Below are 115,343 nucleotides of genomic sequence, written 5' to 3' on the forward strand. Positions count from 1 at the left end.
GCTGTCGCGTAGTTACCTGCGGGCATGGCTGAATCGCTAACCCGACCAATTCGCTCAAATCCTTTCCCTCCTGTCGAGGTTCCGGCAGCAATCCGGCCTGCCATATCCAGTGCCACGACGCCAATTGTGCCGCGTCCAGCCGATTCCGACAGAGCCATATCCGGTTCTGCAACGACGCCAGCCATCTCATGCTTAAAGCCCTGCTGTCGTTCTTGCATCCATTCCTGGAGTCGCAAATCGGTGATCGGATCGTGCACCGGGAAATTTAGCTCTCGCAGTAGCTCTGCCGCACCGTAATCCGACAGAATGCGATCGTCGCAGTCCTGCAGAAAGAGCGCTAGATCAACCGGATTTTTGACCCGCGAGACGTTAATTACGCCGCTGAACCGCTGCTGATTACCATTCATCAAAGACGCGCTCATCCGCACTTGCCCATCGGATTGCAGCACGGAGCCAGTTCCGGCATTAAATCGAGGATTATCTTCCAGTAACCGACAGCCTTGAACAACGGCATCCATCGCAGAAGCCCCGTTTTGCAGCTCTCGGTAAATTAACTGCACAATAGCGTGCAAATCTTTTCGAACCGATTCTACGCCGCCTTTGCTATGCAATGAACTGCCTGCTCCACCGTGAATGATTAACTTTGGCTGTTTCGCTTCTGCCATAACCCCCGATTGCCTCTCAAAATGCTTCTGTTGTGCAGCCTCCTATTTTATCGGAGTTGGCGTGATTCATCGGTTTGGATGTCTACAGGGATATGGCTGTTACATGGTCGGCGCAAAGCAGGTGCGATCGCACCTCAGAACCCTAAAACCAAATTATTTTCGATTTATTTGAAAATAAGGTTGCCACTTTCGCAGATTTATTGTTATCTTATTAAAGCCGACGCGGGGTAGAGCAGTCTGGTAGCTCGTCGGGCTCATAACCCGAAGGTCCGTGGTTCAAATCCGCGCCCCGCCACTTAACTCTAGAGAGGGCATCGCAAACAGTCTTTGCGATGCCCTCTCTTTTTGGCGTTGTTTAATCTGGCTATGAATTGTGATGTGGGGGCACTGCCCTCACATCACAATTCATATTTAAAATCAGCAATCGCATCTTTTTGAGCGCTTGCAGAATGGGAAGCTCGAAGTGATACGTTTTATGAGAGCTAACGTTTAAGTGGCAGTCGATTAGGATATCGTTCAGGCAAAACCGATAGAATATGGTTATAGCTAAGCCATATCAATAGGTTTGAGGCATTACTTTGAGCTAGAAGCCGTTAATCTATTGATGGCAGTGCATTGGCGATAGATGGCGATTCACAGGCGATTGAAATAGGGATTAAGGGGAATGAAGCTAGAGCGACCGATTTTAGTTGGCGGCCTTGGCCTGTCCTTTGGGCTGTTAGCGCTGAACGGCTTACAGCACTCACTCGGCGAGATTGATGGCAGTTTGGTTCTAGGTGCGATCGCAGTTGGCTCTGGGGTTTGGTGGCTGCGTAAATTGCGTCCCCAGTCGTCTGTTGAGTTAAAGATTCCTACTCGTCCGGTGACGCCCGAAGATCTCCAGCAGGCGTTTCAGCAGGCCGAAAGTCGGATTGCTGCGCTTCAGGCTGAACTGGCTGGAACTGTGAAGCTAGCGGAAGATACGGCAGAATCCCATACTGAATCCGAGCCATCACCGCAGCCGGATTTTCCGCAGGTACAGGCTCTGCGGCAGCAGTTAGAAGCTTTGAAAGAAAGTTGCGATCGCACGTCCCTCCAGATCACAGTCGCTGGTAACACGCTCACAGGCAAAACCAGTCTGATTCAGCACTGCACGGATCTATTTAATTCATCGGATTCAGCTGCCTCAGGGACTTGGCTGGAACTAGATAGTGGCGTTTACACCAATTTGGCAGACCTCCAGCAGCTTGCGACTGAGCCGCTACTGCAAGCGAGCGACTTAACGGTCGTCGTGGTCGATAGCGATCTAACGGATTCCGACTTCCAGCGCATCCGCCAGTTGCTGTCTCTGCGCCATCGCGTCGTACTAGCGTTCAATAAGCAAGATCAGTACACGCCGAGCGATCGCACCCGCGTCCTCCAACAAATTCAAGCCCGTCTGCAAGACTTGATTGCCCACAGCGACATCATTGGTATTGCCGCCGATCCGCGCCCGATTAAGGTGAAGCGTCATCAGGACGATGGCCAGATCGAGGAATCGCTAGAGCAGCCAGAACCCGTCATGCAGTCACTGATTGCGCAACTTCAGCAGATTGTGAAGCAGGATCAGCAGTCCCTCGTCTACGGCACAGTTTGGCGGCAAGCCCAGGCACTACAGCGCGTCGCGCAGCAGCAGATCAATGCGCTCCGCCGCGATCGCGCCATGCCGATTTTGGAACAGTATCAGTGGGTGTCTGCTGGCGCTGCCTTTGCGAATCCCTTACCCAGCTTGGATTTGCTCGCGACTGCCGCTGTTAGTACGCAGATGATCGTGGAAGTGGGCCAGATTTACGGCCAGCGCTTCTCCCTCGCTCAGGCAAAAGCGATCGCAACTACGCTAGCGACTCAAACCGTCAAGCTGGGCTTAGTAGAACTCTCTACCAACATGCTGATGGGCCTAGTACTCAAAGGTCACGCCCTCACCTATGTGGCTGGCGGCATGATTCAGGGCTTGAGTGCCGCTTATTTGACTCGGTTGGCTGGACTGAGTCTAATTGAGTTCTTTGAAGAGCAGAGTCTGAATGCAGCGGCTCAATCTGAAGCCTCGATCCCGTCGGTTGAGCAAATTACGCAGAAACTTCAGGCTACATTCCAGCAGATGCAGCAGGGTGCTTGGGTACAAGCCCTTGTCCAGAAAGGTATTCAGCGCCTCACGGCAGCCGATGCCGCCAGTGAAGACCCGTCTAATCTATCGACCGCTAATCTTGCATCCTAATGCCCAAGGATAGCCAGCCTCTACAATCGATGAATTCGCTCAAGCGCCCGCTGCAAGAAGCCCATTTGCAGCGGGCGCAGGCGAGTATTCGGCAAGCTGTTGCTCGCAATGCTGCAATTTTGCAAGAAATTGAGCGACAAACGTTCGACAGCCGCAATCTGGCGGCAATCAAAGCCGATCTGGATCAGCTTTCAGGGCTGTCGAGCAAGCTCAATCAAACTCTGCTGCGGATTGCGGTGTTTGGCTTGGTCAGTCGCGGCAAATCGGCAGTGCTAAATGCGCTGATGGGCCAGGACGTGTTCCAAACGGGGCCAACCCACGGTATTACGCAATGGCCTCGCTCGGTCTACTGGTCACCGGATGCGGGACAGCCCAACGCAGCGTTTCAAGTGGAACTGATTGACACCCCTGGCTTAGACGAAATCGAAGGCGAAGAGCGGGGGCAGATGGCCGAGTCGATTGCGCGACAATCGGATCTGATTCTATTTGTAGTCGCTGGCGACATTACCCGCACGGAATATCGAGCGCTACAGCAGCTGTGGCGAGAGCACAAGCCGATCTTGCTAGTGTTCAATAAAACCGATCTGTACCCCGATCAGGATCGACAAACGATTTTCCAAAAGCTGAAAACGTTAGGTCAACAGCTTCTGGAAGAAGAAAATTCCGCCCCCATTTCCACCCCAGACGATATTGTCATGGTCGCCGCCGATCCGGTGGGCATGGAAGTCCGAGTGGAGTGGCCCGATGGCCGAGTTACGCAGGAGTGGGAAACGCCACCGCCGCAAATTGATGAGCTGCGGCAGAAGCTCACCCAAATTATTCAAACAGAAGGCCGATCGCTACTGGCCTTGAATGCACTGCGACAGTCCAGCCTGCTGGAAGTTCGGATTGCTCAGCGCATCACCGACCTGCGGCAAACCGAAGCGGAAGCCCTAATCTGGAAATACGCCAGGTACAAAGCGATTGCGATCGCAGTGAATCCCATCGCATTATTTGACCTCGCTGGAGGTGCGATCGCAGATTTGTTGCTGATTCGGGCGCTGTCTCGGCTTTATGGTTTGCCGATGACGGGTTACGAAGCGGGTAAGCTGTGGCGGACTATCTTGAAAAGCTCTGGCGGTCAGCTCGCGAGTGAAGTAGGCAGTGGCATTTTAATGGGCGCGTCGAAAACGGCGTCGATCTTTAGTGCGTTTGAAAATCCGGCCAGCTTATTTACGGTAGCGGGCACGATGGCGCTGCAGGCTGGAGCATCCGGCTATGGAACGTATGCGGTGGGGCGCGCGGCTCAAGCCTATCTGGAGCAAGGCTGTACCTGGGGGCCACAAGGCGCGAATACGGTGATTCAAGACATTCTGCGGCAGGTTGATGCTGATTCGATTCTGGAGCGTCTACGTCAAGAACTGGGTCAATCGATGAGCGGTAATCACGCTGAAGACAACGCTACTAGCAATTTCGACGGCGATTTTGATGAGTTGAGAGATGGTCCTGCGAGGAATCCTACAGCATCAATTCGCGATTCAATCTATTAATTGGGTTAACTGAGTGTTGAGCGTTTGAACAGTAGTCCCAAAAAGCTCCGTTGCTCTCCTGCTCCCTTGTCCCTGTTTGCCCCCTTGCATTTGTATCGGTAGCGATATTAATGGGCAACGGTATTTTGCTCTCAGCTTGGTTCTGTTGACGTTTAGCAGTACTGCGTAATATCCTCGCCACACTCATCGGCCAGATAGCAGAGGGCCCGAAAGCGCAGACCAACCACTTCTTCATACAGTGGATTGAGCTTGCAGAGGGGAGGAATATGCGCAAGCTGGCGTCCAAATAGAACGATATCTCGCTCAAACGGACATTGAGCCGGGACAAGCTGACAAATTCGATGAGCAAGCTGAGGATTTTTGACTTGCACCTGATCAAGCCAGCGGCGGATAGGAGACAGTAAATCAGTTTGATGCATTCTTTGATTAACCTGATGACCAGTTTCAGGATTTGCACGGTGATTACCAGAGCGTATCCAGACCCAGCTTGAAAGGGCGAGATTTTGCACCATGCTATTGGATTCGTTCATTTTGCTAGTCCTAGTTATGGGTGAGATAGATTGATAGCTCTAGCAAGCAGGCCGAAATCTTTTGTACCAGGAACAGGTTATCCAAGAAATTCCAGATCCTATCTAAGTGCTAACCGCTATATTTCGATCTACAGACTTGAGGAAAGCCATATCCGACACCTTAGCCATTGCAGTTTGAAATTAGGAGAAAAATGACCCGCGTTAGGTAAAGACTGCATGAGTTTTAGGCTTGAGCGGTATTAGGCTAGGTTTAAGATGGCAATTTCATGACATTTGCAATAGAAAACCAGTCAACTGGTTACACCCAGTCCGACAAACTGAATTTTGGCTGAACCACAATTTGTTAAGCCTTGTAACACTAGACCTAAGATGCCCAACCAAAAGGGGAGTGAAACACAGTTCACTCCCCTTCACGGATGTTTTACAAATTTCACTCAATTGCAGATTCTGCTTAATCTACTGATGTCCGATGTAGGTATAAAAATGATTTATCTTCTGCAAAAGCTTGGCCTGGCCAAGCTTTTGCAGAAGATAAATCATCGGGTTTTTAACCTGACTTTGTATCAATAGGTTTTGGAAGAAAATTCGTCTTTAGGATGTGCGAGAAAGTCCGGCAGGCGGGACTCTCTCACACGTACTTCTTCTATGAGGCAACGGCTGCTGAGCGGCGACGTGTCCGCTTTTGCACTTCCGGCTCTGCTGTAGAGGGTGCTGCTGGAGACGGTGCTGAAGCTCGAGGGGTTGACTTTTTCCGAGTAGAAGCCGTGGATGATTTGGCCTTGCCATTTGTTTCAGCCGCTTCAGTCGCTTCAGCTGCTTCTACTGTCTGCATCAGTAAAACAACAGATGGACGGCTACGCAGTTCTCGCTTGATAAAGCGATAAAGCTCCGTTTCGATCTGGTTACGTAAACCTTCCCAGTTGATTTCTAGCCCTTCGCCATCGTTAAAGTCTTGAGCAAAATCTGACCAGCGGTTAGACAAAGCAGACCCAACTAACTCAGTTAAATCCTGCTCAAACTGCGATCGCTCCATTGTTAGCGCCACCCCGTGTACATGGATCGAGGGGTTGGCGGCTAGCTTGCCACTGGCATTGACGGTTGCTGCGACGGTTACAATACCATCTTCGGCAATCCGCTGCCGCTGCCGCAGAACGTCATCGGCCACCATGCCCGTGCGTGAGGAATCGACGAGTTCAATACCGGATGGAACCTGTCCACCAATGCGAATCGTTTCTTCGGTGATTTCAACCACATCGCCATTGTTTACAATCACCATGTTTTCGGCTGGAACCCCCATGCTTTGAGCCGTCTGTGCATGTTTAACCAGCATACGATGTTCACCGTGTACAGGTAAAAACAGCTTTGGACGAGTCAGTGCCAGCATTAGCTTTTGGTCTTCTTGGGCACCATGACCAGAAACGTGAATCCCCAAATTCTTGCCATAGACAACATTGGCACCCTTCATCATCAGCTTGTCAATCGTGTTGACGACGGCGATGGTGTTGCCTGGAATAGGATTGGCCGAAAAGACAACTGTGTCGCCCTGTTTGATCTGGATCTGACGATGGGAACCGTTGGCGATACGGGTTAATGCTGCCAATGGTTCGCCCTGTGAGCCTGTAGTCAAAATCAGCGCTTTCTCGTCAGGGCACTGACGCAGGGAATTGAGGGGCTGGAATAGCTCATCGCTGCATTTGATGTAGCCTAGCTTTCGCGCATGATCGATTACGTTCAGCATTGAGCGTCCCAGGACAAAGACCGAACGGCCTTGCTTTTCGGCAATATCCAGGATCATATTGACTCGGTGAACCGAGGAAGCAAAGGTCGTGACGAGCAGCCGTCCCTTTGCCTGACTAAAGATGCGCTCTAAGTTGGGATATACCGAACGCTCTGAAGGGGTAGATCCCGGTACTTCTGCATTTGTTGAATCGCTGATTAGGCATAGAACGCCTTTTTCGCCATATTCGGCCAGCCTCTGAAAGTCGAAAAACTCGCCATCTACGGGAGTGTGGTCAATCTTAAAGTCGCCCGTATGAATCACAATCCCGACCGGGGTATGAATCGCGACGGAAAAACTGTCGGCAATTGAGTGGGTGTTGCGGACAAATTCAACGAAGAATGAATTACCGATCCGCACCATGTCGCGGGGCATGACCGTCCGCAACTCGGTCAAATTTGCAACGCCCGCTTCTTCTAACTTACCCTCTAGAAGCGCCATCGCTAGTCGAGGGCCGTAAATAACGGGAATGTCAAACTGCTTCAAATGAAAAGCAATACCGCCAATGTGATCTTCGTGTCCGTGGGTCACAATCATGCCTTTGATCTTGTGGCGGTTTTCGCGCAGATAGGTCGTATCTGGCAGAACAATGTTGACCCCATGCATATCCTCTGTTGGGAAGGCAAGACCTGCATCGAGCAGCATGATCTCGTCGTTGATTTCGAACACGCAGGTATTTTTACCAATTTCGTGTAGTCCACCGAGAGGGATTACTTTGAGGGCATTCAGGTCTTGAGTTTGACTCATATATACTCCAACACGTCAAATTTGAACAAAAAGAAAAGTCGTAAAGCTTATGAATTGAAGGATTCAGCGACCAAAGGATTTGTAAGCCTAAATTGAAGCCGATTGAGATTTATTAGCCAATCTGTTCTGTTATCTACGGCTCCGTATGGGCTAAACAGCAAACTTCAGAATTTGATGTTGGTTTTGGCTATCAATATCTGCGATCGCACAACGGTTCTTGTGTAAGTTTCATGCGAAAACAAATCAAAGTACTGATAGTTCAGTCATCTATAACCATCTATCTGTGCTGTCACCGTTTTGGTCATGGGGCTGAATAGGAAATATCCTTTATCCGCTTAGTATTCAGTTGTGAAAGGAAGCCTGTAATGTGCGTCGTCATCCTCTACTGCTGTTTTTAGGGTGCTGTTTTGAGGAATCAAGACGCGATTGCAAAGTTAAATTTGCACTTATTTCTATCGTTGTCTTTTACTTTCGTCTTTGTACTGTTTGTCTTTTACTAATAAAAGTCTTCTGTCACTCAAACTGTCTTCGATGATTTCGATGGTTGCCTCTTATGTTTTACAACATATTCAAGGGTTTTATAAGTTCAAAAGTTCTATGAGACAACTATTTCAGATTGGGCTGCTCGAGAGTGGAATAGGCCCAGCTCATCCATCACCTGACGTAACGTTTGGATAGTCTCGTCAGACGCTGCGTTCAAAGGCAACCGCGGTGAACCAACTGACCATCCCTGAAGTTGAAGCATTGCCTTAACTGGAATTGGATTGGTTGTCACGAAAAGCGCTTTGAATAGCGGCATGAGCTTTAAGTGAATATCTCTTGCTGTCTCAGTATTCCCAGCTTCAAAGGCTTGTACCATTTGTTGCAGCTCGTCTCCAACCAGATGGCTAGCAACGCTGACAACACCCTTACCACCAACCGCAAGCAGCGGCAGCGTTAGCGAGTCATCCCCAGAATAGAGGGAGAAGCTGGGCGGAGTCACGCGCCGAATTTGACTGGCCTGCTCCAGGTTACCACTTGCTTCCTTGATCGCCACAATGTTTGGCAGTTCAGCAAGCTGGGCAACCGTTTCGGGCAGAATGTTCTGACTGGTACGACCCGGCACGTTATACAACATGATAGCGATATCCGGGTTTGCCTGTGCGATCGCACTAAAATGCGCATACAAACCAGACTGGGGTGGCTTATTGTAGTACGGAACAACCTGTAATGAACCTTCTAAACCGAGTTTAGCGGCTTTTTGAGTGGCTGAAATCGCCTCTCGGGTAGAGTTTGATCCGGTTCCGGCCATCACCTTACCTCGACCTGCGATCGCACCCTGCACAACCTGAAACAGTTCGTACTCCTCTTCCCAAGTCAGAGTTGGCGATTCTCCTGTCGTACCACAGACAACTAGCGTATCTGTACCATGCTGGACGAGATGATCTGCCAATTCTTCTGCCACAGCATAATCAACCTCTCCATCTTGATTGAAAGGGGTAATCATCGCCGTTAGCACACGACCAAAATCAGTCACACTCTCTTCACTCCTCTCCCGCTAATGTCGAACTAATAACATCGGACTAATCAATCCTGACTCTACAAAGCTTTTCTGTTGCTAATGACGGAACTATGATCCTGAGAGTGCAGGTTGATTAACTTTTAGCCAGCTTTTAGCAACTAATAATTCAGCAATTTGAACTGCATTTAAGGCTGCGCCTTTGCGGATTTGATCCCCACAAAGCCAGAGTTCGATTGCATTTGGATTAGATAAATCCTGACGGATGCGCCCAACCAAAACATCGTCTTGGCCGCTGGCTTCCATAGGCATAGGGAAGTAATTGGCTTGCCAGTCTTCCACCACTTTGACGCCGGGAGCTTCACTTAAAGCCGCTTTTGCGGCTTGCACATCAAAGGGTGATCCAAACTCTATATTAATTGCTTCTGAATGAGCCCGTAGGACGGGAACCCGTACGCAGGTAGCGGTAACACGCAGATCAGAAACACCGAAAATCTTGCGCGTCTCGTTCACCATTTTCATCTCTTCTTGACAATAACCCTGCTCATTCAGCGGCGAATTGTGTGGGAACAGATTGAACGCCAATGGATAGGGAAAGGCCTTCGTTTGAGGCGTTTCACCATTCAGAATCTGCTGGGCTTGCTGCTTGACCTCTTCCATCGCTAGCGCCCCAGCCCCGCTTGCCGATTGGTAGGTCGATGCCACGATCCGCTGGATTGGCTGAATCTGGTGCAGTGGCCAGAGCGCTACCGTCATTAAAATCGTTGTGCAGTTGGGATTGGCGATAATTCCCTGATGCTGGGCAGCGGCTTGAGGATTGACTTCCGGCACAACTAGCGGAGTTGACTCATCCATGCGAAAGGCGCTGGAATTATCGATCGCAACCGCTCCGGCAGCGACCGCTTTAGGCAACCATTCTTTCGAAATAGATCCGCCTGCTGAGGCCAAGACAATGTCCACATCATCAAAGGCACGATTGTTTAGCGCTTCTACGACAATGGTCTCACCGCGAAACGTTAAAGGGCGACCCGCAGACCGCTCAGACGCTAAAAGCTTGAGATTAGCGAGTGGAAAATGTCGTTGATCTAGTAAATTCAGCAACTCTGTGCCAACTGCACCTGTGGCACCCAAAATAGCGACTCGATATTGAGGCAAGTTTGTTCCTCCCAAACACAATGCAATAGATCTTTGAATCTCTGAAACTAAATAGTGGTGTAGACCAAAATTGATTTTTAGATTTTAGATGTAGTCAGTTTTTCATAGAATTCGAATTTTAAGTACTGAGTTTAAATCATCCACATCAAGGCATCTATGTGATTCATTTGATCTTTGATTAACGTGATCTGTCTTGATTTGCCCTGTACTTGTTGGTGTGGCCACTGTAGTTAAAGGCAACTACAACAGGTAATTATAAAAAATAAAAATGTATAGCTGAACTATAAAAGTCACTTATCAGTTTGATCGATGTGGTGTAGTGGTTTGTGGGAATACGGAAAGATTTTTCTTTAGAGACGATTTCTGGAGCCCCATTGATAAATTTTATAATGATGGATGATTTTAGCTGCGAAACCACTCATTATCCAGTAGCCAAGCTTCAGTGCTGAGGGTTTCTTGGGCTTACTGCGATCGCACTACACAGCAGAAACCGCAGCAACCGATATGGACGTTTCTTTCGCTATTCTCAAGAATACTGCTTTATTGGCCTAGTATACTCAACCTTCTGCCCAACGAATGAAACAGATTGGGTAAATGATTCAGATCAGTGGCCCCAATTCTTAAAACCAGGTTGAGCAATTACACGACAAGGATGAATTTCAGTTATCATAGTCAACTGCGGTTTATCAAAAGTGGCTCGGCTTCAGGCTCTGCTGCGATCGCATAATTACCGCATCATCGCTGATCAGACACACTGTTTACAAGGAACCATATGAAAGTCACCCAGGAGAGATTGCCCGAAAGCCGAGTTGGCTTGGAGATCGAAATCCCTTCAGAAATGTCTCAGAAAACCTACGACAAGGTTTTGGGGCAATTAATGCGATCGGCCAATATTCCTGGGTTCCGTCGTGGAAAGGTCCCTCGGCATATTTTAATCCAGCGTTTTGGCTCCACTCGCATCAGTGCATCAGTAATCGAAGAGCTGATCCAAAACGGTATTGAACAGGCGATCAAACAAGAAGACGTAGATGCGATTGGGAATTATCAACTGCGCTCCTCATTTGAAGAGTTGATGGAGCAGTTCAAACCCGGTCAGCCGCTCACTTTTTCAGCCTCTGTTGATGTACCGCCTGAGGTTACACTCAAGGACTACGAGGGGTTGTCAGTACAGGCTGAGGAAGTGCAGTATGATGCTTCCCGCGTGGACGAAGTATTAAGCGAGTACCAAAACCGTTTTGCCACTCTCGTTCCCGTTGAAGATCGGGCAGCCCAGAAAGGCGATTCAGCCGTCGTTGATTTTGTCGGCAAGATTGTTCCTGAAGATGCTGACGCTGAACCCGAGGAATTTCCTGGCGGTAGTGCAGAAGATTTTCAGCTTGAACTCGAAGAAGGTCGCTTCATCGAAGGTTTCATCGACGGCATCATCGGCATGAAGCCGGGCGAGACAAAGGATGTGAATGTCACATTCCCTGAGCAGTACGCTCAAGAAGACCTGGCGGGTAAGCCAGTTGTCTTCACAATTATGCTCAAGGAACTCAAAGAGAAGGAACTGCCGGAACTTGACGATGATTTTGCTCAGGAAGTGAGCGAGTTCGAGACTATGCAAGAGCTGAGAGAGTCTCTGGAGAAACAGTACAAAGAAGAGGCTGAGAGCAAAACCGCCAGCAATAAGGAAAAGGCGGTTCTCGATGAACTCGTCAAGCACATCGAAGTTGACCTGCCCAAAACGCTAATTGATCGGGAAGTCAACTACATGCTGTCTCAAACAGCCGTGCGGTTGAGCCAGCAAGGCATTGATGTTAAACAACTGTTTAATGATGAAATGCTGCCTCGTTTGAGAGAGCAGTCCCGTCCGGAAGCCATCAATCGTTTGCAGCGCACACTAGCCTTAGGTGAAGTCGCCAAACAGCAAGACATCAAAGTTGAGGAAGACGAAATTAAGACCAAGGCCGAGGAAATGCTCCAAGAAGTTCCAGCTGGCCAGCGGAAGGACATTGATCTGGATCGCTTAAATGAAGTGGTTCAAGAAGATTTGCTCAAAGAGAAGATCCTGGCCTGGTTAGAAGAAAGCTGGACGGTTGAGCTCGTACCAGAGGGTACTCTCAGTGCTGAAGAAGAAACCGATGAAGCCGAGAGCGCAGACGCATCAAACGAAGTAGTAGAAGCAGAAGCCGAAGTGGTTGCGGAGGAAGAATAAATAAGGCCGCAAGACCATTTCGTAGAGCGGCTCAAGTTGTAAATACACTCAGTAGGGGCGGGTTCTGATTACCAAATTGATTTAATTCAGGTTAATTCAGGGATTTGGTATCTTACCCGCCCTTTTTACAAAATGTACTCGTACCTGTTGGCTGGTTATCTCTACTGGTTTACGGCTGAATCGGTCGCCGATAGGCATCACTGAAGTAAATATTGCCATAGTTCATTGAGAGCCAGATAGTTCATTGAGAGCCAGGATGAGTCAAACCTTCACCAAAGGTTACAGAGATGCCAAATATCCAGCGAGTTTAAATGACTTGAGGCATAATGGCGAGTAAGGTTCCTCCAAAATCGAGGTTAATACTGTTAAGTTTTTTTACCTATGTTGACCTAGATGAGGAGGAAGGTTATTTGTAAAGCTGCATCAACTGTGTAGGTTCTGAAATTTGGCATTTTCGAAGTTTATGCTTTCATCTCAATCGTCTGAGCCTATCCTCACCAGTACAGCGGCGCTTCACGCCTCATCCATTGCTCCTCAAGGGGTGGTGCCAATGGTTGTGGAGCAGTCGGGTCGAGGAGAGCGTGCATTTGACATTTACTCTCGGCTGCTGAGAGAGCGGATTATCTTCTTGGGAACGCCCGTTGATGATGCGGTGGCTGATTCCATCGTGGCTCAACTACTATTTTTAGATGCAGAAGATCCGGAAAAAGACGTTCAGCTTTATATCAACTCACCGGGCGGATCAGTGACGGCTGGATTTGCAATCTATGACACGATGCAGCAAATCCGACCGGATGTGGTTACGATTTGCTTCGGACTTGCGGCCAGCATGGGCGCATTTTTGTTGGCAGGTGGAGCCGCCGGAAAGCGTCTGTCATTGCCCAGCTCTCGAATTATGATTCACCAGCCGCTAGGTGGAGCACAAGGGCAGGCGATTGATATCGAAATTCAAGCTCGCGAAATTTTGTATTTGAAGCGACGACTCAATGAGCTATTGGCTCACCATACTGGGCAAGCGCTTGAGAGAATTGAAACAGATACAGAGCGCGACTTTTTTATGTCTGCTGAAGAGGCCAAGAATTACGGTTTAATTGACCAGGTGATTACTCGGCAAGATATGCCGAATGGACAGGCCATCACTGCGTTGAAGTAGAAGGGGAAATCATGTCTAAGTACGACTCCCATCTTAAATGTTCATTTTGCGGCAAGTCACAGGAGCAAGTTCGAAAACTCATTGCAGGGCCGGGAGTCTACATTTGCGATGAATGCGTTGATCTGTGCAACGAGATTCTAGACGAGGAACTGTTTGATTCCAGTGCGTCGGTTGCTCAACCGACGCCTCGTCGAGAAGGTCAGACGGAAAAGCGCCGGGTTCCGACTGCTCAGCTTTCCTTGAATCAAATTCCTAAGCCAAGAGAAATCAAACAGCACCTTGATCAACATGTCATTGGCCAAGATGAAGCCAAGAAAATCTTGTCAGTGGCAGTTTACAACCACTATAAGCGTCTTAGCTTTAAGCAAGCTGGTGAATCTGAGCTGGGAGATGAAGATGCGATTGAGCTGCAAAAGTCCAATATTTTACTAATTGGACCCACGGGATGCGGTAAGACGCTTTTGGCTCAAACCCTGGCCAAGATGTTGGATGTGCCGTTTGCCGTTGCCGATGCGACAACTCTGACTGAGGCAGGCTATGTGGGTGAGGATGTGGAAAATATCCTCTTGCGACTGCTGCAAGTAGCTGATTTGGACGTTGAAGAGGCTCAGCGCGGCATTATCTACATTGATGAAATTGACAAAATTGCTCGCAAGAGCGAGAACCCGTCGATTACACGGGATGTGTCTGGGGAAGGCGTTCAGCAGGCGCTGCTGAAAATGCTAGAAGGTACGATCGCGAATGTGCCGCCTCAAGGGGGACGTAAGCATCCCTATCAAGATTGCATTCAAATTGATACCAGCAACATCCTGTTCATCTGTGGTGGCGCTTTTGTTGGTTTAGAGAAAGTTGTAGAAGAGCGAATTGGTAAAAAGTCGATTGGCTTTATCCAGCCTGGTGAAAATCAGCCTCGCGAAAAGCGAGCGGCTGACATTCTGCAATGTCTAGAACCGAGCGACCTGGTTAAGTTCGGCATGATTCCTGAGTTCATTGGTCGAATTCCAGCAGCAGCGGTAATCGAACCACTGGATGAGGATACGCTAGCGGCGATCTTAACTAAGCCGAGGAATGCGCTAGTCAAGCAGTATCAAAAGCTGCTACATATGGATAACGTTCAGTTGGAATTTGAGAAAGATGCGGTACGTGCGATCGCAAAAGAAGCCTATCGTCGTAAGACTGGAGCGCGGGCATTGCGGGGTATTGTCGAAGAACTGATGCTGGAAGTGATGTATGAACTGCCCTCTCGCAAAGATGTCACCCGCTGTGTGATCACACGCGAGATGGTCGAGAAGCGCTCAACGGCAGAACTGCTGGTTCATCCGTCTTCGCTACCTAAACCGGAATCAGCTTAGTATTCTCGGTCATTTAGACTAATTTCATTGGCTAGAGTTAATTATGCCCTATGCGTTGGTGAATGGCGTTAGCCATTACTACGAATGGATCTTGGCAGATGAATCGGCAAAAAAGCCCGTCATGGTTTTTATGCATGGCTGGGCAGGTTCTGCTCGCTACTGGGAAGAAGTTGCTAAAGCGCAGGCTGATCAGTTTGATTGCTTACTGTATGACCTGCGGGGGTTTGGTCGCACATCTCTGCCGAAGGAAGAGGAGCAAATTTCTAACCTGAATTGGGAGTTAGAAAGCTATGCCCACGATCTAGCCGTGTTGCTCGATACGCTGGAGATTGAACAGCCCATTTTTCTCAATGCTCACTCAACTGGAGCCTCAATCGCCGTTTATTTCTTGAATCGCTATTCAGAGCGGGTTCGACGAGCGATTTTGACCTGCAACGGCATTTTTGAGTACGACAAACAATCTTTTGAGGCTTTCCATCGGCTCAGCGGCTACATTGTGCGATTTCGGCCCAATTGGTTGGCCAAAATCCCGTTTATGCCTCGCATTTTTATGGCTCGCTTTTTGAAGCAATCAATTCCAGGTGCGATGCAGCGGGCCTTTATGGAAGATTATCTGATGGCTGACTATAAAGCGGCTATGGGAACGATCTACACCGCTGTCAGCGAAAATGCGGCGTTGGTCATGCCGAAAGAGTTTCGCCGCCTAGCTGTACCGACGCTGCTCGTATCAGGTCAGTATGACCAAATTATTCCGGCTGAGATGGGACGGAATGCAGCCGAGCTAAGTGATCAGGTGACGCAAGTTGTGATTCCCAATACGTCTCATTTTCCGATGCTGGAAGATCGCGATCGCTATTTGCAGGTTGTACAAGAGTTTTTATCCCCTGCACTGGTGTCGTAGTTATTTGCTGAGACCGTTTCATATTGCGTGAAATGGGAGGGGTACGCAGTGTGCACCCCTCCCATTTCGTACTAAATAAAAAGCCTGACCCACGAGGTTTGCGGATAAGAGCCTCGTGGGTGTGAAGTAAACTGCAGTTTGTGTGGACTGAAAGAATCCTTTCGTATATCTATAGTGTGCCCGATGTAACATGTGGTGCCCTCAGCAAATCGACGGAAATTAAATATCAAGAAATATCTGTGCCGCGTTATTCACTGAGGCATATGGGTAATCTACGTTTAATGCTCAAGTTTGATGAAATCCATGATCAATTCTCTGGAAAGAATACACTACAAACTTTTCAGAGAAAAACTGGAGACTTATTGGAACCGATTGACGGAATAGCTCATGAACTTCTGGATTCGACGCTTACCGAGTGTTTTGGGACAACTGCGATCGCGCTTTTGGCTATGGTGTATCACAGGGTTTAGTTTAACCCTCCTCTGGTCGTGTGGTGGTAATGTTGCCAACGTAGACTCGCCTGAAAGTGCGGCTCAGGCCCTACAGGAAAGCCTGCTGCCCAAGATTGCGATTGAAGAGGCTTATATCCCTGATGGGGTGGCTGCCCGATACGCTACCGACGGCATCGTTGAGCCTTTACCCAATATCGAAGAGTTTCCAATCTATGGGGCGCAGCCGACTAATGATCCAGACACGGTTTACATCGAAATTTACAGCTCATCTGAAAAAGCAAACGTTGATAAGCAGAATGAGCGCTGGCTGGTTGAAGTGGCTCAGGCATTCAACGACCAAAACGCCACGACTGCTTCCGGCAAACGCATCCAAGTTGGCGTCCGTCAGGTTGCCTCTGGGGTTGCGGCGCGGTTGCTGACCGAAGGAAACGTCCAGCCAGAAGGCTATTCACCCTCCAATGATTTATGGATTTCTGCGGTTCAAAATGGCGGGATTGAAACTCAAACCGTTGCAGCGCGACTGGTGCCGAACGTAGCGGGCTGGGTGGTTGCGGATGCCGCCTATCAAGAGCTGGCCGCCGCTGGAAATGTAGATTTTGAAGCCATTCTGACCCAGATTCTTTCGGGCGATTTAAGTATCGGCTATCCCAATCCCTACTCCAGTTCAACCGCGCTTAATCTGCTGTATACGCTATTTTGGCGGGCCGCAGGCCATAACGAAGATGGGCAAGCGCTGACAGTTGCTGACCTAGAATCGCCCCAGGTTAATTCTGTCTTTTCGGCCTTTCAGGATCAGGTGGTTCTAACTGCTCTTACGACCCTAGATTTGCAGGAAATTTTCATTCGCGATCAGCAAGTTCTAGAAGCGTTTCCGCTGGAGTATCAAAACTTCCAGTTCCTCACGCAACTGCCTGGGTTTGAGTCGGTTCACTTTGTACCGTTTGGCATTCCGCACAACAATCCGCTGGTTGGCTTTAGCTGGAATACACCAGAAGAACAAGAGGCGATGCAACAGTTTGGCGATTTTGCGACCTCGTCAGAAATGCAGCAGTTGGCTCAGCAGCAGGGTTTTGAGGCCACCGATTATTTACAAGCGACAAATCTACCACCTACACCTAATGGCGAAGTCCTACAGGCGGCCCAGTCCTACTGGAAACTGCGTAAGGATGGCGGACGCACGGTTTATATGATGCTGGTCGTGGATACCAGTGGTTCGATGGTGGGTGAGCCGATTGCTGCGGTAAAAGACGGCCTACAAATTGCCAGCAGCTACATCAATCCGGGCAATTACGTTGGCATGGTGACATTTGGCGATCGCACATTTCGGAAGCTGCCGCTTGCCCCATTTGATGACGATCAGCATCGCCGTTTCTTGGCTGCGATCGATAGCTTGACGCCCGATGGCCGCACGGCGATGTACGACGCGACGATGGTAGCAATGTCTGATCTGCTAGAAGCTCAAGCAACCGATCCTAATGGTCGCTTTTATCTGCTGCTGTTGACTGATGGCGAGGCAAATGAGGGCTTCAACTTCAACGACGTGCAAAGTATCATCACCCATGCCGGGGTGCGTGTTTATCCGATTGCCTATGGCGATGTGAATCAGCAAGAACTTCAGGAAATTGCCAGTTTACGAGAATCAACCGTGCAGCAGGGATCACCTGAAAACGTACAGGATTTGCTGAAGGGCATCTTCCAAACCAGCCTGTAATCCCAATCTGAAGATCAGTTTGGGCAGAATTTACGTCTCGCGTAAATTCTGCCCAAACCCATTAGAACACAGACGTTTTTGTAGCGGCAGCGGAGCCGCTGCTACAAAAATGTCCTAGATATGACTATCGCTATATTTGATTTGAATTCACCGCAATAATGGACGCTATACAATAAGGGCGCATCATATTGGCTATAAACATCGGCTTAAAAGCCAGCCTATGGGATTTGCGATCGCACTGGTATTAGCGCTTATGTGTGTGACATTGGGGATAGTGACTCGTCCCAAAGTCATGAGTATTGAGCTGCTGAAAAACGATGCTCGCTCAGTGACGAAGCCGTTATTGTTTGAAACCCGCATGGCTGAGCGTGATGTCCTGAAGCGTATTGTGCAGTTCGCTCAGGCATCCAATTATGATATCGAAGACTTCAATGCCAAAGAGCAGTACGTCATTTTGAGTCAACCCGTCAGTTGGTACGGCTTACGGCTCTACTATCCTATTTTCTTTAGCAAAGGTGCAGATAACTTCAACATGACAATTGAAGTCTGTTGCCTGCACAATCTACCCATCGCAGCCGCTCGCGTTGCCCAACAGTATCACGAAGATCATCGGCGGTGCTTTAACGGGATTCGGGCGGCGCTGTTGGTCGGGTGATAGGAGCGAAGGGGTAAGGGGGCGAGGGAGCATTTTAGGAGCTGAATTTAGTTCCAGCGGCCTAAAAATTTTACGTGGGGTTCAAATGCGGGAATTAAATCAGCGCGGGCTGTTACTAGGGTTGGATAGGGGCGTTTGCCGTAGCTCTCACCTATCCGCAGCGGAAAGATTGGTTGCGATTCCAGAGGTATCCAGACACCGCCCGCTGCCTGCACGATCACCCAGATGGCTGCAATATCCCAGATTTTTGGAGTTGCCTCTATGCCGCCTAGGGCAATACCTGCGGCCACTGTGAGCAGGTTATACGTTGCGACACCCAGCATCCGAATTTTGCAGGGAAAATCTGGTTCGCGCATAACCAACGTGCTGCGGGCACAGAGGCTAAAGAAATGATTGCTAGACGGTTCATCGGTGCTAGTGCGAATTGGCTGACCGTTGAGATAAGCGCCGGATGGCCCTTCTAAACCTGAACCTGTGAGCCAGTAGCCGTGAAACGCCTGTCGAATCGGCGGCAGAGACACATAGCCAAATACGGGTGTTCCGCGATAGAGCAGTCCTAACGAAATGCCCCAGAGCGGTACACCGCGAGTGAAGTTGGTTGTGCCGTCAATTGGATCAATAACCCAGCACCAGTCCTGATCGGGGAAAACGTGCGTGCCTTCTTCGCTGAGAATGCCGTGATCGGGAAATGTGGTTGCGATCGCATCTCGGATTGTCGCATCGGCCCATTGGTCAGAACGGGTGACAAGGCTGCCATCGGCTTTCTCTTCGGCGCTGGCGTGACTAAAGTCTTGCAGTAACTGTTGGCCTACGGTTTCAGTGGTCGATTGGGCAAAATTGAGTACGGCTGTCCAAAAATCGGTCATTACAAAGGATTCTGTGTGGGCTGTTCACCTTATTACATCATCATTTGGGGGGGAGTGGGTCTGGTTTAGGGGGGATTTGGGTGGATGGGTGGATGGGAGCGTGATTGGGTAGATGAGTGGATGGGTGGATGATGGTTAATGGGGAAGGAGTTGATAGTTGATGGTTGATAGGGATAGATGGGGGTTGGGGGAGTAAGACCGTTTATTTGCACTGTAGCTATAAACCGATTCTCAGCATGTCAGAAGTGAGGCGTGAGGCGTGAGGAGTAAGGCGTATTCCGGTCACTCAGCACTCAGTCCCCAGCATTGACCTCATCTGTAGCGCTTGTTGATAGAACTGGTATAAACTACGAGCTACATTTAAACGATATGTCAAGGGGAGAGTAACCCTGCGTAGGAAGCTGGGCACTCTGGAGACAATATCGAGTCCTGAATGTGAGTCCTGAAAATCGTCATGCCGAAGAGCTTATTGCTTGGAGCGATTGCTTCTAGCTTGCTGATGGGTGCAGCAACGCTACCAGTTTATGCTCAAGATGCTGTACAAGGGATGGAACCTTCTGATTGCCTGATTATGCCTGCCACTGAGGAAACTCTGCGCCAGCTTTTGCAAGAGCGCGTCCTGCAACCTGAACGGGCGGCAGAGATTGATGCCCAAATCCGCACGCTGTTCAACCAAACGCTGGCGGTGATGGTGGTTGATATGGCTGGATTTTCTAGTCAAACGCAGAATGAAGGGATTATTGCTGCGCTGGCTCAAATTGAGCAAATGCGATCGCGCACCCGACCGATTATTGAAGAGCACCAGGGCATTTTAGTGAAAGCCGATGCTGACAACCTTTATATGGTGTTTGCAACGCCCGATCACGCTCTCGCTGCTGCGACACACTTACGGAATTATCTCCAGACCCAAGCCATCAGCGTCAGCATTGGCATTGATTACGGCGATGTTTTGCTGATCGAACGGCGAGAACTATACGGCAACACGGTCAATCGAGCGTCCAAGCTGGGGGAGGATCTGGCGGAGCATAATGAAATTTTGATGACGGATGCGGCGATTCAGCATTTGATGAACCCAGCGCAGACAATGACGATTTCGGACGTGCAGATATCCGGGCTGACTCTCCGAGTTCACCATATGCAGTAGCGCCAGGTTTTCCTCTCCGCAAAATACGCTATATCTAGCAAATGCGCGGTAGCTGTTCGCCACTGAGCATATCGAGGATGCGTTCGGTGCCGATGCGATGTTTGAGTGTGACTAGGGGACTGGTGGCTGTTGTCACTTGACCGATAACGCAGGCGTTGGGTGGTTCGCCTTTGGCTTGCTGGTCGGCGTTGAGAATTGCGATCGCACGTTCCGCATCTGATTCTGGAACAAAGGTGAGAAAGCGGCCTTCGTTGGCAATATAGAGCGGATCGAGTCCCAAAATTTCGCAGGCTCCCTGCACGTCGTCTTGAACAGGAATGGCGGATTCATCCAGCGTAATGGCAACGTTAGCCGCCGCCGCAATCTCGTTCAGCGTGCTGGCCAGCCCGCCACGGGTGGCATCGCGCAGGCAGTGGATATCAATTCCGGCATCCAGCATCTGACCGACCGCTTGCGCCACTGGAGCGGTATCGCTGGTAATTGTAGACTCAAAGGCCAAGCCTTCCCGCAGCGCCATAATTGCAATGCCGTGGCGACCGATATCGCCATTCAGCAGCACCACATCTCCCGGCTGCACGGCAGTAGGAGCAATAGTGACCGGATGCTCCAGTACGCCAACGCCAGCGGTATTAATAAAAATGCCGTCCCCTTTACCCCGATCGACGACCTTGGTGTCGCCCGTGACGACGCGGACATTGGCCTGCTCGGCGGCGCGGTGAATCGACTGCACTACCTGCCAGAGGGTTTCCATCGGCAAGCCTTCTTCTAAAATCATGCCGAGGCTGAGATAGAGTGGCTTGGCTCCGGCCATTGCCAGGTCATTGACCGTGCCGTTGACTGCCAGAGTGCCAATATCGCCGCCGGGAAAGATCAGGGGACTGACGACATAGGAATCGGTCGTGAAAGCAATGCGATCGCAACTCATGCTCAGCACAGCGGCATCATGTTGACCGGATTCGGGCTGACCAAAAACTGACAGAAACATCTGGTCAATTAGCTGATGCATCAGGCGACCGCCGCCGCCGTGGGCGAGAAGAATGGTGGGGTATTGCTGGATGGGGATGGGGCAGGATAGGGACACGGTTTGATTTTAGATTTTGGATTTGCGATTTTGGATTGGGTGTTGTCCAATTTATAGGGACATTGTAAGGGCGGGTTTTGCTGTTAATGGGCTGGCGAGAACAGCAACGTGATCGGCTAAACCCGCCCTTACGGGATGTTTGGGGGATGACTACTAACGTCCGAGTTTGTTGGGGATGTCGCCGCAGCCGCCGGGGATGGTACTGCGGGTTTTGCTGCCGCCCCAGCAGCAGCAGTAGTAGCGCTGGTCTTCGGTCATGCGGTGTACGTTGGTGAAATCGGCACCTTCGACGACTGCGCCTGTGTTTTCACCCGTTTGGTAGTTAGGTGGGTCGATTCGCGATCGCGGACTTGCGCTTTCTACATCGCCGTAAAAGAGTTGCGCCCCCATTAAATCAGCTTGAATGAGCTTGGCTTCGTAGAGGATAGCGCGAGCAAAATTGATCCGTACCAAATCGCAGTTGCTCAAATTAGACCGTACGAGATTGACATCGCTCAAATCCGTCCAGCGGAGGTCTGTGCCGGACAGGTCAGAGTTGGCCAGCATCACGCCCAAATCAATCACCCGCACGCCATGCACCCGGTCTTCTGCATAACCGCCTGTGCCATCCAGAATGGGGCGTCCCAAATGGCGATCGCGTTGGAGCGGCGTGAGAAGGCGCGACTGGGAGAGAAAGCGAATCACTTTGGCTTTGCCCTCGGCATTGATGCTACTGAGGATGGCGGCGGTGCGTCCTTCTGCGATCGCACGTTCCTGCGGCCAGTCTTCCAGTAGCCCCTCATCGTCTAACACCAGATCAGAAACGCCTTGAAAGTAGGAGTCAATCGTCTGCTGTTGCGTAATCAAGTTTTGCTGCGTGGTCAGGTCACGCTCAATGATGTACTGTCGCCACGCTACGTAAACCGCTAGAACCGCAATCAGAATTTGACCAAATGCGCCAAAGAAATCACCCAGTGCGCCGATCACATCCCAGCGCAGTTGATCCCCAACCTGGAACATCCAGCGGATGATACCCAGAGCCTGCATCAGCCCGATAAGTGCGATCGCAAGTCCAGGCAAACCTACAATCAAAGCTTTTTGCTGTGAAGATAAATCCTTCGTTAGTGCTTGAATATTGGGCCAGATCAGCCGTAGCGATAGTCCAAAGGTGATCAGCGCCCCCAGCAGCGTAACCGCGTTTAAATTGAGCGACCAGCCCAACAGCATGAACAGCGTCGTAAACAGGATGAGAACACTGGGAAACCGCTTGATGACTAACCGAGTGACTTCTAACGCATCCATGGGCACAGTTCCATTTGCTTGCAGCGCTGCTAGTCGCTGCCGTTCGGCAAGGGCTTCAGGGTTGAGATCCTCATCATCGACATGGGTATGAGTCTGATCGGTCGGCAGGGGGAGGACTCGACGATAGCGGTGTGACGCCATTGGGCCAGCGGCTATCTTCCGACCAGCGAAAGTCGTCGGCATCGGCAGTTTCAGGATTGAGCGAATCGGGCGGTGGATTTTGCGAGTTGGGATCGTGCATGGACGAGGAAAGGGAGGGTGGAAGAAGGCTGTATATGTTCTGAAATCAGGCGCTATACAATAACGAAGACTACAGGCTATATGCGACTACTTTCACAAAAATAACCTGGATCGGATGGGATGAAGAAACTATTGGTGACAGGGGCGAGCGGATTTTTGGGTGGGCATTTATGCGCGATCTCACCTGAGCGGGGTTGGCAGGTGGTCGGTACGTATCATCATCAGCCGGTTCGCTGGCCGCAGGTGGAGATGGTGCAGCTCAATTTGTGCGATCGCAATATGGTGCAACAAACACTGGCTCGCATTGGCCCGGACGCCGTGATTCATGCTGCCGCTTGGTCGAAGGTGAACCAGTGCCAGCAACATCCAGAAGCGGCCTATGCGGTCAACGTAACCGCGACGCTGATCCTGACGGAATGGTGTACCCAAGCGCAGATTCCGTTGCTGTTTACCTCGACCGATTTGGTGTTTGATGGCAATCACGCGCCCTATCGAGAAACCGATCCGCCTAGTCCGATCAGTGTTTATGGTCAGCAAAAAGCGGAGGCCGAGCGGAAGATTCTAGAACGCTATCCGGGGGCTACCATCTGCCGCCTGCCGCTCCTGTTTGGAGCCGCAACGCCTACCGCCGACTGCTTTCTACAGTCCTTTGTGCAAACGCTGCGCGAGGGCCGACCGTTGAATTTATTTACTGATGAGTTCCGCTCTCCCGTTAGTGCGACGGTGACGGCAGAGGGCTTACTGATGGTGCTGAATCGAGCCGTGACCGGAATTTTACACCTGGGCAGCCGAGAACGGCTTTCGCGCTATGAAATGGGGCTGCAAATGGTGCAGGCGCTGGATTTGCCGGACGCGACGCTGCACCCCTGCACCCACGCTGATGTCAATTTATCGGCTCCCCGCCCCAACGACGCGACGATGGATAGCCGCAAAGCCTTGGCGCTGGGATTCGATCCGCCGCTGTTTTATGATGCGCTGCTGGAACTGAAGGGTAAGGTGTAGCGATTTGGAAATTAGATCAGAAAAAGCGATCAGAAAGGGTAAATAAGAACGTTAGTAAGAAAGGGTAATAAGAAAGAGCGATCGCAACTTGCGATCGCTCATACACCAAATCAATTGTTTAGCTCACTATCAGTTCACTACCCACTGAGCATTATTGTTTGACTATTATTCGCTATCGACTTGATCTCGAATCACTTCCCAAATGGACAGCACACCGTCAATCCAGCCTTGACTGAAGAGAATGCGGCTTTCGGGGCTAACTTCGAGCAGGTGAGCAAAATCGGGATCATGAATGCGAGCTTCCTCTGGATATCCGCGTGTGTCGAGATACGTCCAGAGATAGTCCAGCACGTCTTCATCTAAGGACGCCGCGAGTGGACGAACGCGGACAAAATGCTGAAAGTCTTTGTAGGACAGCTTGGATGCGGAGCGAATTCCAAGCTCATACCCTTCTTGCTGCACCTTCTTCAGCAAAACCTGTTTTTCGGTGCGTAGACGTTCAACTAAGCATTCATCGGCTGCGAATTGCTGCTTGATTTCTTCATAAGTAACGGCCATATCAATTGCCTCCTGGCAAATTGCAGAAATGTTGAGTTGAGTTTTAATCGGTTGGAGTCGTTCGAAGAGTGACTCTGGAACAGCGATTGTAATTCTCTTGCTCAAGGTTTTCCTCGAACTTTTTTGTGTACTCTTATACAATAATCGATTAAATTGCATAACTGATTACTTTTAACCAAACTGTTACATAACTAGCAGAATTTATCTTGATTGTTATGTAACGCAGCCCAAGATTCGTGTCGAATACAGAATGGAAGACTCACGCGTATGCAGTTCTACATGGTTCTGTGTCTGAGACTGGATTTTTGTAAGACAAAAGGGTGGAGTGTTGTAGGCAATTCCATTGCCTCGGAATCAGCCTATACTGCCAGTAAGGTCTTTCAGATTTGTAACGATTATGTTTCTGCCACCAAAACTGAAACAGTTACCAATGAGTCTGCCGATTGAGGGCGCTGTGCGAATTGAACTAGAAGAGGGCATTCCTGTCTTTCGAGCATCCAGCACCGTGCAGAATACCGTCGAAGCACTACTGGCTAAGCAACAGATGGCATCTTTAAGTGCAGAAGAAGAAGAAGAACTTGATTGCTACGAAGAAATGGATGACTATCTAAGTTTTGTGAATCGTACTCTACGTAATTTATTTCTCAGCCAGTCTCAGCAGCTCTAGTTGTGTCTTCTCGCAAACGAATTTCTGAATCAATCCAGATACAGGTGCGTCAGCGTGCTGGTTACCTTTGCGAGTATTGCCACGCGTCAGAAAAATGGCAATATGTGCGATTTACGGTTGATCATGTTGTGCCGTTGTCACTTGGAGGCACAGATGAGTTTGAAAATTTGGCCTTAGCATGCTTTCACTGCAATCGTAGAAAGACCAATCGGCTCACAGCAATCGATCCACAATCGAACCAGGAAACAGAACTCTTTAATCCTAGGCAACAGGCTTGGTCAGAGCATTTTATTTGGTCTGCTGATGGCAGCTTAGTTTTGGGGCTAACTGCAATTGGGCGGACAACGGTTATAGCGTTGGCACTAAACCGCGATCGCATATTAGATATCCGAGCGGCAGATCGAGAGATTGGGCGACATCCACCATCAGGTGATCCGGTGATGGTATCTACGACGGGTGAACAGCTATAGCTGCCGTTCTACGGCGAGCATTCGGCGATAGGAGAGCCAGCCGAGGATTGTAACTGCGATCGCAAATGCGGCCAAAAAGCCGACATGTTCACCGACGACATCTAGACCATCACCAGCGGCAGAAACGCCGAGTAACGCTTCATTCATGTGATAGATCGGGTTCCAGCGGGCAATTCGCAGCAGCGATTCTGGAAACAGGCTAGCTGGCAGAAACGCGCCGCCGAGAATCAGCAGCGGTACACCAAAGGCGGCAACCAGGGCATTAACATCTTCGGTGCGGCGAGCCAGTTGCGTACCGAGGATAAACCCAGAGCCGACATAGGCCACGATACTCAAAAGAATAATGACTGCGCCCAACAGGACTGAGCCATTGAAGTTTGCGCCGAGGCTAAGTGAGATCGCATAGACCAGCAGGGTTTGACCCAACCCAATCACACTATGGGCGATAAAAATGCCCAGAAAATAGGATAGGCCGCTAAGGGGAGAGAGAAAGAGGCGTTTGAGAGTTTGCTGCTCTCGCTCTGAGACAACCGTAGCCACGCTGCCGCCCAAGCAGCTAAAAAAGAAGGCTGCACCGACCAGTGATGAGGGAGCCGCAAGTTCAAATGCGGCAGCTCGGGTCAGTTGCGATCGCTCTTCGATAATCAGGCCATTTAGGATCAGAACGATGACCGGGAAAATGATCCAAAACAGTAGGCTCCGTCGCCGTCGCAGGAGTTCGAGTAAAATGCGATGGGCGATTGCCCAAGTTTCGCGCCAGTATTTCATAAACTTGAAATAAAGTTGATGCTTAATTGATCCGCAGTGTCAAATTGCAACCACAACTTTCCGGTCAGGCGCTCAGCGAGTCAGTAGAAGTGACAGGGCAAGCGCTTGAGATAAAAGCCAATTAACTCCGGTTTGCCGATTATGGGTGAATTTATGCTCAAAGATCGCTTCTGTCTCTTTTATCTATTGCCTGTCCATTAAATAATCGTGATATACCAGTTGCAGTAAGCACATACGCAGTAACGCGCACATATTAGTACACATATTTAGTAAATCTATCTAAGAACACTATGGCGGCTCCAACCTCATTTGCAACCCTGGCTCAAAAAGAGATCAAATTCGGTACAGATGGTTGGCGGGGCGTAATTGCGGCGGACTTTACGTTTGCGCGTGTCGCCCACGTTGCTCCGATCGCAGCAGAAGTGCTGGCCCAGGTTTATGGTGAAATGACGGGTAGCCGCACGATTGTCGTCGGTTATGACCGTCGCTTTCTCTCACCTGAGTTTGCTCAGACGGCAGCAGAAGCGATTCAAGCGGCTGGTTTCGATGTAATGCTGGCCGATCAGTTTGCGCCAACGCCAGCTTTTAGCTGGGCCGCTAAGGATCTGGGAGCCTTGGGTGCAGTCGTGATTACGGCCAGTCATAATCCTGCCGCCTATTCTGGCTTTAAGGTAAAAAGCGCCTTGGGTGGATCGGTGCCGCCGGAAGTGACGCAAAAAATTGAAGAGCGGCTGGACGTACCCGTAGAACCGACAACGCCCGGTTCTCTCCAGACGTTTGACCCTTGGCCGAGCTACTGCAATGCGCTGCGCTCCAGGGTTGATATTGCAGGAATTCAAGCTGCAATATCATCGCAAAAGCTCACGGTCTTTGCCGATGTCATGCACGGGGCAGCCGCAGGTGGACTGGCTAAGCTGCTAGATACGACCGTCCATGAGCTACATGGAGATTCAGATCCACTGTTTGAAGGAGGCGCACCGGAACCCTTGCCCAAATATCTGGGCAAATTTCTGGAAACGATTCGTACCTATGAAAAAGCAGATAATGAGCTAGTCGTGGGACTCGTTTTTGATGGTGATAGCGATCGCATTGCTGCGGTCGATGGCAACGGCACGTTTCTCAGCTCGCAGATCTTAATTCCGGTACTGATTGAGCATTTGTCTACGCGACGGGACTATCACGGTGAAGTGGTCAAAACGATCAGCGGGTCTGATCTGATTCCCCAGATTGCGAAACACTACGGGTTAGACCTACACCAAACGCCAATTGGCTACAAGTACATTGCTGACCGGATGACGGAGGCCCATGTGCTAATCGGTGGCGAAGAATCCGGTGGAGTCGGCTACGGGCATCACATTCCAGAACGGGATGCCTTATTGTCGGCGCTGTACGTGTTAGAAGCGGTGCTGAAATCGGGTGAAGATCTCAGCGATATCTACAAACGTTTACAAGATCAGGTAGGCTTTCATTCGGAATATGACCGGATTGATTTACCCCTGGCCAGCATGGATGTGCGCGCCAAACTGATTGAATCGCTGGAGACGGAACCGCTGAAGGTGATATCCGGCAAAGCGGTCACGGACTGTTTAACGATTGACGGGTATAAGTTTCGCTTGGCAGATGACAGTTGGCTGCTGATCCGCTTTAGCGGCACGGAACCCGTCTTGCGGCTCTACTGTGAAGCTAAAGATATGAAAACTGTCCATCAAACGCTGAAATGGGCAGAGCAGTGGGCGAAATCGATTGCTTAGTCAATAGGTGGATTTAGAAGGGGAGTGAAGGCAACGATGCCGTCAATTGTGGTTGCAACTGGAAATCCAGGCAAACTGGGTGAAATGCAGGCTTATCTGGGAGAACTGGGCTGGAACTTGGTGCTGAAACCAGACGAAATCGATGTGGAAGAAACGGGCAGCACGTTTATTGAAAACGCTCGACTCAAAGCGTCCCAAGTCGCTCGGGCCACTCAGCAATGGGCGATCGCAGATGATTCTGGCCTCGCTGTGGATGCTCTAGGTGGCGCACCTGGCCTCTACTCGGCTCGTTATGGTAAGTCTGATACCGATCGGATTCAGCGATTACTGACTGAACTGGGCGATACCGAGCAGCGGTCTGCTCAGTTTATTTGCGCGATCGCACTGGCCCGTCCCGACGGCACCATCCTGCTGGAAACTAACGGCATCTGCTACGGTGAGATCCTTCGTCGGCCTAGTGGTCAGGGCGGATTTGGTTACGATCCGATTTTCTATATGCCCACACAAGGCTGTACCTTTGCTGAAATGACGCCCGAACAGAAGCACGTTCACAGTCATCGCGGCGTCGCCTTCCGCCAGCTCATGCCCCAACTGCGATCGCTCTCTAGCGCCATGCGGTAAGATCAAAACCCACAAAAGAAGCCGAGAGCGTCAGCTAAGCTGACGCTCTCGGCTTCTTTTGTGGGTTTTCGGGACAAGGTATAACTACGAACCAGACACCTTAACATTCTTAGCCATTGACATAAAGGAACCCATGTTGGCACCCGGACGGCGACGGCGGGTTTGGTTCTTGGCTGGATTCAGATACTCTGGAGCGAAGGTCGTATCAGACTTTGATGCGGTTGCTGCCGCTACTGGCATGGGCTGAGGAGTTGCACCATTTTGAGTCAGTACAGCGATCGGCTCATTTTGGTCAGCCGTTGCCTGGGCGTTTGCCTGCGCAGCTGGCTGAGGGCTTGGCTGACTGCCGTTTGGAGACTCAGTTGCGGTTGCGATCGCAGCCGATGCGGGTTGGCTAGCCACTTCTTCTGTGTTGGCAGACTGAGCCTGGTTTTCCGCAGGCTGAGCCTGATTGGAAGACCGATTCGCCTGCGACTCGTCAATTTCCAAGAAATACTCAGACTTCTTACCGACTCCGACTACCTTCAACAAGGAAGAGATTAGTCCGAAAATAGCGCCAAATATCTTTTTAATAAAACCCATTAGCCCAGTGACTCCCAAGTCTATGTTTCGCTGAAATGAACAAATCTAGTGACAACCCTACATGAATAGCGGCATCTCTCGCTATCGACTTAACTCGTGCATTACGACTACTGTCACATCCCGGCCTGATACGTTTCATCCTCATCAGGCATAGTAAGCGTAAGCAAAGTAGACTCAGCTTAATGTACATTGCTCGATGCAACGTAACAGCCGCGATATGGCCCTATCCATCTAGAGCGCTATAGAAAAATCTAAAACGATTATGAATTTCTCATGTGGACGGAAGCAACACTTCTACACATTTATTGACAATGCGTTACTCAAAACCACATCTTGCCCAGCCTACTGAAAGGCTATCACAAGAGCGCTGATGGGTACCCATCCCTAGCCCTACATCGTGACTTCAGTTAACAGTGGCTCATCCGTCTAGAAGATCCAGTGAACAGTTAGCAAAGTGACCTGCATGACAGCCCAAATCACATTGACGCGCTGCATCATGAAGGAATCTTGCAGAAATGAGAAAATTGATACTACTCTATGCCATCCGCTGCCATGAGCAATCAGTCAACCGTAAACCGTTCCGCAGCACCTAATCCAGTTGTGCTAGTGCCTGGTATTGATGATACAGCTACCGTACTTGAGCCGCTGATGCAGATGCTGCGGCAGCAGGGCCGCCACGTCCACGGGCTGAGTTTATGGCCTAGCAACGGAGATTTGGGGCTTGATGAATTAGCGGCTCAGGTTGATCGCTATGTCAATCAGACCTTTGCACCTCATCAACCCATTGACCTGATTGGCTTCAGTATGGGGGGAATTGTGAGTCGCTACTATGTCCAGCAGATTGATCACTGCGATCGCGTTCAGCGATTAATCACGATCTCGTCGCCGCATCAAGGATCGCTGGTTGCCTATGGTCGCTGGAATCTTGGCTGCTATCAAATGCGTCCCGGCAGTCCTTTTCTGCAAGCCCTGAATCAGGATTTAAGTCGGCTACATCGGCTCAACTTCACGTCCCTGTGGACGCCGTTTGACCTGATGATTGTGCCGGCCCATAGTTCGCAACTGCCGGTGGGACAAGAACTGACCTTTCCCGTGCTGCTGCATTCCTGGATGATTCGCGATCCCCGCTGCTTGGATGCGATCGCAACTTTACTCGACGAACCATTGCGCTACGTATCACCGACCTGCGCATAGGCCACTTCACCAAAGATAGCGCTGGCGTGACGGTAGAACTTGAACTCCAGCAGGTTATGAAAAGGGTCAACTAGGAAAAACGTGCGGTGCTCCAGCGGTAAGCCGGGAAACCGCAGTTTTGGCTGCTGATAAAACGTGAGTTCATGCTTCTGAGCCCGTTCGAGCAGCGCTTCCCAATCCGCTTCTTCAGGAAAGACGAGGCCAAAATGCCGGGGATAAATGCCTCTCTGCGGCTCTAGCGGTTCATGGGCCACGTGAGCGACAAGCTGGTGGCCTTGCAGATTAAGGATGAGTGAACCTGGCCCTTCGCGCCCAGGTTCACAGCCGAGGCCGTCTATATAGAATTTGCGGGTGTCGTCTAAGTTGGTGACGGGGAAGGCGAGGTGGAAGATGGGGTGGGACATGGGTTTGGGGGTGGATGGGAGTTTGGGGTAGATGGGTGGATGGGTAGGGGGTAGGAAGGTAAGGCGGTAAAGCTGTAAAGGGAGTCAAGGGAGTCAGTAGGGTGTGTATAACCCTTCGGGTATGGCTACGCTAAAGCGAAGCGTAATGCACCGAATTGGGGAGTCGAGGGCTTGGGCAAAAAGGGGGCAGGGGGAGTAATCGTAACGCGCTAGGTTGAGGAGTCGATACCTGGTGTAGAAAGCTGTGGCTTCTATCTATTATCCTGGCTAATTTCGGTGTCGTTTTGCTGTTGCAGCAGCCACAATCCGGTGTAGGTCATGCCGGAGTCGTCGGGTTGGATGAGTAAGAAGTGGAGTCCTTGAGCGGCTGGCTGGCGTTGGGCAAAGGTGCGAGCGGCGGCTTTGACATCGGCATCGTCAAAAGTGGCTAAAATCCAGCGTTCGACGAGACCCGCTTCCAGAATCAAGCCATCCGGTTCGCCAGGAATATAGTGCAGTTCCACAGGCTTGGCTCGCTGGAGCCATTCAGCCAAGCGCCAGGATTGCCGACCGCCGTAGACGATGATGCCCGGAATTAGGCTGGTGCTGGGCAGTCCCAGTTGGATGGGTTTAATCTCTGCTGGCAAGTGCAGAAACGGGATTGGCTCATGAGCAAACGACTGCTCTAAATCTTGAGCCGCAATCGCAGCAAAGCGCCACTGGTCACCCCAGAGATTTTCCGGCAGGGGAGTCGGTGGGGGACGGTCGAGCGCGAGGGGCAGATAGACGTAGCCGTTGGTTTTTGTTTGGGGCTGATAGTCAGCGGCCTGTTGGACAAGCAAGCGTTTAAGGGCGGGAGTGCGGCGGGTGGCATCTACTTCAATACCCAAGGGCGCACAGGCGGTTTTTAGCAGCGATACGCTTTGAGGCCGAAAAACTTGGATGCCGTCCGGTGCAGCGTGAGTTGCGATCGCAGTTTTAATCTCGCCCTCCAACCAGGCACCACTGGCCTGCGACTGGGGACATTGCGCTTGGTGAATAATATGTCCTGCCGCATCACAGATGAACAACTCCCAGAGGGGCTGATTGTCTGCTGTCTGTAATGGACGACGATAGAAGTCAGCTTGCCAAGTGACCATATTCTGGTTTGCCTGCGATTCGCTTCAGACTGCTATTTTATGGCACTACGCCTATCGGTTAGAACCAATATTTTGTGAAAGCTGTGCTCAGCGCGGCTTTCACAAAATATATTGATTTTACTTCAGCGCGTAGCGCTGGACTTTGTCTATCAGGACTAGAAAACGAAAGAAAAACCCCGATTCCAAAGGAAACCGGGGAAACGCATCGGGTTTCAGGAGTAGTGATTACGACGTCTCATCACCTCCTCAAAGTGTCATAAACCACAAATAATTTGTGATCTCCAACACCTTGACACTGTTAATCATTGCAGGTGTGCCAGTTTTTTACATGGCCACCTGAGGGTGATATTTGGGTGATTTACGCTAGCTAAAATCGTGAGCCGTCATTTATCGCGCCTTACACAACTGGACTTCACAGGCAGCTACTTATAACTGACCAAACCCTTTCTTTTTCTTGCCCTTCTTTTTCTTTTTGGACTGACCGCCACCACCGTAATCCCGCCAGCCGGGTTGGGGGCCACCCCCGCCCATACCGGGCATGCCCATACCAGGCATTCCGCCGCCACCCATGCCGGGAAAACCACCCATGCCAGGGAAGCCCATGCGCCCTTGGCCCATTTGCTGCATCAGCGATCGCATTCTTTGAAAATCACTGACCAGCTTGCCGACATCGTTATCTTTAAAGCCTGCACCTTTGGCAATCCGACGTCGGCGACTGGGAGAGTTGGACAGCAAATCGGGATTGCGCCGCTCTTCCATCGTCATAGAGTTGATCATCGCTTCCGCCCGCTTGAGCTGCGATTCGCCCTGCTCTAGCTGATCGCTAGAAATCTTGTTCATACCGGGAATCATCTTCATGATGCCTCCCAGAGAACCCATATTTTTCAGCAGGCGCATCTGCTTCAGGAAGTCCGTGAAGTCAAACTGAGCCGACAGGATTTTTTCCTGCATCTGTTCGGCATCAGCCAGATCAACTTCTTCCTGTGCCTTTTCCACCAGGGTGAGAACGTCACCCATCCCCAAGATGCGGGAGGCCATCCGGTCGGGATAGAACGGCTGGAGCGCTTCCACCTTTTCGCCCATACCGACAAACTTGATCGGCTGTCCCGAAATTCGCCGTACCGATAACGCCGCACCACCGCGCGAGTCACCGTCTAACTTAGTTAGGATGGCACCCGTAATGCCAATTTCGTCATGGAACGTGCGGGTGAGGTTGGCTGCTTCCTGACCCGTCATCGCGTCTACCACTAGCAGCACTTCATCCGGCTGCACCGCTTTTTTAACTTCGGCCAGTTCGGCCATCATGTCCTGGTCAATTTGCAGACGACCAGCGGTATCAATGATGACGGTGTCAATTCCCTGCTCTTTGGCGTAGGCGACACCCTGCTTGGCAATCTCAACCGGGTTGGCGTCTGAACCTAGTTCAAATACAGGCGTATCGATTTGCTTACCGAGGGTGATCAGCTGATCGATCGCAGCGGGTCGATAAACGTCTGTTGCCACCAGCAGCGCATTGCGGTCTTGCTTGCGCAGGTGCAGGGCCAGCTTTGCGGAAGCGGTCGTTTTACCCGTACCTTGCAGACCCGCCATCAGCACAATCGTGGGCGCTGTATCGGCATGGGCCAGGGGAACGTTGGTTTCCCCCATCACCTCAACCAGTTCTTCATGAACAATCTTGATGAACTGTTGGTCAGGCCGCACGCCCGAAATGACTTCTGCGCCTTTGGCCTTCTCCTGAACTTCTGCAACAAATTCTTTGACAACCTGGAAGTTGGCATCCGCTTCTAGCAGTGCTCGCCGCACTTCCCTCAGTGCTTCTTGAATATTCGACTCCGAGATCTTGTCTTGACCTCGTAACTTTTTCCAGGCGTCTTCTAACCGATCAGCAAGCGCATCAAACATGGATATAGGCCAAACGCGTTAACTCTAAGACAACAAAACCTGCCGCTAACTGCCCTGTAATTTGCTCCGTAGCTCACGCGGAGAAATTGTCACGTCTGGATAAGTGACGTGGTTGCAGATCCGTGTGCGATCGCATTTGCATACGCATCTGCATGAAGAACAAAGATTTCAGTCAGCGCAGGTATTCCACAATGAAAGCTTAATATCAGCGAGCTTGGATTGGCTTGATATCAACGGCATCCATTGTCAAGGAATTTATATGACTTCTTCATTTATTCTAAAGGGTTTGGTTAAGCTATACAAAATACCGTTTCTTCGTTCCCTACAGCCCTCTAGGGTACAGACTAGCTTAGGAGTTCCATGCCAACCTGCGTTTCAAGGGGGTCAACCCATGTCCACGTCATCATTTGTGCCATCGCATCGATCGTCACAGGTTGTTCCGGTTCACAATCTCAATGGGTACGATCAGGATGCTGCCTATGATATTGCCGTTGACGCGATCTTGGAACGCCTGCGGGATAAACTTGCTCATCAAGGAGCGCTAGACGAACAAACGACGGCTGACTTGGCGGCACTGAAAGAGCATTATCAGGATTTAGGCTGGCTGTCTCATTTTAACGATCATAGCCATTTGCTGATGGCTGTGATTGATCTGAAAACCTTTCAAGTTCGCTCCGTTAATAATCATCTTCAGCAAATCATTGCGCCGTTACTGGCTAAGCAAGCTGATCCAGATTCGACTGTGGATTCGACGACTTCGGCCTGGAACTTGCTGGAACTGCTCTCAACCGCTGAACGGGAAGCCTTCCAGCAACTGTATCGTCGCCATGTTCTCTATGCTGTTCTACAGCAGTACTATCATATTCAATCACCCGAATTTGAGCGTTTGTTGAATGACACGCTGCTGGTTAATCTGTCCCCCACCAAAGAGCAGACGGTGCAGTTAGAGCTGCGTCTACGCAGCGATCGCATGCGGGTGAAGCTGTCTGATCCACTCTCGGACGAGTTTAATGACTTAGGCGTTACGGCACAGTCCAGCCGCTCAGAGCTGATTGGCCAACTGCTGGCCCCGGAACAGGTTCAAGCTCTGGTAGATCGGCTTGATCTAGAGCGCTACCAGGTGGAGGGCGTGCTGCTGCTGGAAGGAGTGGAAGTCACCGAGCGGCAAACGATCCATAGCCTGATTCAGCTTTTGATTGATCGAGAATCGGTGCTGCAACCGCGCAAGATGCATCGGGTTAACAAGTTTGTACGCACCCTTTTCCGGGCCGATAACAGCTTCATCCTCAGTGCCGAAAATGATCAGGCCCGTCTGATCATTGGGCTAGAAAATCTCCAAGACGATGCCACCGCATTTCCAATGGCGGAACTGCAAGGATCTCACTTCTTCACGGCGGCAGAAGCGGCGCAGGTGCTGAATATTCCCAATTTGCAGGCGGACTGTCCCACGAAATGCGAGCAGTTTATTCAGGATAAGGGAGTGCGATCGCTGTTGATCATTCCCTTAGTGGTTCAATCCATGCTCGAAACATCAGCAGCACAGAGTAAGCTGATCGGCGTTGTGGGCTTGACCAGTCAGCAGGCGTACCATTTTGACAGCGTGGACTGCCGCAATGCGGCGACGCTCATTCCGGCACTGACAGCAGCTCTGCGTCACGCTATCCAGCGGCGGTTTACCAAAATTCACCCCGCTGTCGAGTGGCGGTTTGTCCAAGAAGCGGAACGCCGCAGTTGGGGACTGCCGCCGGAAACAATAGTGTTCAATGATGTCTACCCTCTCTACGGCATTTCGGATATTCGGGGATCGTCTAATGAGCGCAATCGAGCGATTCAAACCGACTTGCTGCACCAGTTTCAGCTGGGCATTGACATCATCAATGCGGTTTGTGACAGTACGGAAACTGCTTTAGGACAGCAGCTCAAGCAGGATTTAGACGAGCATATCGCGCAGCTACACGAGGGGGTCACCGTTGATGCTGAGGTGACGCTGACTCGCTATCTAGAGCAACATTTAGAAAAGCATTTTGCCTACTTCCGGCAGTGTAGCCCCCAGGCATTGGCGGCAGTGGAAGCCTACGAAGCGGCTTGTGACAATGACCACGGCTGCGTCTACCAGGCTCGTCAAGCCTACGACCAAATCATCCAGCAAATCAACGGCCTGCTGCGCGATACCTGGATGGCTTGGCAGGAGAAAATGCAGCGGGTGGTCAAGCACTACTGTGATATTGAGACGACCGACGGTATTGACCACATGATTTATGTCGGGGAATCGATTGATCCGACCTTCAAGCCCTTCCATTTACGCAGCTTGCGCTATGAGCAGTTGCGGGCCGTCTGTGACTGCGCGCGGGTGTCGTTTACGTTGAAGCAGCGGTTTCAAACCCAGCTTGAAATTACTCATTTGGTGCTGGTGCAGGTGAGTACGGTCGATATTATTCATGACGAAACGACTGAGCGGCTGTTCGACGTGCGCGGCACGCGCGATACGCGTTATGAAATCGTCAAGAAGCGCATCGATAAAGCGGTGGATGCCGAAACCCGCACTCGCATTACCCAACCCGGCATGTTGACCATCGTTTACTCTACGCCGGAAGAGTGGGAAGAGTACCGTCAATACGTGCGCTATCTGCAGCGGGAAGGCTGGGTGGGCGAGAAGATCACCCAAGGTGCTGTTGAGCCATTGCAAGGAGTAACTGGCCTGAAATTTGCCCGCGTGGCGGTGTGCCTTGAGGAACCAGAGACTGAAATTTGATGAAATGCTTGCTCAGCGAGCGTCTCAATCAATATCAGCTTTATCTAGCGAACCATAGGCGGTCGGTAGCTGAACGGTAAATATGGAACCGTCATTCAGTTTAGAGACAACTTCAAGTTCTCCCTTGAGCAAAACCACAATCTTGGCCGTGATTGCCAGTCCTAAACCCGTGCCTTTCCAGAGCAAATTCTTCTGTGCGTCTGGCGACTGGGCGCGGAAAAACGGCTCAAAGATTTTTTTCTGCGTTTCAGTATCCATGCCGATTCCCGTATCCGCGATCGCAAGTTGCCACTGCTGATCCGCAACGGCGACTGCCGTCAGCTGCACATGGCCCTTTTCGGTATAGCGAATGGCGTTGCTGCCGAGATTGATCAGCACCTGCTCTAGCTTCAGCGAGTCGGTCTCCACCGTTTCGGGAGCGCGATCGCAGTCTATGATAATGTCCAGTCCTTTCTTGCTGGCCAGTGGTTCTAACGTCTCAACCACCGTTTGCAGCAGCTGGCGCGGCTGAACCAACTGAATGTCTAACTGAACCGATTGGTTTTCGTAGTAGGAAAACTCTAAAACCTGATTCACCAGCTTCAGTAACCGCTGCCCATTCCGCAGTACCCGCTCCAAACTATCAAGGTTATCCAGCGCAACGGATTGGCTCAGTGCCCCCTGCTGCTGACGCAGTAACAGCTCAGAGTAGCCGATGATCGAGTTCAGCGGAGTCTTGAGTTCATGCGCCAGGAACGCAACCTGTTCTTGGCTGGTGTGAACCAGCTGCGAGAGTTCCCCAGTCGTCAGTTTGACCTGCTCCTTAAGCTGCTCTAGCTCTTGGAGACGCGATTCAACATAGCTCTCAAAGCATTTCGTTAACGCTAAATCAACGACTTCATTGACCACGTTCATGCCCGAAAAAATCTGGGACGGCGTTAAGCTCTCCAAATACGGCTCTAGGTTTCGAATCACGGCTTGGCGCAGCAGCCGATATTCCTGTACAACCTCCGTGGGATCAAATCCCTGTTTGGCTCTTAAAACGCCATGACTTAGGCTGGCACTGGCTACAGCTTCAACCACATTACTGTAGTCATACTGCTTGAGGCAATCTGCGATCGCGCTTAAAACGGACGGCACATGATCCCGAATTGCCATTGGTGGCAACTCATCAGCGGCTTCAATGTCTCGATGCTGCTGAACGGATTCTGTCCATTGTTCAACAATTTTTGCTTGGCATTGCTCGACCAGTTCACCTAAATGCAGGATTTCCTTCGACATCTGACCTGACGGGCCTCTATCTACTGGGATTATCTACTAGGATCAATCAAATATGCCCTTCGTTAGCGCCGAATAGCGCTGCGCCGGATGAAGGGTCGAACCCGTTTTCCCTGTCATCACCCACATCAGTGCTCGTGCCCCGTCCCGCGCAGCCACATCCAAGCTCTCAGATGGTTCACCCGTCGGTATGGGAACAGGCTCAAACTGAATCCCTCGGCTGCCAAATACAATTTGACCGATAATCCGAGCACGACGCATATGGTAGTCCGATGTTACCAAGTAAACCTGCTGGATGTCTTGTGCTTCAAACGTATCCACCAGCGTTGTAAAATTTGTGACCGTATCAACGGCTCTGTAATCAAGATGAACGCGCTCTGGGTCAACCTGGGCTTCACTAAAAACCCATTCGGCATATTCTGGATTACTGCCAGATGAAACCCAAACGTCCAGCTCAGGATACTGCTGAGCTAGCTGTGCGGCAAAGTTTTCTCGTTCGGGGGCTCCTCCCAGGACAAAAATGGCCTGCGGCGACTGCATATTGAAACCGGATGCTTGTCTAATCCCAAAACCTAACAGTGCGATCGCAACTCCGATGAACAAGTACGACAGCCACAATCGTCGCCGCGATCGCACCTGCTTTCGACCGGCATCTCGGCTTAACCGTCGTTGGCTAGAACGCAATTTCGAACCCATCACCCGCAAACAACTGCCTCACATTTCACATTTCTGAGAACTCAATTAGGGTAGCTCACTCACCCTAAATTGGGTAGATATTGACGCTGCTTTTTAACAAGTCGCTATCCCTGCTACTCCGGGACTTTGCAGCCAAATTCGCTGCAAACCCCGTTGCATCTGTCCAATTGGGGATGAGTGTCTGCTTTAGATCTGTTTTGAGTCTGTTTTAGAGACGACTAACTCGGCTCCAAGTTTCGTTCAAACAAGACACCTTGACCGTCACACAGCTCAAATACCGGATGTTCTGGATGAGTCGCTAAGGCGTCATCAACATCAACCTTGGGCGTCGTCAGGGCCACTTGCCAATCGCTCAGATCAAGCTGGAGCCAATCCGCCAGGGCAACGGGAGTTGGATCGCCGCCCATATGTGCAACAAACACCACCTGCTTCTGTGGTTGTTCATCATGGCTGTGATGGGGAGCGGTGCGCATACCGTAGAAGATTGTACGCTGATCGTCACTAATTCGATTAAACCGATCCAGGCCCGTAAGATTATCTCCTAGCCACGGATTTGCTTGGCGGTAGCGGCGCAGGCTCAGTGCATATTCACTGTGCTGAGGGTTTACGTCGTGACGATAATGAGACACCTTACAGAGTTCATGCCCATCTTCCATAAAGGCCATGGCAAACTCCTTAAGCTGATGCACATCCAGATTTCTCAAAAACTCAGGCCGATCTGGATCATCACCCAGTTCTTCCAGTGATGGCATCTCACAGCTACTGGGATCATCGCCAATGCAGTGTTGGCACATTTCAGCGACGGCTTCCAAATCATAATCCGTTTCAATCATGGCAATGCGCAGTGCTTTGGCAAACTGCTTCAGCTCATCCAGCTTGTTGAATCCAAGCTGTTTAATTCGGGAAAAGGTTTCGGGGCGCTGATAGACCTCCGGTTCAACCTGCCAGTCTAAGAAGCCGACTTCTTCAGAAACGACCTTGACCCCGTAGCGATCGTCGGTGTTACGGAAGAATCCCCAGGGAGCACGAAAGCTGGCGTTGAGAAAATCCATCGGCAAACCGGGACTGAATCCATAGATCCACAGCAAGGTTGCCGGATTTTGATAGGCATTGCGCAAAACATCCGGCAAGGTGCAGCCTAAATTCCAGTTGACTGGACTGTCCGTGTCAACTTGGTTGCCGCGTCGAACCGTGTCGTGGTTGGCGCAGCCAGTGATCCAGCGATCGCCTTGGTACATCACTTCACAAACGCGTCGCCACTTGCGATCCCAAAATCCTCTGAGTGTGGGCGTATTGTGGGCAAAAATTAATGGGCCCCATTGATAGGACTCTGGTCTAAGTTCAATCAGCTCGCGATAGGTAGATTTTTCTTCCCAGCCTTCTTCTGGCCAAGGCCGGCCATCTTCAAAAATGGTAAAGAGCAGTCGCTGATAGCCGTTGATGTCCTGCACGACATCGCTCATGGCCAGCAGGTAGGCATCATCCTGCTCGACTCGGCCCGACATCGGATTAAAGTAGCGAAAATCTTGCCCGCCATCGACGCGAATACCATCGGCCCCGGTGTTGATTTTACGCCGCTGCATTTCCAGCAAAATGGCTCGCACACCCGGCAGCTGGTGGTTGAGATCCTGCCCATACATATTGGGGCCTTTGAGATATTGGCGACCCAGCAGTTCCAGACATTGATTGTCCGCGTGTCCATAGACAAGGTCGTAAATGACCTGAATTGGGCCTTGGGAAAAATTGTGCAGCGTCGCCGTTAAATCAATTAGCTCATCCGGACGCAAGCTGCCCATAATGGCAGGATTAGTAGCCGATGAAGCCAAAATGGGCACATCATAGCCCCAGTTCTGCGTCTTGGACTTCCGCAGCGTAACATCCATAACCTCTGATTCTTCGGCCATCCCCGCTTGAACATGCCCATCGGGATCATCGATGGCAAAGAACTCGTGAGCAATGTTGCTCACGTCCTCTAAGCGATATTCAATCGTTGGTTCCAGCGGCAAAAACTGCACTGCATCATAGCCGACGTAGTGAATCTCATCAGCCGTCAATTCTTTGCCTGCCGCGAGTTTGTCCGAGATTTCTTGATAAATGGCGGTCAAACCTTCTAACGTGCCAGCTTCAGAGGCAGTATTGACGTGAATTTGCAGGATGTTAGTCGGAGACGGAATCCGAGGCAGCTGCTGAATCTCCTCCTCGGTCATGACCGATTCTAGATGATCCACAACGGCTGCACCATTGCCAGTGGCGGTGTCGGCAGCGCTGCCAGCAATGGCTTTTTCAACAGCGTCTTCTACCATCGTTGACAGCCCGGTTTGGCGGAAGTAATCCAAATCTGGGCGTTCCTGCTGTAGGCGATCCATATCGTAGAGTTCAGCGGGGCCAAACACACCGTAGGGCACCGAATAAGCTAGGGGATCGCGGATAGTATGCATGCGGTTCTCAATATCCACAAACCGCAGCCAATAGAACGAACCGGCTTGATCGCGTCGTCCAGGTTTCATTCCTTCGACAACGCCCCAGATAAATTCCCCCTGGAGCGGTAGCCGAATGCAGTCGCGCTGGAACTTAAGCGTTTGTTCTTTCTGGCGGAAATCAATTGGATTGAGCGGGGTAAGCACCTCCAAATAAATTTGCCGATCAGACTGGATAACCTCCCCGGCTAACTCTGGTGTCCAAAACCCAATTTCGGTCAGTCCGGTCTCTTCTTGCCAATGAGCGCCCAATCGGCGGGCTAAAATCTGCGATCGCTGTAGATATGTGAGTTCTGATGCATCTGTAATGCGAGCTGCCCAATCAAGGAGTTGTTGAGTTTCTTTTTCAACAAGAGCGACGGAGAGAGAAGTAGTCTGAGTCACAGCAAACGCCAAAAAATTTTTGAATGCTACACAAAATTCTGCTGCCAGCTTAGGACAACGCTCAGTCAGCCTAACGCTTGGCATCCAAGGTCAGTTCAAAGACCCGAACCCCTATTCTGTCTCAGATGCGTACAGAAAAGCCAGTTTTTTGGGTGATTTAATTTGTAAAAATGAGTACCGATCAGCAGTAAACCTACCCTTTGGCCTATCAAGCATCAACCGCATGAATGATTTTTGATTTGGCAGTTTGCGCTAATATTTTATTGGCGCGTTTTAGCATTTTTTTATATTGGCTGTGGTTAATACTGCTCTTCTGCTAAGTTGATTGCACAGCATGGATGCGAATTTGAGATCGCAATCTGGTTGGGTATCGATTGGCTGGGGAGTTGACCAGGAAAGCCTTTGGAGGTCTTTGAAATCACATGTTGATAATACTGATGTCGAAGCTCGGCATGTCCCAGGTTGAGGACTGATCGTTGTAAAAGAAAATTGTAAGTAAAGCGAAAAACGATTCAGAATTTCTCGAAAAGTGTCTTGTCGTACCAACCTTGATCTGGGTCTGAGCAAAATAAATCTAGCTTGCAACCAAACGCTTCATCATCTCCATAAAATGGATCCGTTGATTGAGCAAGGTTAAGATTGGGTGTGAAAGACAGTCGAGTTTTATCCTGGTTTTAGCCGTTAAATTCGCCAAAATTAAATTCGCCAAACGAAGACAGTCATTGGTTTGATGCCAGATGAGTTTCCCGCTCAGCGCCATGCTCAATCGCTCGCAATATTTGCTTCAGGCTGACTTTTACGGTTAGCGTCTGAGCCGAATGCATTATTCCGTTCCGAGCGCTTAGGCATGTTTCGGCATTCATCCAATGCAATCTAGAACCCCGGTTTAAACCGATTTACGGTTGTTTACTAGCAGTGCATAGGAGCAAATTGCATGAAATCATCACTTGTCATCCTCTACCATCGAGAACCCTATGATGAGGTTAAGATCGATGGCAAAGTTCGCTACGTTGATAAAAAAAGCCCGAATGGAATTGTCCCAACACTCAAAAGCTTTTTCTTAAACTCCGACCAAGGCACCTGGGTCGCCTGGAAACAGGTCAACGCCAAACAGCAGACGAACTTTCAAGAGCGCGTACAGGTTGAAGGTGGTAACGATGGCTGCATTGTGCGCCGCATTCCGCTGAGTGCTGACCAGGTCAAAAACTTCTACCACATCACTTCAAAAGAAGCATTCTGGCCGATTCTGCACTCCTTCCCCTGGCAGTTCACCTACGATTCGTCTGACTGGGAAAACTTCAAGCACATCAACGAAATGTTTGCCGAAGCAGCTTGCGAAGATGCGGCAGATGATGCGCTGATATGGGTGCATGACTACAACCTATGGCTAGCGCCTTACTTCATCCGGCAGCGGATGCCGAATGTGAAGATTGCCTTTTTCCATCACACGCCGTTCCCCTCGTCAGATATTTTCAACATCCTGCCGTGGCGTGAGGCGATTGTGGACAGTCTGTTGTGCTGTGATCTAGTTGGATTCCATATTCCGCGCTACGTGCAGAACTTTGTTGATGTGGCTCGCAGTCTTCGAGGAACCAAAACGATCACCCAAAAGCCTGTAGACAAAGCATTTACGCCATTTGGAACCGCACTGGCTGAGCCTGAATTGACGACTCAGATTGAACATAACGGTCGGATCGTCAATCTAGATGCGTTTCCTGTAGGTACCAATCCGGAGCTGATTCGCTCCATTGTTGAGCGACCTGAAGTGCAAAAGCGGGTGACAGAGATTCGGGAAGAGCTGAACGGCAACAAGCTGATCATTTCCGCTGGCCGGGTTGACTATGTGAAGGGAACCCGTGAAATGCTGCTGTGCTACGAGCGGTTGCTGGAGCGCAGACCAGAGGTGCAGGGTAAGATCAACCTGCTGGTTACAGCAGCCAAGCCCGCAGAAGGAATGCGCGTCTATCGCAATGCCCAAGCTCAAATTGAGCAGCTAGTTGGTAAGATCAACGGTCGCTTTGCCAAGCTGAACTGGACGCCGATTCTGCTATTTACTAAGCCACTGCCGTTTGATGAACTGATGGCCTGCTATGCGGCGGCGGATATCGCCTGGATTACACCGCTGCGGGATGGCTTAAACCTGGTTGCCAAAGAATACGTTGTCGCGCACAAGGGCAAGGACGGCGTTTTGATTCTGTCCGAATTCACTGGAGCTGCGGTTGAACTACCGGATGCCGTTTTGACGAATCCGTATTCTTCCACGCGGATGGATGAGTCAATTGATCAGGCGCTCGACATGTCTAGTGAAGAGCAGCAGGAGCGGAATGGCAAGCTACTGCACGCAATTCAGCGCTATGACGTGCAGCAGTGGGCTAACCACTTATTCCGGGAAGCTCAGGCTGCATCAGACCGAGCGCAACAAAGTGAGCCTGTACTGGTCTAGCGTTCCATAGAACAGAAAAGGGCGATCGCACATCGCCCTTTTTCACCAGTCGGCTGTAGGGGCAGGTCTAGTCAACGAATTTTGCCGTTGAACCGAGGCTGAGCAGTAAACCTGCCCCATCACTAGAGTTCATTTCGATTAGAATTGCCAGAATTGAATCCAAAATCTTTCTAAGATTGGATTTTTTGTGAAACGAAATCGGCTGCAATAGAGTTAACGGCCTGCTTGTTAAATTCAACAACAGTTAACATGCGAGATTTTCAAACCATTTCGGATAGTCGGTACGACGTATTGATTATCGGTGGGGGAATTAATGGAGCGGCAACAGCGCGAGATGCCGCTCTGCGGGGTCTGAAGCCCATTTTGCTAGAAAAAAATGACTTCGCCAGCGGCACGAGTAGCTGGTCAACACGCCTGATTCACGGCGGGCTGCGATATCTAGAATATTTTGAATTTAGGTTAGTTCGAGAATCTCTCCGCGAGCGAGAATTACTGCTCGAACATGCGCCGCATCTGGTGCATCCCGTACAGCTAACGATTCCGATTTATCGGCGGGGGGCACGCAGCTACTGGGAAATTCAGGCTGGGATGCTGCTCTATGATGTGCTGAGCTATGACAAGACGGTTCCAGCTCATCGAATGTTGACTGCGAAGAAGTTTCAGCAGCTTTTCCGCGCCGTTGACGATGAGGGATTAAAAGGAGCCGCGCAGTACTATGACGGACAGGCGGAATATGCCGAGCGGCTGTGTTTAGAGAATATCTTGGGGGCACAAACGGCGGGTGCGACCGTGCTCAACTACGTGACGGTGACAGCGCTGCACCGCGATCGCAACCGGATTACTCACTTAACCTGTGTGGATGAGCTAACGGGTAAGGAATTCACGGTGCGAGGGACAAATAACGCTGTTGTCATCAACACCGCTGGTCCTTGGGTCGATCAGGTTTGTCAACGGGGACAAGAGGATCACACGCCAATCTCTCTAGAAGCCAAGCGGCTGATGGGCGGCACCAAAGGCAGTCACATTGTTGTTAGTCCGTTCCCTGGCGCACCGGATACGGCATTTTACGTGGAAGCAAAGTCCGATAATCGTCCGTTCTTTATCGTGCCGTGGTTGGGCATGTATCTGATCGGCACGACAGATATCCGCTTTGAGGGTGATTTGGAGCGTATTAAGGCAAACAACGACGAAATCGACTATTTGCTGTACGAAACCAACCGGATTTTCCCCGTCGCGCAGCTTACCCGCAGCGATGTCCGGTTTACATACTCGGGTGTGCGCCCCTTGCCCTATACCGAAGGGCAGGATACGGGTAGCATTACCCGCAAGCACATTCTGCATGATCATGAGCAGGCCGGGGTAGCTAACCTGATTTCCCTAATTGGCGGCAAGCTGACCACTTTCCGACAGGTGGGCGAAGAGCTGGTTGACGCAGTGTATCGCAAGCAGGGCCGCACCCCGCTGCCCTGTCCGACCCGCAAATGCTCCTTCCCCGGCGCAATCTGGCCGGACGATCCGCAAATTGAGCAGGTGACTCAGCAGTATGAAGATCGTCTGTCGGTCACTACCGTGGCCCATCTGTTTAAGCTGTATGGCTCCAATGCTCCCTCTGTCTTGGCGCTGACCGATCAGCATCCTGACTTACTCCAGCCGATCGCTGAGGGTTTCCCTGACATTCGCGCCCAGATTGTGTACGCAGTGCAGGCCGAGTTGGCCCATACCTACGTCGATATTTTGCGGCGACGCACGACGCTGGCTATGCAGGCCAACTATGGTTTAGACCTGCTGCCCGTTCTTGAAGAAACCCTGAAGCAGCACTGTGGTTGGAGTCAGACCGATTGCGATCGCAACATTGAGCAGTACTGGATCTATATCCGCGACAACTGCCTGCCCGATTACCTACTGCAGTCCGACATGGCGCAGCGCGAACTCCAGATTTTGCCTTAGCCAATCTGAACTCATTACCCTGAACATGCGCGTAAGGGCGGGTTTTGCTGACTAGTTTGGGTCAGAGCCGATCGATTTATGACTAAACCCGCCCCTACACCATCCCGATTCATCCCGATTTGTTTTTTTAATACATCACCTTCACAATAGAAAAATAGACATATGGTTAGCCAAGTTAAACAAAGCTCTATGACTGATGCTTCTCTTGCCGCAGAGGCTCAAGCCGCAATCCAGCAAATTACCCAAGTCGATACCGCGATCATCACCGTCTTGGGTGCTGGAGCCTGGGGTTCAGCGCTGGCTAAAATTGCCGAGTACAACGGCCATCAGGTCAAGCTCTGGTCGCGTCGCGGGGATTTGTCGCTAGAAGACGCCCTTGAAGGTAGTCACTTGGTGCTATCGGCGATTTCGATGAAAGGGGTCAACGAAATGGTCAAACAGCTAGAGGCTGCTCCCCTGCATGGCGATACGATTTTTGCTACGGCAACCAAGGGGCTTGACCCAGAAACGACGCGCACTCCGTCTCAAATTTGGCAGGCGGCTTTTCCGAATCATCCCGTCGTCGTACTGTCTGGCCCTAACTTATCCAAGGAAATTGAGCAGGGTTTGCCTGCCGCTACCGTCGTTGCCAGTGAACATGAACCTGCTGCCGAAGCCGTTCAGCAGGTATTTTCCTCCGATTGCTTCCGGGTCTATACCAATACCGACCCCATCGGCACCGAGCTGGGCGGCACCTTGAAGAACGTAATTGCGATCGCAGTTGGTGTTTGTGATGGTCTGAACCTGGGCACCAACGCAAAATCAGCCCTGATTACGCGGGCGCTGACGGAAGTGATTCGAATTGGCACCCATTTAGGCGGACAGGCCGAAACCTTCTTTGGTTTGTCTGGATTGGGCGATATGCTCGCCACCTGTAGCAGTCCGCTCAGCCGGAACTATCGCGTTGGCTATGGTCTCGCTCAGGGCAAGACTCTTGATCAGATTTTAGAAGAGCTGCAAAGTACGGCTGAAGGCGTGAATACAACCAACGTGCTGATCCAAATCGCCAATCGAGAAACCATTCCCGTGCCCATCTCGCGGCAGGTCTATCGCTTACTCAACGGCAAGATCACTCCAGAGGAAGCCGTTCTGGCTCTCATGGAGCGAGATCTAAAACCGGAAGCTTGCATCCTCTAGCTACAGTCTCCGTAGGGTGGGTACTGCCCACTTTAGGTTTCCAACATCACGCTTCCAAACATCCAACGCCGCTTCGGTGAGCGATAGTCGCCCCTAGGCTTAATGATGTTTCAGTATTTCATCAGCATCTCAAAGGAGAAGATACGGTAACGCAGCATCGCATAACGACTTCATGGAAAAAGAACGCCTAAATTTTTGGCAACTGTGGAATATGAGCTTTGGCCTGTTTGGCATCCAGTTTGGCTGGGCCTTACAGATGGCAAACACCAGCGCGATTTTTGAACATTTGGGTGCCCATGCCCATCAGATTCCGATTCTCTGGCTGGCCGCTCCCCTGACTGGGTTAATCATTCAGCCGATCATTGGCAACATGAGCGACAACACCTGGGGACGACTGGGCCGACGGCGTCCCTACTTCTTAGTGGGAGCCATTTTCAGCTCTATTGCGCTGGTGCTGATGCCCAATTCGTCAAATCTTTGGGTTGCCGCTGGACTGCTCTGGATTTTGGATACCTCTGCCAATGTCAGCATGGAACCCTTTCGGGCCTTTGTTGGCGATATCCTGCCTGCCAGTCAGCGCACCCGTGGTTATGCCATGCAAAGCTTCTTCATCGGCATTGGTGCGGTAATTGCCTCAGCTCTGCCGTGGATTTTATCTCATATCTTTCATATCACAGCCGGAGCCGGACAGCCGAACACGATTCCGCAGGCGGTTAAGTGGTCGTTCTATGTAGGTGCGATCGCATTTATCGGCACCGTTGCCTGGACGGTTTTTACCACTGATGAATATCCGCCCAAGGATATGGCAGCCTTTGAGCAGCAGAAGGAAGAACGGGGCGGCATCGTTGGCACTGTCCGTGAAACCTTCGTAGCACTGCGAGACATGCCACTGACCATGCGCCAGCTCGCCTGGGCACAATGCTTTAGCTGGCTCGGCATGTACTGTGTCTTTCTCTATTTCCCGCCCGCCGTGGCCCGCAATATTGTCGGCGCAATTGATGAACGCACAGCCCTCTATACCGACGGTATTGAATGGGCTGGGCTGTGCATCGCCATGTATAACGCTGTCTGCTTCTTGTTCTCGTTCGTTCTGCCCAAACTAGCCAGAGCCACCAGTCGCAAGATTGCCCATACGCTGTGCCTCATCTGCGGCGGCATTGGCCTAATTTCGCTACAGTTCATCCATAACCAGTACCTTGTTCTCTTGCCGATGGTGGGACTAGGCATTGCCTGGGCTAGCTTGCTGTCGATGCCCTACGCCATTCTGGTCGGTTCGCTGCCCCCCAAGAAAAGCGGCATCTACATGGGCATTTTCAACTTCTTCATTGTCCTGCCAGAGGTGCTGGCTTCGCTGGGCCTGGGCTGGTTCATGGAGAATGTACTTAGTAACAACCGATTAACGGCTGTTGTTCTGGGGGGCGGTTTCATGCTGATTGCCGCAGTGCTGACGCAGCGAGTTGAAGATGTCGCTGCCCAAGCTGCTCAAAACAACACTAAATCTTTAGCTTCAGACACTTCTAAAGCGACAGCAAATTCAAACACAGCAGATAGTACGGATAAAACCCTGACTGATGACAGCAACAGCACAACGACAAATGCCAACTCTGCTAACGAAGCAAATCGCTCAGAAGCAACGGTTAGATGAATGGCACTGACATAAGAGAGCAAAAAAGGCTTCAAGCAGCGCCTGATTTGTCAAAATCAAAGTGTCGAAGCGGCACTGGTCGTCTAGAGGGTGATTGCTAAAATGGATGTGATGCATTGGTTTTAGGCAATGAGATGTCCGCACTGCCAGAGTGAACAAACCGTAAAGAATGGCACAGCCACCCTCAAGGATGGGAGTCGTCAACAACGATATCTATGCCGGCAGTGCCGAAAACGATTCAACGAACGCACCCATACGCCGATGGCTCGCTTAAGAACGGCCCCAGCCATTGTAGCCGCTGCCATCAACGTACGGGGTGAAGGACTCGGAGTGAGAGCCACCGGGCGCTCATTCGCGAAGTCTCATTCGACCATCATCAATTGGGAGCGGCGGTTGGCAGGTCATATCGACCACTGGTCGCCCCCTGCACCAGCGGAGTTGGATGTGACGCTCGAAGGCGATGAAGTCTATACCCGTGTAGGGCAGAACCTTCCCCCCGGTGAGAGCGAAGGCTGGACAATTCATTTCATCGAACGAGACAGCCGCTACTGGGTTGAAGCTCGAGCGGGTCGCAAGGATAAGGAGTTGTTTGAAACCGGGACGGCAGCAGCGTGGGGTTGGGCGAAGTCAGCCCGGTTCATTCGCTGGTTCACCGATGGGGAGCGGCGCTATGGGTTGGCCTTATGGAAACTTGCCAGCGTTTGGCTCAAGCGTACAGAGACCCCTGCGAGTTACCCGCACCGCAAGGTTTGGAGATTTGGCTTAGAAGTGGCGATGAAAGTGAAGGGGTCTCAAGGCAGGCGGCGGGTTGTATGGGTGAAGTCGGAGCATCCCTATATAGCACTGAGTCCTGTCAATGACGTGCATGCGAACCACAACGAGGCACACAATGCAGCCATCCGACGACGAGCCAGTGCCTACCGACGGCGGCAGAATCTCTATGCCAAGACGGTGGACGCACTGCAACGGGTGTTGGACGTGCAGCGCTTGCTGCATAACTGGGTTCGGCCTCATTGGAGCCTCGGCGGCAATACCACACCCGCGATGGCGATGGGCTATTGTAATCGCCCCATCTCAACCCACGAACTCCTGACCACGCAAGGTCTACACTCTATCACCTTTTAGCCGACCAGTGCCAAAATTCTGTCTGCTCGGAAAATAGAAAATTTATTCCAGCATATTTATGAATGGTTTGATTTAGTTATATTTGATACTCCTCCCCTCCTAGGCTTTGCCGATTCCTATATGATTACGGCAAAAACTCAAGGGATGTTATTAGCATTCAAGCTAGGACAAGTAAAGTTTTCGCAAATTGAGTCTGCTTTAGATGAGTTGAGAATAGCAAATGTTCCTCTTATAGGAATGGTGGCGAATGGAGCCAAGCAAGATAAAATTCATTCTTATGGTTATTATCAGTATTATCAACAATCTATTGAAGATATTTATTCACCTTTAGAGGATGAATATCATAAACTAAAAATAGATGAAAAACGCGATTTGAAAAGCTCAACATTAAATCCGTTAACTAAAAAAATAAGTAGATTTACAAAGTATTTTAATAAGAAAAGTTAAAGATTGATGAATTTTGAAAGTGTTTACCGCGCTGAATGAAAGCGGCTTTTATTATTTTTAATAATTTACTTCATTTCAGCACTTTTTGTCTTAATAATACCTTTGTTAAGAAGACGACAGAATGCAATGCCCTTTTTGTGAATCCCGATCAATTGTTCGGCAAAGCTCTTGCACGAAATCTCCTAAGAGTTTTGTATGTTTATCCTGTCACCGAAGTTTCAATAATTCACGACAAAAGCATTTTAGCCGGCTAACTATCAGGTTAATCACTCTAGGAGTAATAGCAATGCTGTCTCCACTGCTCCTAGATTTATCTATGCAGTGGCTTTTAAGTAGTTTTCTTCTAAAAGACAACGATAATAAAGCCACGCAATCAATTATTGTGTTAGGAAGAGGACCTAGTAGCCAAGCAGAAAGAGCTCTTGTTGCATCGCAGCTATGGAAAGAAAATCAAGCAGCTATAGTTTTTGTCAGCGGTATGACCGATGCGCCTCCTATTATAGAAACTCTCAAAGAAATGGGAGTTCCTGAAGAAAAGATTGAAGGAGAACGGTGCTCTCAATCAACATGGGAAAACGGCTTGTTCTCTGAGATTTTGCTGAATTCACAATCACATAAACATGTTCTATTAGTAACTGATAGCCCGCATATGATAAGGGCGCTTCTTGTCTTTCAAAATTTTGGTTTTGATGCTACACCTCATGCTATTCAGATAGAACCAGAAAAGCTTTTATCTATTAGACGTTCTAAATTAACGCGATGTGCAACTAAAACTAGGCTGACACAAGCTGCTCAAACTGCAAAGGATTAGCACTGAGACGATTGAGCCAACGACAAACGGTGTGAGCTAACAGCTTACGATTGATGCGACTGGTCAAGTGCCACAGGTCTCGTGCGCGGACTTTTTCAATCGAAAAGCGTTCAACTAATTGCCCAATGACCGTTTCAATGAGCCGCCGCACTCGCTTGAGTAAGGCGACCCAAGCGGGGTCACGCGAGTCGTGCATATTGGAGCGCAAAGCGGTTTCCAGTGCAATGCCAACTTGGCGGAGTTCCTGTTGGAGTGGGGCAGACAGGTAGCCCTTATCACCAATCAGTAGCCCGTGGATGGACGATACCATGTCCCAGAGGGCTTCGCGCTCACTGCCATTGGCGGGAGTCAAACTAAAGCCTGTAATCACACCGGTAGCACTGATGAGCAAATGCCCATGAAAGCCATAGTAGGTCTGCTTCTTCGCCGCACAGTAGCCATAAGCGGCAACCCCTCTGAAACTGCGGCAACGGGGAGCACGACTGAAGCCACATAACGGGATAGGAATGCCATCGACCAGCTGCACGGGGTCACTAAAGGCTCCTAACTCGGCGGCTAAATGGTGCTGAAGCAAGGCTTTGTACTGCCACAGATTGGCGGCTTGCCGCACAAAGGTGCAACGGCTCCCTAATCCTGGAAACCAAGCCAACCAGTGACGGCGAAAATACTGCCAAATCGCTTGGTCTGCGTCTATCCCTTGATATTCGCCCACAATCTCCATTGTCAGTACCTCACTGTCGCTCAACCCAGGTGCAAATCCTTTGGCTCGAATCGGTTGTCCTTGGGTGACTTCAGCTAAAGCCTCATCCACACAGCAGAAGACCGCGATGATAAACTCGTCGATAGAAAACATTGGTCTCACCTGAACTAGATAGCTTGTACTTCTAGCTTCATAGGGTGAGACTTTTTTTGCAAAACCTTAGTTGCACATCGCGTAAATTAGTTTTAAGAGAATACACCGCTCTTGTGGCGTATAGCATCAGCGGAAAATTAAGAGACGGATCTGAAGCTGAGCAGGAAAACAATAGAGCTGAAGCAATTTATAAAGTGAAGGATTGGGGATGTCAACTTTAAAAATGCATCTTGTAAGGTTTAGAGGTTTAGATACAAGTAAAAGTCGATTTAAGGCTTCTGATGTCGCGATCGCACATTATTTCACTATTTGAGGTGGAACCTGAACTTTTCTGTTCCCCTCTTATCTGACAAGTCAGGTTTCCCTTGCATGAGCAAAAAGGAGTTCGGCTAGTCTCTGTAACCTTGGCGAACACCCAAAATAAGCAGGCCACAAGGCGAGGCAGGGAGTGCTTCACCTTGTGGCCTGTTTACTAATAATCGCAACTAAATTATTGTCTAGGCTTCGACTCGCAAGCGATCGCACAAAATGGTGTCGGCTAGGATCGCTTGAGATGCTTGTCCAGTATGCACTTCTAACCGTGCATCTAAGGGAGCTTCAAACATTAGCCGCTGTCCAGGAAACACTACGCGCTCAAAGTACCACTGTGGGACGTTTGCGATCCGAGCGACCTGAATTTGGCTCGTGGCATTGACGTAACAGCATAGATACATCGTCGTTGAATGAGCTATATCGGCGGGTGATTCCGCGACTGAGTCGTTTTGCTGCTTAAAATTGTCGATGGTAATTGACATGATTGTTATGGCTATGAGCGGCTACGTTTATATGAAAAACTTAACGAAACTTGATTTTTAAGGTTGCGATCCAGCCCTATTCTAATCTCTTAGCTGTCCCTAGACAGGGCGTAGATTCCCTCCTCTTGTCCAGCAATTCATATAAATGAATACGCTGCAACGTATCATAACGGAATCTTAACGTCTCGCAACCGCCCCGGTATCTACTAATGTACTGATTTTGTAATGTTTTAAGGATCTTTAGGCTGGACGCATCATCAGCTCAATCGTTAGGAGTTCGCTCATGCAGGTATCAGCATGGGTGGCTACTCTGTGCTTGACTCGATCTTGCACTGTTCGCAGTTTTTGGCCTGACAACAATCTACACATCTCGTCGCCTTCGGGTGTTGCTGGTGGGGCATAAGCCGGTTTTACGTTCATTTTTCAGTTCGTTCAGTATTTAGCGGACTGCTGTAACCTTCTACAGTGTCGCGTGATACGGCGTCGCGTGACGTGACAGAAGGCAGGTAGCCAACGTGATATTGCTGAAGCTGAAACGTGATAAAACGGGCGGCATCAGTTGATCTACGGAGGAAATTGGCGTGATGCGATCGCATTGCTAGCCGTAACGCAGATCACGAACTAAGCATCCGGTTGCCCCATCAGATTCATGCGATCGGTGAGCTGGCGTAACGTCATCGCCAGTTCCGAATCGGTATCTTTCAACTGCATGATTTTGTCGCAACTATACATCACCGTTGTATGGTCTTTGCCACCGAATTCTTCACCAATCTTGGGCAAACTTAAATCCGTGTGTTGCCGCATTAGGTACATGCCGACTTGGCGAGCCAAGCTGATTTCACGACGGCGTGAATTTCCTTTTAGGTCTTCGATCGGTATGTTGAAGGTTTCCGATACAGCCCGTAGCACGGAAGTTGGTGAAACTTCCGCCTTTTCAGTGGAAGGATTGAGGACGGGGGCAATATTATCCACTGACATCGGCAGCCCTGAGATCGAAATATAGGCAACAGCTCGAATCAGCGCTCCCTCTAGTTCTCGAATGTTAGACGTATACGTAGAGGCAATATACTCAATCACCTCACGTGGTAGACGCATGTTTTCGTACTCTGCTTTCTTCTGCAAAATCGCCATGCGGGTTTCCAGATCCGGTGGCTGAATATCAGCAATCAGCCCCATCGAGAAGCGAGAGCAGAGCCGTTCCTGTAGCCGAGGAATCTGGGTGGGGGGACGATCAGAGGCTAACACCACCTGCTTGCCCGCTTCATGCAGCGTATTAAAGGTATGGAAAAACTCTTCCTGAGTGTATTCTTTTCCTTCAATAAACTGAATATCGTCCACCAGCAGCACATCTACCATCCGGTAGTGCTCCCGAAATTTTTGCATGCTGTCTTTACGGATTGCAGCAATCAGGTCGTTCGTAAACTGCTCGGTTGATACGTAAAAAATACGCGCATTGGGATCAATTTCTAGCCGATAGTGCCCAATAGCCTGCATTAGGTGGGTTTTACCCAATCCAACGCCGCCACACAGGAATAGGGGATTAAACTCGCGTCCCGGCGACTCCGCCACTGCCAGAGAAGCTGCGTGAGCCATGCGGTTGTTGGCCCCGACGACAAAGCGCGAGAACACATATTTCGGATTTAGATCGCTATGGCGGGTTTGAGAATTTTGAGATGAATCGGCTGCTGTCGGTGGTGGTGGTGCAATGGGCACTGGCCAGGACAAATCAGACTCCCCTAGATTGGTTGGGGTTTCTCCGTCTTGAGCTACGGTGATTTGAATATCAACTGGATGTCCCAAGATGTCCTGGACGGTATCGGCAATGGTTTTGATGTAGTACTTCTGTAGCCAATTGCGGGCAAAGGGATTGGGCGTACAAATCATCAGACAGCCATCTTCTAACTGCTGAGCATTAGCAGTCTTGATCCAAGTCTCAAACGTCGGACGGCTCAACTGTAGCTGAAGCCGATCGAGGACTTGATTCCATAGATCTGCTAAGACGATTTCCACAATTGACCTCTCTTGCCTGAATTGATGCGTGCGTAACCTTTTGCCAGAAACCTCGAAGTAACGTGCAGCACTTCGGGTCGCGTCGATGCCATTGAACAGGGGAACGTTAGGGGGATTTGAGGGAATTTTGATGTTGATTGGAATAGACCGAAACCGATATTAAGCGAAATCAAGCATTAAGTCGAATAAATAGTTCGGATAAGTAGCAGACACTCATAAACTCTGAGTTTGAGTGATAAAAAAGCTCCGCAATACTGCGGTTGCCGACCCACCCGGAGATCTGCGGTGACCCAGGATGAGACAGGTGACTCGCTCATGCTGCTTAGCTGCCATCCGCTCACCTGGAACTGGCTGGACAGCTCCAGCCCAACTGCGATCGCAGTTAGGATAGCTATCTTACCCCTTAACCTGGATTTAAAGAGGATCCAGGGCTGTTGCCGATTAGATTAACGCAACTTTCTAAGAAGGGAGCGGTCAAGTCGAGTAAGGTCATGAACTTAGTTGTAATCAGCTAATTTCAGCAGAAAACCAAAGCTAATCTACATCAGGCTCAAAATCCCTGAGTTTCTCAGCTGGTAATTGCATTTTGATAAAGAATTTGATTGCTATTTGGAAGCAAAAGTTTAAATTTGGATAGCCAAGTTTAGAGTGTAGTGGATTTAAAGTACACCAACTATAGTGCCTTTGTCGAAATCGCTGCAGGCTGCCCGTGATGAGTATTGCTGTAGCCAAGCAAAAAGGACGGGAAAGCCCGTCCTCTGGCGATTCTGATTACCTGTTGGATAACATGCGGGAAACCCTAATCGTCGAAATGCTTGATGATCGCGTCTGCAAACTCGGAGCATTTCAGCGGTGGCTCGACGGGTGGTGTCATCATCCGAGCTAGGTCGTAGGTGACTTCCTGATTTGCGATCGCACCACCAATACCCTTGCGAATGAGATCTGCTACTTCCTGCCAGCCCATATATTCAAACATCATGGCTCCTGACAGGATGACTGAACCGGGGTTAATTCGGTCGAGTCCGGCGTGCTTGGGTGCCGTACCGTGTGTGGCTTCAAAGATGGCGCAGGTGTCGCCGATGTTCGCCCCTGGCCCCATGCCCAGGCCGCCGACAATTGCCGCTGCGGCATCGGAAAGGTAGTCTCCATTTAGGTTCATCGTGGCCAGGATGGAATACTCATCCGGACGAGTTTGAATCTGCTGGAAAATGCTGTCGGCAATCCGGTCATTGACCATAACTTTGTCTTTCCACTGGCCGTTGCCATGGCTATCCCAAATTGCGTCAAGCGTAGCCTTGACCTCGGTACAGATTTCCTCTCGCTTACCGGGCGTCAGGGAATCATAGCCTGGCTCAACCTTGCGGGCGTTGTCCTCAATGGAAATGTCGGGATTGGCTTCCTTATTGCTGAGAATCCAGGATTCCCGCTCTGTCACGCACTCGTCGCGAAACTCGGTCTGTGCCAGTTCATAGCCCCAGTCCCGAAATGCGCCTTCGGTATATTTCATGATGTTGCCCTTGTGCACCAGCGTCACCTGCTGCTTCGCTTTAGGCAGTCGTAGGGCATGCTTAATAGCCCGCCGCACTAGTCGCTGCGATCCGGTTTTGCTAATTGGCTTGATGCCAATGCCAGAATCCAGCGGGATCTGCTTTTTACCATGTTCAGGCGTGCTGGGAATATAGTCTGTATTAAGGGCTTTGATGATGCGATCGCAAATTTCAGTTCCTTGCTTCCACTCAATCCCTAGATAAATATCTTCGGTATTTTCTCGGTAAACAATGACATCTAGCTTGTCTGGACTCTTATGAGGAGATGGTGTACCGGGATAATAGCGACAGGGACGAACACAGGCATAGAGGTCGTTGATTTGTCGCAGCGCTACATTGAGCGATCGGATACCGCCGCCAACCGGAGTCGTCAGTGGCCCTTTAATCGCAACGCCATATTCCTGAATCGCCTTCAGCGTATCTTCGGGTAAATACTGAAACGTCCCGTACACATCACAGGCTTCGTCGCCGGCATAGACCTTAAACCAAACGACTTCTCGCTGACCACCATAGGCTTTTTTGACGGCTGCATCAAAGACTTTTTGAGATGCAGGCCAAATATCAACGCCTGTCCCATCACCCCGAATAAAGGGAATAATCGGATTGTCGGGCACAACGGGTTCACCGTTTTTAAAGGTGATTTTTTCTCCAGTAGTTGGAGGAGTGATTTTTTCGTACATACTCAACTTTGCAATCTTGACGCAAGCCTCATCTTACTCATTTCTTGATCCGAAATAAGTAACTCTCACGCCAAATTGTGATTTTTGCTTTGCAAGACTTATTGCACAAATGGCTCCAATGATTCTAGCGAGGATTTTGAGGCAGGAGTTGCCCCCAAGTAAGCCAGATTGCGAGTGTTCACATGGGCCTGTAAACGGCGATTTTGCTGAATCGCCAGTTGGAGCGGTACGCTATTTAGCCCTGGAGATAAATCAAACTGATCAATTTGAGATGGGGCTAGGCGTTCTGGCTCTACTTCGTAATCCATTGTCACCAAGTTGATGCGGACGCCGCTCATCCGCAACGCGTGCTGCGTGACGAAGAATCCGCCCGCGAATGTTGCGACGGATAAACCAACTGCAATTGTAATGGCGCGACGAAGACGCACAGACAAGCTTTCCCCCTTGACTTTTGGATTTCTGGATTTTAAATCTGCCGTATTTCGGCCATGTCAAACACATCACACTCTTATTTTTTGGGAAAAGACGTGTCTGCCAAATCATCCTTGCTGTACGTTGCGTGGCTGATTTGGGTCTATCATCAGCCAGATCTTCTGGTGAACCCCAAAATGATCTAAAAATCGGTCTTCAATCAGTGATCTGGCCTAGATGACGGAATCAGCCGATTTACGCCGCTTATTGTCTAATTTTAGTGAGATCAACTCCAATCCTGCCACTCGGATATCGCCCAAATCGGTTGAACTGTTCGCGCTTGTTTGGCTCGCTCCCGTTTCTACGGTCTGCACTTGTTTCTAGCCGATGGCAGGCGTAACCACAGCGGAGAAACTTGCGGTAAAATTCACTCACATGGGGAATTAGCTCAGCTGGTAGAGCGCTGCGATCGCACCGCAGAGGTCAGGGGTTCGAATCCCCTATTCTCCATTTCCGATTACCCATTTAAATAGACGTTATTGGAAATAAAGTTTTGGGGGTTGGAAATTGTTTTGCAGCGCGGTGGAGCCGCGCTGCAAAACAATTTCCGATAAAGTCTAATGTTTACGGTAGTCACCATCAACCCAGCACAGAGGCAGTGATTCTCCGGAAGGAAAAACGAGATGGGACTTGGTAAATAATTCTGGGTCTTGCAATTCTTCTCCAGCGTGGAACCGACCCGTCACCCGTTTAGATATAGGATTCCAAAGGTCTTGGAGTTCTAAAACTTCAACTAAGCTGTTGGAGGGTTGATGCAGTAAGAACATAAGGCTCACCTTCTGTCTGAATATGCGAACGTTTGTTCAAAAGACTCACATCTTGCTCACACGAGGTTTTGTTCAAGCCGACTCGTAGAACCAGAAAATTAGCACTAGAAGTTAGCACTAAAAAAGCTCGATATGGGGCTAAAGCCGCGCCAGTTGCTGAAAAGCCTCCATTGGTGGCAGCCAAATATCTCTAATTTCATGATCGCACTGTCAACTGAATTCAGTTGATCTACGCATACAAAGTTAACGATTCCTGATATTAAATCAGTCAAAGTGACAACGTAAAGAAATGGGAGAATAGGCCGAGATAGATATCGTTAACAGTTGCAATGACGGTTGAAGAAGCCCTTGCCATTATTGATGCAGCACTAAAGCCAGATTGCTTGAGCGACCTGCAAGAAGAGGTTTTTCGTCAGGCTTGGCAGAGCAAAACCTATCAGGATATGGCGCTGCAAATTGGCTATGACAATGACTATATTCGCGTCGTAGGTTTTCAGCTTTGGCAGTTGTTGAGTGCAGCGTTTGGGATCAAAGTCACCAAAAGTAATTTTCGTTCTGTGCTGCGGCAGCAGGCTGCTGAGATAGATGAGCGAACGATCGCTGATTCCGCAGTGGCTGAAGCGACTCGTCATACAGTGCGATCGCACCTCCTTAATCCCCAGTCCGCCGTGCCGCTTGAATTCCCTCAAGGCCCGGTGCCGCTCAACTCACCGTTTTATGTTGAGCGACCGCCGATTGAGGCAACCTGCTATCAAGCGATTGAACAACCTGGAGCACTCATCTGTTTGCGAGCACCGAGCCGCATGGGCAAAACGTCGCTCAAAAATCGGGTCTTAGCCTATTGCCAGCAGAAAGGATTGCAGACCGTCAGGCTCAACTTTGAGCAAGCCGATGCGCTATGTCTCGGCCACCCCAAGCAGCTCATGCGCTGGTGCTGTGCCAATATTGCCCAGCAGTTAGGATTACCCCATCGCCTAGAGGACTATTGGGACGACATGCTCGGCGGCAGCATCAGCAGCACCATTTATATGCAGGGCTATGTGCTGGCACAAACGGACGCGCCAATTGTCCTAGCGCTAGATGAAGTCAATCGGCTGCTTGAATATCCAGAAAGCGCCAAAAGCTTTTTGCCGCTGCTGCGCTCTTGGTATGAAGAAGCGAGAAACCTGGAAATTTGGCAGAAACTGCGTATGTTTGTGGTTTACTCCACTGAAATCTATGTGCCGTTGGATATTCATCAATCGCCATTTAATGTGGGCTTGTCGGTGCGGCTTCCGGAATTTACGCCCGAGCAAGTGGATCACTTGGCACAGCAACATGGATTAAGCGAGTGGCATCCTGGGCTGACTCAATCGCTGATGGCGATGATAGGCGGACATCCGTATTTGGTGCGGCTAGCGCTCTATCACCTTAGCCAATCACAGCCCAGCCCAGCCGCTGGCCTTGATCCGAGTTCAGATGCTGGTTCCCATCCGAATACTGGTTCAAGCAATGGATTAGCTCCATCCGGATTAGCTCTATCCGATTTGGCTCAACGCTTAGATGAGCTGTTGCAAGCGGCTCCCACACCGCAAGGCATCTACTACCATCACTTGCGACAGCATTGGTTAACATTGCAGCACCATCCAGACCTGATGCAAGCGGTTAAACAACTGGTGAAAACCTGCGATCGCAGCGGAATTGATCCCATTGCAATTTACAAGCTAGAGAGTATGGGATTGATTAAATTGGACTTAGAAGGGGTGCAAGCAAGTTGCACATTGTATCGCTTATATTTTTATGCTCAACTCAGTAGCGGCATGTAAATGAATTGGATCTCAAAACCGGGGGAGTGTTCTCCGGGGCACTCCCCCGGTTTTGAGGTTTTAGTTTGTGCCTGCCAACATGCCGATGGTGATTCAAAATAATTTGTAAAAAGAATTGTGATCTAAAGACTGATCCTCACCGTACTTCTTACAACTCTTTTAGAATTGCCATAGCAGAATAAACACACCCTACACCGTCGAGCAGCATGGATAGCCAACCTGCGATCGCGACCAACGGAATGAATCAACCCCGTTATGCTTATCAAGTGGGGGGTAGCCTCAGCTGCGACGATCCATGCTATGTGGTGCGCCGCGCCGACACAGAGCTGTATCATGCACTCCGTCAGGGCCAGTTTTGCTATGTATTTAACTCGCGCCAGATGGGCAAATCTTCGCTGCGTGTACGAGTGCGCCATCGGCTTCAGCAGTCTGGCTACTGCTGTGCCGCGATTGATTTGACCCAGTTGGGTAGCCAAAACCTGACGCCTGAACAGTGGTACCGAGGGCTAATTTCGGAGCTGTGGCGGACACTGGGCCTAATGGGACGGGTGAATCTGCGGGCATGGCTGCGGGAACAAGCTGATCTGTCAGCGGTGCAGCAGCTAAGCCATTTTATTGAGACGGTGATTTTGGCTTATATTCCGGCCAATTTAGTCATTTTTATCGATGAAATTGATAGCGTACTGGGATTAGATTTCTCGGTTGATGATTTCTTCGCCTGGATTCGCTACTGCTACAACCAGCGAGCCGAGCAGCCAGACTATCGTCGATTGACCTTTGCCCTCTTTGGCGTGACCACGCCGTCCGATTTGATTCAAGACCACAGCCGCACTCCGTTCAACATTGGACGTGCGATCGCACTGACTGGGTTTCAGCCGGATGAGGTAAAACCTTTAACCTATGGGCTGGCAGGAATTGTGCCTACCCCCCATCTGGCCCTGAAAGAAATTCTCAAATGGACTGGAGGACAGCCCTTTCTCACTCAAAAGCTATGCCAGTGCATGGTCGAACAGCATCAAGCCCAGGTGCGATCGCTGCCAATTTCTCGCCACCCTGCAACAGCCAGCAAATCACAACCTCCTAACCCGTTTTTGGATCAGCTGGTGCAAGAAGCACTGGCTCACCACAGCGATATTGCCGTGCAGGTTGATACGGTGGTGCAGTCCCGCATTGTTGCCAATTGGGAAATGCAGGATAACCCTGAACATTTACGCACGATTCGCAATCGGCTGCTGCACAGGTCGCCGCATACCCAGCTTTTGCTGGATCTGTATGAGCAAATTTGGCTCCAGGGTGATGTTTCCACCGATCAGTATCCGATTCAGATCGAGCTTCAGCTAGAACTGATGCTGACTGGGCTAGTTGAAAAACACGATAGTCGCTTACGCTTGCGCAATCAGATTTATCGAGCGGTGTTCGATCAGGCTTGGATTGAGCAGGAGCGAAACAAGTTACCGGCTCTGACGACATCCGAGAGTCAAGCTGGAGGCAAATCTGCGATCGCACCGATCGCACCGCTGCAAACGCTTCACTCCAGTCCTCCTCCGCCCTCATCGCCACACTCGTTGTCACAGTCGCAACATCTTCAACTTGTCCCTGAGCCAAACCAAGCTGAGCCGCTTTGTCCCAATGACAGTAACAGTATTAGCCAAGCCGTCATTCAACAGATCAATGCATTAGATATAGACGCTGTGGAAGCAATTGCCCGATCCATCGCCCAGCACTCACCTCAAAAAGCCCAGGCTTTGCTACGAGGTCTGACTACCGACAACCATCAAAACCCACCCAAACAACGTTGACAAACCACTAGACTATGGCTGCAAAATATTCAGTACTTCGTACTCAGCCCTCAGCACCCAGCCCTCAGAATTGACCTTCATCATGTAGCGCTAATTCATAAACCTGGGATCAGGCTCGATGTGTCAGGATGAAAGAGATGAGATTTAATCGGTTTGACCTTGTCTGATTCTTTTGCTGCTGAACGATTGCTGTTTACGCCTGCCACGCCGCATGATGGGGCAGTGCCGCTGATTTTTGCCTTTCCCAATGACTACACCATTGGCATTACCAGTTTGGGCTATCAGGTCGTGTGGGCAACCCTGGCGCAGCGGGCCGATTTACAGGTTAGCCGTCTGTTTACTGATATTCAGGAGCCGCTGCCGACTAAGCCAGAACTGCTGGGGTTTTCTGTCTCCTGGGAACTGGACTACGTCAATATTTTGAACCAGCTTGAAGCGCTCCAAATTCCCATTCGTGCCTGCGATCGCACTGCCGATCATCCCCTTGTCTTTGGCGGTGGCCCAGTCCTCACCGCTAATCCGGAACCCTTTGCTGATTTCTTTGATTTAATTCTGCTGGGTGATGGTGAAAATCTGCTGGATCAGTTTATTGATGCCTATCAACAGGTCAGAGGTCAGAGCCGCGCTGCCCAGCTCCGTCACCTGGCTCAAGTTCCCGGCATCTATGTGCCCAGTTTGTATCAGGTGGACTATCATGCCCCCGATGGCGCAATCCGGCACATTCAGCCGATTGATGCTGATATTCCCGCCATTGTTGAAAAGCAAACCTATCGCGGCAATGTTCTCTCCGCCTCTACTGTCGTTACGGAACAGGCGGCCTGGGAGAATATCTACATGGTAGAAGTGGTGCGGAGCTGTCCCGAAATGTGCCGCTTTTGCCTCGCTAGTTACCTAACCCTGCCGTTTCGTACCGCTAGCGTTGAAGGGTCACTCATTCCAGCCATTGAACGCGGATTAGCGGTCACCAATCGGTTGGGACTGCTGGGCGCATCGGTTACCCAGCATCCTGAATTTGACGCACTGCTGGACTACCTAAACCAGCCGCAATACGACGATGTGCGATTGAGTATTGCCTCTGTTCGTACCAATACTGTCACCGAGAAGCTGACCCGGACGTTGGTCAATCACCACACCAAGTCCATCACGATTGCCATCGAAAGCGGTTCGGAACGAGTGCGCCAAATCGTCAACAAAAAGCTGGCAACTGACGACATCGTGCAGGCTGCGATCAATGCCAAAGCGGGTGGCCTCAGCGCCATGAAGCTCTACGGCATAGTCGGCATCCCAGGTGAAGAAGCTGACGATCTGAACGATACCGTTAACCTAATGCTGTCCTTAAAGAAAGCGGCTCCTGGTCTACGTTTAACCCTGGGGTGCAGCACCTTCGTGCCCAAAGCTCACACTCCTTTCCAGTGGTTTGGCGTCAATCCCGATGCTCAGAAGCGGTTGAAAGTATTACAGAAACAGTTGCGATCTCAAGGTATCGACTTTCGCCCCGAAAGCTACAACTGGTCAATTATCCAAGCCCTGATTTCCCGAGGCGATCGTCGCTTGTCCAAACTGCTGGAACTAGCCCGCCACTACGGCGATTCCGTCGGCAGCTACAAACGCGCCTTCAAACAGCTACGCGGCAGCATTCCCCCACTAGAGTTTTATGTGCATGAACAGTGGTCAACCGCTCAAGTCCTGCCCTGGAGCCACCTGCAAGGCCCGTTACCAGATGCAACCTTACAAAAACACCTCAACGAAGCCCTTACCCATTTCCCACAGACTCTGGCAAAGGTGTGAGGGCTGAGTTTTCCAGTGCTGAGTGCTATAGCCTCTAATCCCTTTACATCCCTCCACCCTCCTTCACAAAACTTAACCCCTTTCTCCGTATAACTAACCCCTCTGAGTCATTTTCTACGTGATCCCCATTAAAAGTTAGAAAAGATTCCGTGTCTCCCTGGATTAACCAATAAGCGGGTATTCGATTCAATGGTTGTAACGTTTGATGTAACGACTTGACAGCCCGTTGATCAATCGTCCTCCGCCCCATTGCTTAATCTGAGGATTGCCCCATGATGAAACGCCCCTGGAAAGCTCTGCTCATTCGCACAACAGTCTGGCTAGCTGCTGAAGTCATGTTGAGCATAATTGGTTTAGATGATTTAGCCGATTACAGCGAATACCTATTCGAAGGTCGTCACACCAACGTCGCTGAGTGGGCCGTTTCTTTTCACACTCCAATCGCTTAATCTTTAACCCGACATCGTGCTAAATTGACCACTGTATTCCAACTGTCTGATTTCTCTCTACAACTTTTATAGCTTTGATAGCCGTTGCCATTTGAATTGAAATACTGGCAAAATCTAACGTCGAAACGTTTGAACGTTTTGGGGGTTACCCAAGTCCTAACTGATGCGGCTACCGCTTTTACAACCTCTACAGCCTCAAGACCTTTACAGCCTTACTTCCCATGCCTCAAGAAATCGAACGCAAGTTTCTGGTCAGCAGTGATGAATGGCGGGCAGGAGTACAGGGCGAAGTTTATAAACAGGGTTATATCGTTAGTAATGCCGAGCATAGTGTTCGGGTGCGAGTGATCTGCGATCGCGGTTACTTAACGATTAAGAGCGGCGTAAAAGGCATATCTCGGGCTGAGTTTGAGTACGAAATTCCAGTTGCAGATGCTGAAGAAATGCTGCAAACGCTGTGTCAGCCGCCGCTGATTGAAAAGACGCGCTACAAAATTTTGATCAATGGACTGGTCTGGGAGGTGGACGAATTTGCCGGAGCAAATGCAGGACTGATTTTGGCAGAAGTTGAACTGACAGATGAAGCGCAAAGCATTGATCTGCCTGCCTGGATTGGTGAGGAGGTATCCCATGATCCACGCTATTTCAACTCCAACTTGGCTCGTGTGCCCTACTCAACCTGGTAATGAACCGCTAAGCATCAAGCGGCATAGAATTCATGGCTGCTGCATGTAAAGGAAATGCCAGCTTAAATTCAGTTTGGCTGTTGCTACTTTGCACTTGGATCAGGCCACCGAGTCGTTCCACCCGCTGTTTAACCAGCGCTAATCCTAACCCAGTGCCGCCATGCTTCCAGGGATCGCTGTTGGGAATGCGGTAAAACTTTTGAAAAATCTGAGCTTGTTCAGCTTTGGGAATTTCAACGCCTGAATTCATCACTCGAATTTGCATTTGGCTGGCGGTGGCATTGGCTGTAATCTCTATTCGCTCACCGGGCGGCGTGTATTTATAAGCATTATTCAGTAGCTCCATTAAGATGGGTTCGAGCTGAGCTGGATCCGTTTCAATCGTCACTAAAGAAGACGGTAAGTTGATCTTAAAGACGTGCTGTCGAGACTTGGCTTGTTCTCTGAATGATTCGGTGATGCGGGGGAGCCAGATTTTGAGATCAACCGGGATGCATTGTAGGGTTTCCTGTCCGGCTTCTAGGCGAGACAAATCGAGTAAATCATTGATTAAGCGGATTTCTCGCTGGCACTCGTCCTGTAGTACCTGGAGATATTGAGCAATCGCTTTATCTTGAGCCACTTCACCAGCAGCCTGAATGCGAACTTGCAGCATGTGGGCTGCCATCCGGATGCTGGCGATGGGGGTACGCAACTCGTGGGATACCGTGCTGATAAAGTCGTCTTTTAAGCGATTGAGTTTGTCAAGTTCGCGAACCTGGGCTTGGGATTCTTGATAGAGGCGGGCTTGGCGAATTGCGATCGCGCATTGGCTGGCAATTTGTTTTACTAAGCGAATCGGTTGATCCCCAAAGGCATGTTCCGCATCGTGGATCAGCCACAGGTCACCAATACTGCCCTGATCGTCATAAATGGGGCTGGTCAATACCGATGTGCGACCCCGTGAGGCATTGGGCAATAGCGAACAGAACTGAAACGTATCGCCATTCATCAACTGGCCATAGATCTCGGGAAATGCATCTAGCTGTAGCACCCGTCCAACATAGGATACATTCGGCGCAGCATATTCATAACGAATGGTTGAGCGGCGTTTTTTGGTGTCATACAGCCCAGCATTACAGCCCTTTGCATCGACAGCCTGCACCAGTTCCCGCACTGCTGTATGCAGAATCTGTTCCTCGTCCAGGCTATCCCTCACTTTTTCAAGAATGCGCTGGAGGGTGGCTTCAAACTGAAAAGCCCGCTCTAGCTCCGCAGTGCGTGTTTCAACCTGCTGACCTAAATCCGCGTTTAGCTCTTGCAGTTGGTTGTACAGGCTGGCCTGATAAACTGAGCTTTCTAGCTGATTGGCCAAGCGACAGAGAAAATCCATTTCATGAATTTTCCAGTAGCGGGGCGTTTTGCACTGCTGCACAATCAAAACGGCCCAGATCTGGTCATCCTGAAACAGTGGCGTTGCCAAACTAGCCTGAACTTGCATTGCCTGAAGCGCTTCTTGATCGCCGCTCGTCAGCATCGGTGACTGGCGATTGCGTAGGACTTGAATCTGGCGCTGGTGGTGAATCGTATACCGCTTTAGATCGTCGTACAGTGCTGGTAAAGTTTGATGGAGCAGAGAAGACCAGCTCGATGCAAGGGCTTCTGAAATGACCTGCAAATGGGGCTGAGGAAATGGCGCTGTAGGAAAATCTCGATTCGGCTCGCTGAGCAGACTGCTGGTATTGCCGTCGCTGGTATTGCCTCCGTCACGCTCTGAGGCCTGATCAGGATTGCCAGTCGTTGCCGCACGCTCGATTCTGCCGTCTTGCCGCGCATCGCAATCTGCCTCTCCTTGATCATCTGGCGCTAGATGAATGCGGCCAATCAGCACCCGATCGGCCTGTAAAAAATCCAGTAGCTCCCGGCTGGTGGTGTCCAAAATGCGCTGCAGATCCAGCGAATGGCGAATAATGTGGGAAATGCTGCTCAAGCGATCGTAGACCACTTGCTGATGCACGATTGCTTCCGCCTGTCGCTGCGTTGTCACATCATGCAGCAGCACCAGACATACAGGTTGATTGTGCCACTCAATTTGCACCAACTGCATTTCCACCTGCACCATCAGTGGAATATGAGAGGTTGGCTCGACTAAGCAGACTTCCGTAATCTGTCCGGGAATCGGCATCCCAAAGGTTTGACCAACCAGACTGGTGCGATCGCACTGAAACAAATCCGTGGCAGCTTGGTTGACCCATTGAATTTGACCGTCTTTATCCAGCCACAGCACACCATTGGGGATATCGGTCAAGATAGTTTGGAGGTCAGATTCAGAGGGGGCGGAGGTTTGGGGTGATGTCGGCGTGACGGGGGATGGGGAGGTTTGTTGATAGTTGATGGGGGATGCTGGTGTTAGAGTTGGCGCTTGAGGTTGTGAACGATTGGGTGACTGTTGAGGGTGGCGGCGGGACTGGTAGCGTGCGATCGCATGCTGAACCAGCCGGTTCAGGCCATATCCTCCCGTTTGCCTGTCTACCGCTGCATCCCACACATCTTCGGCCCCTGCGTTGAGTAGATGAATGGCCCAATCATTCTCAATGGCTTGACCCACTACAATAATCGGCAGGTCAACGCCAATTTGGCAAAGATGCGCTAATGCCTCTAATTGGGATGCACGAGGCAAATCAAGGCCGAGTAAAATGGCGGCGAAAGACTGGCGGCGAAGTCGTTGCTGTGCTGCCTCTAGCGTCAGCTCTACAACAACAGTGAATGGCAGTTCAGCGATCTGGGTTTGGATCGCTTCAGTCGTTAAAGCTGTTCCAATACCCAGCACTGTTGTTGTAGGCACAGATTGCATTTCACCTTGATTCCAACGTTCAGTAAACTCGCTGACCTAGTTTATTCAGTAGTTCTCAAAAAGCAGTGACTGGGGTGCGTCGATTCTGCTTACGCCAACCAAATTACGGCTTGAATGTCACTACCACCTGTTAATGCCAATATCGTGCGATCGCAGCCAACACTGCATCATAACCCTAATTTACTCTACTCCATGAATTTAAGCTTTCCCATACTGTGTGGAACCCCAAATTCAAACTAGCGGTTAGTCAACGTTGTTTGGTGGGTTTTGGAGGTTGACACAGCACTAGCGATGATCTGAACTTAATTTGAGGCGCTGCAAGACTTGAGGCGTGGCATCAAACGTACCCACGACTTGACGACGGGGTGAGATATCAATCCGCATCAAAGTCGGCGTGACCAGAATCCCATAGTTTGCCCCAATCTCTGGCTGCTCAACAATATCAATAATGGTTAAACGGCACTGCTGAGTCAGTCGGTATTCACACAAATACACTACATCTGCGATCGCACTCCAGGACTCTGGCGTTTGACCTGCAATAAACAACAGCAGCGAAACCTGTGACATAGTGTACGAACGGGAGCGAACGAAAAAGCGGACTGATTCATCGTCTCATGTCGAGATGCAGACAACGCCTCAATCCGCCTGTGCGGAACACCTAATTTAGCAATTGGTAGTGATATGCAGTGATATTCAAATAAGGATGCTTGTTATGTAGACGACGCTACACAGCACAACATCCTTACTCTTGATAGCTCTTGATGACTACCTGAAATTCAAATTACAAATGATTGAAATGGATTAATTAGCTCAGGGCGGAGCGGCTGCGGTCGTAGCTTTGGCTTGCGGATGCGCTGGGTTTGCCCTGGATATGGCTCCAATGCTCGGCAGCTTCTGCTGGCATCCCAATTTCAGTAGCGGAGCGGCTGAGCATGGCTTGCTGACGGCTTTTGATTTGATGATGATGGCGATGCATGAGTGCCCGCGCTTGTTCAGATGCAGACATGGGAGTTACCTCGCTGGGGTCAGATGAGAAGTTGAATACCTATTCAGGATAACAATATTTTCTGTATAAAGTGCTACAGAAATGAGTGGATTTATTATTTCTTAACTAACTAATCATGATTTTCAGAAGCTCGACGCTTACTTGAACCCTGCAGCACTATTCTTCCCCAGGCTCAGACACGGCCCCGCCCTTGCGGCCAAGCAGCCAGTAAGTTGACATTTCGCCTTGCCCTTTAACAAAGATTTTGCCCCGTGGCTCAAAGTCATATGTAGTCTTGAGGCGACGGTAGGTTGTTTCCGTTACCTGAATTTTGCCAGGAATACCTTGAGATTCCATACGGCTGGCAATATTGACTGTGTTGCCCCACAAATCGTAGGTAAACTTGCGCGTACCAATGACGCCAGCAACAACTTGCCCAGTATTGATGCCAATTCGGAGGTTGAGAGCATGTTCGCCGACCGTGCGAAATTGGCTGATGATGCTCTGCATGCTGAGCGCCATATCTGCGATCGCACTCGCGTGGCCAGGAGTAGGCAACGGTACTCCTCCGGCCACCATGTAGGCATCACCAATGGTTTTAATCTTCTCAACCTCATAGCGCTCGGCTAGATGGTCAAATTCCGAAAAAATTTGATTCAGCATTCGCACCAAATCACGAGCGGGCATATCGGCCACCAGGCGCGTGAAGTCTACGATGTCGGCAAACAGAATCGTCACATCCGGCAGCATATCGGCAATAACGGCTGGCTTTTGCTTCAGTCGCTCAGCCGTGTGCTGCGGCAAAATGTTGAGCAATAAGCGTTCAGCCCGTGTTCGCTGATGGCGCAGTTCAGCCTCAGCCTGATGCCGCTCCGTGACATCCTGTACGCTGCCTTCGTAATAGAGAATCTCGTTTTTCTCATCACGGGCCGCCCGTAAATTTTCTGAAACCCAGATAATCGAACCGTCCTTGCGATAAACCTGAGACTCAAAATCCATCACATCGCCAAACTGCCGCATGTAGGTCAAAATTTCATCACGGCGACGGGGACGCACATAAAGCTCATCCATATCGGGCAGCTCAGTAATTAGCGCTTCTGGTGATTCGTAGCCGTAAATTCGCGCCAAGGCTGGATTCGCGCTGGTAATCTGCCCATCCAGATTGGCCTGATACATGCCTTCAACCGCATTTTCAAAGATGCTGCGATATTTTTCTTCCGCTTGTTTGCGATCGCGCAATGCCTGATCTTTGGCTGCAATCTGTTCTTGCAACAGCCGATTTTGAGCTTCGAGCTGGGTTTGCAGGCGTCGCAGGGTGATGTGGGTATTGAGCCGTGCTACAACCTCGGCAACTTGAAACGGTTTAGTGATGTAATCTACAGCTCCTGCACCAAATGCCCGCACTTTTGCCATCACCGCATCTAAAACGCTGATGAAAATAATTGGCAGAGCCTGTGTAGTCGGATTTGCTTTGAACCGTTGGCAAACGTCATAGGCCTGATCGGCAGACGCTGACGTTTCTACGCTGATAATGATCAGATCAGGCAGTTGAGTTCGCGCAGATGCCAAGGCAATCGAACCATTGATGGCGGTCTTCACCACGAATCCTTTGCTCTGCAAAATATCTGCTAAAACTCGGAGTTGATCAGGCTGATCATTGATGATCAAAATCGTGTTTTGAACTGCAGTTTGATTATCGTCCAATGGGGACTCATACATGATGAAAGACTGTAAATCACAAGGGGGCTTTGCTTCTATCACCTTACGGCGATCAGCCTAAAAATCCGGTTCGAATTCGGATTTAACTCTGGCATACCAGACTCGTTTCGTACTGGCAGGGAATCAGCCAACCCAAAAAGAGAGCGCAACGGGGTAATTCCGCTCCGCCCATTTCTATAGACTTTATTGGAAATAAAGTTTTTGGGGTCGGAAATTGTTTTGTAGCGCGGCTCCGCCGCGCTACAAAACAATTTCCGATAAGGTCTTATGTTATGTGTCGTTATGCGTCGGAGATGTATCGAAAGAAAATATCAAGCGTGAATAACGCCCGTAATCAAAACCAACTCAGCTTTCTACGCAGAAGTTGCTGCTGAATATGGCTTGGCTGCCACCAATGACGAATCGAGTTTAGACCAACGAGCTGCAAATCCGGGCGAAAAAGGGCATGAATTAGCCACGAATAGCTTGACCGCTCAATCGCGTTGTTCAACTGAGCGTTGTTCAACGATCAAGCGTTAGCCCAAGATAATCCGATTGTAGAGAGAAAGCGCTAGCGAGATCACTGCGATCGCAACAGCAGAGAGCAGAATCAATTCCATAAGTCACACATCAGATGGATAAAGAGCTGGAGGCAACGCTTGTGTTCATTATGCTGAATGAAACGCTTACTCCAAAATCGCAAAAACACACGGGGTGAATCATCATATAAATCAGCATAACCAGTATTTATGCTCATTTGCTGAAATGTACTGTTACGTTTATTTGCGATCGCAATAGATTTTGCTCAAATTAGGTGAACTTATGTAAATAATCAGTTCCTGAAGCCCATCAAAACGATTGCTTTATCTAGCTTTAAGCTGTTTATGAGAATTTAAGCTTTTACTTGTGTATAGATTAATAACGAAGACTCTTAGCTGAATCAGCGCAGTCTTTGGCACTCAACCACCATTTGTATTCACGCCCGCAGCCTACTGTTGTCACACTTAATTTGCTATCCCCATTTTTAACTACCAGCTCTGTTTTTAATCTACCAACCTCTCAACCATCAACCCCTCAACCATCAACCCCTCAATTATCAACCCCTCAATTATCAACCCCTCAACTATCAACCCCCAACTTCTTAACCCATCAACCCACCAACCCCAAACTGATAATCGCCTAGATGGGTACTGTAGGTACAAAGTTGCCTTTGCCATGATGTGTTCAGTTAGCAAACAGACAACGCGTTGAGTTAAGCCAAGCACTTCACTCCCAGTACTGAGTTCGTTTGCTAGCGACTGAAACGTCTAACTCATGCAACATTTGGAGATTACTCTCATGACGACATTACTACCTCAAGAGCGCCAAGAAGCTGCAACTGAAGTCCACAAGATTCCTCTACCTCCAGTTGAGGTTTGTATCTGGGATTTGGATATTGCAGGAACAGGTGAAGGTTCCCAGTACATCATCAAAGATGATGAAGCGTTCTCAATGAGCTTGAAAATCAAGTTCCAAGGTGGTCGTCTAGTTGACTTGCTGATGTGCTACGGCATTCAGGCTGATGTTGAATTTGCCCTTGAAGGCTTTGGTACCGCAGCAGAAGTTAATTTGTCTGCTCCGCCAGTCATGACAAGCAAGGGTGTGTTTGAGTACACCGCTACTCTCAACATTCCTGCCGGTTCCGCTTCTGTCAACTTGACACCTGGCGTTTACAAGATGGCTGCTGCTCTGACCGTGAAGCCGAAAGAGCCTTGCTCTGATATTGGCCCGGTTGCATTCGGATACATCTCCGACGTTGTCTTCCAGGTTTATTCTCACTAAATCCTGAAAAGATAGCGTTGTGAGACTGAACCGATAGTTTTATAGCTCAGTAGAAAGCGAGAGGAAGGGCCCCCTCTCGCTTTCAAGCATGATATGAACGGTTCCAGAGACTCAACCTTGCGATCGCGCATATCGCAAAACGTTATGAGGTTGGTTAGAAACTGAAGATATCTAGCACATCTCCAATTGGACCGAGCACCCGTGGAATGAAATCGAGGAATGACCGTGAGCCTTCCTGTGGCACAACAATCACGTCGCCTTCTCGTACCTGATAGTTATCAACTAAATCTTCAACATCGATTTCTTCCCCAGCGATTTCGCCATCGCGATTGAGTCGAACGAGGACAACTTCATCCAGTTCAGCATCCTCAGTTGGACCACCCGCAACTGCGATCGCAGATGACACTGAACTATCCGGGGAAATTTCGATCGGACCAGGATTTTCAACTTCGCCCACAACCCGTACTTGAATCGTATCGGGGGCAAAGGTCGAGGTTGCCACTAACCGAGGATCGAATTGAGTGCCATCGGTAACTTCTGGAATATAGATTGAATCTCCATCTCGCAAAATTGGATCTGCGGCAACATCATCAGACCAAATTGCATTCCACAAATTAATCTCGATAGACTCCGATTTGTTTCCCGGTAGCGACCGCTGCACGATGACGCGACGAATATCAGCGGTGCTACGCACACCACCTGCTGCACCTAGGGCCGTACTGAGGGTCGGAGATGTGCTGGATGAGGTGATTCTGGAGTTTGTGTCAACCCGAGTCCGCACATCTGTAAGGCTGCTCAGTTGAACAGGGCCCGGTCGATGAACTTCCCCAGCAATGTTGACCACCACTGGCCGTAATACAGTTAAGCTCACATCGACTGATGGATTGACGAGATAAGCACTCAACTGACTAGTCAATTCACGTGAGAGAGACTCAGTTGTCCTGCCCTCGGCCCGAATGGGTCCCAACAGCGGAATTGAGATTGTGCCATCTGGTAAAACGACCCGAGAACCCTCAAATTCCTCATAGCCAAATACAGTAATGGCAATTTGATCGCCAGATCCCAAAATATAGTCAACGTTACCAAACTGCTCAAATGAGACGGTTGGAGAATCGGGTATATCTGGTACAAACCGCCGCGGCTGATCTGGGACAACCGTTTCCGGCTCAGCGTCCTCTTCTCCAGGTTCTAATTCTTGTTGCTCAAAATTCCCGTCTGCTTCCTCTCCAGGAAACTCCTCTAAATTCATTTGCGCATCTGTATCTGTCCTTTGAGCAACCATCTGTGCCCATGCTGTGGTTGGGATAGTCAGACTGAAACCCATGACCAGTCCAGCTGCGGACAGACGTCGCAGAATCCGATGTTTGATTACCATACGGGCCATACCTTCGTATAGACGTAGTGTTTATAATGTTGAACCGCTAAACGCCCCTGCACGATTAGCGCTTGAGCTTCATACGACGATTAGAGTTAGACGGTGCTGCTACCTCAACGGCTTGAGCGTTGGTGTAATAAAAGTAGCTGTCTGGTTCCCGCTTGACATTTACACCATTTGCAACAATACCGAGAACATTTGGCTCAGACCGGGAGAGCAAGGATTTTGCGGCGGTTGCACTGGCTGAATCGAGTACTCCTGGTCGAACTACCAACATGACACCGTCAGCCATCTTGCCAAGAACGGCGGCATCGGCTGTTCCTGCTAGGGGTGAAGTATCAAACAGAACATAATCGTATTCTGTGGCAAACATCTGAATGAGAGAGGCCATCCGTTCGGAGTCGATTAATGCTAATGGATTCGGCGGAATCACGCCTGCGGTTAACACCGACAGATTTTCCGTCACCTGTTGAACTGCATCATCAAACTCATCCTGCCCCACAATGACGTTACTGAGGCCAACGGAGTTCACAAGTCCCCATAAATGGTGCTGAGAAGGATGGCGCATGTCTGCATCGACAATTAAAACCCGCCGCCCAACCTGTGCGATCGCAGCCGCTAGATTCGCCACAACTTCCGATTTACCCTCTTGAGCCACAGAGCTGGTCAACACAATTGTTTGAATCCGCTGATCTGAGCTAACAAACTTCAAATTCGCCTGCAGCATCTGATAGGCATCATGAATGGGTAACCGAGGCAACGTCGTTGTCACCACTCGAGGTGATACTCCCTCTAGCGTCTGCGATTGAGCGTGGGTTGCCGTGTCCGTATCAAACTTAGGCACAATACCCAGCAGCGTATAGCCAAATAGGTCTTGCGCTTCTTTAACCGTTTTGACTGAGCGATCAATCAAATCAACAAAGAATGCGGCTGCAATACCGAGTAAAAGACCGACAAAACTACCTGCAATTAAATACTTCGAGGTTTCGGTTTCCCTTGGCCCATTCGGAACCAGCGCTGGCTGAATGACTCTAGCATTGCCTACGTTTTGATTTTCAATAACGCGAATTTCTTGCAATCGAATCAGCAAGTTCTCATACGTCGTTTGAGCAGCCGCCAACTCCCGTTCAAGTTCTCGCTGCTGCTTCTCTAAGCTGGGGATAACATCAGCTTGATTGCGATAAGCGCCTCTGAGCTGGTTGAGAGACTCAATCTTGCTTTCAAGCCCTAATCGTTGCACTTCAGACTGCACTAAGCTAGCAGCTAGAGTCTGCTTAGTTTCTCCGGCCTGTAGATCAGCGGGTGAAATTTGTTCTACTCCAACCAGCTCAGTAATTTGGCTTTGCAGCAGCTGTTGCAATGCTGCTTCCTGCCGGACGAGCCCGGATACTGCGGGATGCTGCCCAGTGTAGCGAGTTTGTTCGGTAGCAAGTTGGCTCTGAACCTGCTGCAAATTGAGGAGTGTCTCTTGGACGGCAGGCGACTGGCTAACCTCAACTAGGCTAATTGCAGCTTGAGGAGATAGCCCCAACTGACGGCTCAGTTCAACTGTTTGAGCTGCCGTATCAGATAGCTGAGCCTCCGTTTCGTTGATTTGCTGATCTAAGCTGGCAATCAATCCGACAACAGCGCTAGCCTCTTCCTCCAAAACAATGATCTGATTTTCTGCCTTAAATCGACGTAGCTTTTCAGCCGCACGATTCACATCCTCTTCTGTCCGAGGCAGCTGCTTAGCAATAAATTCTCCCGCCGCTGTCGCTTTTGCTCGGTTCGAAAGAATATTGTTAGCAATGTAAGACTCCATGACCTGATTAACCACGGCAGCGGATAAATCAGGATCCTCTCCAACGAAGCTAACCTGCAAGACATCAGTACCAGTCACTGGCGTAACCTCAATGCCTCGGCTCAGCGACTTAGGGCTCAAAGGCTCACCTTCACTGTTTGTGAGGTTCAGTGTATCGATGGTATCCTGCAAAACAGGTAAAGAGGTAATAACAATGGCTTGAGTGTCTAGCGGATTGCCTTGAAATGTTAAAGCCTCAAGCTCACCGATATTTTCACCAACTCCGGTTCCTGTCAGTGAACGGACTCGATCCGCTTGGAACAGTAATTGACCGTTCGCCTCGTATTCAGGCTCCTGTAGCGTGGCCGAAAAGCCCGATAGACTAATGGAAGCTGCAAGCACCCCCGCAACAATTAGCCAGCGGCGTTTCAAGATCAGCCAGTATTTCTGAAAATCAATTTCGTCGGAGTGTTTTTTAGTCTCCATATCAGTCATTTCCTGCGGAGCAACTCTGTAGAGGCTTTTATAAATCTGAGCTTTGTGCAGCGATCGCACATTCAATGGAGTTTGAAGTCAAATCGTAATGTTTAAGTTATCGGAACCATCATGAATCTTAGATTACCCTTCCTGTTGCCTCATATCTAAACTAAATCTCAATGAACTGGGATTTCAGTAAATTTAAGCTTAGGCATCAGTTGGCCGAGAGGCCTACGTAAAAGATAAATAGTCAAGGGAGCGGATTATAGAACATATGGCTTAGACAACTCGACCGTCAGCGACTCAGCAACACTATGCTGCAACTCATTGTATTGCAACTACTGAAAACCATTGAGGCTAACTATAGCTGCTTGCATGTCTCACATCGTCCATTGATCGTCAGTTAATTACCCGTTGACCTGCTGACTACAACCGTATTGCTCCTTCCTATTTGCGTTTGCGCACACACTATTAGATGTTTGCTAAAAATGTATGTTTGAAAATATATTTGCCGATCAGCTTAAGTCAGACCTGATATTGAGGTCGTCAGTAAAGACTTAAACACGCTTGCCTATTTCCCGCCAAGCTTTTAATGAATCCTCAAGCAGCAGCAACATAAACTTGAAATTACCGATCGTATAACGCTGCCAAAGCCGTGTAGGTTCCATCAGCATGCGCCATAACCATTCCATACCAACTTGGCGAACCCACTGGGGTGCCCGAGGTACACGATTTGCCACAAAATCAAATAATCCACCAACTCCCATACAGGTTATGCCCGGTAACTGATCAACGTGCTGATCGATCCAGAGTTCTTGTAAAGGAACCCCCATCGCCACAAGCAGCAAATGAGGATGCGCCTTACGGATATCTTCAAGCACGGCTTCTGTTTCAGAGCGGTCAAAGTACCCATCCCGAACACCCGCGATCTTGAGTCCTGGAAAAGTACTTGCTAGGTTCCGAGCAGCTTGTTCTGCCACACCGGGTTTAGCACCTAGCAGATAAATTGAAAGCCCTTTCGATGCTCCAACCTGACATAAGTTAGGAACCAAGTCAGTTCCATTCAGGTTGTATGTCAGGGGCTTGCGCTGTAGTAGGCTACCCCACAAGACGCCACTACCATCTGCTAACAGAAGATCACTGCGGGACAGTGCATTAGCTAATGGTTTATTGCGGGATGCTGTTACCAGAGTGTGAGCATTTGCATAAAAAATTCGTCCTCCCTGGCGCTCCAGCAGCCGAACCAGTAATTGCCGAATTGCTTCATGAGTCGGCATTCTATCGAAACGGGTGCTTAGAAAAACGACTTGATGCGCCATGCTGGCACTGATCTGCGCAGAGTCGTTTATGGCAATAGGTGTGTAGCAGTCTTGCATTGGTTGCGAGCCGTAGATTTAACAATTCGCTATCAAACCTAGATTAGTTTTTTTACCTAGACTCGGCTTGGATTTTGCTGGCAACTTTAAGGACTTTTCAAAAAGATCAGAACAAATACGCATGAAGTGTGAACAACTGATGAAGGACTGCCGATGTCAGGTTTTATCACGCAAGCCATAGAAAAATAAGCATTTCACCCATATTTAGTCACAAAAATACAAAATAAACTCCTGGCGTATAAAATTGGTATCCCATCGCTGGGTCGGGGGGCTTGAAATACTGATTCTTGAAGGTTATATATGCTACATGCTGCATCTGCCGCAGAGTAGATGGACTGATTTTATTTATGTGTTAATAAACTCAACTGAATTTCGTTTGGCAAGGTGCAAGGTTGACAAAGTGTTTTGGTTTACGGTCACCGTCCTGAAATCGCTGTACTCTCTGATTGGCCACTTCTGATTGGCCACTTCTGATTGGCCACTGATTATGATGCGTTGCTAATGTGATGCATTGTGACTGTATCTAACATGAGGACAACGGTTATGGGCAGAAGCTTACTGGAACAACTGCGGGAGATGACGACTGTCGTTGCCGATACCGGTGACCTTCAGGCAATTGAAACCTTCAGACCACAAGATGCAACAACTAATCCATCTCTTATTACGGCGGCAGCACAGATGCCGCAATATCAAGGTATCGTGGATGATACCTTGAAAAAGGCGAGAGCTGAGTTAGGTTCAAGCGTTGATCCGAAAGAGGTTGCAACCCTCGCGTTTGAGCGTTTGGCAGTTGCGTTTGGACTTAAGATTTTAGAGTTGATTCCAGGGCGAGTTTCAACGGAAGTAGATGCCCGATTATCTTATGATACGGACGCGACGGTTGCTAAAGCCCGGTATCTGATTGAAGAATATGAAAAAGCGGGCATGAGCCGCGATCGCATTCTGATCAAAATTGCTTCAACTTGGGAAGGCATTCGCGCTGCTGAGATCCTAGAAAATGAAGGAATTCACTGCAATCTAACCCTGCTATTTGGCCTACACCAAGCCATTGCCTGCGCGGAGGCAGGTGTAACGCTAATCTCACCCTTTGTAGGTCGTATTTTGGACTGGTACAAAAAGCATACGGGGCGGGACAGCTATCCAGCTCCAGAAGATCCGGGTGTACAGTCTGTCACCACTATTTATAACTATTACAAAAAGTTTGGCTACTCCACGGAAGTGATGGGAGCGAGTTTCCGTAATATTGACGAAATCAAAGAGCTAGCAGGTTGTGATTTATTAACAATATCGCCCAACTTGCTTGATCAGCTCAACAGTACAATTGACACATTACCTCGCAAGCTAGATGCAGCAGCAGTTGCTGACATGGAGATTGAAAGATTAAGCATTGATAAAGCAACGTTTGATCAAATGCATGCGGCTGATCCAATGGCATCTGAAAAGCTTGACGAAGGTATTAAAGGATTTACAAAGGCGCTGGAAACACTTGAACACTTTTTGGCCGAGCGGCTACGGCGAATCGAAAGTGGTGAAACCGTCGGTCATGCTGCTGATAACATTTTCCAAGTTTATGATTTAGACGGAGACGGGTTTATTACTCGGGAAGAGTGGCTGGGTACAGATGCCGTATTTGATGCTCTGGATGTGAATCAAGATGGCAAGATTACGCCAGAAGAAATGGGCGCTGGACTCGGTGCCGTCGTAGAACTGGCAAAAAGCCAGTAGAGTAATTTACCTGATGAATGGTGCGTTGGGATACTCAATGAAGACCACACAGTAGCTTGATGAGTGGCTTCAATTGCAAATCTGTCAAATCGAGTATATGCAGAGATCCCATCCCACCTTAGACTGATCTCTAAGCGGTTTTTGAAAAATGCATTCCTATGCGAATTTTGTTTGTGGCAGCTGAGGCAGCCCCTCTAGTCAAGATTGGAGGGATGGGAGATGTTGTGGGCGCACTGCCAAAGGTGCTCCGCAAAATGGGATATGACGTTCGCGTTTTCCTGCCCTACTACGGCTTTTTGTCTGAAAAGCTAGACGTTCCGGATGAACCAGTCTGGTGGGGCAACGCGATGTTCCAAAAATTTGGTGTGTACGAAACGACCCTACCTGATAGCGATGTTCCCCTATATTTATTTGGGCATCCGGCATTTGATCCACGACGAGTTTATTCGGGTGAGGATGAAGATTGGCGGTTTACCTTTTTTGCCAATGGTGCAGCCGAATTTGCTTGGAATTACTGGAAGCCCAACATTATTCATTGTCATGACTGGCATACGGGGATGATTCCTGTTTGGATGCACGAAACGTCCGATATTGGTACGTTATTCACGATCCATAATCTGGCCTATCAAGGACCTTGGCGGTGGCGGCTGGAACAAATGACCTGGTGTCCGTGGTATATGCAGGGACACAATACGATGGCCGCAGCCGTACAGTTTGCCGATCGCGTGAATACGGTTTCGCCCACGTACGCGCAGCAAATTCAAACTCCAGCCTATGGTGAGCAGTTGGAGGGGTTATTGTCGTTTATCAGCGGCAAACTGAGTGGCATTCTTAACGGTATCGACACAGAAGTGTATGCTCCCGCCAGTGATGTGCAGATTGCCCAATCCTTTACGCCTGAGACGCTAGATAAGCGGCGTATGAACAAAATCAATCTGCAAGAAGAGATGGGTTTGGAAGTCAACTCCAAAGCTTTCCTGATTGGCCTGATTGGGCGCTTGGTTGAACAGAAAGGGCTGGATCTCATCTTGCAGGTGTTGGAGCGGTTTATGTCCTATACCAATGCGCAGTTTGTACTGCTGGGGACTGGAGATCGCTATTATGAAACGCAGTTCTGGCAGATGTCCGATCGCTATCGAGGCCGGATGTCGGTGTATTTGCTGTATAACGATACGCTGTCGCGCAAAATTTATGCAGGGGCAGATGCGTTTTTGATGCCGTCGCGATTTGAACCCTGTGGCATCAGCCAGATGATGGCGATGCGTTACGGCTGTATTCCCATTGTGCGAAAAACAGGCGGCTTGGTCGATACGGTGCAGCCTCATGTGCCAGCAGAAAAAACAGGTACGGGCTATTGTTTCGACCGCTATGAACCGCTTGATTTGTATACCTCAATGGTGCGTGCCTGGGAAGGTTACCAATACAAAGACTATTGGCGCGGTCTGCAGCAGCGGGCAATGGAGCAGAATTTTAGCTGGGACAAATCTGCAAAAGAATATATCAAGCTTTACAATGCGATCGCAGGTAAGCCCGAAGATTATTTACCCATAAATGAACCAGCCAGCGCACCTAGCTCTGAAACCACCACTTCATAGCTTCACAGAAGCTTAAAAAGACAGAATGTAAAAACGGGGATTTCACTTACGGCACTGTGGTGAAATCCCCGTTTTTGTTCCTGCTTACATTTAGAGCGCTGGGTGATTTCACGATTCTGCTGGAAGCGTCATGCAACGCTCATCTTTCGATTGCGAAGGATTACGCTCGATCCCCACGATTCCTCGATTCCACAATGGATTTGATTCCGGTTTGCTATTAAGCACCAACTTTTGAATTCAACGCAAGGTACGTTCTGCGTCCCTTGCGTTGAAAACGATTTTGGAGTTTTACAGCCGAATTTTGGATGAGCAGTCATATCAATTAGAAGCAGGTCAGGGGCATGAAGAGTGGGACGACAGCAGCCAGGGCAGACAAGCAGTTGGGAAAAGAAGCTGGAAACGGAGTGCGATCGCGCTTTATTTCTTTAGCTAAATGGATCCGTCCAGCCAGCAACTTACTGGATTTTTGGCTGGAGTCGCCCTGTTTACTCTGCCAACGTTCAGCCGCTCATGTTGTATGCCCAACCTGTCAGCAACGGGCACGAGCCTACCAATATCCCAAACTGCGGCAATTTCAGCAGCAGTCAGGCTTAACGGTTCTAGCCTGGGGCGACTACCGTGGTGACATCCAGCGCATGATGCGATTGCTGAAGTATGAGAATCAGCCAAAATTAGGTACCCTAATGGGTCAATGGCTGGCTACAGCATGGCTAGCGCAATCTCAATCCAATCATCGAGTTGCGCCCATTATTGTGCCCATCCCCTTACACCCGCATAAACTTCAGCAACGGGGATATAACCAAGCTGACCTGATTGCTCAAGAGTTTTGCCGAATTACTCAACTCCCGTTGGTGAGTCAAGGATTGGAGCGCATTCGAGAAACCCAACCGCAATTTAGTCTATCTGCTCAAGATCGCGTGCAGAATCTTAGTCAAGCCTTTCAGGTGGCGGACAGCCTGAGACAATACCGCAACCAGCCGGTGATGCTGCTAGACGATATTCACACCACAGGCGCAACTGCCCAGTCGGCTGCTCAGGCACTACGGCAGGCAGGTTGTCATGTCCTAGGCGTAATTACGGTCGCCAAAACAAGGCGATGAGCCTGCTCACGGCGTTTGTGCTTCGGGTTGAGGCGCAAATGCTTGAGCATTTTTCAAAATAGGATTAGGACTTAATCCAGTAATACTTTGGAACTGAGTGGTGGTTAGCGTACTGACAATTGAATAGTTATGCCAGAGCAATAACTGTTCATGTACATGGTGCAAAAAAGCGCAGCCTCGCACCATTGGTACATTCAACCACCCCGTTACTAGCGTTTCGACTATCGCCAGCTCAACAATTGGTGTTGGATAATTATCCAGCAACTCTGTTAATGCCATCTCAAAGGCATCGATATTGTCGTTTCCCCGAAGTTGATAGTTATCGACAATATATTGCAGTCGATAGCGATCGATTTGAGCTTGGATATTCATGCAGCCTCCTTAGAACTGAGGCTATTAAGAGAACAATGTCAAATGCTCTCCTATCTTACTGGCCCATCTGAATCCTGTCATAAGTCTGATTCTGAGCCGTAAAAAACTTAATATGATGAAGAATGCTCTGTCGAACATCACAGTTATTGAGTTATGGCAGCACCTAACACCCAAACTTGCCCCATTTGTGGCGTCAAAATATTAGTCGGTGTAGTCGGCGGCGATCGAGTTATGTTTGCTGCAGGCCCACCGGGAACCCGTGCGAAATTATGGGCTAGAGTTTGTCAGTACAACCAGAAAGCAGGCTGCATCAACAAAGATCCGGAAGCTGTTGGCCCAATTCGCTCTGATGATTATTACCTCTCGGATTCACCCTGATCACAAACCTGGTCATAGAATTTTATATAGACTTTATTGGAAATAAAGTTTTTGGGGTTGGAAATTGTTTTGCAGCGCGGCGGAGCCGCGCTGCAAAACAATTTCCGATAGAAGTCTATTGTTTGAACAATTTGAGTTCAAACAATAATTCCAGAATAATGTTGGTGACATTACAGTCAGCACGTATGTTACCAAGCATTGTTCTGGAATTTTAAGGTACGAAATTGTCTTTTCACGAAGTCGCGACGCGCTTTTTGAGGGTACCAACACGACGTTTTGCGATCGCATTCTCCGGTTCGTGTTTCAGCACCTCTTCATACGTTTCGATAGCCTGAGAGGTTAGCTGCTTTTTCTCATAGGTATTGGCTAGATTATTCAACGCCGTTGTATACGCGGGCATTAGCTTCAGCGCTTCTTTGTACTGCCGAATGGCAAGGTCATACTGTTCCTGCACAAAGTAGGCATAGCCCAGCGCATTGTAAATCAGAGCAATATTGGCTTCTTGATCCGCTTGCTGCTCTGGCTCTTTAATCTTCTTGAGTTCATCTTCAGCGAGACGAATGGCCTTTTGAAGCTGGCGAATCCCCTGAGCATAAAGCTGCTTATCCAGCATCAAACTGCCTAGCTCGTAGTATTCTTGCGCGGTTCCTTTGTCCTGGCTCAGTTTATTTTGCAGCCGCGATATCGTGCTGTCTGTGCGACGGCTGAGCCAAACTTGGCGAAAAATGAAAAACCCTGCCACCGATAGCAGGACAATCAGCAGCAATAGATAAACCAGAACCGTCGTCGTTTCACTCATAGGACAGAATCATGCGTTGTTGACGCAGTATGCAACAGCTAGTGGAATGCACCAGTTCTTAAACTAATGGAATTTGGGATTCTAGGGAAGATTCCAATATCGCAGCCGCTCATCCAACCAGCCACTGTCGTGCAGTTCTCGCAGCACGGCATTAATCTCTTGACGCAGCGGGTCGTAATCTAGCCCTTTCGGTAGAACAACGGCTAGCGGATCGGCTTCTAGCAGGGGCACTCGCACCAGTTGATAGGTCGGATAGCTACTTACCCAGCCGCCCAATACTGAGGCATCACCCGCGAATGAGGCTGTTGGATTGGCATCTAAAAAAGCTTTGGCTTCTTGATAGGACGAAACGCCTACAAGATTGGCCGTTGGCATCTGCGATCGCACTCGCGCAATTGTGCTGGATCGTTCGAGCACGGCAATTGGATACTGCCGTAGAGTTGCGAAGGACTGAATGGACGAATTCTGGGTCACAAAGGCCGTGCCGTCTAGGTAATAGGGCACACTGAAGTCAACAATGCGGCGGCGGGTATCGTTGGCCGTGACTACTGCGATCGCAATATCGACTTCTTGGTCAATCACGGCATCCAGCCGCTCTGTATTGCGCACAGTCTTAAATTCAACCGCATTGGCATCACCGAGGAGCGATGCTGCCAATTGACGCGCGATGTCGATTTCTAGCCCGATCAGTTCCCTGGTTTCGTCATCTCGAAAGCCGAGCGGTTCCCAGTTATCTTTAACCGCCACGATCAGATAACCGCGCTCCTGAATTTCCTCCAACTCAGCCGCAAGGCCAAAGGAGGGCGCAAACGCTTGCGCCCCCCAGAAGATGCCAAGACTGAGTAAAAGATGGCTATACCGACGAGCAAACTGTCGAACAAACTGTTGCAGCATTACGTTGGTCGCCATGGCAGGAAATAACTAGAACGCACGAGTTGGATCAAACTCTGACCTTACTCTAGCTCAGAGTTATGCCTTCTTGGCTTGCTCCACGACCTTGCTGAAGCTCGCGGGATCTAAGATGGCCATTTGAGCCAGCATCTTACGGTTTAGCGCAATATCAGCGGCTTTCAGGCTACCTATCAGCTTGCTGTAGCTCATGCCGTTTTGGCGAGCCGCAGCGTTAATCCGGGTAATCCACAGCCGACGGAAATCGCGCTTCCGGTTGCGGCGGTCGCGATAGGCATAGCGCAGAGCCTTCATCACCTGCTGATTCGCGGTGCGGAACAGCTTGGAGTGAGAACCCCGGAAACCTTTTGCCAGTTTTAAAATCTTTTTGCGGCGCTTGCGGGCAACATTACCGCGTTTTACACGTGCCATTGACTTCCCTTTCTATAACTTCAAAACAACTCAGTCTTGGTGGCTGACCGTTAGTGGAGCAACCGATCGACGTGCGATCGCAGCTTACAAATACGGCAGCATGCCGACGACATTATCTTTATCGCTGTCGTTCAAAACGAACGTTCCAGTGAGGTTACGCTTACGCTTTGAGCTTTTCTTTTCCAGCAGGTGATTCTTGAAGGCTTTGCGACGCATGATTTTGCCGCTGCCACTCTTCCGGAAACGCTTAGCTGCTGCTCTGCGAGTCTTTAGCTTTGGCATGGGTCTACCCAATAAAAAATCGACACAGTCTATAATCTTATCTCTGAGAAAGCCGATTTTGCAACACCAAACCCCTGAATTGATTTTTGCGCCACATCACAATTTGGTTTGATCACAGATTTCTATGCTAGCTAGGGAACGTTAGCAGTAGCAGCATGAACGAGACTGTGATTCCCCTCTCCTCCAACCATCAGCCGGATCAAGTTCTCGATATTTTTCCCGATCCTTGGGTGCTCCGCGTTTAGATGATTCGCATTTGGCTCTAGCAACCGATTTTGGTTAAAACCATGAAACTTCATATTCATCGACTGTCGCTTGGTTGGCACGGTTTACTGGCCTGCTTGGTTAGCGTCACGATTCTCGTAGTCAGTGGCATTCATCAGCCGCCCAGTGCGATCGCATCCACAGACTGGTTACCTCCCTTCAATCCAGATCAGCATGTTTACGTTGATCCTGACCTGGCGCAGCACCCAACCGCACCCGTCACCTTTGAAGGATTCGATCCACAGCTTGCCCCCTGGGTGACGGATCAAAATTTGCAGGTGTATGTCGTTGCCGATCAGGGAGAAGCAGGACTTGATCCAAGCACGAACTGGGCAACTGAGCGAGTCAGCAACGTAGTGGAACAGTGGGAGACGCTACCAGAGTTCCCACGGGAAGATTATTTACTGATTTATTGGGTACGGCGTGCCGATGATCTGAATCGAGGCTGGGTGGCAGCCAATGCCGGGGATCGCCCCCACCGTTTCGGCATTACAGCGGAGCGATTAGCCGATCCGGATGGGCCTGTGATTCAGGCTTTGAAGCAATATATGCCCCATGATCCGCAGGGCGCGATGGCGGCGGTTGCCCAAAATGTCAGTCAGGATATTATTGCCGAACAGGAGCGCCAGGCACAGGCGGCGGCATTGAGACGGAATATTTTGACCTATGGCCCATTGGCGGGCTTTGGTGCGATCGCAGGTACGGGTTCTCTACTGCTGTTGATGAACTATCGTAAACGGCGGCGAGCGGCAGATTCTGCGATCGCGGATTGGCAAGAGCGCTTGGAAAAGGCGAATGCGCTGTATGTGAAGCTGTATGACCAGTATTTCGGTTTTCTGAAGGTACAGAGCGACTGGGCCGATTCGTTTAAGGGCGACACGCTGGAGCAGTATCAGGCTGCCGTAACGGATTTTTCAGATTTCACGGTTCAGCTAGAGGCGGCCAATCAGCGCCTGCAAGCGGCTCAGGCGGCGAGGCAAGGGAATCGAGCGCCACTGACGGCAGGACTGGTGCAGGCGCATCATCTGCTGACTCAGGAGCCGATTGTGATTACGGGCCAAGAACTGCCGCTAGAAATGGTGCAGTTGTTCAGCGATGTCGTGCCCAAGACCACTTACCAGCCGGAACAGTTGCTGGCCGAGATGTCGGAGCTGTTTGACCGCACGAATCAAACGCTGACCAGAATCATGCAGGCCGTCGCCGACACGCAGACGAATTTGGAGCAGATTGCCCAGCAATTAGCTGCGATCGCAACCGTCCAGCAAACGATGGTGGATCTGGAACTGCCGTTTGCTCCCTATAAGGAGCGGCTGCAGTTGATTCAGCGCGAACAGGCCGCGGTTCATGAACTTCAGCCCAGTGATCCGCTGACGGCCTGTCCCCGATCTCAGGAGTGTGTCAAGACTGCTGAGGCGCTACAAACTGACTTGAATCGGGCGATCGCACTGAACGGGGATCTGCATGAGTTAACGACGAAAATTCAACAAGCTGAGGAACGGGTGCGAGAGGTGCGATCGCAACCTGCTATCTACAGCTATCCGTTGGAGAATGACGACGAACGCCCTGATCAGCCAACGGAACCATTTCGGCTCAATGAACCGGACGGCAATCCCGATTCACTGATCGCTGAGGCTAAACAGCACCAAAAAGCGGGCCGTGAGCAGTTACTGGCCGGACATTTAGACACTGCTCAGACCGAACGAGATGCCAGTTCGAACTCAGTGCAGCAGACTCATCAACTCATTGACGATACGCTGGCAGCCAAAGAATTCACTGAGCAGCAGGTGCCGACTGTGCGGCAAATTCAGCACCAGCTTCAGCAGGAAATTCCTCCAGCACAGCAAGTGCTTCAGCAGCTTGAGGCCGAGTTCCTCAGCCATAACTTTGTGGCCGAACCGGGTAAATTGAAAACTGCGATCGCACAAGATACCAACACGACCACAGCTCTGAGCCATATTCAACAGGCTTACGGTCGGCAGCACTATCTTGCCGCTAGAGAGGTTCTGGAACCGTTGGCGGATTTGCTGCAAACGAATCGCCAGCAGCTCAATGAAATTCACCAGCGGCTGGCGCAGCTCCAGGATTTCCGTCGTCAAAGCCGCGAAGTTATTGAGCAGTGCCAATCTCTTTCGATCACGATTGCGCCTAAGTTTCAGACCTACGACTTCACGACTTCCGCTGAGACAGAATCGGTGTATCAAGATGCGATCGCAGATTTGAATCGACAACATGCGGACGTGGAGCAAGACATCACCGATTGGGAACGCGCCGCGAGCGAGGCCAATCAGCTACTGGCAAGCTTTCAATCTGTCGATCAGGCCATTGCCGCTGAGCACCAGTCCTACGAGCAGCTCAAAGCGCGATTTGCAGAGTTAGAACACGAGATCGAGGCGACTGAGCGGCAGGTGCGACATCCCGATACGCATCCCGATACGAGCCAGCGTTTTACGGACGTGCAGGCTCAGATTCCAGGGCTAGCCGAGCAAATCAGTCAGCCAAAATCAGATTGGGATAATCTCTTGCAAGACGTTAGCGCGATTTTCGAGCTGGTTTACTCGGTGCAACACGCGGCTGAGCAAGACCATCAAGCGGCAGAAGAAGCACGGGCTGCCATTCGCCAAGCTCAGTCAGCCCTTCACAGCGCCAATCGCACCTATAAATACGGCATTCACGCCCAGATTTCTCCAGCGCAGCAATTTTTTAGCGAGGCGGAAGCTGCGATCGCGCGCCATGATTATGCATGGGCAAAAGCTCAGGCTGAGAAAACGGCTCAGGCTGCTCAAGCTGCCGAACGTGAAGCCAATCAAAAAGTCCAGCAGCGGAGTTCAAGCTACAGCTCTAGTTCGAGTAGCCGCAGCAGTCGCTCATCCGGTAGCAGCTATAGCAGCAGTCGCAGCAGTCGTTCGTCGGGCAGCAGCTACAGCAGTAGTCGCAGTAAGCGCAGCGGTGGCGGCGGATATTAGCAATTTCAAAAGGCTGGCACTGCCAGCCTTTTCTGTGGATTTGATACTTGTAGTTTGGTTAGATTTGCTCAACGACCGACCCATATAGTTGCGTTTCGGCCAATGGCCTAGATACAATTTGGGGGCATTCGCAATATGTTTTGCATAGTTGGGGTTGTGGCGATCGCGCCATCAACTGCATGATTGACTCCAGGGGCCCTTAGTTCAGTGGATAGAACATCCGACTTCTAATCGGACGGTCACAGGTTCGAATCCTGTAGGGCCCGTTAATGCTAGGAATAGCGTCTCGTCGCCGCGATGCGGCGACGAGACGCTATTCCTAGATCCTGATATGCAAGTACAGCCGACACACTTAGCAAAGTTTGACGGCCTGTCTTTTGACTGGATGTAAATCGTCCAGCACAATCCAGGCAGGAGATTCAACGCAAGTTGGAATCCATTACACCTCAGTGAGGGGCTGCAACAAGCACAAGGCTCGAGTCCCTCTTTAATTTATTTGGGTAGTCCTCAAAAGGTAATGATTTTTGGGTGTGTGGGCACCGCACACACCCAAAAATCATTACCTGCATACCACTTCTTTATTTGTTCTGATTTGTGTCTGATTGAAGCATGACTGAAATGAAGCCGTCCGAGAACGTCCGTAGCGATAGCCAATCCAGAAAAACGCCAAAGTGGTTGTCGATTGGCATCGAAGCACATGGACGCGTTGCGATCGGAGTTTCGGCTCACGGCATCGTTGCGATCGGAGTTTCAACGCACGGCATTATTTCTATTGGCTGCATCTCGATGGGCGTGATTTCGTTTGGTTTGGTATCAATGGGAATCGTGAGCACTGCATTGGTATCAATGGGCGTGGCTAGCTTTGGCTCTCAAACTATGGGTCTGTTGCGCCCAATGGAGCATGGCATGGTTGAAGAACAAGACACGACTGACGATGCCATGAATAACCACATGAATCACTAAGTTAGTAGATGTCCATTGGGATTCGTCTCAAGGTTGATTTGCGATCGCAACTGAGTTAAAAAATGTGCGATCGCACGTTCATTACGCCAAGCTCGGTTCTTTCATTCGTCAGAGTCCCATGACGTTTGATCTGTCCCTATAGTTGGGTTTCTTCATCTGCGCCTTTTCATTAGGTTGAAAGGGAAGAACTCAATAAAACTTCATATTATGACTTTCGCGAATCTTCAGTACGATCGCGCTCGCTTCTTGCAGAATTTGCAGAGTCTCAGCGTAGACGACCAGTTGGCAGTCCTCTGGTATGCCTACGAAGGGATTGGTGATTCCCTATCTCCCGGTGGCACTAAAGCCGCAGGCTTCGACATTGCTCAAGCGCTGGTTGATCGCATGAAGAAAATGAACGAAGACGATCAGCTACAGACCCAGCGCGACATTGCTGGCCGAGCTGATACTGCTATCTCTCGTGAATATGGCGCTGGCAGCCCCAGCACAAAGCTGGCCTTCTGGTATCTCACCGCCAAAGAGATGGAAGCAGGCAACCTAGTTGAAGTCCCCGACGACTATCAGATTGCTAAAAAGGCTCAAGACTTTCTCAACGAGTTCAAGCAGTTGGAATTTGAACAGCAAATCGACCTGATTAAAGCAGCAGTTGAGCCAATGGGAGTTGCAGACGGCGTAACGCCTCAGATGGTGTAGATTACCCGCAATTACGACTGCGATAATCATTCAAATGCTAAAGCGCGGCTCATGTCGCGCTTTTATCGCGTATTGGGTCGGTGCTACTGTTATTCGGCAAGGCCGCATATAGACAATAATGACGACGCAGACTTCGCAAGTTGACCCGCAATCCATAATTCGCTTACAGCAACAGGCCGCTGCTCTGCTGCTCTACCAGGATGTTTTAGCTCATCCCATTGCTCAAGCTTGGCGAAATGTGCTGCAAGCGCTGAGTGAACCTCAGCCTGACCCAGTTCAGTGCTTAAGCGCCTACGGACAGTGGTTTCAATCATTAGTCGCAGATGGTCAAACCTGGCAGAGTTATTTGTTGACGACAATCTTGACGGCAGATAATCCATTTAGTCGTCGGGCGCAACAGGTTGACTTCGCGCACCTACCCAAGGCTCTGGTGCAAGCTGCTCAGCACGACCTCCAGCAGTTGCAAGCGATCTATCAATGCGATACAACACAAGTCGCAGCGTGGATTCAGCCCATTGTCCAGGTTGGAGTCAGTCCGATTCAGATCACTGCGGCTCATCAGACGGCAATAGACCAACGGCTCATCGCTGCTCAGGACTCCCTACGTCAGCAATTTGAGCAGGTCACCGAATGGTCAAGTCTAGTAGAAGATTTGGGTCAACACTACAGGACATTCGGTGTTGGTAAATTTGCTCGTTATCGCGCCTTTCGCTGGCAGTCCGGTGAACTGGTCGGTGTCGTCCATCCCGATCCGATACGGCTCAGCGAACTAGTGGGCTATGAGATTCCTCAAGCCGAGCTGGTGAAAAACACAGAGTTTCTACTTGCAGGCTTCCCGGCACTACATGTTTTGCTCTACGGCAGTCGCGGTTCGGGCAAGTCGTCGCGAGTGAAAGCGCTGGTGAATGAATATTGCGATCGCGGTTTGCGCTTGATTGAAGTTTCTAAACGTGATCTGCATGATCTGGGTCAAATCGTGGAGCAGCTACGAGATGCGCCCCAGAAATTTATTATTTTTGTCGATGACCTGTCGTTTGAGGAAGACGATGATGCTTTCAAGGCGCTGAAAGTAGTGTTGGAAGGCAGCGTTACAGCTCGTCCCAGAAACGTTGTGGTTTACGCCACATCGAATCGGCGGCATCTGGTGCGCGAATTCTTTGAGGATCGGCCCCGTCCCAGCCAAGGTGATGAGATTCATGCCTGGGATACGGTGCAGGAAAAGCTGTCCTTTGGCGATCGCTTTGGCCTGACGCTGACGTTTGAACCCGCCGATCAAAACACCTATCTACAAATTGTGCAGCACTTGGCTCAGCAAGCAGGTCTAGCGTTAGAACCGGAGGAGCTACGGCAGCAGCGGGCGCTGCAATGGGCAACGCGCCATAACGGTCGTTCTGGCCGCACGGCGCGTCAGTTTGTGGACTTTATGCTGGGAGAGCAGAAGCGACATTAGTATGTAAACCTCAATTTAGGGTGAAACGCTTGCTCAGCGCGTTCCGCTCTAAATTGTTTGTGCGCAGACTTGACATTAGGAGTCAGCGGTATCGCGTGCGGTGCGTACCCAGCTCGACTCTGGGCCTTTGACAAACTTGAGATAGACCGGAATCTTCCACAGCAGGTAAACCGGAATCGCCAGCAGTACCTTGGCGGGCAAATCGTGACGAGCAAATCCGGCCCAGGCAATCAGAATCGCCAGGACGAGCAGCGTACCGACTGCGATCGCACCTAAAGCAGGCAGCCAGGATAGACCGATCAAGCCGCTAACCAGCGTTAATCCAGTCACACCCAGCCACAGCATAACCAACAGCGATAAGGGCGGCACACAGAGTTCCAGCGCTAAGCAAAACAGATCGAAGCGACGCTGCCGGAAGGCTTCCCAGAAGAGGCGGGGGCCATAGCTCAGCAGCGTTTGAATATGGCCATGTACCCAGCGAGTGCGCTGACTGGTGGCAGCCGCCTCCTGCTGCGGCAAACGACCCACGACAGTAGCAGAGGGAGTAAATTTGGGCGAGTAACCCGCGATCGCAAGATCCAACCCCAGCTTCATATCTTCCACGATGTTGCCCGTAGCCAGATCAACCGATTGGATGGCTGACCAGGGAAACGCCATGCCCGTGCCGCCCAGCAGACAGGGCTGATTGATTTGCGCTAGGCCCAGCGAACGGACGAGATTCTTGACCCGAATCGCCAGAGCTGAAATCGTATCTTTGGCCGATGGATTGGGCGGAATTTCCATCAGGTAAATGGACTGGGTAGGACGCTGAGTTGCGATCGCAGTTTGAGCTAAGGTTGCGATCGCGCCCGGTTGCACCTCACAATCGGCATCGACAATCACCACTACCTCTGGAGGATTGGTTGCAGCCAAGTGTTGCACCCCATAGTCCAGAGCATAGCCTTTGCCGCGTCGTTCCGTATCAAACCGCTCAATCACTTCTGCGCCCATTGAGCGAGCAATCTCAGCCGTTTTGTCTGTACAGTTGTCGGCAACCACCAGCAGACGCTGATGGAGCTGAAGCTGGGGCGTGAGTGCGGCTAGCGTGTCTCGAATCACCAACTCTTCATCGTGAGCGGGCACTAGGACGGCTAAGTTTACGGTAGATTCTGGTGTAGAGTTGGGGGCGGAATGTGCGATCGCGCCCGTGGCTGGCTTGTTCGTCGTTCCCAGTTGCACCTGCCGACGGCCCAAAAGCGCTAAGCAGCATTCTGCAAACAGCACCGCAATCGGCACTCCTACAATGAAAATTGCTGCCCATAACAAAACACTGACACCCGTCTGAACCCATCCAAATAGCACCGTAATTTGCCCCCCATGCCACACTTACATCACCAACTATTACGCATCCTAGTTCGCCTTCGACGGTTTCAAACTATTTCAGCGGTATGAGACATCAACTCTTTAACCGATCTAAAGGACTTTGCTGAATCCTTTAATGAAATTTATGATGGGAACACGATCCTCTCCTCTTGCGGTTGCGTGAGCAACAGGCGACACTGAAACGGGTAGGACAACTTCCCTGCTGATTTTGATGACGTAACGCCATTGCTAAAATCTAGTCACTACGCTTCCTCTTCTGTGTTTGCCTCCGATCAGCCACTCAAGATTGCGCTTGAGAATGTGCATAAATCCTATGGTCGGCGAGCGGTTGTCAGTCGCGTCAGCTTAACGGTCGCGCAAGGCGAAATCGTTGGCTTACTGGGGCCAAACGGAGCTGGAAAAACCACCACGTTCTACATGACAACTGGCATTGAGAAGCCGGATGAGGGTAAAGTTTGGCTCAACGATAAAGACATTACATCGCTGCCGATGCACAAACGAGCTCAGCTCGGCATTGGTTACTTGGCTCAGGAACCCAGCATTTTTCGAAATTTAAGCGTTGCCGATAATATCTTGCTGATTCTGGAGCAGACGGGTGTGCCATCTCACTTACAACCCAAGCGGCTGCATCAACTTCTGCATGATTTTCGACTCGAAACGGTTGCCAGCACAAAAGGCGGGCAGGTTTCAGGGGGAGAGCGCCGCCGCACGGAACTAGCGCGAGCATTAGCCACAGGACTAGAAGGGCCAAAGTTCCTATTACTCGATGAACCCTTTGCCGGAGTTGATCCGATTGCCGTCAAAGAAATTCAGGAGATTGTTGCTGGATTGCGCGATCGCAACATGGGAATTCTCATTACTGACCATAATGTGCGCGAAACATTAGAAATTACCAATCGCGCCTACATCATGCGCGACGGGCAGATTCTCGCCTCTGGCAGTGCTGCCGAGCTGTATAGCAATCCACTGGTGCGTCAACACTATCTGGGCGAAGATTTTCAGCCTTAATTCGGCTTGCCCAGAGCGAATCCTGCAAAACGCTAAAATCGAGTTTTGTGAGCTGAAACCGTCTATTTCTTAGCAAGTTTTTGAACAAGCACCATGACTGATTTTTCTACTCCTCGCCAGCGCTGGCAGACTCCCCGATGGGCCTCGTTTGGCATTTCCGTCATGGATCGCTACTTAGCTGCGGAACTGCTAGCACCATTTCTGTTTGGGGTGGGAGCGTTCACCTCTATCGGCGTTTCGGTCGATTCGCTGTTTGAACTGATTCGGCGTGTCACTGAATCTGGCTTACCGTTTAGTCTAGCGGTCGAAATCTTTCTGCTCAAAATGCCAGAGTTTGTCGTGCTGGCCTTCCCCATGTCCACGCTGTTGGCGACGCTGATGACCTTTGGCCGACTGTCCAGCGACAGTGAGCTAGTGGCGATGCGGGGTTGTGGCGTCAGTATTTATCGAATCGTTGCTCCGGCCATCGTTCTCAGTTTTATCGTCACGGGCATGACCTTTGCCTTCAATGAGCTGATTACGCCAGCGGCTAGTTATCGTGCAGCCATCACGCTTGAGCGAGCCCTGAATGAAGAACGTCCTCCCTTCCAAGAAGAAAACATTCTCTATCAGGAATTTCGAGACAGCCAGGAAGGCGGTGAAGAACTCTCACGGCTGTTTTATGCTCGGCGGTTTGACGGTGCAGAGATGAAGGGACTGACAATTCTTGATTTATCTCAAGATGGACTGAACCAAATCGTCAGCGCCAAGTCAGCGACCTGGGATCTGAGCCAAAACGCCTGGAATTTTGAAGATGGCACCATCTATGTCGTGTCACCCGATGGCTCTTTCCGCAATATCGTGACATTTGAAAACCAAACGCTGCAACTGCCGCGCACGCCGCTCGATCTTGCTGAACGGGGACGCGACTATGGCGAAATGAATATTGCTCAATCACAGGATTTACTGCGGCTTTTGGAAAATAGCGGAGCTGAGGAACAAAAAATTCGCAAGCTTAAAGTCCGAATTCAGCAAAAGTATGCGCTGCCCTTTGTCTGTGCGGTTATGGGGACGGTAGGAGCCGCTCTGGGAATTCGCTCTAGTCGTAACAGCGGTCGTGCTACCAGCTTTGGCGTCAGTGTTGTGATTATTTTTGCCTACTACTTATTTGCCTACATTACCAACGCAATGGGGATTACGGGAGCGGTTTCGCCCTTCATGTCAGCCTGGATTCCCAATATTTTTGGTCTAGTTGTTGGTGTACTGCTGTTGATGCGGGCCTCGCGTTAGCTAAAATGCGCACTGGTTCTTGATCCTAAGACGTGTGTCTCACACGCTAGTTGCCTGCACACTAATCAACCGATCAAAGGAGTGAATTGCTATCCGTGACTTCTAACTTACTTGGGTTGCTGATCGGTGGCATTTTGCCAGCCATCTTCTACGGGGTGTCCTCTATTTTTGCTAAGTCGAGTGCCAATGCAGGAATTCCGGTCGGGTGGCATCTCTTTTGGGTTGGTTTAGCCATCAGCGCTACTGGTGTTGTGCTGCAAGTGCTGTTGCCCGGATCAGCACCATCCCGAGTTGCGATCGCATCGTCATCCATGCAGGGTGTGCTCTGGGGATTGGGTACGGGCTGCGTTGTGCTTGGCATCCTCAAGTTTCAGGCACCGCTGGCCAAGCTGGTTCCGCTCTACAACATGAACACGCTAATCACCGTCGGCTTAGCACTGCTAATTTTTGCAGAGTGGCAACAAGTCCGTCCGCTTCAGCTCCTCGCCGGAGCCATCCTAATCATCATCGGCGGCATCTTTGTTTCACGAGCTTAATGTTTCAGTCAGTCCCAGAGTATAGCGGTAGTCATATTAGTTAGGACATTTTTGTAGCGCGGCTCCGCCGCGCTACAAAAATGTCCGTGTCCTAACCTAGCTGACTACAGCTATAGAAAAACGGGACAACTCTTTAAACCAAATTCCAACTATTCCAGTGGAATTAAGGGTGCGAACTGGAGTGGGGTATCGGGACGCTCTAGTTCGACGCGGGGAATGAAGCTGGGAGCTAAATCGCGGGGGCGATCGCCAGCGCTGATGCAAACGGGCATGGTTTCATCGACAGAAACATCGGCTGCATCTGCAATTTCAATTACGCATTCTGCATAGCGATCGGGCAGTAAGCTGCGGCGACAGTTATCTAATACGGTTAGCGGTTCTGAGGCCAGTTCGTTGTCAATGTTAACCACACACTCCGCCATTTCTCCTGGGCGGCGGACGCGACGGCACGACGCGAGGGCATCCACTGGGGCGATTTCGGTATCGCCTTCAATCAGCGTGACGCACTCACTCACTTCTTCTGGTTCTAAGGCCCCGGCGCAGGCAGAGGCTGCCACAGTAGGGTCTAGATCGTCATACTTCAGTAAAGCCTCGGCACATTCTCGATAGGATTCGTCATCGTCCCAGTCAATATCAAACCACCAGGCTTGGGCTGTACGAGGTGCAGAGACCAAACCGGCAACTAGGAGAGCTGCGATCGCAATCGGACGAGTTCTAAACCGCATAGGAAGAGCTGTAGTGATGAACTAAATCTCAGATCGAAGCTCATTATAAACCCAACTCCCTCAATCAGCCGCAATCTGTCGAGATCCGGGCAAAAAACGATGCGGTCAGCTTCGATCATGGCTATCCGTCTAGACATTTGGCGAAATATCCAAAGAAATCCGAAGATTTGTTGAAGCCTTGACATAAAAATCAATCTTTATTCAAGTCTGTCGGCAGACTGATATAGCGGGAACTCGGCTTAATTTGACGTAATATGTCCGGTCTGATTTCGTCGGAAAAAGGTTACTAATCTCTGCTTACAGTCGCTGAATCCTCTACAGTGAATAAGGTATTCCAAAATTCTTTATAGATTGACCCAGAGGGAACACCAGTTATGCACCTGAGTGAACTGACCCATCCCAATCAGTTGCATGGTCTATCGATCCATCAGCTTGAACAAATCGCGCGTCAGATTCGAGAGAAACACTTACAGACGGTGGCAACCAGTGGTGGCCACCTGGGACCAGGACTAGGCGTGGTCGAACTCACCCTAGCCCTGTATCAAACCCTAGATTTAGACCGAGACAAAGTCCTTTGGGACGTAGGACATCAAGCTTACCCCCATAAGTTAATCACAGGCCGCTACAGCCAATTTCATACACTCCGGCAGAAAGATGGCGTAGCGGGCTATCTGAAGCGTTCTGAGAGCAAGTTTGACCACTTTGGTGCAGGGCACGCGTCTACCAGTATCTCTGCGGCACTGGGCATGGCAATGGCCCGCGATATGAAAGGCGAAGACTTCAAAGTCGTCGCTGTGATTGGTGACGGGGCATTAACGGGCGGCATGGCGCTGGAGGCGATCAACCACGCCGGACATTTGCCCAACACCAACCTGATGGTGGTGCTGAACGACAACGAGATGTCGATTTCTCCGAACGTGGGTGCGATTTCCCGCTATCTCAACAAAATGCGCCTTAGCCCGCCGATGCAGTTCTTGACTGACAACCTGGAAGAGCAGTTCAAGCATCTGCCTTTCGTCGGTCAATCCCTCACGCCGGAACTGAATCGCGTCAAAGAGGGGATGAAGCGGCTGGCAGTCTCCAAAGTGGGTGCCGTATTTGAAGAACTAGGCTTCACCTATATGGGGCCAGTGGATGGTCACAACCTATCTGAACTGATCACCACCTTCAAAGAAGGGCACAAGCATACTGGCCCCGTCCTGGTACACGTGGCGACCACCAAGGGCAAGGGATATGCGATCGCAGAAAAGGATCAGGTTGGCTACCATGCTCAGTCGCCGTTTAATTTATCTACAGGTAAAGCGATTCCGCCCACTAAGCCCACGCCGCCCAAGTATGCCAAGGTGTTTGCGGAAACCCTGATCACCCTGGCTGAAAACAATCCCAAAATCGTCGGGATCACTGCTGCAATGGCAACCGGAACGGGATTAAATAAGCTGCAAGAAAAGCTGCCGGATCAGTATATCGACGTGGGTATTGCCGAGCAGCACGCTGTCACTCTGGCTGCGGGTTTGGCTTGCGAAGGCATGCGTCCGGTGGCTGCGATTTACTCCACGTTCTTGCAGCGGGGCTACGACCAGATTGTGCATGATGTCTGTATTCAGAAGCTGCCGGTCTTCTTCTGTCTTGACCGCGCTGGGATCGTCGGTGCCGATGGCCCTACCCACCAGGGCATGTATGACATCGCTTATCTGCGCTGTCTGCCCCACATGGTGCTGATGGCTCCCAAGGATGAAGCCGAACTACAGCGAATGCTAGTCACAGGCATCGACTACACCGATGGGCCAATCGCTGTGCGCTATCCGCGTGGCAGCGGTCAGGGTGTGCCGCTGATGGAAGAAGGCTGGGAACCGCTGCCAATTGGTAAAGGTGAAATTCTGCGCCAGGGCGATGATATTCTCCTGGTTGGCTACGGCACAATGGTTTATCCGGCGATGCAAACGGCGGAAATTCTCAGCGAACACGGTATTGAGGCCACGGTGGTCAATGCTCGCTTTGCCAAGCCGATTGACACTGAGCTACTCGTTCCACTAGCGAAGCAGATTGGTCGTGTGGTCACGATGGAAGAAGGCTGCATTATCGGTGGCTTTGGCTCTGGCCTAGCGGAAACGCTGCTGGATCACGAGGTGCTAGTGCCCGTTACCCGCATGGGTGTACCGGATAAGCTGGTCGATCACGCGACGCCAAACGAGTCGAAGAGCGATTTGGGCTTGACGCCACCGCAAATGGCCGATCGCATTCTCAAGTCCTTTAAGCGCGAACCGTCTGCCGTTGGCGTTTAACACGGAAACCGCATATAAAAGCCAGTTTTTATTTTCTGTGAGAGTCAGGCGCAGCCTGACTCTCACAGAAAATAGTTTCGGTTCTTTCTAGTTGAATTCGATATAAGTTGATTGACGCCTGGTAGGGGCAAATTGCCATTTGCCCCTACGGTAAGACAAAACAAAACCAGCCAGATTGCTCAGCAATCTGGCTGGTTTTGTTTGTGAATTAATCTAACCGCTAGAGCTTAGTGCCGCATTCGGGGCAGAAGCTGTGGGTAGGTAGATTCTTGGCATCGCAGCTTGGACAATAAACTGGCTCATTCGCCTCAAGTCGCGCGGCCTTAGGTAAACCCAACATCTGAGCATTGCTCTTACCGGGGGCCACCATTGGATAGCAGTTTTCGTCCCGCTTCACGTGGACATCCATTAGAACTGGGCCATCGTGAGCCAGCATTTCTGCGATCGCAGGTATTAAATCTTCCCGCCGCTCCACAATCATGCCTTTGACACCGTAGGCTTCCGCCAGTTTGACAAAGTCTGGCATCCCGACTTCCATGTTGGACGAGGAGTAGCGCTCGCCGTAGAAGGACTGCTGCCATTGGCGCACCATGCCCTGCCAGCCGTTGTTGATAATCACGGTCTTGGCTGCAATGTGGTACTGAGCCAGAGTACCTAGCTCTTGCAAGCACATCTGGAAGCTGGCATCACCGCTGATACAAATTACGTCTTCATCCGGTAGCGCCACCTTCACGCCCATAGCGGCTGGCATCCCAAAGCCCATCGTGCCGAGACCCGCGCTAGAGATCCACTTGCGAGGCCCATTCTTGAGAAACTGAGCGGACCACATTTGGTGCTGGCCGACATCAGTGGTGTAGTAGGCATGGGGAGCCTGCTCAGCCAGCGCCACAATTACCTCTTGGGGAGATAGAATTCCCTCAGGACGAGGTACCTGGAGGGGATAGTCTTCTCGCCAGTGATTAATCCGGTTACGCCAGGCTAACGTTTGATTGGGGTTGGCCGGATTATTTTCTTCTGCCAAGCGCGCTAGCAGATTGCTCAGTACGTGCTGAACATCGCCAACGATGGGCACATCCGGCGCACGATTTTTGCCAACTTCGGCGGGATCAATGTCGATGTGGATGACCTTGGCGCGCGACGCGAATTCATCCAGTTTGCCCGTCACGCGGTCGTCAAACCGCGCACCGACCGCAATCAGCAAATCACATTCACTGACCGCAAAGTTGGCGTAGGCCGTGCCGTGCATACCCAACATACCAACCGCAAGCGGATGCTTCTCGTCAAATACGCCTTTGCCCATCAAGGTTGTAGTGACGGGAATTTGGAAATATTCGGCGAGCTGCTTCACTTCGGCATGAGCGCTGGCTGCGATCGCACCACCGCCCACGTATAGCAGCGGCGATTCTGCCTGACGAATCAAGTTAATCGCCTGCATGATTTGACGTGGGTTGCCCTTCACCGTCGGACGATAGCCAGTCAGGCGAATGCTGCCGGGTTCAACTGGAACGTAATCGAACTCAGCTAAGCCAATGTCTTTAGGAACATCAATCAGAACGGGGCCGGGGCGTCCGGTTTGAGCGATGTGGAACGCTTCTGCCACAATTCGAGGAATATCCCGTGGATCGCGAGCCACATAGGAATGTTTCACAATCGGCAGCGTAATGCCGTAGATGTCCGTTTCCTGGAAGGCATCGCTACCGATCGCGGGCAGAGGCACCTGGCCAGTAATCACCACCATTGGAATGGAATCCATTTGAGCAGTGGCAATTCCAGTCACTAAATTAGTAGCACCAGGGCCAGAGGTGCCGAAACACACCCCCACCTCGCCAGTAGCGCGAGCATAGCCATCCGCCGCATGGGATGCACCTTGCTCGTGCCGCACCAAAATATGCTGAATACCACCAGCCGCTTCTGCCTTATACAGCTCATCGTAAATGGGCAGGATTGCGCCACCTGGATAGCCAAAAATGTGCTTGACACCATGTCGCTTCAGGCTGTCAATCAAAGCATACGCGCCAGATGCGCGCTGAACCGACACTTGCTGACGGACTTGCACCACGGGGAACCTCGTCAATCAATCGCTAAATTAAACTACAAATACAGAAAATCACCAGATTTACTCTGGCTCATCATCCATGCCCATGCCGTTAACGTACATTAAACAAATTTGCTGATTGGCAGATGCTCGCTAACTCAACAAACGGCAATGAGCTGAATCACTATCCTAGCTTTAATAATGCATCAACCAATACAAATTCGGCTGCCCTATACCGAGATTAACTTGATGCTAACGTGTGTCAGGCGAACTGAGAACGGAAATATAGAGCTGCTGTTCATCGTGTAACCCTCATAAGACAAAGGGTTTGCAGTTTATATTCCAGAGAAAGCAGAATTACACTTCCTTAACAAAGTCAGGATTTGCCTAAATTCCCCTGTATGGTGCTACGCATTTAGAACCATTAGAACTATCTGTCGTAACTCGATTATGTGGGCTACACCTATCCAATGGCTAGTTTCCTCGCATGACAGGGGGTTGCCAATCACTAAAGCTTTCCAAATGCCCCCAGTAGCCTCTGTAGCCAATAATTGCCCAGATGAGTGCAGCAATCAATAGAACAATTGCTCCCAAAGTGCGCCAACCTTTGCTGCTGCGTAAATAGATCAGCGTTGGTGCGGAGAGGATGCCACCGAGTCCAGTCAGGATAAAGCCAAGACCCGCGACAACGGGCTGATTGGTTTGCCCCAAGTTGATGATGCGAATGCCGATCAGCACAGCTGCCAATCCCGCAAAGAACGCATAAATCGCGATCGTGAGTAAATCCCAATTGAACGCGATCGCAACTGCGGCAGCCGTAAATAAGAAGCCGAACATGACGGTGGTTTCGCCAAAGGAGATATTAAAACTGCCGATCACAGGCCATGTCCAAATCATGTGCAGTCCGGTGGCGAGCGCAATGCCGCCAACGATGCCAAATCCGGGTATCCAGCGCTTGAGATTGGCTCCGTCATCCAGTCCGCGATAGACAAAGTCCGCTAAGAGCACTAGCCCCGCCACCATGTTGATCAACATGAGGGTGATGTAGTCGATAAACATGAATCCTGCTCAAAACAACGGTTTGATTGTATAGCAAGAATTTTAAGAGGTGAGGCGTGAGGAGAGAGGCGTGAGGCGTAATACTTTGGTTTAGAACGAGCAGCAGGGCCATTCTTGGGTGATCAGGGGTTGAGTGAGATCTACGCCGTAGCCTTCTATGCGAATTTTTTGAGCGGCATCATCGGGGATCACAACGATTTGCCAAGGGTTGGTCGGCGTTTCCAAAACGTAGGGAATGGGGTCGGGGACAGGCTTACCTGCTTGGCGAAATTCGGCTTCCTCTTCCGGCAAAAGAATCTGAGTTGCATTCATCACGTCCACCATTTCCATTGAAGCGCTAGACGGTGTCCACTGCATGAATCCGGCCTCCTCCAAGCTGTCGAGATTCACTTCAAAGGATGCGATCGCAGTTTCCAGTGAGTAGCGTTTACCCGCCGAGAACTGGCCCGATTTCGCAAATCCTTGGCTAACAATTGCAGCGCCACCACTAAGCACGGCAACTAAGGTAATCACACTCACGAGTTTAATGCGGCTCATAAAATGGCTTTCATCCAGCGCAACACTGCAATCATACGCGACTATACTAATTCGCCATTGCCCGATTCAGTATCAGTAACAGCATGTTAGTCAACGGGATCGCTGCTTCTATCATGCCCGAATTTTATGTCTGGATTGAAAGGTGCGATCGCGATTTTGGGCTATCAACAAACAAAGGCAGCGGAGTGACGCTGCCTTTTCGTATAACCCTGCGTCAGGGCGAATAGCCATTCGCCCCTACGATTTACGCCTCACTCCTCACCCCTCACCTTTTAAAACGGAACCGTCCAGCCATCATTCAAATTCGGATGCTTGGCAGGTGTGGCAAATAGAGATTGGAACAGTCGCTTGCGCGTGTCGCGTCCTTCATTACCCGTCCACAGCGTTTCGTAGAAGAAGAATGATATGCCGCGATAGCCAGCCTGACGAGCCGCTTGCACCTGCTGCCAAATCAGTTCCATTGGTACGGGATAGTTTTTCAACCCAGTCATAATACCGATGCCGACCGGGATATGGCGACGCACGGCTTGGATCGTCGGACGATTCAGCTCCATGATGAACCGCTCCATATCGGGGCGATAGACCTGGAGGATCAGCTCTTCCAGCCAGCCTTCCCGCTCCCAGGTGATCCAGTCCTGCAGGAAGTTTTCAATCGCGAAGGGCTGAGGATTGGGTGATAGGGCGACGATGCAGTCCTCTTTCGTGTTCTTAATCGCGCGGAACATGCGGGCAAAGTCGCGGCTGATCCGGTCGGCTCGCCAGCGAATCCATTCGGGATCTTGGGGATCGGCGGGTGGTGCTTGGCCTTTGTGCTCCTGCTTGTAGAGCTTGACGGTGTATGGGTCGTAGCCAAACTCATAGGGCAGGCCAAAGTGGTCATCAAACTGGATACCGTCGATGTCGTAGTTGGCGACGATTTCCGTCACCATGCTGATGATGAACTCCTGCACCTCCGGATGGAAGGGATTCAGCCAGACGCGGGGGTGTTCGCCTTGCATATAAACTTGGCTACCATCTAATCTCTGAGTCAGCCATTCAGGGCGCTCTTTGGCCAAATCCGAGTAAGAGGGAGCCATGAAGCCGAATTCAAACCAGGGCAAGACTTTCATGTTGTGCCGATGACCTTCTTCGACGGCCTCAGCCAGCATGTCGCGGTCTTGCAGTCCCGGTTCGGGATCAACCCGCCAGCCAAATACCTGCTCGGCGATTTCGCTGGGATAGAGCGTGTAGCCCCAGTTCCACACCGTTGGGTAAATGGTGTTGAAATTCATGTCGGCCAGTTCTGCGATCGCAGTTTTCAGCCGCTCGGTACTGAACAGCACTTCGCTATCCACGTTAGTCAACCAAACGCCGCGAATTTCTTCACTAGGCAGATTGGGGCGAGGATTCGGCCTCAGAATCGGTGTAGAAGGCTGAACGGGTATTCCAGGGTCAGGATTGGGATTATTCACGACCGTACCGCCTGTCCCATCCACCGAGGCGACGTATTGAGCCGAAAGCAGGCTCACCTTCGTTTCGGCGCTGTAGGCTTGGCAAATTGCCGTTGCCACTTCTGCCCGTGTAGCTGGCCGATTGGGATCGAGCCGCCGCACGTTGGGATAGTTGACGATCAGCTTATTCTCTAACGCTGCCGTCACGCCCGGTCGAGCATACTCCGGGATCAGCGAGGCGTCGTCGAACCAGGTTTCTAGCTCATTCTCGGCAACGGCTTGGGGCGCGACCTGGAGACCACTTGCGATCGCAACTAGTACCTGGGCACGGGGAATATTCTGGCTGGGCACAAACCGATTACCGGGATAGCCGCTCATAAAGTCGGACTGAAAGGCGCTGCGAATCGCGCTAGATGCCCAGTGATTCGATGGCACATCGGTAAATTGAATTGGGCTCCGCAGCGGATCGGGTGAAAAGGCCGCGTCTACCATTGTGGCAAACTCGGCCCGAGTGACCAAGCCGTTGGGGCGCACCGTGCCGTCTGGATAGCCGTTGATCACCCGACGAGCGGCTAAATCTTCAATACAGGGCTGCGCCCAATGGCCCTGCAGATCGCTGAATCGCACCGACTGGGCGGGTGTTGGTTTCCCGCTGCATAGCAAGACGGTGCTAATGGTGATTAGTGCGATCGCAACAAATTGGAGGCCAGATTTTAGCCCCTTAACCCCGCTCATGGTGGACGCTCCTCTGAATGCTTATCTGATAACAATACACAAGTCTCGATGTTTCCAGACGGGCCGCTCTGACCAGACGTTCCGAAGCCAAATATTTATCTGGCACACCGTTGTTTATCTGGATAGGGGCGAATGGCATTTACCCTTCGTATGGCTATTGATGCCTACTTGTTATGGCTACTTGTAGGTTGGGTTGAGTGACAACGAAACCCAACAATTTCAGAGCTTCTTGTTGGGTTTCGCGTTGCTCGACCCAACCTACTGGACTACTGGATTAGCCAATACCTTCAATGACGGGATGGAAGTAGAAGGCAAAGCCCAATACGGTATAGGTCGCGAGCAGCAGCGTTCCCTCCAGCCAGTTGGACTTACCATCGGAGCTAATTGAGTTGGCAATCAGCACGGCGACGGCGACGGCGACCAGCTCAAAGGGATTGAAGTCCAAATCCATCGGCTGACCAATCACAAAACCGACCAACACCAGAACGGGCGCAACGAATAGGGCAATTTGCAGACTGGAACCCACTGCGACGGCCATCGAGAGATCCATCTTGTTTTTAATGGCGACTGTCACCGCTGTGGCGTGTTCAGCCGCGTTGCCGATAATCGGCAGCAGGATCACACCCGTAAACAATTCAGACAGGCCTAACTGCACCGTTGCCGTTTCGAGTTCGCTGACAAGGAACTCTGATTCCAAGGCGACAAATAGCGTCGCAACCAGCAGCACCCCAATCCACAGCGGCAGGTTGACCGAATGCTCACTATGCTCAGCTTCCGAACTCACACCGTCTGTATCCTCGGCAAATTCCACCTCTGCAACTTCGCAAAGGTAGGAGTGAGTTTTCATTGAGAACAGCAGCGTCAGGGCATAAACCACAATCAAAACAACCGCCACTGCCACTGACAGATACTGCATCAACGGCTGGTCAATCCCTTCAGAAGTGACATCGACTGCGGTAGGCACGAGAATGGCAATTACCGCCAAGTTCATCGACGACGCATTCAGGCGGGCCACAACGGGCTGAAAATCCTGCTCCTTGAAGCGAATTCCGCCCAGCAGCATCGATAGACCCATCACCAGAAGTAGGTTGCCAATGATCGAACCCGTTAAGCTGGCTTTGACCACATTCACTAGGCCAGCATTTAGCGCCACGATCGCAATAATCAGTTCCGTCGCGTTGCCAAACGTCGCATTGAGCAGTCCACCCAGCGTGGGACCAGCGACAACGGCGATTTCCTCAGTTGCGGTGCCCATCCAGCCTGCTAGGGGAATAATTGCGATCGCAGCCGTAACGAAAACAACGGTTGATCCCCAGTCCAGAAAATGAGCCGCGATGGAGATGGGAATAAAAATTAGCGGTACGGTAAAAATCAGATTTTTGACGGTCATGCAGAATCCTAGAGCGTCCTACAAAGTTTAAGCATTGAATAAGCGTTGAATCAGGTTTAAACGGTATGCACAACTAGCAGCATAATTATGGTCTAAACCTAAGGCGATCGACGATCCCTCAGTGCAGTTTTCCCATAAACGAGCAAAATCTATTGCAAAATCTAACGCGATTGCAACGGTCAGCAACAATATGTTGCGGGGATCGCATATCGGGGTTGTTCTGGATACCGATCTCGGTTTAATAAAGAACAGGAATGATTAAAAAATTGTGGATCTTCAATACCAATCCAAAACCAAATAGCTGCTCAATGGAGTGGCTCTAGACGCACTATTTCACCTGGGTTTCGCTCCACCAACCCATCATTAATCAGTCATTACTCACTATCAGCTAAATTCTAATTCTGCCGACCATTGCTCCGAGTTATGGTCTGGCTCTAGCGAGTGATTAAGTTGGAAACTGGTGCATAGATACCCTTTATCGACCTCATTTGTCCCTATTTATCCCTCGCTTAGAATTTATTAGCTCATTCGCTTTCGATTCAGCATTCAATATTTCAACGTTAATCCCTGCACGGCACGTCCAATTACCGCCTGTCTATTGACTTTATCGATACTGTATTTAGGTCAGCATTTATGTCAGAACTGCATAATCCAGCAGCCACACTGAACACGACAACTCAAACCGCGATCGCAGATGTCGATCCCAATCTTGTTAAACATCAAGATCGCGGTGCGATCGCAGATCAAACCCATGATCCCCTCAAGGTTGCTACCGGAGTTTACGTCGTGGTTCATGGTCACTTTTACCAGCCACCGCGCGAAAATCCTTACTTAGATGCCATTGAGCGTCAAGCCAGTGCCGCGCCGTTCCATGACTGGAACGAGCGGATTCTGCATGAAAGCTATCGACCCAACGCCTTTGCCCGCATTTTGAACGACCGGGGTGAAGTGCTGCAAATCGTCAACAACTACGAGTATCTCAGCTTCAACATGGGGCCGACGCTGCTCAACTGGCTAGAGCGGCATGATTTGGAAACCTACCAGCGAATTCTGGAAGCGGATCGGCTGTCCAGTCGGCGATTGAACGGTCACGGAAATGCGATCGCGCAGGCGTATAACCACATCATTCTGCCCTTGGCGAATCAGCGAGATAAAGAAACTCAGATCCGCTGGGGGATTGAGGATTTCAAATCCCGCTTTGGTCGCGATCCCGAAGGTATGTGGCTGGCTGAAACGGCGGTGGATTACCCGACGCTAGCAGCACTGGTAGCCGAGGGAATCAAGTTCATTATTTTGGCACCCTCACAGGCTCAGCGCTGTCGGCCCTTGCCAACGCCTCATCAGTCAGAATCCCAGTGGCGCGAAGTCAGCGGCGGCCAGATTGATCCCACCCGTCCCTATCGCTGCTTCCTGCCCAAGGGCAATCCAGAGACGGACTACATAGACATCTTTTTCTACGATGGCCCCATCTCTCGCGATATGGGCTTCAACGATGTCCTGACTAGTTCGCAGCACTTCGCGGGTCGGATTGGGCAGGCGGTACGCGGCGATCAGCGTCCCGCTCAGATCATTTCCGTTGCCACCGATGGCGAAACTTTTGGTCACCACAAAGCTGGAGCCGAAAAGGCATTGGCCTATGCGCTAGTAGGCGAGTTCCCCCATCGTCACTGGACGGTGACCAACTATGCCCACTATTTGAGCATTTGTCCCCCAACCTGGGAAGTTGAACTCAAACCCGTCACGGCCTGGAGCTGTTCCCACGGCGTGGATCGCTGGCAGGATGACTGCGGCTGCGGTGGTGGTGGTGTCTGGCATCAGCAGTGGCGGCGTCCGCTGCGGGACGCCCTGAACTGGCTGCGGGATGAACTGGTTCAGGTGTATGAAAAAGCAGCGCGATCGCTGTTTACCGATCCCTGGGCTGCACGCAATGATTACGTTCAGGTTCTGCGCGATCGCAGTCAAACCAACGTCAAGCGCTTCCTGAAGCAGCACCAGTCGCACCCACTGTCGAACACCGAACGAGTGGATGCCCTGCGACTTTTGGAAATGCAGCGCCACGCCATGTTCATGTTCACCAGCTGCGGCTGGTTTTTCGAGGAGCTGTCGCGACCCGAGGGCACTCAGATTCTGCGCTATGCCTCCCGCGCAATTGAACTAGCAGGGTTAGTCTCTGGTGTTCAGCTCGAAGCCGAGTTTACTAAGCGCTTGGCCTTGGCTCCCAGCAACGTTGAACAGTTCCAGACTGGAGCCGAGGTGTATCGCCAACTGGTGATTCCGGCCCAGGTGAGCCTCGAACAAGTCGCCGCTCACTACGCGATTAATTCGCTATTCACCATCTATGAGCGGGAGCAGCGCATCTACTGCTACACGACGCGCCAGATTGACTACCATCTCCAGCGGATGGGGCCACTGGCATTGGCGATTGGGCAAGTCCAGCTCATATCGGAGATCACCCATGAGAAGGTGAATTTAGTGTTTGCTGTGCTGCACCTTGGTGGCTGGGATTTCCACTGCTGCATTCAACCATTTAAGAGTCGGTTGGCCTATGCTCAGTTGAAAGATCAGCTCTGCGACGTGCTGAAGCAGGCCAGCGTGGCTCAAATTATTCTCACGATGCAGCAGATCTTTGGTGAACCCTTCTTTGATCTATCCACTCTGTTTGAGGAAGAGCGCCATCGGCTGATGCAGTTACTCAGCCGCGATACGCTAGCGCGTTTGGATCAGCTCTACAGCCAGGTTTATCGGGATAACTACGGCATTTTGATGGCTTTCCATCGCGAAAATTTGGACGTGCCGCAGGAACTCCAGGTCGCGGCGGAAGTGGCCCTCAGCCATCGAGCCTCTAGTGCGATGTCCCTGCTGGAACAGGAAACCAGCGTTGATATTCATCCGCCCCAAACGGGCCTAGCTCATTTGGCTGAACTGGAAGCGATCGCAGTTGAAGCCAGCCACTTCCGCTGTGCGCTCAATCTGCCGCATGGTAAGCAGTTACTGGAACAGTTGATTTTGCGATCGCTGTGGCAAATGCTGCACAGTTCGGCTCACAATACAGACAATCATATTGACTGGTTGAAGCGCTTAATCAGCGTCGGCAATCAGCTTCAGCTCAATTTGTCCTTCGCCCATGCCCAGGAGCTGTATCTGGACTATCTCAATTCTCAAATCCTGCCCCGGCTCAATCCCAAACATGCCGCGCAAGCTCCAATTTCTGACGAGCGATCGCGTCAACTGTTGGAACTAGGCAATCAGCTCGATGTTGATGTCCGTTTCTGGCTGCAACAGCTAGAGGCTAACTCAGCCCAATAAGCTATCTATAGCGCTAGTCATGTTGGTTAGGACATTTTTGCAGGGCGGCGGAGCCGCCCTGCAAAAATGTTCGTATCTTAACTGAGTTGGCTACTACAGCTATAGAAAACACATTTAAAGCTAGAGGCTTGTCCGGCCACCATGTGGCCGGACAAGCCTTTTTGTAATGTTAAGTTTTCTTCATCGGCTGGTTTAGGTTTGATGTAGGCACTAAATCGTCCCTGCGGCCTAGAATCAGCAATCGCTAGATTAGGACACGAGGATAAATACTTACTCCTCACTCCTTCAGTGTCAAGAGGGTGTTAATAGCCATGAAGTGGACAAAACTGTTTGGTTTAGTTGCGATTGCAGTTCTGGTAGCCGTATCAACGGTGTTTGTGCAGAATCGTCTATATCCCAGTCCGGATGTGTCGGCGGCCTTGAATGCGGACTATACGGAAAGCTGCCTATTGCCGGATGTTGAGCAGCGTCCCGCTTGGGAGTGTTATGAAATCACGGCGACGGGTGAGGCGTATCAGCCTGTAACGGTTCGGCATACCGACGGCACCGAGCACCGTGTCCTGACGTTCCAGGACAATGGGCAAACCAAGTTTCGGTTTACGCCGACGCAGCCTGGAGTTTGGAGCTTCAGTACGGGTGGTGAAATTGAGATTTCGGCAGAGCGACCAGACTACGCTAAAGGCTTTGTCGCTGCAAATGGGCAAAAGTGGATTCGTACCGCTACCGGAGAAGCATTCGTGCCTCAGTACGTCATGTACGATAAGCCGGATTTAGACGCGGGACTAGATGAATTTGTCGATGGGCACGGCTTCACGGGGTTCCACATCACCAACCTGCGCGACTTCATGGAAAATCCCGCCTACTTTGAAGCCGTGGTGCTGAAAACCTATCGCCGGGGCGGCACGACGCACTTCTGGATTTGGGGCGACAAGAGCCGCGACGAAACCCCAGACACCTACGGCGTTGACGCGGAGCAGCTTTATCAGGAAATTGCCGCTCGCCTTGGCCCCATTCCTGGCTGGACGTTCAGCTATGGATTTGATCTGTTTGAGTGGGCAAATGCGAAAGAGCTGGACGACGTCCGGGCGAAGTTCCAGTCCTACAGCAGCTATCCTCACCCCTTTGGCGGGCGCGGCCATAAAAACGAATATAAAGAAATCAGCTCCAATCTGGACTATGCCTCCTGGGAATGGCACCAGCCAGATTACGAGGAGTATCTGATCCACCTAGAGAAAGCGGGCAATCGTCCGGCCTTTTCCGAAGATCGGTTTCGGATTCGCACCCCGACCCGCTATCCCGAAAAAGATTACAACCCAGAACTGACGCTCCAGGGACTATGGGACTCAATGATGGCAGGCGGCGTTGCCAATATTTGGGGACATCAACCCCGCAATGCTGAATTCTCAGAACCCTATCCCAATAAAGATGCGATCAAAACCTACAGCACGTTTGCCGAGAACTATTTCACAGTCGGCATGCAGCCTGATGATCAGATTACAGAAAATGGGCACTGCCTACGCGACGGCCAAACGGCAGCGATGTGTTATTTACCAGACACAGATGCGATCTCACTACGATTAGACAGCTTACAGGTTCCCTATCGCGCGGTTGCGGTAGATACTCAAGTGGCCTATGAGGAAATTGAGTTGACAGGCGATGGCAACGATGGCATTACCTGGACAGCTCCCCGTCGATCAACTTGGGCCATCAGCGCTGCACCAGTTGATCCCGCTCCCTGACCTTGTTACCAAATAAACCGCAAAGAGCGCCTCGTCCGAGGCGCTCTTTGCGGTTTATTTGGTAATTTAAGACAAACTAATCGAGATCGCTTTCCAGGACGGCTGCGATCGCACGTCTGGAATTGGTGCGAAACTCCTGCACGTTGACGCGGCTGAGGAACCAAACGGCGATCAGCATTCCCACTGCCTGCAAGAAGAAGACGATACCGTAGGCAAAGACCAAGTTACTGAACATCAGCTTGCCCAGGCTCAACACTGCTCCACCTGTCACGGTTGCGATCGCACGCGCCATTGCTTGCGACAGTCCCCAAGCGCCAATGAACGTACCTGCGGTTTCGGCAGCGGTCAAGTCCAGCATTAAGCTAATTGCGCCTGTTGTGGTCACGCCAGAGGCAAGGCCGAACAGGAGCAAGGCCGACTTGAGCATTTCAGGGGTTTGAGTAAAGCCGGACAGAATAATCAGGCTAAAGCAAGCGGCGACGCCAATGCAGCCAATCTTTGTGGTGCGCTGTTTGCCAATTCGGGGCACGATTAGGAATCCGGTCAGGCTCAGTCCCACCAATGTGCCCAAACCCCAGTAGGCATTGAGCTGCGTAGTATCGGAGTAGCTCATGCCAAACACTTCGCCGCCGTAGGGTTCCAGTACGGGTTCCTGCATGAACAGGCTAATGGTCATGACCAGCAGAAACGTGAAGAACAGCCCAGTTTGCCGACTAGCGGTGAGGACGCGCAGAGCCCGCTTCAGCGTAATTTGGTCTTCCCGATCAGTCACAGTGGAGCGGACGGAAAACCGCGAGTAGCGGCGTTCTAGACCGAGAGTCGCCAGAAACGCCAGTCCCACCACCGCCAGCGGCACAATGATAAACAGCCGATTAATTGAACCCTGGAGCAGATCCAACGGAGCGTCGGCTTCCAGTTGCTTCAACAACCCTGCGCTAATAATTGCGCCGACGATGATCCCCACCATCAGCATCGACCAGACAATCCCCACCAGTTTCGAGCGATTGTCTTCATCTGAGACATCTACTAGTAACGCTGCAAACGGCGTGGAGCTAGAGCTAAGCGCTAAGCCATACAGACCGAACAGCAGGGCGAGAAAGACCGTCCAGCCAATCGTCGGAGCTGACCAGCTCCAGCCGTTGGGAATCGTGCCGCCGAGCTGCCAGGTGGCCTGCACGGCCAGGAATGACACCAGCGTAAACACAATCGCGCCTAGCCACACGTAGCCACTGCGATGTAGGCCAAAAATCGGTTTCGCGTCCGAAAGCTGACCAAACCAGACCCGTGCCGGGGCCACAAACTGGTGCATTGCGATCGCACCTGCGGCCACAATTGCGGGCACGGCCAAACCATCGATCAGCACTCGGTTCAACACCCCTAGCGTCAAGATCGACATGATGCCCAAGGCCATCTGAAACAGCCCCAACCGGAACATATTGAGTAGACCCAGTCGAGGTAGTGACTTAACATCAGCCTGACTCGCCGTGTCTGAATCGATTAGATCCCCAGAATCGGTTGATGGATTAGGAGATAAGGTGGAATCCGGTGAAGGTGAGAAAGAATCCGGTAACTCGCTGTTTGCCATCGGTATTCAGCCGTCAAAACGTTAAATATAAGAAACCTGCATTTTTCACCATAAAGCGTTCTTCGGTGAATGTGAGACTTTTGACAGGAGTTGATAAAGATTTGTAACGCTACACTGAAGGGAAAACTCACCTCTTGCACCAAAAACCGAAAGGGTGGTGTTGTCGCTGCCTCGTACGCGTTCAACGTAGGTGTAAGATCCCCCGCTGTCGCCGCCCCCTTAAAAAAGGGGCTATTCCAACTCTGGCTCAGAGTTTCCCCTTTTTCTAGGCGAAGCCATGCCCGAAGGGCTATAGGGGGATCTATGCAGCGTGTCACGCTGAGCAAGTACGCTGCCTCGCAGCGGCAACATCATTACTTCACGTTCTCAATCGACCCTGTGCAAGACATGAAAATTTATTCAGCATTTGACTATATTTGACTATGAATTCTCCAGTTTCTCCCGCCCAATCCACGATTACGCTCGGCAACAATGGCCCTTCGATTCCGCCTCTGGGAATTGGCACCTGGTCATGGGGCGATTCGCTGTTTTGGAACTACGGCAACGACTACGGTGAAGATCAGGTGCGCGATGCTTTTCAATCTGCGATCGCAGCCGGAGTTCGCTTTTTTGACACGGCGGAAGTCTACGGCTTCGGCCAATCCGAAAAGCTGATTGGGCAGTTTTCACAAACTGTAGACCAGCCTGTACACATTGCCACCAAGTACTTTCCCTTGCCCTGGCGGTTTAATTCACAGGCCGTTTATGATGCGCTCACCGAGAGCTTAAAGCGCCTGAAGGTCGAGCAGGTGGATTTATATCAGGTTCACTCGCCCTTTGATTTTTTCATGGGCCAGGAAACTTTGATGAATGCGTTGGCGGATGAGGTACAGAAAGGCCGCATTCGCGCCATTGGCGTCAGCAACTACTCGGAATCGCAAATGCGGCAGGCGCACCGAATTCTGGCTCAGCGGGATATTCCTCTGGCGGTTAACCAGATGCAGTATTCCCTCCTGCACCGCAACATCGAGCGCAACGGCGTTCTGTCAGCGGCTAAAGAGTTGGGTATCACGATTTTGGCCTACAGTCCCCTAGCGCAAGGACTGCTGACTGGAAAATATGCGCCCGAAAGTAACATGAAACCAACGGGTGCCCGCAAGCTGAATCCTCAGTTTAGTGAGAAAGGCTTGCAAAAGATTGCCCCGCTGATCCAGCTTCTGCAGGAATACGGCACAAAATATGATCGCACTCCGGCTCAGGTGGCGCTCAACTGGTTGATTGCTCAGGGCAGCGTTATTCCTATTCCAGGGGCGAAGAATGCGGATCAGGCTCGCCAAAATGCAGGTGCATTGGGCTGGTTGCTAGCTCCTGACGAAGTTGCCGCCCTCAGCCGCGTGTCCCAATAGCGGTTTTATACTGAAGTTACACTGAAGCAGCGGCGTTAAAAATAGCACAAGTGCAAGTGTTAATATCTGTAAAGATGGTTCTCAGTTTGCTCATCTTTATCTGCGTATTGTTTTACTAGACTTTATTGGAAATAAAGTTTTTGGGGTTGGAAATTGCTTTGTAGCGCGGCGTCGCCGCGCTACAAAGCAATTTCCGATAAAGTCTACTGATCTTTTACTGATCATTATTTATCGTTAATACTGATCGTCAGGGTCTGTGTTGCCTGTCTTTGCTTGCCAGCCGTTGCTCCATCAATAGTTGATCTCTATGAATTCTGCCGATCAGATCGAAGCTCGCCTACAGCAACTAGAAGCCGAGCGATCGCTCATCCTGGATCAGGTTGACGATGCGATCGCGCTTTTTGACGCAGATTGGCATTTAATTCTGTTTAATCAAAGTTTGGTACAGATCTGGCAGTTACCTGGCGAGTGGCTAGCCCAAAAGCCGACCCTCGAGGAAATAATCGATTGGGTTGTCCAGCAGGGCCATTGGACGACTGAACAGCGAGCGGAATTTTTTAGTACGTTTGTTAGCGATCTCAGTACAGGCAGTGGAGCCTATTTTGTCTCTCAGACCGATGGAACCTGTTTAGAAGTTCACGCCACGCGTACCTCTGATGGTGGATGGTTGTTTAACTTCCGCGATCTGACCCAACAGCAACAGGTACAAAACAAACTGAGTGCTGAAGTTCGTCGGCTTACGTTTCTGTTAGGTCTAACTGAACGCCTACAGACTTCAAACAACCTGATTGAAGTCGGTCAGTTCTCGTTGAACTACCTGGTTCAGGCAATGGGAGCTTCCTTTGGTGATGTGAAAGTCATCCAAGGTGATGGCCGAGAGCGCTGGGCCGGGCCGTTGACCAATGTGGTATCTGGCCAGTTTATCGCCACCCACGGCGAACCCGCTGTTGCCACGATGCAGGAGACGCTCAACCAGGGTATTCCCTACGGTCAAGGATTACTGTGGGACGTGGTGGCAACGGGTAAACCCGCATTTGTCGAAGATTATGCCAATCATCCCAAAGCTGTCCCCGCCTTTCGCCATCCGGCCATTGGTCAGCTTGGCATTTTTCCCATTCCCTCGGCTGACGGTACGATTATTGGCGTTCTCACCCTAGAATCTCGCACCGTACAAAAGCTGCAAGAAGCACCGCAGCAGGACATGCTGTTAGCCGCTTGCCGCACCTTGGGCGCAGCCATTGAGCGGGCACAATCTCAACATCGGCTGAAGCAAATTAATCAAGACTTGGAGCGAGCCTCGCGCCTGAAGTCCGAATTTTTGGCTTCCATGTCCCACGAGTTGCGCACTCCGCTGAACAGTATCCTGGGCTTTTCTGAACTGTTGCTGCGGCAGCCGGACACACTAGACGATCGAAAAACAAAGCACATTGGCGCAATTCGTCAAAGTGGGGAGCATTTGCTCCAGCTCATCAACGACATTCTTGATCTGTCCAAAATCGAAGCGGGGAAAGTTGATCTGGATTTGGAAACCGTTTCGATTCCAGATCTGTGTCGTCAATGTTTAGACATGATCCGTCCTCGGACAGAGCGGAAGCGGATTGCCTTAGCGTTAGAACTGGACTACCGGCTGGATCAGGTGCCTCTGGATAAGCGCCGAGTCAGGCAGATGATTGTTAACCTCTTGTCCAATGCGGT

At 50.5% G+C, this 115,343-nt stretch carries 88 protein-coding genes and 3 tRNA genes (2 of these 91 running past the window's edge); 48 read left to right on the plus strand and 43 right to left on the minus strand.

What is annotated here, in order from left to right; genetic code table 11:
* Nucleotides 1-665, minus strand: the 5' portion of a protein-coding gene (locus tag AC286M_RS08395; protein ID WP_488203941.1) for an isoaspartyl peptidase/L-asparaginase. 289 nt of this gene lie to the left of the window's left edge; 665 of the gene's 954 nt are visible here — the first part of the coding sequence; the start codon lies at nt 663-665; its stop codon lies beyond the left edge, outside the window.
* Nucleotides 666-886: 221 nt separating this feature from the next.
* Between AC286M_RS08395 and AC286M_RS08400 the strand changes: the two genes are divergently transcribed.
* The 3 genes from AC286M_RS08400 (at nt 887) to AC286M_RS08410 (ending at nt 4,427) form a co-directional block, all read left to right on the plus strand.
* A tRNA-Met gene (locus AC286M_RS08400) sits at nt 887-960 on the plus strand.
* Nucleotides 961-1,329: 369 nt separating this feature from the next.
* Entirely contained in the window at nt 1,330-2,898 is a 1,569-nt protein-coding gene (locus AC286M_RS08405) for a slr1306 family protein (RefSeq protein WP_488203942.1), read from the plus strand.
* Complete coding sequence (locus tag AC286M_RS08410) at nt 2,898-4,427, plus strand: GTP-binding protein (protein WP_488203943.1); 1,530 nt, start codon at nt 2,898-2,900, stop codon at nt 4,425-4,427. Before AC286M_RS08405 ends, AC286M_RS08410 begins: the two co-directional genes overlap by 1 nt.
* Before the next feature lie 152 nt (nt 4,428-4,579).
* Here the strand turns inward: AC286M_RS08410 and AC286M_RS08415 are convergent, their stop codons facing one another.
* The 4 genes from AC286M_RS08415 to AC286M_RS08430 form a co-directional block, all read right to left on the minus strand.
* On the minus strand, nt 4,580-4,957 hold the full coding sequence (locus tag AC286M_RS08415; RefSeq protein ID WP_488203944.1) for a Mo-dependent nitrogenase C-terminal domain-containing protein: 378 nt from the start codon (nt 4,955-4,957) through the stop codon (nt 4,580-4,582).
* A 643-nt stretch (nt 4,958-5,600) separates the two neighbouring features.
* On the minus strand, nt 5,601-7,481 hold the full coding sequence (locus AC286M_RS08420) for a ribonuclease J (RefSeq protein ID WP_488203945.1): 1,881 nt from the start codon (nt 7,479-7,481) through the stop codon (nt 5,601-5,603).
* A gap of 595 nt (nt 7,482-8,076) precedes the next feature.
* A complete protein-coding gene (gene dapA / locus AC286M_RS08425) occupies nt 8,077-8,997 on the minus strand; it encodes a 4-hydroxy-tetrahydrodipicolinate synthase (RefSeq protein ID WP_488203946.1) in 921 nt (306 codons plus the stop codon).
* A gap of 93 nt (nt 8,998-9,090) precedes the next feature.
* Nucleotides 9,091-10,134 (minus strand): aspartate-semialdehyde dehydrogenase, encoded by a 1,044-nt coding sequence (locus AC286M_RS08430; RefSeq protein WP_488203947.1) that lies wholly within the window; start codon nt 10,132-10,134, stop codon nt 9,091-9,093.
* Nucleotides 10,135-10,906: 772 nt separating this feature from the next.
* On the opposite strand from AC286M_RS08430, the gene tig reads away from it, so the two are divergent.
* From tig to AC286M_RS08460, 6 genes are all read left to right on the plus strand, one after another.
* Entirely contained in the window at nt 10,907-12,331 is a 1,425-nt protein-coding gene (tig, locus tag AC286M_RS08435) for a trigger factor (RefSeq protein WP_488203948.1), read from the plus strand.
* A gap of 541 nt (nt 12,332-12,872) precedes the next feature.
* A complete protein-coding gene (clpP, locus tag AC286M_RS08440) occupies nt 12,873-13,484 on the plus strand; it encodes an ATP-dependent Clp endopeptidase proteolytic subunit ClpP (RefSeq protein ID WP_510178000.1) in 612 nt (203 codons plus the stop codon).
* Nucleotides 13,485-13,495: 11 nt separating this feature from the next.
* A complete protein-coding gene (clpX, locus tag AC286M_RS08445) occupies nt 13,496-14,836 on the plus strand; it encodes an ATP-dependent protease ATP-binding subunit ClpX (RefSeq protein WP_488203950.1) in 1,341 nt (446 codons plus the stop codon).
* Between the two features lie 43 nt (nt 14,837-14,879).
* On the plus strand, nt 14,880-15,737 hold the full coding sequence (locus AC286M_RS08450) for an alpha/beta fold hydrolase (protein WP_488203951.1): 858 nt from the start codon (nt 14,880-14,882) through the stop codon (nt 15,735-15,737).
* A 387-nt stretch (nt 15,738-16,124) separates the two neighbouring features.
* Nucleotides 16,125-17,900 (plus strand): VWA domain-containing protein, encoded by a 1,776-nt coding sequence (locus tag AC286M_RS08455; protein WP_488203952.1) that lies wholly within the window; start codon nt 16,125-16,127, stop codon nt 17,898-17,900.
* A 220-nt stretch (nt 17,901-18,120) separates the two neighbouring features.
* On the plus strand, nt 18,121-18,555 hold the full coding sequence (locus AC286M_RS08460; protein ID WP_488203953.1) for a hypothetical protein: 435 nt from the start codon (nt 18,121-18,123) through the stop codon (nt 18,553-18,555).
* A 47-nt stretch (nt 18,556-18,602) separates the two neighbouring features.
* Here AC286M_RS08460 and AC286M_RS08465 read toward each other — a convergent pair whose 3' ends face one another.
* Nucleotides 18,603-19,421, minus strand: coding sequence for an inositol monophosphatase family protein (locus AC286M_RS08465; protein WP_488203954.1), 819 nt, complete (start codon nt 19,419-19,421; stop codon nt 18,603-18,605).
* Nucleotides 19,422-19,875: 454 nt separating this feature from the next.
* Here AC286M_RS08465 and AC286M_RS08470 point away from each other — a divergent pair, with 454 nt between their 5' ends.
* Nucleotides 19,876-20,565, plus strand: coding sequence for an adenylate/guanylate cyclase domain-containing protein (locus AC286M_RS08470; protein ID WP_488203955.1), 690 nt, complete (start codon nt 19,876-19,878; stop codon nt 20,563-20,565).
* A gap of 34 nt (nt 20,566-20,599) precedes the next feature.
* Here AC286M_RS08470 and hypE read toward each other — a convergent pair whose 3' ends face one another.
* A complete protein-coding gene (gene hypE, locus AC286M_RS08475; RefSeq protein ID WP_488203956.1) occupies nt 20,600-21,646 on the minus strand; it encodes a hydrogenase expression/formation protein HypE in 1,047 nt (348 codons plus the stop codon).
* Nucleotides 21,647-21,799: 153 nt separating this feature from the next.
* Entirely contained in the window at nt 21,800-23,110 is a 1,311-nt protein-coding gene (locus tag AC286M_RS08480; RefSeq protein ID WP_488203957.1) for a pentapeptide repeat-containing protein, read from the minus strand.
* Nucleotides 23,111-23,287: 177 nt separating this feature from the next.
* Here AC286M_RS08480 and AC286M_RS08485 point away from each other — a divergent pair, with 177 nt between their 5' ends.
* Complete coding sequence (locus tag AC286M_RS08485; protein WP_488203958.1) at nt 23,288-24,169, plus strand: SDR family oxidoreductase; 882 nt, start codon at nt 23,288-23,290, stop codon at nt 24,167-24,169.
* A gap of 165 nt (nt 24,170-24,334) precedes the next feature.
* Here the strand turns inward: AC286M_RS08485 and AC286M_RS08490 are convergent, their stop codons facing one another.
* Nucleotides 24,335-24,727, minus strand: coding sequence for a hypothetical protein (locus AC286M_RS08490; RefSeq protein ID WP_488203959.1), 393 nt, complete (start codon nt 24,725-24,727; stop codon nt 24,335-24,337).
* Nucleotides 24,728-25,124: 397 nt separating this feature from the next.
* Between AC286M_RS08490 and AC286M_RS08495 the strand changes: the two genes are divergently transcribed.
* On the plus strand, nt 25,125-25,394 hold the full coding sequence (locus tag AC286M_RS08495) for a hypothetical protein (RefSeq protein WP_488203960.1): 270 nt from the start codon (nt 25,125-25,127) through the stop codon (nt 25,392-25,394).
* Between the two features lie 2 nt (nt 25,395-25,396).
* Entirely contained in the window at nt 25,397-25,864 is a 468-nt protein-coding gene (locus AC286M_RS08500; RefSeq protein ID WP_488203961.1) for an HNH endonuclease, read from the plus strand.
* On the opposite strand, the gene AC286M_RS08505 is transcribed toward AC286M_RS08500, so the two are convergent.
* Nucleotides 25,859-26,632, minus strand: a complete 774-nt coding sequence (locus tag AC286M_RS08505; protein WP_488203962.1) for an ABC transporter permease — start codon at nt 26,630-26,632, stop codon at nt 25,859-25,861. The genes AC286M_RS08500 and AC286M_RS08505 overlap by 6 nt on opposite strands.
* A 290-nt stretch (nt 26,633-26,922) precedes the next feature.
* Between AC286M_RS08505 and AC286M_RS08510 the strand changes: the two genes are divergently transcribed.
* Complete coding sequence (locus AC286M_RS08510) at nt 26,923-28,383, plus strand: phosphoglucomutase/phosphomannomutase family protein (RefSeq protein WP_488203963.1); 1,461 nt, start codon at nt 26,923-26,925, stop codon at nt 28,381-28,383.
* Between the two features lie 36 nt (nt 28,384-28,419).
* Nucleotides 28,420-29,004 carry an RdgB/HAM1 family non-canonical purine NTP pyrophosphatase gene (gene rdgB, locus AC286M_RS08515; RefSeq protein WP_488203964.1) on the plus strand — a complete coding sequence of 195 codons (585 nt, stop codon included), beginning with the start codon at nt 28,420-28,422 and terminating at the stop codon, nt 29,002-29,004.
* An 84-nt stretch (nt 29,005-29,088) separates the two neighbouring features.
* Here rdgB and AC286M_RS08520 read toward each other — a convergent pair whose 3' ends face one another.
* The gene (locus AC286M_RS08520; RefSeq protein ID WP_488203965.1) at nt 29,089-29,535 is read right to left on the minus strand and encodes a hypothetical protein; all 447 of its coding nucleotides are present in this window, start codon (nt 29,533-29,535) and stop codon (nt 29,089-29,091) included.
* Nucleotides 29,536-30,123: 588 nt separating this feature from the next.
* Between AC286M_RS08520 and AC286M_RS08525 the strand changes: the two genes are divergently transcribed.
* Nucleotides 30,124-30,780 (plus strand): esterase/lipase family protein, encoded by a 657-nt coding sequence (locus tag AC286M_RS08525; RefSeq protein WP_488203966.1) that lies wholly within the window; start codon nt 30,124-30,126, stop codon nt 30,778-30,780.
* Here AC286M_RS08525 and AC286M_RS08530 read toward each other — a convergent pair.
* The 3 genes from AC286M_RS08530 to ffh all read right to left on the minus strand — a co-directional run bounded on the left by AC286M_RS08530 (nt 30,756) and on the right by ffh (nt 34,204).
* The gene (locus AC286M_RS08530; RefSeq protein ID WP_488203967.1) at nt 30,756-31,184 is read right to left on the minus strand and encodes a VOC family protein; all 429 of its coding nucleotides are present in this window, start codon (nt 31,182-31,184) and stop codon (nt 30,756-30,758) included. The two genes, AC286M_RS08525 and AC286M_RS08530, sit on opposite strands and share 25 nt — an antisense overlap.
* Before the next feature lie 251 nt (nt 31,185-31,435).
* Nucleotides 31,436-32,302, minus strand: a complete 867-nt coding sequence (locus AC286M_RS08535) for a Tab2/Atab2 family RNA-binding protein (RefSeq protein ID WP_488203968.1) — start codon at nt 32,300-32,302, stop codon at nt 31,436-31,438.
* Nucleotides 32,303-32,728: 426 nt separating this feature from the next.
* Nucleotides 32,729-34,204 (minus strand): signal recognition particle protein, encoded by a 1,476-nt coding sequence (ffh, locus tag AC286M_RS08540; RefSeq protein ID WP_488203969.1) that lies wholly within the window; start codon nt 34,202-34,204, stop codon nt 32,729-32,731.
* 1,228 nt (nt 34,205-35,432) lie between these two features.
* On the opposite strand from ffh, the gene AC286M_RS08545 reads away from it, so the two are divergent.
* Entirely contained in the window at nt 35,433-36,956 is a 1,524-nt protein-coding gene (locus tag AC286M_RS08545; protein WP_488208823.1) for a GAF domain-containing protein, read from the plus strand.
* Nucleotides 36,957-36,980: 24 nt separating this feature from the next.
* On the opposite strand, the gene AC286M_RS08550 is transcribed toward AC286M_RS08545, so the two are convergent.
* The 3 genes from AC286M_RS08550 to gghA form a co-directional block, all read right to left on the minus strand.
* A complete protein-coding gene (locus AC286M_RS08550; RefSeq protein ID WP_488203970.1) occupies nt 36,981-38,216 on the minus strand; it encodes a sensor histidine kinase in 1,236 nt (411 codons plus the stop codon).
* Between the two features lie 42 nt (nt 38,217-38,258).
* Complete coding sequence (locus tag AC286M_RS08555; protein WP_488203971.1) at nt 38,259-38,909, minus strand: YdcF family protein; 651 nt, start codon at nt 38,907-38,909, stop codon at nt 38,259-38,261.
* 218 nt (nt 38,910-39,127) lie between these two features.
* Entirely contained in the window at nt 39,128-41,770 is a 2,643-nt protein-coding gene (gene gghA / locus AC286M_RS08560; RefSeq protein WP_488203972.1) for a glucosylglycerol hydrolase, read from the minus strand.
* A gap of 934 nt (nt 41,771-42,704) precedes the next feature.
* Between gghA and ggpS the strand changes: the two genes are divergently transcribed.
* From ggpS to AC286M_RS08595, 7 genes are all read left to right on the plus strand, one after another.
* Nucleotides 42,705-44,213: a glucosylglycerol-phosphate synthase gene (ggpS, locus tag AC286M_RS08565; RefSeq protein ID WP_488203973.1), complete on the plus strand. Its 1,509-nt coding sequence runs from the start codon at nt 42,705-42,707 to the stop codon at nt 44,211-44,213.
* Nucleotides 44,214-44,462: 249 nt separating this feature from the next.
* Complete coding sequence (glpD, locus tag AC286M_RS08570; RefSeq protein WP_488203974.1) at nt 44,463-46,160, plus strand: glycerol-3-phosphate dehydrogenase; 1,698 nt, start codon at nt 44,463-44,465, stop codon at nt 46,158-46,160.
* 189 nt (nt 46,161-46,349) lie between these two features.
* Nucleotides 46,350-47,336 carry an NAD(P)H-dependent glycerol-3-phosphate dehydrogenase gene (locus AC286M_RS08575; RefSeq protein ID WP_488203975.1) on the plus strand — a complete coding sequence of 329 codons (987 nt, stop codon included), beginning with the start codon at nt 46,350-46,352 and terminating at the stop codon, nt 47,334-47,336.
* Nucleotides 47,337-47,508: 172 nt separating this feature from the next.
* Nucleotides 47,509-48,981 carry an MFS transporter gene (locus tag AC286M_RS08580; protein ID WP_488203976.1) on the plus strand — a complete coding sequence of 491 codons (1,473 nt, stop codon included), beginning with the start codon at nt 47,509-47,511 and terminating at the stop codon, nt 48,979-48,981.
* 129 nt (nt 48,982-49,110) lie between these two features.
* Nucleotides 49,111-50,106: an IS1/IS1595 family N-terminal zinc-binding domain-containing protein gene (locus AC286M_RS08585; protein ID WP_488203977.1), complete on the plus strand. Its 996-nt coding sequence runs from the start codon at nt 49,111-49,113 to the stop codon at nt 50,104-50,106.
* A 120-nt stretch (nt 50,107-50,226) separates the two neighbouring features.
* Nucleotides 50,227-50,553 (plus strand): hypothetical protein, encoded by a 327-nt coding sequence (locus AC286M_RS08590; protein ID WP_488203978.1) that lies wholly within the window; start codon nt 50,227-50,229, stop codon nt 50,551-50,553.
* 286 nt (nt 50,554-50,839) lie between these two features.
* Nucleotides 50,840-51,364, plus strand: coding sequence for a YdcF family protein (locus tag AC286M_RS08595; RefSeq protein WP_488203979.1), 525 nt, complete (start codon nt 50,840-50,842; stop codon nt 51,362-51,364).
* Here the strand turns inward: AC286M_RS08595 and AC286M_RS08600 are convergent.
* The 5 genes from AC286M_RS08600 to AC286M_RS08620 all read right to left on the minus strand — a co-directional run bounded on the left by AC286M_RS08600 (nt 51,327) and on the right by AC286M_RS08620 (nt 57,682).
* The gene (locus AC286M_RS08600) at nt 51,327-52,217 is read right to left on the minus strand and encodes an IS982 family transposase (protein ID WP_488203980.1); all 891 of its coding nucleotides are present in this window, start codon (nt 52,215-52,217) and stop codon (nt 51,327-51,329) included. The genes AC286M_RS08595 and AC286M_RS08600 overlap by 38 nt on opposite strands.
* Nucleotides 52,218-52,714: 497 nt before the next feature.
* Nucleotides 52,715-53,011 (minus strand): DUF1830 domain-containing protein, encoded by a 297-nt coding sequence (locus tag AC286M_RS08605; protein WP_488203981.1) that lies wholly within the window; start codon nt 53,009-53,011, stop codon nt 52,715-52,717.
* A gap of 621 nt (nt 53,012-53,632) precedes the next feature.
* Complete coding sequence (gene dnaA, locus AC286M_RS08610; RefSeq protein ID WP_488203982.1) at nt 53,633-55,021, minus strand: chromosomal replication initiator protein DnaA; 1,389 nt, start codon at nt 55,019-55,021, stop codon at nt 53,633-53,635.
* Between the two features lie 799 nt (nt 55,022-55,820).
* On the minus strand, nt 55,821-57,248 hold the full coding sequence (locus AC286M_RS08615) for an NADP-dependent isocitrate dehydrogenase (RefSeq protein WP_488208824.1): 1,428 nt from the start codon (nt 57,246-57,248) through the stop codon (nt 55,821-55,823).
* Between the two features lie 98 nt (nt 57,249-57,346).
* A complete protein-coding gene (locus tag AC286M_RS08620) occupies nt 57,347-57,682 on the minus strand; it encodes a hypothetical protein (RefSeq protein WP_488203983.1) in 336 nt (111 codons plus the stop codon).
* Between the two features lie 414 nt (nt 57,683-58,096).
* On the opposite strand from AC286M_RS08620, the gene AC286M_RS08625 reads away from it, so the two are divergent.
* Nucleotides 58,097-58,169, plus strand: a tRNA-Ala gene (locus AC286M_RS08625).
* Between the two features lie 107 nt (nt 58,170-58,276).
* On the opposite strand, the gene AC286M_RS08630 is transcribed toward AC286M_RS08625, so the two are convergent.
* On the minus strand, nt 58,277-58,486 hold the full coding sequence (locus AC286M_RS08630) for an acetyltransferase (RefSeq protein ID WP_488203984.1): 210 nt from the start codon (nt 58,484-58,486) through the stop codon (nt 58,277-58,279).
* Nucleotides 58,487-58,815: 329 nt separating this feature from the next.
* Here AC286M_RS08630 and AC286M_RS08635 point away from each other — a divergent pair, with 329 nt between their 5' ends.
* From AC286M_RS08635 to AC286M_RS08655, 5 genes are all read left to right on the plus strand, one after another.
* Nucleotides 58,816-60,291 (plus strand): AAA-like domain-containing protein, encoded by a 1,476-nt coding sequence (locus AC286M_RS08635; protein ID WP_488203985.1) that lies wholly within the window; start codon nt 58,816-58,818, stop codon nt 60,289-60,291.
* 206 nt (nt 60,292-60,497) lie between these two features.
* Nucleotides 60,498-62,090, plus strand: coding sequence for an AAA-like domain-containing protein (locus tag AC286M_RS08640; protein ID WP_488203986.1), 1,593 nt, complete (start codon nt 60,498-60,500; stop codon nt 62,088-62,090).
* A gap of 159 nt (nt 62,091-62,249) precedes the next feature.
* Entirely contained in the window at nt 62,250-63,878 is a 1,629-nt protein-coding gene (locus tag AC286M_RS08645; RefSeq protein WP_488203987.1) for a B12-binding domain-containing radical SAM protein, read from the plus strand.
* Between the two features lie 272 nt (nt 63,879-64,150).
* Nucleotides 64,151-64,327 carry a hypothetical protein gene (locus tag AC286M_RS08650; RefSeq protein ID WP_488203988.1) on the plus strand — a complete coding sequence of 59 codons (177 nt, stop codon included), beginning with the start codon at nt 64,151-64,153 and terminating at the stop codon, nt 64,325-64,327.
* A gap of 221 nt (nt 64,328-64,548) precedes the next feature.
* A complete protein-coding gene (locus tag AC286M_RS08655) occupies nt 64,549-65,013 on the plus strand; it encodes a CYTH domain-containing protein (RefSeq protein WP_488203989.1) in 465 nt (154 codons plus the stop codon).
* 7 nt (nt 65,014-65,020) lie between these two features.
* On the opposite strand, the gene AC286M_RS08660 is transcribed toward AC286M_RS08655, so the two are convergent.
* The 4 genes from AC286M_RS08660 to AC286M_RS08675 all read right to left on the minus strand — a co-directional run bounded on the left by AC286M_RS08660 (nt 65,021) and on the right by AC286M_RS08675 (nt 70,550).
* Nucleotides 65,021-67,837: a sensor histidine kinase gene (locus AC286M_RS08660; RefSeq protein ID WP_488203990.1), complete on the minus strand. Its 2,817-nt coding sequence runs from the start codon at nt 67,835-67,837 to the stop codon at nt 65,021-65,023.
* Nucleotides 67,838-68,131: 294 nt separating this feature from the next.
* On the minus strand, nt 68,132-68,413 hold the full coding sequence (locus tag AC286M_RS08665) for a circadian clock KaiB family protein (protein WP_488203991.1): 282 nt from the start codon (nt 68,411-68,413) through the stop codon (nt 68,132-68,134).
* Nucleotides 68,414-68,651: 238 nt separating this feature from the next.
* Nucleotides 68,652-68,852, minus strand: a complete 201-nt coding sequence (gifA, locus tag AC286M_RS08670) for a glutamine synthetase inactivation factor IF7A (protein ID WP_488203992.1) — start codon at nt 68,850-68,852, stop codon at nt 68,652-68,654.
* Between the two features lie 156 nt (nt 68,853-69,008).
* The gene (locus AC286M_RS08675; RefSeq protein WP_488203993.1) at nt 69,009-70,550 is read right to left on the minus strand and encodes an adenylate/guanylate cyclase domain-containing protein; all 1,542 of its coding nucleotides are present in this window, start codon (nt 70,548-70,550) and stop codon (nt 69,009-69,011) included.
* A gap of 1,317 nt (nt 70,551-71,867) precedes the next feature.
* Here AC286M_RS08675 and AC286M_RS08680 point away from each other — a divergent pair.
* Nucleotides 71,868-72,350 carry a hypothetical protein gene (locus tag AC286M_RS08680; RefSeq protein ID WP_488203994.1) on the plus strand — a complete coding sequence of 161 codons (483 nt, stop codon included), beginning with the start codon at nt 71,868-71,870 and terminating at the stop codon, nt 72,348-72,350.
* Nucleotides 72,351-72,504: 154 nt separating this feature from the next.
* On the opposite strand, the gene AC286M_RS08685 is transcribed toward AC286M_RS08680, so the two are convergent.
* The 3 genes from AC286M_RS08685 to AC286M_RS08695 all read right to left on the minus strand — a co-directional run bounded on the left by AC286M_RS08685 (nt 72,505) and on the right by AC286M_RS08695 (nt 77,361).
* Nucleotides 72,505-73,725, minus strand: a complete 1,221-nt coding sequence (locus tag AC286M_RS08685; RefSeq protein WP_488203995.1) for a polysaccharide biosynthesis/export family protein — start codon at nt 73,723-73,725, stop codon at nt 72,505-72,507.
* Nucleotides 73,726-73,789: 64 nt separating this feature from the next.
* Entirely contained in the window at nt 73,790-75,994 is a 2,205-nt protein-coding gene (locus AC286M_RS08690; RefSeq protein WP_488203996.1) for a GumC family protein, read from the minus strand.
* Between the two features lie 548 nt (nt 75,995-76,542).
* Nucleotides 76,543-77,361 (minus strand): WecB/TagA/CpsF family glycosyltransferase, encoded by an 819-nt coding sequence (locus AC286M_RS08695; RefSeq protein WP_488203997.1) that lies wholly within the window; start codon nt 77,359-77,361, stop codon nt 76,543-76,545.
* A gap of 543 nt (nt 77,362-77,904) precedes the next feature.
* Between AC286M_RS08695 and AC286M_RS08700 the strand changes: the two genes are divergently transcribed.
* The 3 genes from AC286M_RS08700 to AC286M_RS08710 all read left to right on the plus strand — a co-directional run bounded on the left by AC286M_RS08700 (nt 77,905) and on the right by AC286M_RS08710 (nt 81,781).
* Nucleotides 77,905-79,086: a transaldolase gene (locus AC286M_RS08700; protein ID WP_488203998.1), complete on the plus strand. Its 1,182-nt coding sequence runs from the start codon at nt 77,905-77,907 to the stop codon at nt 79,084-79,086.
* A gap of 158 nt (nt 79,087-79,244) precedes the next feature.
* The gene (glgA, locus tag AC286M_RS08705; protein WP_488203999.1) at nt 79,245-80,681 is read left to right on the plus strand and encodes a glycogen synthase GlgA; all 1,437 of its coding nucleotides are present in this window, start codon (nt 79,245-79,247) and stop codon (nt 80,679-80,681) included.
* 341 nt (nt 80,682-81,022) lie between these two features.
* On the plus strand, nt 81,023-81,781 hold the full coding sequence (locus tag AC286M_RS08710) for a ComF family protein (RefSeq protein ID WP_488204000.1): 759 nt from the start codon (nt 81,023-81,025) through the stop codon (nt 81,779-81,781).
* 6 nt (nt 81,782-81,787) lie between these two features.
* Here AC286M_RS08710 and AC286M_RS08715 read toward each other — a convergent pair whose 3' ends face one another.
* Nucleotides 81,788-82,153 carry a hypothetical protein gene (locus tag AC286M_RS08715; RefSeq protein ID WP_488204001.1) on the minus strand — a complete coding sequence of 122 codons (366 nt, stop codon included), beginning with the start codon at nt 82,151-82,153 and terminating at the stop codon, nt 81,788-81,790.
* 153 nt (nt 82,154-82,306) lie between these two features.
* Here AC286M_RS08715 and nblD point away from each other — a divergent pair, with 153 nt between their 5' ends.
* Nucleotides 82,307-82,531, plus strand: a complete 225-nt coding sequence (gene nblD, locus AC286M_RS08720; RefSeq protein ID WP_488204002.1) for an NblD family protein — start codon at nt 82,307-82,309, stop codon at nt 82,529-82,531.
* 232 nt (nt 82,532-82,763) lie between these two features.
* Here nblD and AC286M_RS08725 read toward each other — a convergent pair whose 3' ends face one another.
* The 4 genes from AC286M_RS08725 to rpmI form a co-directional block, all read right to left on the minus strand.
* Nucleotides 82,764-83,330: a tetratricopeptide repeat protein gene (locus AC286M_RS08725; RefSeq protein ID WP_488204003.1), complete on the minus strand. Its 567-nt coding sequence runs from the start codon at nt 83,328-83,330 to the stop codon at nt 82,764-82,766.
* 81 nt (nt 83,331-83,411) lie between these two features.
* Nucleotides 83,412-84,239 carry a transporter substrate-binding domain-containing protein gene (locus tag AC286M_RS08730; protein ID WP_488204004.1) on the minus strand — a complete coding sequence of 276 codons (828 nt, stop codon included), beginning with the start codon at nt 84,237-84,239 and terminating at the stop codon, nt 83,412-83,414.
* A 60-nt stretch (nt 84,240-84,299) separates the two neighbouring features.
* Nucleotides 84,300-84,650 (minus strand): 50S ribosomal protein L20, encoded by a 351-nt coding sequence (gene rplT / locus AC286M_RS08735; protein WP_488204005.1) that lies wholly within the window; start codon nt 84,648-84,650, stop codon nt 84,300-84,302.
* A gap of 84 nt (nt 84,651-84,734) precedes the next feature.
* Nucleotides 84,735-84,932, minus strand: coding sequence for a 50S ribosomal protein L35 (gene rpmI, locus AC286M_RS08740; RefSeq protein WP_488204006.1), 198 nt, complete (start codon nt 84,930-84,932; stop codon nt 84,735-84,737).
* Nucleotides 84,933-85,219: 287 nt separating this feature from the next.
* Between rpmI and AC286M_RS08745 the strand changes: the two genes are divergently transcribed.
* From AC286M_RS08745 to AC286M_RS08765, 5 genes are all read left to right on the plus strand, one after another.
* Complete coding sequence (locus tag AC286M_RS08745) at nt 85,220-88,159, plus strand: coiled-coil domain-containing protein (protein ID WP_488204007.1); 2,940 nt, start codon at nt 85,220-85,222, stop codon at nt 88,157-88,159.
* Nucleotides 88,160-88,352: 193 nt separating this feature from the next.
* Nucleotides 88,353-88,425, plus strand: a tRNA-Arg gene (locus AC286M_RS08750).
* 343 nt (nt 88,426-88,768) lie between these two features.
* Nucleotides 88,769-89,122 carry a copper resistance protein gene (locus tag AC286M_RS08755; protein WP_488204008.1) on the plus strand — a complete coding sequence of 118 codons (354 nt, stop codon included), beginning with the start codon at nt 88,769-88,771 and terminating at the stop codon, nt 89,120-89,122.
* A 207-nt stretch (nt 89,123-89,329) separates the two neighbouring features.
* Nucleotides 89,330-89,815: an orange carotenoid protein N-terminal domain-containing protein gene (locus AC286M_RS08760; RefSeq protein ID WP_488204009.1), complete on the plus strand. Its 486-nt coding sequence runs from the start codon at nt 89,330-89,332 to the stop codon at nt 89,813-89,815.
* A 118-nt stretch (nt 89,816-89,933) separates the two neighbouring features.
* Nucleotides 89,934-91,265 (plus strand): ATP-binding protein, encoded by a 1,332-nt coding sequence (locus tag AC286M_RS08765; protein ID WP_488204010.1) that lies wholly within the window; start codon nt 89,934-89,936, stop codon nt 91,263-91,265.
* Nucleotides 91,266-91,340: 75 nt separating this feature from the next.
* Here AC286M_RS08765 and AC286M_RS08770 read toward each other — a convergent pair whose 3' ends face one another.
* On the minus strand, nt 91,341-92,606 hold the full coding sequence (locus AC286M_RS08770) for a glycosyltransferase family 2 protein (RefSeq protein ID WP_488204011.1): 1,266 nt from the start codon (nt 92,604-92,606) through the stop codon (nt 91,341-91,343).
* 279 nt (nt 92,607-92,885) lie between these two features.
* Here AC286M_RS08770 and lptB point away from each other — a divergent pair, with 279 nt between their 5' ends.
* From lptB to AC286M_RS08785, 3 genes are all read left to right on the plus strand, one after another.
* On the plus strand, nt 92,886-93,635 hold the full coding sequence (gene lptB / locus AC286M_RS08775; RefSeq protein WP_488204012.1) for an LPS export ABC transporter ATP-binding protein: 750 nt from the start codon (nt 92,886-92,888) through the stop codon (nt 93,633-93,635).
* A gap of 93 nt (nt 93,636-93,728) precedes the next feature.
* Nucleotides 93,729-94,904, plus strand: a complete 1,176-nt coding sequence (locus AC286M_RS08780) for an LptF/LptG family permease (protein ID WP_488204013.1) — start codon at nt 93,729-93,731, stop codon at nt 94,902-94,904.
* Nucleotides 94,905-94,999: 95 nt separating this feature from the next.
* Nucleotides 95,000-95,440, plus strand: a complete 441-nt coding sequence (locus tag AC286M_RS08785; RefSeq protein WP_488204014.1) for a hypothetical protein — start codon at nt 95,000-95,002, stop codon at nt 95,438-95,440.
* A 149-nt stretch (nt 95,441-95,589) separates the two neighbouring features.
* Here AC286M_RS08785 and AC286M_RS08790 read toward each other — a convergent pair whose 3' ends face one another.
* Nucleotides 95,590-96,165: a hypothetical protein gene (locus AC286M_RS08790; RefSeq protein ID WP_488204015.1), complete on the minus strand. Its 576-nt coding sequence runs from the start codon at nt 96,163-96,165 to the stop codon at nt 95,590-95,592.
* Nucleotides 96,166-96,539: 374 nt separating this feature from the next.
* Between AC286M_RS08790 and dxs the strand changes: the two genes are divergently transcribed.
* A complete protein-coding gene (gene dxs / locus AC286M_RS08795) occupies nt 96,540-98,447 on the plus strand; it encodes a 1-deoxy-D-xylulose-5-phosphate synthase (protein WP_488204016.1) in 1,908 nt (635 codons plus the stop codon).
* 220 nt (nt 98,448-98,667) lie between these two features.
* Here dxs and ilvB read toward each other — a convergent pair whose 3' ends face one another.
* The 5 genes from ilvB to cax form a co-directional block, all read right to left on the minus strand.
* Complete coding sequence (ilvB, locus tag AC286M_RS08800) at nt 98,668-100,506, minus strand: biosynthetic-type acetolactate synthase large subunit (protein ID WP_488204017.1); 1,839 nt, start codon at nt 100,504-100,506, stop codon at nt 98,668-98,670.
* A 450-nt stretch (nt 100,507-100,956) separates the two neighbouring features.
* Nucleotides 100,957-101,541 (minus strand): DUF981 family protein, encoded by a 585-nt coding sequence (locus AC286M_RS08805; protein WP_488204018.1) that lies wholly within the window; start codon nt 101,539-101,541, stop codon nt 100,957-100,959.
* Between the two features lie 90 nt (nt 101,542-101,631).
* The gene (locus AC286M_RS08810; protein WP_488204019.1) at nt 101,632-102,078 is read right to left on the minus strand and encodes a hypothetical protein; all 447 of its coding nucleotides are present in this window, start codon (nt 102,076-102,078) and stop codon (nt 101,632-101,634) included.
* 272 nt (nt 102,079-102,350) lie between these two features.
* On the minus strand, nt 102,351-104,243 hold the full coding sequence (locus tag AC286M_RS08815; protein WP_488204020.1) for a glycoside hydrolase family 10-like protein: 1,893 nt from the start codon (nt 104,241-104,243) through the stop codon (nt 102,351-102,353).
* Between the two features lie 274 nt (nt 104,244-104,517).
* Complete coding sequence (gene cax, locus AC286M_RS08820; RefSeq protein WP_488204021.1) at nt 104,518-105,633, minus strand: calcium/proton exchanger; 1,116 nt, start codon at nt 105,631-105,633, stop codon at nt 104,518-104,520.
* 633 nt (nt 105,634-106,266) lie between these two features.
* Between cax and AC286M_RS08825 the strand changes: the two genes are divergently transcribed.
* Both AC286M_RS08825 and AC286M_RS08830 read left to right on the plus strand, forming a co-directional pair.
* Complete coding sequence (locus AC286M_RS08825; RefSeq protein ID WP_488204022.1) at nt 106,267-108,939, plus strand: DUF3536 domain-containing protein; 2,673 nt, start codon at nt 106,267-106,269, stop codon at nt 108,937-108,939.
* Nucleotides 108,940-109,250: 311 nt separating this feature from the next.
* Nucleotides 109,251-110,678 (plus strand): hypothetical protein, encoded by a 1,428-nt coding sequence (locus AC286M_RS08830; RefSeq protein ID WP_488204023.1) that lies wholly within the window; start codon nt 109,251-109,253, stop codon nt 110,676-110,678.
* 76 nt (nt 110,679-110,754) lie between these two features.
* On the opposite strand, the gene AC286M_RS08835 is transcribed toward AC286M_RS08830, so the two are convergent.
* The gene (locus AC286M_RS08835) at nt 110,755-112,263 is read right to left on the minus strand and encodes a BCD family MFS transporter (protein WP_488204024.1); all 1,509 of its coding nucleotides are present in this window, start codon (nt 112,261-112,263) and stop codon (nt 110,755-110,757) included.
* A 422-nt stretch (nt 112,264-112,685) separates the two neighbouring features.
* Here AC286M_RS08835 and AC286M_RS08840 point away from each other — a divergent pair, with 422 nt between their 5' ends.
* The gene (locus AC286M_RS08840) at nt 112,686-113,648 is read left to right on the plus strand and encodes an aldo/keto reductase (RefSeq protein WP_488204025.1); all 963 of its coding nucleotides are present in this window, start codon (nt 112,686-112,688) and stop codon (nt 113,646-113,648) included.
* Between the two features lie 307 nt (nt 113,649-113,955).
* Nucleotides 113,956-115,343, plus strand: the 5' portion of a protein-coding gene (locus AC286M_RS08845; RefSeq protein ID WP_488204026.1) for an ATP-binding protein. 916 nt of this gene lie beyond the right edge of the window; the window shows 1,388 of its 2,304 coding nt (coding positions 1-1,388); its start codon is at nt 113,956-113,958; its stop codon lies beyond the right edge, outside the window.

The sequence above is a fragment of the Thainema salinarum CENA647 genome (assembly GCF_057732415.1).

Bases quoted from the DNA above. Each gene is read 5' to 3' on its own strand.
- AC286M_RS08405 (WP_488203942.1), top strand. From the start codon at position 1,330: ATGAAGCTAGAGCGACCGATTTTAGTTGGCGGCCTTGGCCTGTCCTTT.
- AC286M_RS08410 (WP_488203943.1), top strand. From the start codon at position 2,898: ATGCCCAAGGATAGCCAGCCTCTACAATCGATGAATTCGCTCAAGCGC.
- AC286M_RS08415 (WP_488203944.1), bottom strand. From the start codon at position 4,957: ATGAACGAATCCAATAGCATGGTGCAAAATCTCGCCCTTTCAAGCTGG.
- AC286M_RS08420 (WP_488203945.1), bottom strand. From the start codon at position 7,481: ATGAGTCAAACTCAAGACCTGAATGCCCTCAAAGTAATCCCTCTCGGT.
- tig (WP_488203948.1), top strand. From the start codon at position 10,907: ATGAAAGTCACCCAGGAGAGATTGCCCGAAAGCCGAGTTGGCTTGGAG.
- clpX (WP_488203950.1), top strand. From the start codon at position 13,496: ATGTCTAAGTACGACTCCCATCTTAAATGTTCATTTTGCGGCAAGTCA.
- AC286M_RS08450 (WP_488203951.1), top strand. From the start codon at position 14,880: ATGCCCTATGCGTTGGTGAATGGCGTTAGCCATTACTACGAATGGATC.
- AC286M_RS08455 (WP_488203952.1), top strand. From the start codon at position 16,125: ATGAACTTCTGGATTCGACGCTTACCGAGTGTTTTGGGACAACTGCGA.
- AC286M_RS08460 (WP_488203953.1), top strand. From the start codon at position 18,121: ATGGGATTTGCGATCGCACTGGTATTAGCGCTTATGTGTGTGACATTG.
- AC286M_RS08465 (WP_488203954.1), bottom strand. From the start codon at position 19,421: ATGACCGATTTTTGGACAGCCGTACTCAATTTTGCCCAATCGACCACT.
- AC286M_RS08470 (WP_488203955.1), top strand. From the start codon at position 19,876: ATGCCGAAGAGCTTATTGCTTGGAGCGATTGCTTCTAGCTTGCTGATG.
- AC286M_RS08480 (WP_488203957.1), bottom strand. From the start codon at position 23,110: ATGCCGACGACTTTCGCTGGTCGGAAGATAGCCGCTGGCCCAATGGCG.
- AC286M_RS08485 (WP_488203958.1), top strand. From the start codon at position 23,288: ATGAAGAAACTATTGGTGACAGGGGCGAGCGGATTTTTGGGTGGGCAT.
- AC286M_RS08490 (WP_488203959.1), bottom strand. From the start codon at position 24,727: ATGGCCGTTACTTATGAAGAAATCAAGCAGCAATTCGCAGCCGATGAA.
- AC286M_RS08495 (WP_488203960.1), top strand. From the start codon at position 25,125: ATGTTTCTGCCACCAAAACTGAAACAGTTACCAATGAGTCTGCCGATT.
- AC286M_RS08505 (WP_488203962.1), bottom strand. From the start codon at position 26,632: ATGAAATACTGGCGCGAAACTTGGGCAATCGCCCATCGCATTTTACTC.
- AC286M_RS08510 (WP_488203963.1), top strand. From the start codon at position 26,923: ATGGCGGCTCCAACCTCATTTGCAACCCTGGCTCAAAAAGAGATCAAA.
- rdgB (WP_488203964.1), top strand. From the start codon at position 28,420: ATGCCGTCAATTGTGGTTGCAACTGGAAATCCAGGCAAACTGGGTGAA.
- AC286M_RS08525 (WP_488203966.1), top strand. From the start codon at position 30,124: ATGCCATCCGCTGCCATGAGCAATCAGTCAACCGTAAACCGTTCCGCA.
- AC286M_RS08530 (WP_488203967.1), bottom strand. From the start codon at position 31,184: ATGTCCCACCCCATCTTCCACCTCGCCTTCCCCGTCACCAACTTAGAC.
- AC286M_RS08535 (WP_488203968.1), bottom strand. From the start codon at position 32,302: ATGGTCACTTGGCAAGCTGACTTCTATCGTCGTCCATTACAGACAGCA.
- ffh (WP_488203969.1), bottom strand. From the start codon at position 34,204: ATGTTTGATGCGCTTGCTGATCGGTTAGAAGACGCCTGGAAAAAGTTA.
- AC286M_RS08545 (WP_488208823.1), top strand. From the start codon at position 35,433: ATGCATCGGGTTAACAAGTTTGTACGCACCCTTTTCCGGGCCGATAAC.
- AC286M_RS08550 (WP_488203970.1), bottom strand. From the start codon at position 38,216: ATGTCGAAGGAAATCCTGCATTTAGGTGAACTGGTCGAGCAATGCCAA.
- AC286M_RS08555 (WP_488203971.1), bottom strand. From the start codon at position 38,909: ATGGGTTCGAAATTGCGTTCTAGCCAACGACGGTTAAGCCGAGATGCC.
- ggpS (WP_488203973.1), top strand. From the start codon at position 42,705: ATGAAATCATCACTTGTCATCCTCTACCATCGAGAACCCTATGATGAG.
- glpD (WP_488203974.1), top strand. From the start codon at position 44,463: ATGCGAGATTTTCAAACCATTTCGGATAGTCGGTACGACGTATTGATT.
- AC286M_RS08575 (WP_488203975.1), top strand. From the start codon at position 46,350: ATGACTGATGCTTCTCTTGCCGCAGAGGCTCAAGCCGCAATCCAGCAA.
- AC286M_RS08580 (WP_488203976.1), top strand. From the start codon at position 47,509: ATGGAAAAAGAACGCCTAAATTTTTGGCAACTGTGGAATATGAGCTTT.
- AC286M_RS08585 (WP_488203977.1), top strand. From the start codon at position 49,111: ATGAGATGTCCGCACTGCCAGAGTGAACAAACCGTAAAGAATGGCACA.
- AC286M_RS08590 (WP_488203978.1), top strand. From the start codon at position 50,227: ATGATTACGGCAAAAACTCAAGGGATGTTATTAGCATTCAAGCTAGGA.
- AC286M_RS08595 (WP_488203979.1), top strand. From the start codon at position 50,840: ATGCTGTCTCCACTGCTCCTAGATTTATCTATGCAGTGGCTTTTAAGT.
- AC286M_RS08600 (WP_488203980.1), bottom strand. From the start codon at position 52,217: ATGTTTTCTATCGACGAGTTTATCATCGCGGTCTTCTGCTGTGTGGAT.
- AC286M_RS08605 (WP_488203981.1), bottom strand. From the start codon at position 53,011: ATGTCAATTACCATCGACAATTTTAAGCAGCAAAACGACTCAGTCGCG.
- AC286M_RS08615 (WP_488208824.1), bottom strand. From the start codon at position 57,248: ATGTACGAAAAAATCACTCCTCCAACTACTGGAGAAAAAATCACCTTT.
- AC286M_RS08630 (WP_488203984.1), bottom strand. From the start codon at position 58,486: ATGTTCTTACTGCATCAACCCTCCAACAGCTTAGTTGAAGTTTTAGAA.
- AC286M_RS08635 (WP_488203985.1), top strand. From the start codon at position 58,816: ATGACGGTTGAAGAAGCCCTTGCCATTATTGATGCAGCACTAAAGCCA.
- AC286M_RS08640 (WP_488203986.1), top strand. From the start codon at position 60,498: ATGGATAGCCAACCTGCGATCGCGACCAACGGAATGAATCAACCCCGT.
- AC286M_RS08650 (WP_488203988.1), top strand. From the start codon at position 64,151: ATGATGAAACGCCCCTGGAAAGCTCTGCTCATTCGCACAACAGTCTGG.
- AC286M_RS08655 (WP_488203989.1), top strand. From the start codon at position 64,549: ATGCCTCAAGAAATCGAACGCAAGTTTCTGGTCAGCAGTGATGAATGG.
- AC286M_RS08665 (WP_488203991.1), bottom strand. From the start codon at position 68,413: ATGTCACAGGTTTCGCTGCTGTTGTTTATTGCAGGTCAAACGCCAGAG.
- gifA (WP_488203992.1), bottom strand. From the start codon at position 68,852: ATGTCTGCATCTGAACAAGCGCGGGCACTCATGCATCGCCATCATCAT.
- AC286M_RS08675 (WP_488203993.1), bottom strand. From the start codon at position 70,550: ATGTATGAGTCCCCATTGGACGATAATCAAACTGCAGTTCAAAACACG.
- AC286M_RS08680 (WP_488203994.1), top strand. From the start codon at position 71,868: ATGACGACATTACTACCTCAAGAGCGCCAAGAAGCTGCAACTGAAGTC.
- AC286M_RS08685 (WP_488203995.1), bottom strand. From the start codon at position 73,725: ATGGTAATCAAACATCGGATTCTGCGACGTCTGTCCGCAGCTGGACTG.
- AC286M_RS08690 (WP_488203996.1), bottom strand. From the start codon at position 75,994: ATGGAGACTAAAAAACACTCCGACGAAATTGATTTTCAGAAATACTGG.
- AC286M_RS08695 (WP_488203997.1), bottom strand. From the start codon at position 77,361: ATGCAAGACTGCTACACACCTATTGCCATAAACGACTCTGCGCAGATC.
- AC286M_RS08700 (WP_488203998.1), top strand. From the start codon at position 77,905: ATGGGCAGAAGCTTACTGGAACAACTGCGGGAGATGACGACTGTCGTT.
- glgA (WP_488203999.1), top strand. From the start codon at position 79,245: ATGCGAATTTTGTTTGTGGCAGCTGAGGCAGCCCCTCTAGTCAAGATT.
- AC286M_RS08710 (WP_488204000.1), top strand. From the start codon at position 81,023: ATGAAGAGTGGGACGACAGCAGCCAGGGCAGACAAGCAGTTGGGAAAA.
- AC286M_RS08715 (WP_488204001.1), bottom strand. From the start codon at position 82,153: ATGAATATCCAAGCTCAAATCGATCGCTATCGACTGCAATATATTGTC.
- nblD (WP_488204002.1), top strand. From the start codon at position 82,307: ATGGCAGCACCTAACACCCAAACTTGCCCCATTTGTGGCGTCAAAATA.
- AC286M_RS08725 (WP_488204003.1), bottom strand. From the start codon at position 83,330: ATGAGTGAAACGACGACGGTTCTGGTTTATCTATTGCTGCTGATTGTC.
- AC286M_RS08730 (WP_488204004.1), bottom strand. From the start codon at position 84,239: ATGGCGACCAACGTAATGCTGCAACAGTTTGTTCGACAGTTTGCTCGT.
- rplT (WP_488204005.1), bottom strand. From the start codon at position 84,650: ATGGCACGTGTAAAACGCGGTAATGTTGCCCGCAAGCGCCGCAAAAAG.
- rpmI (WP_488204006.1), bottom strand. From the start codon at position 84,932: ATGCCAAAGCTAAAGACTCGCAGAGCAGCAGCTAAGCGTTTCCGGAAG.
- AC286M_RS08745 (WP_488204007.1), top strand. From the start codon at position 85,220: ATGAAACTTCATATTCATCGACTGTCGCTTGGTTGGCACGGTTTACTG.
- AC286M_RS08755 (WP_488204008.1), top strand. From the start codon at position 88,769: ATGACTGAAATGAAGCCGTCCGAGAACGTCCGTAGCGATAGCCAATCC.
- AC286M_RS08760 (WP_488204009.1), top strand. From the start codon at position 89,330: ATGACTTTCGCGAATCTTCAGTACGATCGCGCTCGCTTCTTGCAGAAT.
- AC286M_RS08765 (WP_488204010.1), top strand. From the start codon at position 89,934: ATGACGACGCAGACTTCGCAAGTTGACCCGCAATCCATAATTCGCTTA.
- AC286M_RS08780 (WP_488204013.1), top strand. From the start codon at position 93,729: ATGACTGATTTTTCTACTCCTCGCCAGCGCTGGCAGACTCCCCGATGG.
- AC286M_RS08790 (WP_488204015.1), bottom strand. From the start codon at position 96,165: ATGCGGTTTAGAACTCGTCCGATTGCGATCGCAGCTCTCCTAGTTGCC.
- dxs (WP_488204016.1), top strand. From the start codon at position 96,540: ATGCACCTGAGTGAACTGACCCATCCCAATCAGTTGCATGGTCTATCG.
- AC286M_RS08805 (WP_488204018.1), bottom strand. From the start codon at position 101,541: ATGTTTATCGACTACATCACCCTCATGTTGATCAACATGGTGGCGGGG.
- AC286M_RS08810 (WP_488204019.1), bottom strand. From the start codon at position 102,078: ATGAGCCGCATTAAACTCGTGAGTGTGATTACCTTAGTTGCCGTGCTT.
- AC286M_RS08815 (WP_488204020.1), bottom strand. From the start codon at position 104,243: ATGAGCGGGGTTAAGGGGCTAAAATCTGGCCTCCAATTTGTTGCGATC.
- cax (WP_488204021.1), bottom strand. From the start codon at position 105,633: ATGACCGTCAAAAATCTGATTTTTACCGTACCGCTAATTTTTATTCCC.
- AC286M_RS08825 (WP_488204022.1), top strand. From the start codon at position 106,267: ATGTCAGAACTGCATAATCCAGCAGCCACACTGAACACGACAACTCAA.
- AC286M_RS08830 (WP_488204023.1), top strand. From the start codon at position 109,251: ATGAAGTGGACAAAACTGTTTGGTTTAGTTGCGATTGCAGTTCTGGTA.
- AC286M_RS08835 (WP_488204024.1), bottom strand. From the start codon at position 112,263: ATGGCAAACAGCGAGTTACCGGATTCTTTCTCACCTTCACCGGATTCC.
- AC286M_RS08840 (WP_488204025.1), top strand. From the start codon at position 112,686: ATGAATTCTCCAGTTTCTCCCGCCCAATCCACGATTACGCTCGGCAAC.